The 113,528-nt window shown below is 58.8% G+C and carries 108 protein-coding genes and 2 tRNA genes (2 of these 110 cut by a window edge); 57 read left to right on the top strand and 53 right to left on the bottom strand.

Annotated features, from left to right (window positions below; translation table 11 throughout):
* Positions 1-74, bottom strand: the 5' end (the start) of a protein-coding gene (locus AC3I0A_RS06055) for a hypothetical protein (protein WP_489378623.1). The gene continues 214 nt to the left of window position 1, outside the view; only the first 74 of its 288 coding nucleotides appear in the window; it begins with the start codon at positions 72-74; its stop codon lies beyond the left edge, outside the window.
* Between the two features lie 19 nt (positions 75-93).
* A complete protein-coding gene (locus AC3I0A_RS06050) occupies positions 94-435 on the bottom strand; it encodes an aspartate-semialdehyde dehydrogenase (protein WP_489376724.1) in 342 nt (113 codons plus the stop codon).
* 229 nt (positions 436-664) lie between these two features.
* Between AC3I0A_RS06050 and rapA the strand changes: the two genes are divergently transcribed.
* Positions 665-3,511: an RNA polymerase-associated protein RapA gene (gene rapA / locus AC3I0A_RS06045; protein WP_489376723.1), complete on the top strand. Its 2,847-nt coding sequence runs from the start codon at positions 665-667 to the stop codon at positions 3,509-3,511.
* A 199-nt stretch (positions 3,512-3,710) separates the two neighbouring features.
* On the opposite strand, the gene AC3I0A_RS06040 is transcribed toward rapA, so the two are convergent.
* A complete protein-coding gene (locus tag AC3I0A_RS06040) occupies positions 3,711-5,057 on the bottom strand; it encodes a spinster family MFS transporter (protein WP_489376722.1) in 1,347 nt (448 codons plus the stop codon).
* A gap of 296 nt (positions 5,058-5,353) precedes the next feature.
* Here AC3I0A_RS06040 and AC3I0A_RS06035 point away from each other — a divergent pair, with 296 nt between their 5' ends.
* A complete protein-coding gene (locus AC3I0A_RS06035; RefSeq protein WP_489376720.1) occupies positions 5,354-7,642 on the top strand; it encodes a putative bifunctional diguanylate cyclase/phosphodiesterase in 2,289 nt (762 codons plus the stop codon).
* On the opposite strand, the gene AC3I0A_RS06030 is transcribed toward AC3I0A_RS06035, so the two are convergent.
* Complete coding sequence (locus AC3I0A_RS06030; protein WP_489376719.1) at positions 7,533-8,429, bottom strand: NAD(P)-dependent oxidoreductase; 897 nt, start codon at positions 8,427-8,429, stop codon at positions 7,533-7,535. The genes AC3I0A_RS06035 and AC3I0A_RS06030 overlap by 110 nt on opposite strands.
* 197 nt (positions 8,430-8,626) lie before the next feature.
* Here AC3I0A_RS06030 and AC3I0A_RS06025 point away from each other — a divergent pair, with 197 nt between their 5' ends.
* Positions 8,627-10,807: a hypothetical protein gene (locus AC3I0A_RS06025; RefSeq protein WP_489376717.1), complete on the top strand. Its 2,181-nt coding sequence runs from the start codon at positions 8,627-8,629 to the stop codon at positions 10,805-10,807.
* A gap of 693 nt (positions 10,808-11,500) precedes the next feature.
* Here AC3I0A_RS06025 and AC3I0A_RS06020 read toward each other — a convergent pair.
* Complete coding sequence (locus AC3I0A_RS06020; protein ID WP_489376716.1) at positions 11,501-11,806, bottom strand: DUF2288 domain-containing protein; 306 nt, start codon at positions 11,804-11,806, stop codon at positions 11,501-11,503.
* A 340-nt stretch (positions 11,807-12,146) separates the two neighbouring features.
* On the opposite strand from AC3I0A_RS06020, the gene AC3I0A_RS06015 reads away from it, so the two are divergent.
* From AC3I0A_RS06015 to AC3I0A_RS05975, 9 genes are all read left to right on the top strand, one after another.
* The gene (locus AC3I0A_RS06015) at positions 12,147-13,274 is read left to right on the top strand and encodes a branched-chain amino acid ABC transporter substrate-binding protein (RefSeq protein ID WP_489376715.1); all 1,128 of its coding nucleotides are present in this window, start codon (positions 12,147-12,149) and stop codon (positions 13,272-13,274) included.
* Positions 13,275-13,501: 227 nt separating this feature from the next.
* A complete protein-coding gene (livH, locus tag AC3I0A_RS06010) occupies positions 13,502-14,425 on the top strand; it encodes a high-affinity branched-chain amino acid ABC transporter permease LivH (protein WP_489376714.1) in 924 nt (307 codons plus the stop codon).
* Positions 14,422-15,678 (top strand): high-affinity branched-chain amino acid ABC transporter permease LivM, encoded by a 1,257-nt coding sequence (locus tag AC3I0A_RS06005; protein WP_489376713.1) that lies wholly within the window; start codon positions 14,422-14,424, stop codon positions 15,676-15,678. The genes livH and AC3I0A_RS06005 overlap by 4 nt, the downstream gene beginning before the upstream one ends.
* Complete coding sequence (livG, locus tag AC3I0A_RS06000) at positions 15,675-16,442, top strand: high-affinity branched-chain amino acid ABC transporter ATP-binding protein LivG (RefSeq protein ID WP_489376712.1); 768 nt, start codon at positions 15,675-15,677, stop codon at positions 16,440-16,442. Before AC3I0A_RS06005 ends, livG begins: the two co-directional genes overlap by 4 nt.
* Positions 16,443-17,144: an ABC transporter ATP-binding protein gene (locus AC3I0A_RS05995; RefSeq protein WP_489376711.1), complete on the top strand. Its 702-nt coding sequence runs from the start codon at positions 16,443-16,445 to the stop codon at positions 17,142-17,144.
* A 328-nt stretch (positions 17,145-17,472) separates the two neighbouring features.
* Entirely contained in the window at positions 17,473-17,781 is a 309-nt protein-coding gene (locus tag AC3I0A_RS05990; RefSeq protein WP_489376709.1) for a BufA1 family periplasmic bufferin-type metallophore, read from the top strand.
* A gap of 22 nt (positions 17,782-17,803) precedes the next feature.
* Positions 17,804-18,697 carry an MNIO family bufferin maturase gene (gene bufB, locus AC3I0A_RS05985; protein WP_489376707.1) on the top strand — a complete coding sequence of 298 codons (894 nt, stop codon included), beginning with the start codon at positions 17,804-17,806 and terminating at the stop codon, positions 18,695-18,697.
* Entirely contained in the window at positions 18,694-19,470 is a 777-nt protein-coding gene (locus AC3I0A_RS05980; RefSeq protein WP_489376705.1) for an HvfC/BufC N-terminal domain-containing protein, read from the top strand. The genes bufB and AC3I0A_RS05980 overlap by 4 nt, the downstream gene beginning before the upstream one ends.
* On the top strand, positions 19,467-19,970 hold the full coding sequence (locus AC3I0A_RS05975) for a DoxX family protein (RefSeq protein ID WP_489376704.1): 504 nt from the start codon (positions 19,467-19,469) through the stop codon (positions 19,968-19,970). Before AC3I0A_RS05980 ends, AC3I0A_RS05975 begins: the two co-directional genes overlap by 4 nt.
* Positions 19,971-19,973: 3 nt before the next feature.
* On the opposite strand, the gene AC3I0A_RS05970 is transcribed toward AC3I0A_RS05975, so the two are convergent.
* Entirely contained in the window at positions 19,974-20,882 is a 909-nt protein-coding gene (locus AC3I0A_RS05970) for a LysR family transcriptional regulator (protein ID WP_489376703.1), read from the bottom strand.
* 104 nt (positions 20,883-20,986) lie between these two features.
* Here AC3I0A_RS05970 and AC3I0A_RS05965 point away from each other — a divergent pair, with 104 nt between their 5' ends.
* Positions 20,987-21,586 (top strand): short chain dehydrogenase, encoded by a 600-nt coding sequence (locus AC3I0A_RS05965; protein ID WP_489376701.1) that lies wholly within the window; start codon positions 20,987-20,989, stop codon positions 21,584-21,586.
* Between the two features lie 32 nt (positions 21,587-21,618).
* On the opposite strand, the gene AC3I0A_RS05960 is transcribed toward AC3I0A_RS05965, so the two are convergent.
* Entirely contained in the window at positions 21,619-21,948 is a 330-nt protein-coding gene (locus AC3I0A_RS05960) for a SecDF P1 head subdomain-containing protein (RefSeq protein ID WP_489376700.1), read from the bottom strand.
* Between the two features lie 204 nt (positions 21,949-22,152).
* On the opposite strand from AC3I0A_RS05960, the gene AC3I0A_RS05955 reads away from it, so the two are divergent.
* Complete coding sequence (locus AC3I0A_RS05955) at positions 22,153-22,827, top strand: COG3650 family protein (protein ID WP_489376698.1); 675 nt, start codon at positions 22,153-22,155, stop codon at positions 22,825-22,827.
* A 125-nt stretch (positions 22,828-22,952) separates the two neighbouring features.
* Positions 22,953-24,566 carry an NAD(P)/FAD-dependent oxidoreductase gene (locus AC3I0A_RS05950; RefSeq protein WP_489376697.1) on the top strand — a complete coding sequence of 538 codons (1,614 nt, stop codon included), beginning with the start codon at positions 22,953-22,955 and terminating at the stop codon, positions 24,564-24,566.
* Between the two features lie 122 nt (positions 24,567-24,688).
* Here AC3I0A_RS05950 and AC3I0A_RS05945 read toward each other — a convergent pair whose 3' ends face one another.
* On the bottom strand, positions 24,689-25,786 hold the full coding sequence (locus AC3I0A_RS05945) for a PLP-dependent cysteine synthase family protein (RefSeq protein ID WP_489378433.1): 1,098 nt from the start codon (positions 25,784-25,786) through the stop codon (positions 24,689-24,691).
* 286 nt (positions 25,787-26,072) lie between these two features.
* Here AC3I0A_RS05945 and nhaA point away from each other — a divergent pair, with 286 nt between their 5' ends.
* Positions 26,073-27,284, top strand: a complete 1,212-nt coding sequence (gene nhaA, locus AC3I0A_RS05940) for a Na+/H+ antiporter NhaA (protein WP_489376695.1) — start codon at positions 26,073-26,075, stop codon at positions 27,282-27,284.
* Between the two features lie 69 nt (positions 27,285-27,353).
* On the opposite strand, the gene AC3I0A_RS05935 is transcribed toward nhaA, so the two are convergent.
* The gene (locus AC3I0A_RS05935) at positions 27,354-27,818 is read right to left on the bottom strand and encodes an outer membrane lipoprotein (protein WP_489376694.1); all 465 of its coding nucleotides are present in this window, start codon (positions 27,816-27,818) and stop codon (positions 27,354-27,356) included.
* A 164-nt stretch (positions 27,819-27,982) separates the two neighbouring features.
* On the opposite strand from AC3I0A_RS05935, the gene AC3I0A_RS05930 reads away from it, so the two are divergent.
* Entirely contained in the window at positions 27,983-28,219 is a 237-nt protein-coding gene (locus AC3I0A_RS05930) for a hypothetical protein (RefSeq protein ID WP_489376692.1), read from the top strand.
* Positions 28,220-28,224: 5 nt separating this feature from the next.
* Here AC3I0A_RS05930 and pdxH read toward each other — a convergent pair whose 3' ends face one another.
* From pdxH to dinG, 5 genes are all read right to left on the bottom strand, one after another.
* Positions 28,225-28,872 (bottom strand): pyridoxamine 5'-phosphate oxidase, encoded by a 648-nt coding sequence (pdxH, locus tag AC3I0A_RS05925; RefSeq protein ID WP_489376691.1) that lies wholly within the window; start codon positions 28,870-28,872, stop codon positions 28,225-28,227.
* A gap of 24 nt (positions 28,873-28,896) precedes the next feature.
* Entirely contained in the window at positions 28,897-29,895 is a 999-nt protein-coding gene (locus AC3I0A_RS05920; protein ID WP_489376690.1) for an OmpA family protein, read from the bottom strand.
* A 154-nt stretch (positions 29,896-30,049) separates the two neighbouring features.
* Positions 30,050-31,195, bottom strand: a complete 1,146-nt coding sequence (locus tag AC3I0A_RS05915; RefSeq protein ID WP_489376688.1) for a serine hydrolase domain-containing protein — start codon at positions 31,193-31,195, stop codon at positions 30,050-30,052.
* Between the two features lie 233 nt (positions 31,196-31,428).
* Positions 31,429-33,831, bottom strand: a complete 2,403-nt coding sequence (locus AC3I0A_RS05910) for a beta-agarase (RefSeq protein WP_489376687.1) — start codon at positions 33,829-33,831, stop codon at positions 31,429-31,431.
* A 95-nt stretch (positions 33,832-33,926) separates the two neighbouring features.
* On the bottom strand, positions 33,927-36,071 hold the full coding sequence (gene dinG / locus AC3I0A_RS05905) for an ATP-dependent DNA helicase DinG (RefSeq protein WP_489376686.1): 2,145 nt from the start codon (positions 36,069-36,071) through the stop codon (positions 33,927-33,929).
* Positions 36,072-36,169: 98 nt separating this feature from the next.
* Here dinG and AC3I0A_RS05900 point away from each other — a divergent pair, with 98 nt between their 5' ends.
* Positions 36,170-36,634, top strand: coding sequence for a CopD family protein (locus tag AC3I0A_RS05900; protein ID WP_489376684.1), 465 nt, complete (start codon positions 36,170-36,172; stop codon positions 36,632-36,634).
* A 131-nt stretch (positions 36,635-36,765) separates the two neighbouring features.
* On the opposite strand, the gene AC3I0A_RS05895 is transcribed toward AC3I0A_RS05900, so the two are convergent.
* The 4 genes from AC3I0A_RS05895 to AC3I0A_RS05880 all read right to left on the bottom strand — a co-directional run bounded on the left by AC3I0A_RS05895 (position 36,766) and on the right by AC3I0A_RS05880 (position 39,429).
* Positions 36,766-37,524: a collagen-like protein gene (locus AC3I0A_RS05895; RefSeq protein WP_489376683.1), complete on the bottom strand. Its 759-nt coding sequence runs from the start codon at positions 37,522-37,524 to the stop codon at positions 36,766-36,768.
* Positions 37,517-37,795 carry a DUF1145 domain-containing protein gene (locus AC3I0A_RS05890; RefSeq protein WP_489376682.1) on the bottom strand — a complete coding sequence of 93 codons (279 nt, stop codon included), beginning with the start codon at positions 37,793-37,795 and terminating at the stop codon, positions 37,517-37,519. Before AC3I0A_RS05890 ends, AC3I0A_RS05895 begins: the two co-directional genes overlap by 8 nt.
* Before the next feature lie 128 nt (positions 37,796-37,923).
* Positions 37,924-38,640 carry a PA1041 family peptidoglycan-binding anchor lipoprotein gene (locus AC3I0A_RS05885; protein WP_489376680.1) on the bottom strand — a complete coding sequence of 239 codons (717 nt, stop codon included), beginning with the start codon at positions 38,638-38,640 and terminating at the stop codon, positions 37,924-37,926.
* A 90-nt stretch (positions 38,641-38,730) separates the two neighbouring features.
* Positions 38,731-39,429 (bottom strand): PA1041 family peptidoglycan-binding anchor lipoprotein, encoded by a 699-nt coding sequence (locus tag AC3I0A_RS05880; protein WP_489376678.1) that lies wholly within the window; start codon positions 39,427-39,429, stop codon positions 38,731-38,733.
* A gap of 195 nt (positions 39,430-39,624) precedes the next feature.
* Here AC3I0A_RS05880 and AC3I0A_RS05875 point away from each other — a divergent pair, with 195 nt between their 5' ends.
* From AC3I0A_RS05875 to AC3I0A_RS05820, 12 genes are all read left to right on the top strand, one after another.
* Complete coding sequence (locus tag AC3I0A_RS05875; RefSeq protein ID WP_489376677.1) at positions 39,625-40,122, top strand: DUF6231 family protein; 498 nt, start codon at positions 39,625-39,627, stop codon at positions 40,120-40,122.
* Positions 40,123-40,349: 227 nt separating this feature from the next.
* On the top strand, positions 40,350-41,636 hold the full coding sequence (locus tag AC3I0A_RS05870) for a site-specific integrase (protein WP_489376676.1): 1,287 nt from the start codon (positions 40,350-40,352) through the stop codon (positions 41,634-41,636).
* Between the two features lie 33 nt (positions 41,637-41,669).
* Positions 41,670-41,933, top strand: a complete 264-nt coding sequence (locus AC3I0A_RS05865; protein ID WP_489376675.1) for a hypothetical protein — start codon at positions 41,670-41,672, stop codon at positions 41,931-41,933.
* Positions 41,934-41,949: 16 nt separating this feature from the next.
* Positions 41,950-42,327 carry a BRO-N domain-containing protein gene (locus AC3I0A_RS05860; RefSeq protein ID WP_489376674.1) on the top strand — a complete coding sequence of 126 codons (378 nt, stop codon included), beginning with the start codon at positions 41,950-41,952 and terminating at the stop codon, positions 42,325-42,327.
* Positions 42,328-42,479: 152 nt separating this feature from the next.
* Complete coding sequence (locus AC3I0A_RS05855; RefSeq protein ID WP_489376672.1) at positions 42,480-43,106, top strand: hypothetical protein; 627 nt, start codon at positions 42,480-42,482, stop codon at positions 43,104-43,106.
* An 815-nt stretch (positions 43,107-43,921) separates the two neighbouring features.
* Positions 43,922-44,317, top strand: coding sequence for a DUF6971 family protein (locus AC3I0A_RS05850; RefSeq protein ID WP_489376671.1), 396 nt, complete (start codon positions 43,922-43,924; stop codon positions 44,315-44,317).
* Between the two features lie 56 nt (positions 44,318-44,373).
* Positions 44,374-45,378, top strand: a complete 1,005-nt coding sequence (locus AC3I0A_RS05845; protein WP_489376669.1) for a hypothetical protein — start codon at positions 44,374-44,376, stop codon at positions 45,376-45,378.
* A 215-nt stretch (positions 45,379-45,593) separates the two neighbouring features.
* Positions 45,594-46,139, top strand: coding sequence for a KilA-N domain-containing protein (locus AC3I0A_RS05840; RefSeq protein ID WP_489376668.1), 546 nt, complete (start codon positions 45,594-45,596; stop codon positions 46,137-46,139).
* Positions 46,140-46,212: 73 nt separating this feature from the next.
* On the top strand, positions 46,213-46,443 hold the full coding sequence (locus AC3I0A_RS05835) for a DUF6555 family protein (protein WP_489376667.1): 231 nt from the start codon (positions 46,213-46,215) through the stop codon (positions 46,441-46,443).
* Positions 46,444-46,795: 352 nt separating this feature from the next.
* Positions 46,796-47,272: a YchJ family protein gene (locus AC3I0A_RS05830; protein ID WP_489376666.1), complete on the top strand. Its 477-nt coding sequence runs from the start codon at positions 46,796-46,798 to the stop codon at positions 47,270-47,272.
* Positions 47,273-47,333: 61 nt separating this feature from the next.
* Positions 47,334-47,819, top strand: coding sequence for an LEA/WHy family protein (locus tag AC3I0A_RS05825; protein ID WP_489376664.1), 486 nt, complete (start codon positions 47,334-47,336; stop codon positions 47,817-47,819).
* A gap of 5 nt (positions 47,820-47,824) precedes the next feature.
* Entirely contained in the window at positions 47,825-48,034 is a 210-nt protein-coding gene (locus tag AC3I0A_RS05820) for an SEC-C metal-binding domain-containing protein (protein WP_489376663.1), read from the top strand.
* Between the two features lie 99 nt (positions 48,035-48,133).
* Here AC3I0A_RS05820 and AC3I0A_RS05815 read toward each other — a convergent pair whose 3' ends face one another.
* Positions 48,134-48,733: a cysteine hydrolase family protein gene (locus AC3I0A_RS05815; protein ID WP_489376662.1), complete on the bottom strand. Its 600-nt coding sequence runs from the start codon at positions 48,731-48,733 to the stop codon at positions 48,134-48,136.
* Between the two features lie 237 nt (positions 48,734-48,970).
* On the opposite strand from AC3I0A_RS05815, the gene AC3I0A_RS05810 reads away from it, so the two are divergent.
* The 6 genes from AC3I0A_RS05810 to AC3I0A_RS05785 all read left to right on the top strand — a co-directional run bounded on the left by AC3I0A_RS05810 (position 48,971) and on the right by AC3I0A_RS05785 (position 56,042).
* Positions 48,971-51,415 (top strand): penicillin acylase family protein, encoded by a 2,445-nt coding sequence (locus AC3I0A_RS05810; RefSeq protein WP_489376661.1) that lies wholly within the window; start codon positions 48,971-48,973, stop codon positions 51,413-51,415.
* A 427-nt stretch (positions 51,416-51,842) separates the two neighbouring features.
* Positions 51,843-52,628: a transporter substrate-binding domain-containing protein gene (locus tag AC3I0A_RS05805; RefSeq protein ID WP_489376660.1), complete on the top strand. Its 786-nt coding sequence runs from the start codon at positions 51,843-51,845 to the stop codon at positions 52,626-52,628.
* Positions 52,629-52,686: 58 nt separating this feature from the next.
* Entirely contained in the window at positions 52,687-53,415 is a 729-nt protein-coding gene (locus AC3I0A_RS05800; RefSeq protein WP_489376658.1) for an ABC transporter permease, read from the top strand.
* Positions 53,412-54,122, top strand: a complete 711-nt coding sequence (locus AC3I0A_RS05795) for an ABC transporter permease (RefSeq protein WP_489376657.1) — start codon at positions 53,412-53,414, stop codon at positions 54,120-54,122. The genes AC3I0A_RS05800 and AC3I0A_RS05795 overlap by 4 nt, the downstream gene beginning before the upstream one ends.
* Positions 54,123-54,144: 22 nt before the next feature.
* Positions 54,145-55,263, top strand: a complete 1,119-nt coding sequence (locus AC3I0A_RS05790; RefSeq protein WP_489376656.1) for a succinylglutamate desuccinylase/aspartoacylase family protein — start codon at positions 54,145-54,147, stop codon at positions 55,261-55,263.
* Between the two features lie 14 nt (positions 55,264-55,277).
* Positions 55,278-56,042 (top strand): ABC transporter ATP-binding protein, encoded by a 765-nt coding sequence (locus tag AC3I0A_RS05785; protein WP_489376654.1) that lies wholly within the window; start codon positions 55,278-55,280, stop codon positions 56,040-56,042.
* Positions 56,043-56,149: 107 nt separating this feature from the next.
* Here AC3I0A_RS05785 and AC3I0A_RS05780 read toward each other — a convergent pair whose 3' ends face one another.
* Both AC3I0A_RS05780 and dcd read right to left on the bottom strand, forming a co-directional pair.
* Positions 56,150-56,359 carry a hypothetical protein gene (locus AC3I0A_RS05780; protein ID WP_489376653.1) on the bottom strand — a complete coding sequence of 70 codons (210 nt, stop codon included), beginning with the start codon at positions 56,357-56,359 and terminating at the stop codon, positions 56,150-56,152.
* Between the two features lie 106 nt (positions 56,360-56,465).
* Positions 56,466-57,032, bottom strand: coding sequence for a dCTP deaminase (dcd, locus tag AC3I0A_RS05775; RefSeq protein ID WP_489376652.1), 567 nt, complete (start codon positions 57,030-57,032; stop codon positions 56,466-56,468).
* 353 nt (positions 57,033-57,385) lie between these two features.
* Here dcd and AC3I0A_RS05770 point away from each other — a divergent pair, with 353 nt between their 5' ends.
* Positions 57,386-57,595 (top strand): cold-shock protein, encoded by a 210-nt coding sequence (locus AC3I0A_RS05770; protein ID WP_002554837.1) that lies wholly within the window; start codon positions 57,386-57,388, stop codon positions 57,593-57,595.
* 128 nt (positions 57,596-57,723) lie between these two features.
* Here the strand turns inward: AC3I0A_RS05770 and AC3I0A_RS05765 are convergent, their stop codons facing one another.
* A complete protein-coding gene (locus AC3I0A_RS05765) occupies positions 57,724-58,731 on the bottom strand; it encodes a DUF481 domain-containing protein (protein WP_489376650.1) in 1,008 nt (335 codons plus the stop codon).
* A 136-nt stretch (positions 58,732-58,867) separates the two neighbouring features.
* On the opposite strand from AC3I0A_RS05765, the gene AC3I0A_RS05760 reads away from it, so the two are divergent.
* The 4 genes from AC3I0A_RS05760 (at position 58,868) to AC3I0A_RS05745 (ending at position 63,692) form a co-directional block, all read left to right on the top strand.
* Positions 58,868-59,248 carry an MGMT family protein gene (locus tag AC3I0A_RS05760; protein WP_489378431.1) on the top strand — a complete coding sequence of 127 codons (381 nt, stop codon included), beginning with the start codon at positions 58,868-58,870 and terminating at the stop codon, positions 59,246-59,248.
* Positions 59,249-59,290: 42 nt separating this feature from the next.
* Positions 59,291-60,877, top strand: coding sequence for an AmpG family muropeptide MFS transporter (locus AC3I0A_RS05755; protein ID WP_489376648.1), 1,587 nt, complete (start codon positions 59,291-59,293; stop codon positions 60,875-60,877).
* A 129-nt stretch (positions 60,878-61,006) separates the two neighbouring features.
* Complete coding sequence (locus AC3I0A_RS05750) at positions 61,007-62,722, top strand: proline--tRNA ligase (protein WP_489376647.1); 1,716 nt, start codon at positions 61,007-61,009, stop codon at positions 62,720-62,722.
* A 19-nt stretch (positions 62,723-62,741) separates the two neighbouring features.
* On the top strand, positions 62,742-63,692 hold the full coding sequence (locus AC3I0A_RS05745) for a hypothetical protein (RefSeq protein ID WP_489376646.1): 951 nt from the start codon (positions 62,742-62,744) through the stop codon (positions 63,690-63,692).
* Positions 63,693-63,873: 181 nt separating this feature from the next.
* Here the strand turns inward: AC3I0A_RS05745 and dinB are convergent, their stop codons facing one another.
* Positions 63,874-64,935 carry a DNA polymerase IV gene (gene dinB, locus AC3I0A_RS05740; RefSeq protein ID WP_489376644.1) on the bottom strand — a complete coding sequence of 354 codons (1,062 nt, stop codon included), beginning with the start codon at positions 64,933-64,935 and terminating at the stop codon, positions 63,874-63,876.
* A gap of 300 nt (positions 64,936-65,235) precedes the next feature.
* Here dinB and AC3I0A_RS05735 point away from each other — a divergent pair.
* The 4 genes from AC3I0A_RS05735 (at position 65,236) to AC3I0A_RS05720 (ending at position 69,718) form a co-directional block, all read left to right on the top strand.
* Positions 65,236-65,312 (top strand) — tRNA-Met (locus tag AC3I0A_RS05735).
* A gap of 223 nt (positions 65,313-65,535) precedes the next feature.
* Positions 65,536-65,612 (top strand) — tRNA-Met (locus AC3I0A_RS05730).
* Positions 65,613-65,780: 168 nt separating this feature from the next.
* The gene (gene mprF / locus AC3I0A_RS05725) at positions 65,781-68,423 is read left to right on the top strand and encodes a bifunctional lysylphosphatidylglycerol flippase/synthetase MprF (RefSeq protein ID WP_489376643.1); all 2,643 of its coding nucleotides are present in this window, start codon (positions 65,781-65,783) and stop codon (positions 68,421-68,423) included.
* Positions 68,423-69,718, top strand: coding sequence for a virulence factor family protein (locus AC3I0A_RS05720; RefSeq protein WP_489376642.1), 1,296 nt, complete (start codon positions 68,423-68,425; stop codon positions 69,716-69,718). Before mprF ends, AC3I0A_RS05720 begins: the two co-directional genes overlap by 1 nt.
* 202 nt (positions 69,719-69,920) lie before the next feature.
* Here the strand turns inward: AC3I0A_RS05720 and AC3I0A_RS05715 are convergent, their stop codons facing one another.
* Positions 69,921-71,762, bottom strand: a complete 1,842-nt coding sequence (locus AC3I0A_RS05715; protein WP_489378430.1) for a potassium transporter Kup — start codon at positions 71,760-71,762, stop codon at positions 69,921-69,923.
* Between the two features lie 338 nt (positions 71,763-72,100).
* On the opposite strand from AC3I0A_RS05715, the gene rimO reads away from it, so the two are divergent.
* From rimO to tsaA, 6 genes are all read left to right on the top strand, one after another.
* The gene (rimO, locus tag AC3I0A_RS05710) at positions 72,101-73,438 is read left to right on the top strand and encodes a 30S ribosomal protein S12 methylthiotransferase RimO (RefSeq protein WP_489376640.1); all 1,338 of its coding nucleotides are present in this window, start codon (positions 72,101-72,103) and stop codon (positions 73,436-73,438) included.
* Positions 73,439-73,566: 128 nt separating this feature from the next.
* Complete coding sequence (locus AC3I0A_RS05705) at positions 73,567-74,040, top strand: acetyltransferase (RefSeq protein WP_489376638.1); 474 nt, start codon at positions 73,567-73,569, stop codon at positions 74,038-74,040.
* A 220-nt stretch (positions 74,041-74,260) separates the two neighbouring features.
* Entirely contained in the window at positions 74,261-74,971 is a 711-nt protein-coding gene (locus tag AC3I0A_RS05700; RefSeq protein WP_489376637.1) for an rRNA pseudouridine synthase, read from the top strand.
* Positions 74,972-75,046: 75 nt separating this feature from the next.
* On the top strand, positions 75,047-75,514 hold the full coding sequence (locus tag AC3I0A_RS05695; protein WP_489376636.1) for a YehS family protein: 468 nt from the start codon (positions 75,047-75,049) through the stop codon (positions 75,512-75,514).
* Between the two features lie 133 nt (positions 75,515-75,647).
* Positions 75,648-76,418 (top strand): SDR family oxidoreductase, encoded by a 771-nt coding sequence (locus tag AC3I0A_RS05690; RefSeq protein ID WP_489376635.1) that lies wholly within the window; start codon positions 75,648-75,650, stop codon positions 76,416-76,418.
* Between the two features lie 210 nt (positions 76,419-76,628).
* Positions 76,629-77,324, top strand: a complete 696-nt coding sequence (gene tsaA, locus AC3I0A_RS05685) for a tRNA (N6-threonylcarbamoyladenosine(37)-N6)-methyltransferase TrmO (RefSeq protein WP_489376634.1) — start codon at positions 76,629-76,631, stop codon at positions 77,322-77,324.
* Between the two features lie 203 nt (positions 77,325-77,527).
* Here tsaA and fpr read toward each other — a convergent pair whose 3' ends face one another.
* Positions 77,528-78,307, bottom strand: coding sequence for a ferredoxin-NADP reductase (gene fpr / locus AC3I0A_RS05680; RefSeq protein ID WP_003443014.1), 780 nt, complete (start codon positions 78,305-78,307; stop codon positions 77,528-77,530).
* 148 nt (positions 78,308-78,455) lie between these two features.
* Here fpr and AC3I0A_RS05675 point away from each other — a divergent pair, with 148 nt between their 5' ends.
* Positions 78,456-79,382 carry a LysR family transcriptional regulator gene (locus AC3I0A_RS05675; protein WP_489376632.1) on the top strand — a complete coding sequence of 309 codons (927 nt, stop codon included), beginning with the start codon at positions 78,456-78,458 and terminating at the stop codon, positions 79,380-79,382.
* Positions 79,383-79,389: 7 nt separating this feature from the next.
* Here AC3I0A_RS05675 and AC3I0A_RS05670 read toward each other — a convergent pair whose 3' ends face one another.
* The 3 genes from AC3I0A_RS05670 to AC3I0A_RS05660 all read right to left on the bottom strand — a co-directional run bounded on the left by AC3I0A_RS05670 (position 79,390) and on the right by AC3I0A_RS05660 (position 81,467).
* Positions 79,390-79,752 (bottom strand): diacylglycerol kinase, encoded by a 363-nt coding sequence (locus tag AC3I0A_RS05670; protein WP_489376630.1) that lies wholly within the window; start codon positions 79,750-79,752, stop codon positions 79,390-79,392.
* A 74-nt stretch (positions 79,753-79,826) separates the two neighbouring features.
* Positions 79,827-80,477: a response regulator transcription factor ErdR gene (erdR, locus tag AC3I0A_RS05665; RefSeq protein ID WP_489376629.1), complete on the bottom strand. Its 651-nt coding sequence runs from the start codon at positions 80,475-80,477 to the stop codon at positions 79,827-79,829.
* A 231-nt stretch (positions 80,478-80,708) separates the two neighbouring features.
* Positions 80,709-81,467 (bottom strand): tRNA-uridine aminocarboxypropyltransferase, encoded by a 759-nt coding sequence (locus AC3I0A_RS05660; RefSeq protein WP_489376628.1) that lies wholly within the window; start codon positions 81,465-81,467, stop codon positions 80,709-80,711.
* Between the two features lie 191 nt (positions 81,468-81,658).
* Here AC3I0A_RS05660 and AC3I0A_RS05655 point away from each other — a divergent pair, with 191 nt between their 5' ends.
* On the top strand, positions 81,659-82,081 hold the full coding sequence (locus AC3I0A_RS05655) for a quorum-sensing-regulated virulence factor family protein (RefSeq protein ID WP_489376627.1): 423 nt from the start codon (positions 81,659-81,661) through the stop codon (positions 82,079-82,081).
* 45 nt (positions 82,082-82,126) lie between these two features.
* Here the strand turns inward: AC3I0A_RS05655 and AC3I0A_RS05650 are convergent, their stop codons facing one another.
* Complete coding sequence (locus AC3I0A_RS05650; protein WP_489376625.1) at positions 82,127-82,321, bottom strand: hypothetical protein; 195 nt, start codon at positions 82,319-82,321, stop codon at positions 82,127-82,129.
* Positions 82,322-82,815: 494 nt separating this feature from the next.
* Between AC3I0A_RS05650 and AC3I0A_RS05645 the strand changes: the two genes are divergently transcribed.
* Positions 82,816-83,934, top strand: a complete 1,119-nt coding sequence (locus tag AC3I0A_RS05645) for an LOG family protein (protein ID WP_489376624.1) — start codon at positions 82,816-82,818, stop codon at positions 83,932-83,934.
* A gap of 61 nt (positions 83,935-83,995) precedes the next feature.
* Here AC3I0A_RS05645 and recX read toward each other — a convergent pair whose 3' ends face one another.
* From recX to AC3I0A_RS05620, 5 genes are all read right to left on the bottom strand, one after another.
* Positions 83,996-84,463, bottom strand: a complete 468-nt coding sequence (recX, locus tag AC3I0A_RS05640; protein ID WP_489376623.1) for a recombination regulator RecX — start codon at positions 84,461-84,463, stop codon at positions 83,996-83,998.
* A gap of 8 nt (positions 84,464-84,471) precedes the next feature.
* A complete protein-coding gene (recA, locus tag AC3I0A_RS05635; protein ID WP_489376622.1) occupies positions 84,472-85,524 on the bottom strand; it encodes a recombinase RecA in 1,053 nt (350 codons plus the stop codon).
* Positions 85,525-85,607: 83 nt separating this feature from the next.
* Positions 85,608-86,108, bottom strand: coding sequence for a CinA family protein (locus AC3I0A_RS05630; RefSeq protein WP_489376621.1), 501 nt, complete (start codon positions 86,106-86,108; stop codon positions 85,608-85,610).
* 159 nt (positions 86,109-86,267) lie between these two features.
* The gene (locus AC3I0A_RS05625) at positions 86,268-86,612 is read right to left on the bottom strand and encodes a phage holin family protein (RefSeq protein ID WP_489376620.1); all 345 of its coding nucleotides are present in this window, start codon (positions 86,610-86,612) and stop codon (positions 86,268-86,270) included.
* Positions 86,613-86,911: 299 nt separating this feature from the next.
* Complete coding sequence (locus AC3I0A_RS05620) at positions 86,912-87,643, bottom strand: LexA family transcriptional regulator (protein WP_489376619.1); 732 nt, start codon at positions 87,641-87,643, stop codon at positions 86,912-86,914.
* A 203-nt stretch (positions 87,644-87,846) separates the two neighbouring features.
* On the opposite strand from AC3I0A_RS05620, the gene mutS reads away from it, so the two are divergent.
* Positions 87,847-90,414, top strand: a complete 2,568-nt coding sequence (gene mutS / locus AC3I0A_RS05615) for a DNA mismatch repair protein MutS (RefSeq protein ID WP_489378428.1) — start codon at positions 87,847-87,849, stop codon at positions 90,412-90,414.
* Positions 90,415-90,553: 139 nt separating this feature from the next.
* On the top strand, positions 90,554-90,877 hold the full coding sequence (gene fdxA / locus AC3I0A_RS05610) for a ferredoxin FdxA (protein WP_007908827.1): 324 nt from the start codon (positions 90,554-90,556) through the stop codon (positions 90,875-90,877).
* Between the two features lie 522 nt (positions 90,878-91,399).
* On the opposite strand, the gene rpoS is transcribed toward fdxA, so the two are convergent.
* From rpoS to AC3I0A_RS05570, 8 genes are all read right to left on the bottom strand, one after another.
* Positions 91,400-92,407, bottom strand: coding sequence for an RNA polymerase sigma factor RpoS (rpoS, locus tag AC3I0A_RS05605; RefSeq protein WP_489376618.1), 1,008 nt, complete (start codon positions 92,405-92,407; stop codon positions 91,400-91,402).
* 105 nt (positions 92,408-92,512) lie between these two features.
* A complete protein-coding gene (locus AC3I0A_RS05600; protein ID WP_489376617.1) occupies positions 92,513-93,358 on the bottom strand; it encodes a peptidoglycan DD-metalloendopeptidase family protein in 846 nt (281 codons plus the stop codon).
* 211 nt (positions 93,359-93,569) lie between these two features.
* Positions 93,570-94,205 (bottom strand): protein-L-isoaspartate(D-aspartate) O-methyltransferase, encoded by a 636-nt coding sequence (locus tag AC3I0A_RS05595; RefSeq protein WP_489378426.1) that lies wholly within the window; start codon positions 94,203-94,205, stop codon positions 93,570-93,572.
* Positions 94,206-94,246: 41 nt separating this feature from the next.
* A complete protein-coding gene (gene surE, locus AC3I0A_RS05590; RefSeq protein ID WP_489376616.1) occupies positions 94,247-94,996 on the bottom strand; it encodes a 5'/3'-nucleotidase SurE in 750 nt (249 codons plus the stop codon).
* A complete protein-coding gene (gene truD / locus AC3I0A_RS05585; RefSeq protein ID WP_489376615.1) occupies positions 94,984-96,042 on the bottom strand; it encodes a tRNA pseudouridine(13) synthase TruD in 1,059 nt (352 codons plus the stop codon). Before truD ends, surE begins: the two co-directional genes overlap by 13 nt.
* Positions 96,039-96,512, bottom strand: a complete 474-nt coding sequence (gene ispF / locus AC3I0A_RS05580) for a 2-C-methyl-D-erythritol 2,4-cyclodiphosphate synthase (protein WP_489376614.1) — start codon at positions 96,510-96,512, stop codon at positions 96,039-96,041. The genes truD and ispF overlap by 4 nt, the downstream gene beginning before the upstream one ends.
* A 52-nt stretch (positions 96,513-96,564) precedes the next feature.
* Complete coding sequence (gene fghA / locus AC3I0A_RS05575) at positions 96,565-97,410, bottom strand: S-formylglutathione hydrolase (RefSeq protein ID WP_489376613.1); 846 nt, start codon at positions 97,408-97,410, stop codon at positions 96,565-96,567.
* An 8-nt stretch (positions 97,411-97,418) separates the two neighbouring features.
* Positions 97,419-98,531, bottom strand: coding sequence for an S-(hydroxymethyl)glutathione dehydrogenase/class III alcohol dehydrogenase (locus AC3I0A_RS05570; protein WP_489376612.1), 1,113 nt, complete (start codon positions 98,529-98,531; stop codon positions 97,419-97,421).
* A 137-nt stretch (positions 98,532-98,668) separates the two neighbouring features.
* Here AC3I0A_RS05570 and AC3I0A_RS05565 point away from each other — a divergent pair, with 137 nt between their 5' ends.
* Positions 98,669-99,571, top strand: a complete 903-nt coding sequence (locus tag AC3I0A_RS05565) for a LysR substrate-binding domain-containing protein (RefSeq protein ID WP_489376611.1) — start codon at positions 98,669-98,671, stop codon at positions 99,569-99,571.
* Positions 99,572-99,710: 139 nt separating this feature from the next.
* Here the strand turns inward: AC3I0A_RS05565 and ispD are convergent, their stop codons facing one another.
* The 11 genes from ispD to lpxA all read right to left on the bottom strand — a co-directional run.
* Entirely contained in the window at positions 99,711-100,418 is a 708-nt protein-coding gene (gene ispD / locus AC3I0A_RS05560) for a 2-C-methyl-D-erythritol 4-phosphate cytidylyltransferase (RefSeq protein WP_489376610.1), read from the bottom strand.
* Entirely contained in the window at positions 100,415-100,693 is a 279-nt protein-coding gene (gene ftsB, locus AC3I0A_RS05555) for a cell division protein FtsB (protein WP_489376609.1), read from the bottom strand. The genes ispD and ftsB overlap by 4 nt, the downstream gene beginning before the upstream one ends.
* Positions 100,694-100,864: 171 nt before the next feature.
* A complete protein-coding gene (eno, locus tag AC3I0A_RS05550; protein ID WP_489376608.1) occupies positions 100,865-102,154 on the bottom strand; it encodes a phosphopyruvate hydratase in 1,290 nt (429 codons plus the stop codon).
* 163 nt (positions 102,155-102,317) lie between these two features.
* A complete protein-coding gene (gene kdsA / locus AC3I0A_RS05545) occupies positions 102,318-103,163 on the bottom strand; it encodes a 3-deoxy-8-phosphooctulonate synthase (RefSeq protein ID WP_489376607.1) in 846 nt (281 codons plus the stop codon).
* A gap of 8 nt (positions 103,164-103,171) precedes the next feature.
* Positions 103,172-104,803, bottom strand: a complete 1,632-nt coding sequence (gene pyrG / locus AC3I0A_RS05540) for a CTP synthase (RefSeq protein ID WP_489376606.1) — start codon at positions 104,801-104,803, stop codon at positions 103,172-103,174.
* Positions 104,804-105,077: 274 nt separating this feature from the next.
* Positions 105,078-106,406, bottom strand: a complete 1,329-nt coding sequence (gene tilS, locus AC3I0A_RS05535; protein ID WP_489376605.1) for a tRNA lysidine(34) synthetase TilS — start codon at positions 106,404-106,406, stop codon at positions 105,078-105,080.
* Between the two features lie 160 nt (positions 106,407-106,566).
* A complete protein-coding gene (locus AC3I0A_RS05530) occupies positions 106,567-107,514 on the bottom strand; it encodes an acetyl-CoA carboxylase carboxyltransferase subunit alpha (RefSeq protein WP_489376604.1) in 948 nt (315 codons plus the stop codon).
* A 138-nt stretch (positions 107,515-107,652) separates the two neighbouring features.
* The gene (gene dnaE / locus AC3I0A_RS05525; RefSeq protein ID WP_489376603.1) at positions 107,653-111,174 is read right to left on the bottom strand and encodes a DNA polymerase III subunit alpha; all 3,522 of its coding nucleotides are present in this window, start codon (positions 111,172-111,174) and stop codon (positions 107,653-107,655) included.
* 75 nt (positions 111,175-111,249) lie between these two features.
* On the bottom strand, positions 111,250-111,876 hold the full coding sequence (gene rnhB, locus AC3I0A_RS05520; protein ID WP_489378425.1) for a ribonuclease HII: 627 nt from the start codon (positions 111,874-111,876) through the stop codon (positions 111,250-111,252).
* Positions 111,877-111,887: 11 nt separating this feature from the next.
* Positions 111,888-113,018, bottom strand: coding sequence for a lipid-A-disaccharide synthase (gene lpxB / locus AC3I0A_RS05515; protein ID WP_489376602.1), 1,131 nt, complete (start codon positions 113,016-113,018; stop codon positions 111,888-111,890).
* 2 nt (positions 113,019-113,020) lie between these two features.
* Positions 113,021-113,528 carry the 3' portion of an acyl-ACP--UDP-N-acetylglucosamine O-acyltransferase gene (gene lpxA, locus AC3I0A_RS05510; protein ID WP_489376601.1) on the bottom strand. Its footprint extends 269 nt past the window's final position, so 508 of the gene's 777 nt are visible here — the last part of the coding sequence; the start codon falls outside the window, past its right edge — the gene reads right to left on this strand; it ends in the stop codon at positions 113,021-113,023.

Raw genomic sequence — 113,528 nt, 5'->3', positions numbered from 1 at the left:
TAGCAACCGCTCTGCACGCCGAGGGTCTGCCAATAATGCGGTGTGATGCGGGCGCTGACTAGTCGAGTATTCAATAGCAATGATGTCTCGACGCTAAACCTCGACATCCACCCACAAGCCCTGACGCGGTTGATCTTCCATCAGCGGCACCACGGGGACGGTGTTGTCCGCGTTCAGCTCGTCGCCGGGAATGGCCAAATGCTCTTCCGGGTCTTCTTCGGCTTCACGGCGGCGCTTGTTTCGCTCTTGCTGGCGCTGCTGCTCTTCACGCAACAACAAAGCCGAATGCTCGGCATCGCGCTTTTGCAGGTCGATGGTGCTTTCATTGGAGCTCGGTTCCACCGGCACGACAGGCGGGATATCCGGCCTGGGCCGGACCGGATCCTGCTGAGAAGTGATCGGCACGGCACTCAAGGGGAGCATCGGTGGCAGCATAATTAGTAGTCTCCTGTCAGCAGGCTGTCGGCTGTCGTGGTAACGACTTGAGCCATCGGTCGAAAACTTGTGAGCCGCTCGTCACCGGAGTTGCCGCAGGCTGCGACCCTTTCAGGCGGACAACGCAGTACTTCTGTGCCCTTCGGCAGTTTCTACACACGTAACCCTTTGGTCTGAAGGTCTCATTCCGTTAAGATAGTCGGCTTTTTCAAGGCGGGAGTCAGGCAGCATGGCGCAGCAGTATCAACCGGGGCAACGCTGGATTAGTGACAGCGAAGCCGAGCTGGGTTTAGGCACCGTTCTGGCACAGGACGGTCGCTTGCTGACCGTGCTCTATCCGGCCACTGGCGACACTCGCCAGTACGCGCTACGGAATGCGCCCCTCACCCGCGTGCGGTTTTCGCCAGGTGACTCGATCACTCACTTCGAAGGCTGGAAGCTGACCGTGCGCGAAGTCGACGATGTCGACGGCCTGCTGGTCTACCACGGGCTCAACGGGCAGAACGAAGTGGTCACGCTGCCGGAAACCCAACTGTCGAACTTCATCCAGTTCCGTCTGGCCAGCGACCGGCTGTTCGCCGGGCAAATCGACCCGCTGGCATGGTTCTCGCTGCGTTACCACACCCTCGAACACACCAGCCGCCAGTTGCAATCGTCGCTCTGGGGCTTGGGTGGCGTACGTGCACAACCTATCGCACACCAACTGCACATTGCCCGCGAAGTTGCCGACCGTATCGCCCCGCGGGTTCTGCTGGCCGACGAAGTGGGTCTGGGCAAGACCATCGAAGCCGGTCTGGTGATCCATCGCCAACTGCTCTCGGGCCGTGCCAATCGGGTGTTGATCCTGGTTCCGGAAAACCTCCAGCACCAGTGGCTGGTGGAGATGCGTCGGCGCTTCAACCTGCAGGTTGCGCTGTTCGACGCTGAACGCTTTATCGAAAGCGATGCGGCCAACCCCTTCGAAGACACTCAGCTTGCCCTCGTTGCATTGGAGTGGCTGGTCGAAGACGAGAAGGCTCAGGACGCGCTGTTCGCTGCCGGTTGGGACCTGATGGTGGTCGACGAAGCTCACCACCTGGTCTGGCATGAAGATCAGGTCAGCCCGGAATACGCACTGGTCGAGCAGCTTGCGGAAACGATCCCAGGCATCTTGCTGCTGACCGCGACCCCGGAACAGCTGGGCCAGGACAGTCACTTCGCCCGTCTGCGCCTGCTCGATCCAAACCGTTTCCATGACCTGCACGCGTTCCGCGCCGAAAGCGAAAACTATCGCCCGGTGGCCGAAGCCGTTCAGGAGCTGCTGGATCAGGGCCGTTTGTCCCCGGCCGCACACAAAACCATTCAAGGCTTCCTCGGCGACGAAGGTGAAGCCCTGCTCATCGCCGTCAATGATGGCGATGCTGAAGCCAGCGCTCGCCTGGTCCGTGAACTGCTGGACCGCCACGGCACCGGCCGTGTGCTGTTCCGCAACACTCGCGCTGCCGTGCAAGGTTTCCCGGAGCGCAAGCTGCATCCGTACCCGCTGCCGTGCCCGGACGAATACCTCGAGCTGCCGCTGGGCGATCACGCCGAGCTATACCCGGAAGTCAGCTTCCAGGCCCAGCCGGACGCCAACGAAGAAGAGCGCTGGTGGAAGTTCGACCCACGGGTCGAGTGGCTGATCGATACGCTGAAGATGCTCAAGCGCACCAAAGTGCTGGTGATCTGTGCCCACGCCGAAACCGCAATGGACCTGGAAGACGCCCTGCGCGTGCGTTCCGGCATCCCGGCCACGGTCTTCCACGAAGGCATGAACATCCTCGAACGAGACCGCGCTGCCGCCTACTTCGCCGATGAAGAGTTCGGCGCCCAAGTGCTGATTTGCTCGGAAATTGGCAGTGAAGGCCGCAACTTCCAGTTCTCGCACCATCTGGTGCTGTTCGATCTGCCGTCGCACCCGGACCTGCTGGAACAGCGGATCGGTCGTCTGGACCGGATCGGCCAGAAGCACGTCATCGAACTGCACGTGCCGTACCTGGAAACCAGCCCGCAAGAGCGCTTGTTCCAGTGGTATCACGAAGCGCTGAATGCCTTCCTCAACACCTGCCCAACCGGTAACGCCCTGCAACATCAGTTCGGCCCACGCCTGCTGCCGCTGCTGGAAAGCGCCGACGACGGCGAATGGCAAGCCCTGATCGACGAAGCACGCGCAGCGCGTGAGCACCTGGAAAGCGAGCTGCACACCGGTCGCGACCGTTTGCTGGAGCTCAACTCCGGCGGCTCGGGCGAAGGCGATGCGCTGGTCGAGGCGATCTTCGAACAGGACGATCAGTTCGCCCTGCCGATCTATATGGAAACCCTGTTCGACGCCTTTGGTATCGACAGCGAAGACCATTCGGAAAACGCCCTGATCCTCAAGCCGAGCGAAAAAATGCTCGACGCCAGCTTTCCGCTGGGCGACGACGAAGGCGTGACCATCACCTATGACCGCAACCAGGCGCTGTCTCGCGAAGACATGCAGTTCATCACCTGGGAGCACCCGATGGTCCAGGGCGGCATGGATCTGGTGCTGTCCGGCTCGATGGGCAACACCGCCGTCGCGCTGATCAAGAACAAGGCGCTCAAGCCCGGCACCGTGTTGCTGGAACTGCTCTACGTCAGTGAAGTGGTTGCCCCGCGCTCGCTGCAACTGGGCCGTTACCTGCCGCCGGCCGCCCTGCGCTGCCTGCTCGATGCCAATGGCAACGACTTGTCGACCCGGGTTTCCTTCGAGACCTTGAACGACCAGCTGGAAAGCGTGCCACGGGCCAGCGCCAACAAGTTTGTCCAGGCCCAGCGCGATCAGCTGACGCCAAGGATCAACGCCGGTGAAGAGAAGATCACCCCACGCCACGCCGAACGTGTGGCCGAAGCGCAACGTCGTCTGGCCGCCGACACCGATGAAGAACTGGCGCGCCTGACCGCCCTGCAAGCGGTCAACCCGACCGTGCGTGACAGCGAACTGATCGCCCTGCGCCAGCAACGCGAGCAAGGCCTGGCCATGCTCGACAAAGCGGCTTTGCGTCTGGAAGCGATTCGGGTGTTGGTGGCGGGTTAATACCTGCCCTGCCCCGCTAAAACAAAAGGCCCGCAGCGATGCGGGCCTTTTTTTGTCTGCTTGATTGTTGTGGTGTTGCCGATGGCCTCATCGCGAGCAAGCTCGCTCCCACACTGGATCTCGGTCGCTCGCAATCTCGCGGTTCACACAGAACAAATGTGGGAGCGAGCTTGCTCGCGATGAAGGCGCCGCGGTCTCTCTACGCAGTCACCGCCGGAATCTGCGGTTCAACCGGCACCAGACCTTCCTTCATTCGCTGCGCATCCCGGACGAAACAACGCGAGGCCTGAAACAGGAACAGCATGGTCAAAAACAGCGCCACCGGAATCAGGTACATCGCGTCATGCAGGCCAACGGCTTTGAACGCCTCGGTCATCTGCCCGGCACCGGCCGAAAGCATCGCCGCATAAGCAAAGTGATCGGAGAGCCCGCCGACCACCACCGGCCCCAAACCGCCGCCCAACAGATATAACCCGGCAAAAAACAACGCCATGGCCGTGGCCCGCAAACGTGGCTCGACCACGTCCTGAATCGCCGTGTAGACACAGGTATAGAAGTTGTAAGCGAACAACCAGCCGACGCTGAACACCGCGACAAACACCCCGATCTCGATCCGTCCGGCATGCAGCGCCCAAGCGGTGGCCAGGGTCGAGATGATCAGGCTGCAGGCTGCAAACAGCAGTCGACCGTTAGCCACTCGCTGGTGAATCTTGTCGGCGACCCAGCCACCGAGGGTCAAACCGACGAGTCCGGTCACGCCGACAATCACCCCGGTCGCCACGGCGGCGTCCTGCAACGGCATCAGGAAATAACGCTGCAGCATCGGCACCAAAAAGGCGTTACAGGCATAGGTGGCGAAGTTGAAGGTCAGGCCCGCCAGCACCAGCCACAGGAAGGTAGGGATAGCCAGCACCCGGCGAATCGGCCGATCGACCCGCTCCTGAGAGACCTGGACGGTTTCCGCCGCGCCGCGTTGCGGTTCCTTGATGAAGAACATGAACACCGCCAACAGCAACCCCGGTACCGCAGCGATGAAGAATGGCGCACGCCAGCTGTCGAACGCCTTGACCATCGCGCCGATGGTGAAAAACGCCAGCAACAGGCCCAGCGGCAACCCGAGCATGAAGATCCCCATGGCCCGCGCCCGCCGATGGGCAGGAAACAGATCGCCGATCAACGAATTGGCGGCCGGCGCATAACTTGCTTCACCGATACCTACCCCCATGCGCACCAGCAGGAACCCCCAGAAACTACCGACCAGGCCATTGACCGCGGTCAACCCACTCCACGCCGCCAGGCCCCAGCCCATCAATTTGCTGCGCGAACCGGTGTCGGCCATCCGCCCTAAAGGCAGGCCGGCAATGGCATAGACGATGGTGAAGGCGGTGCCGATGATCCCGATCTGAAAGTCGCTCAGCTGCCACTCCATGCGGATTGGCTCGATGATGATGGCCGGGATGGTGCGATCGAAGAAGTTGAACAGATTGGCCAGAAACAGCAGGAACAGAATGCGCCAGGCATTCGACGCTTGGTTCGAGTTCTGCATGGGGTCCGTCTCTTTTATTGTTATTGGGGCTTGATCGCCAGAGGCATCCGAGCCCGGAATCAGCAATCTAGACAGCCCTGCCCTGGCTGTCTGTAATGATTCGTAAAGCTGATATCCCCTCATGGGAATCGCGACAGAATGGATAACCGCTTATTTCGAAAGGTTCTTGAGCTCATTGCGAAATCATTGGCAGCAAGGTGCCACTACCGTTTGCTGTCTGTGCACGACCTCTATACTCCAGGGATTCGCCAGCGCGTATGGCGCTGGTGCGACATGATTCAGTAATGGGGCATGCTATGGATTGGCTTGGTTTGCATTTTATTACCGAGCTCCCGGAGAGTGGACAGGTCGTACTTGATTGCAGTCATAACCACTTTCTGGTGCTCTTGGCTTACGTGGTCGCCTGCGCGGCCGGTTTCGCCGTTCTGGACATGGCCGAACGGGTCGGCCATGTGGAAAAACCCGAATCCCGGCGGATCTGGTGCCTGGTTGGTGCCTGTTGTCTGGCTGGCGGTATCTGGGCCATGCACTTCATCAGCATGCTGGCGTTCCAGGCGCCGATTGAAATCCGTTACGAGCTGCCAATTACCCTCTTGTCGCTGTTGATCGCCTTTATTGCATCATTGCTGGCGATGAACACCCTCAGTCACGCACACCTGCATCTGCGGCAGTACCTGAAAGCATCGGTGTGGATGGGCCTGGGAATTGCCGCCATGCATTACGTCGGCATGGCCGCCATGCGCTCGAATGCCACTGCCTACTACCACCCCACGCTGTTTGGCTTATCCATCGCGATCGCCATTGGCGCCAGCCTCACAGCCTTGTTGCTGTCGCGGTATCTGCGTAATGGCCGCGGCATATTCCATCAACTACTCAAGTACTCAGCCAGCCTGGTGCTTGGAGGCGGGATCGTCAGCATGCACTTTACCGGCATGTGGGCTCTGACCCTGGTTCTACCCGCCGGCAACCTTGTGCAACTCCCCGCCGATAACAATCATATGCAGCTGGCGCTGACCCTCGCCGTCATCACCTTGTTGATCATTGGCAGCAGCATCAGCGCCGCACTGGCCGACAAGAAACTGCAAAACAAGGAACACGACCTGCGCCGGGTCAACGAGTTGCTCAGCCAACTGGATCAAGCTCGCGTATCACTGCAGCAAGTGGCCCACTACGACGCCTTGACCAACCTGCTCAATCGCCGCGGCTTCAACCAGATCTTCGCCGAGAAACTCATCGAGAAAAGCGCCCACGACGGCATGCTGGCGGTGTTATTTCTGGATATCGATCACTTCAAGCGTATCAACGACAGCCTCGGCCATGACGCCGGCGACGAATTGCTGAAAGTCCTCGCCAACCATATCAAAGGCGCGACCCGCAACCATGACGATGTGGTGGCACGCTTTGGCGGTGATGAATTCTGCATTCTGATCAGCCTCTATCATCGCGATGAAGCACGAAACATAGCGCAACGGATCATGCTGAAAATGAAGGAGCCCATCGAACTGTCCGGACGACGCATGGTCATGACCACCAGCATCGGCATCAGCGTGTTTCCCGACGACGGCAGGACCTGCGAAGAACTGCTGAAAAACGCTGATTTGGCGCTGTATCAATCCAAAGGCAGCGGTCGTAACGGGCTGCATTTCTTCAGTCCCAACCTGAAAACCAGAGCCACTCTCGAGCTGCAACTCGAAGAGGAACTGCGCAACGCGCTGCGTGATGAGGTCGGGTTGATGCTCTATTATCAACCGATCCTTGACTTGAAAAGCGGTCGGGTCACCAAACTTGAAGCTCTGGTTCGCTGGCAACATCCAGTACATGGTTTGCTGCTGCCCGACCGGTTCATCGGTATTGCCGAGGCCAACGGGCTGATCGCCGAGCTGGATAATTGGGTGCTGCGCAAAGCCTGCGAAGATTTGAGCGAGCTTTCCGGGCATGGATGTGAAGAACTGAAAATCGCCGTGAACTGTTCGGCCCTGAACCTGGGACGCGAAGAACTCGTCGATGAAATCGAGAGTGCGCTGCGAGCCGCAGGCGTTGCTCCGCAACGGCTGGAACTGGAAGTCACCGAAAACGCCCTGATGGGCAATATCGCCGACACGCTGGGACTGCTGCGGCAGATTCGCGCGCTCGGTGTTTCGCTGTCGATCGACGATTTTGGCACCGGTTATTCGTCCCTGGCCTATCTCAAACGCCTGCCGCTGGACACCTTGAAAATCGACCGATCATTTATCCAGGACATCCCCAACTCGACTCAGGATATGGAGATCGTCCAGGCCATTATCGTCATGGCCCATACCCTGCACCTGCAGGTGGTCACCGAAGGCGTCGTAACCGAGCAGCAATACGAATTACTCAACCATTACGGTTGTGATTACGTTCAAGGTTACCTGCTCAGCCGCCCGGTCCCCCTGTGGGAATTACGTCCGGTACTGAACGAAATCAACCAGCGCAAACATCACAGCCTGGACGCCCTCAATCTTCTGAACGTTGCTCACGATATAGATGGACTAACGTTGCGGGATCTTTTTCCTGATAGCCCTGACCACTATGCAGGCGCATCAGTTGTGCAGCCAATCCGCTGATGGGCGTTGCCGAGCCTTGCTCGCGGGAAAACTTCACGGCTGTATCCAGGTCCTTGAGCAGCGTGCGCACATGCCACTTCACCGGTTCGAAACGGCTTTCAGCCATTTGCGGAGCGAGAATCTGCAACGGTTTAGAGTCAGCAAAACCACCGGCCAAAGCCTCGGCAATCAATCCTGCATCGACACCTGAGCGCTCCGCCAGGGCCACTACCTCTGCGATCACCAGCGCATTGCAGGCGACGATCATCTGATTACAGGCCTTGGTCACCTGGCCCGCGCCAACAGCGCCCATATGAGTGACCCGCTGGCCCAGGTTCAAGAGCATTGGCCGGACACGCTCGACATCCGTCGCTTGCCCACCGACCATGATCGCCAGGCTGCCTGACTCAGCCCCCGAGGTACCGCCCGAGACCGGCGCATCCAGCCAGTTCATGCCTGTCGAGCTCAGCAACTGCGCGGCCATTTCCCGGGTGGCAGTCGGCTCAAGACTGGAGAAGTCCACCAGCAGTTTCCCGGCCCTTGCCCCCTGCGCCACGCCAGCCGTACCGAATACCACCTCTTGCACCACGGCCGTATCGGCCAGGCACAGCATCACCACATCGGCGTGCTGGCACAGCTCAGCGGGAGTAGCCACTTGCTGCGCTCCGGCCTCGACCAGCGGCGCACATTTTTGCGGATTGCGGTTCCACACCGTCAGCGGATAACCCGCAGCCAGCAGGCGTCGGCACATCGGCAAGCCCATCAAACCGATACCGGCAAACGCCAAAGAAGGTAACGCAGTACACATAAATCACTCCTTCCGGATTAAAGAACACCGATTATTGGCCGATTCATCATGATTCAGGAAAGGATTCCCCCTAGCGCATCTAAGGTTAAACCCTATCGCTCGGGACAATATCGCACTGTAAAGTCGCGAGATCCCATTCCGTGATGGCTCGATGATATCTCGTCACCCAGCCGACCAGTCCAAGTACGTGGCGCTCAATGACTTCTAAAAATAACCCTGCCAACGCGATATCCGAACTGACGCTGACATCCCCGGATAAACCCTCAGGGTCGAAGCCATCGACCAACCCGCGCCCGCTTGCGAGCCAACAGTATCTGTACTTCACCGAGACCAATACCGATCGCATCCTCGATAACCTCGATGGCCTGCGCGACATGGTGTTCCCGAGCGCACCGCATCTCGAAGGCGACAGCGAACTGCGGCGCGAACAGGAGTTTCCTTCTGTCTGCCTGATTGGCCTGGGTCGCTGCGGATCGAACATTGCGCTGGACGTTGCGGAACTGGTGTACAACGCCCGCAAGTTCTATCTGAACGAATTCAACAACGAAGACAAGCCTTACGCCGACAAGGGCTACAGTCCTGCGCAGTGGATTCGCAACAACCTGCGCCTGGGCCCGAACAAGACCACCAAACCGGTATTCCTGGTCGAGCCATTGGTCATGTTGGGCGACCTGGATAAAGACATCGCCGGTCGCATCCGTTTTTCCCGCAAAGGCGAAAAAAGCGGCTTCCTGCGTGACTACAGCAAAATGAAGATCATGGACCTCTCGGAAGTCCACGCCGGCGGTGCCGGTAACGCGCCGATCCTCGGTCAGTACCTGGCAAAGATCATCCTCAACAAGGACACCCAGCGTTTTTCCAGCCCGGACTGGAAGATGATCCACTCGTACCTGATCGATTCCTGCGGGATCAAGGCCAACCAGTCGCGTCTGTACTTCTCGATCTTCAGCGCCGGCGGCGGTACGGGTTCGGGTATGGCCTCGGAGTTCGGCCTGGCCCAGCAATACTCGTACATGAACAAGACGTTCGACACCAAACCGGTGGACGAGCATGACAGCAAGAGCGGCCACTCTTTCGTTTTCGAGCCGATCTTCACCAGCGGCATTTGCGTGCTGCCAAACATTTCCGACCACCGCAGCGAAATGTCCGAAGCGCTGCATATCAACGCTGGTCGGTTACTCTGCAAATACCTGTCGGAAGAATGGGACTTCTCCTACAACTTCGACAACGAAGACAGCAGCGAAGCCAGTGTCATGGGCCGGATCCGCCCGTGGAACGCAATGATGCTGATCTCCAACGACATCATGCGTTACGCCGAAGAGAGCGATGATGGCAACATCCAGAACATTGATGTCAATGCCATGGAAAAGCACGCCAACCAGTACATCTCTCAGCAGATTTTCAACATTCTCACCGCGCAGGCCGTGACCACCGACTACGACCAGAACTATTTCCGTCGGGCCGGTATCGATATCGGCGAAACCATTCGCCTGGACGCCAATGACCTGTTCATGAGTCTGGCCGGTCCAGTGGCCATTGCCTACGCGGAATCCGTGGTACCGGAAACCCCGACGCCATCGAATGACAAGTTCAAAGTCTTCGAGAAAGAGCCGCAACGCCTGAACATCGACGACCTGTTCTTTCGCTCCATCGACCTGCCGCACTTCAACAAAGTGACCCAGGCCATCGAAGGCATCAGCCTGCTGCCGATCGAGTCCAAGCGCTATCGCGCATCGCTGGAGCAGTACAAGAATTCGGGTTACGACGCTGCGGCGCTGCACGACCTGCACTTCTTCAAAAACTGTTCGTCGGTGGTATCGATCGTGTCCTTGCCCAAGGACTACAAGTTGTCGTACATGGATCTGAACCGGCTGAAGACCCACCTCAACAGCCTGTTCCCCAACACCACACTCAAACGTTATGCCCTGGTAATCGGTGCCTCTGCCAACTTGTCGCTGACCACCTTGATTGCCAAGAGCCCGTGCCTGTCCGACGATTTCCTGACGTTGATCGTGGCCTTTATCAAGCGCTGCTTTGCGCGTAATCCATACCGCTTCGATGAGACGCTGGACAACTCGATCCTGGACTTCATCATCAATGAAGAGTTCGACGAAGACCTCATCGACGATTTGCTCAACGAGTTCGAAAACCCGGCGAAGATCCTCGACACCAACTGGTACGCGATCAAGCCGATGTACGAGAAGAAGTATCGCGAACTGATCAACGACAAGGACAAGTTCGTTTCGATCAACGATATCCGTTTGTCTCGCGATTGCGTGAAAAAGGCCATCAAGTACCTGCGCGAGATCTATCGCCATCGCATCGGCAAGACCAAGGTTATTTCGCTGAATAACCATACGGGCAAGACGGCTAACTAAAGCCGCGCCGGGCTAAACCAATCCAGGGCAAGCCCCAATGCCAGTCAGTGAAGGAAGAGGCGCCGGGCACATTACCTGTGGCGAGGGAGCTTGCTCCCGCTGGGTCGCGTAGCGGCCCTAAAATCAGTCACCGCGAGTACTCAGATAGAACACAGGTACCTATTTTACGACTGCTTCGCAGCCGAGCGGGAGCAAGCTCCCTCGCCACAGGTACGTGCTCGATTCAAAACTCCCTCGCCAGCATGACGGAAAGCAACTCGCTCACCCTTTTGGCCAAACCAGTCAATCAGATTGAGGGCTTTGACCATTGCCCCATTCGCCGCCCAGAGCCAGTATTTGCCGGCTTTCTTCTACAGTCCGACCCAAATAAAAACAAAGATAAAGACTGAGGGATTCTGGCAATGCGCGGCTATTTGACTGCACTTACATACATTGATCAGGAGCGCGATGCGACCTTTAACGGCCATCTGACGCCCGCTGTCTGCGACCGATTTGCCTTGTCGGCTGCTTACACTCAGAAACAATTAAGTGACCCTCGTCACACCGGGCCAACTGTTCCGCCCCTGAGCATATTTATCGCCAGTTACCCCCCAATGGGGCGTTTCTCTACGGCAACGTGCCATCACTCTGATCACGGTTACTCGCCTACACACTTTTACCCAGTGAATATCGGCACCCATCTGGTGCGATCATTCAGGCCTGCGCCCTTTCCTGAATCAAAATCCACGGCGAAACAACCACTGCCCACAACTGTGGATCGCGTTCCAGAAGATCCTGCGCCCGCGACGCAGACACCTTGGCAAGCACATCAGCGGTCAACCAGGCAGCCACTTTCCCGGCCTGGTTCTCGGCCACAGCCTCAGCGACTGCGATCAAATCCAGAGAGGTTTCGACCCACAATAGGGCACCCTTGGCAAAGAATGGCTCAAGCTCCTTCCAGGTAATCGATGCAGTTTCTCCAAGCAGTTTGGCATAGAGGGTGCTAGGTTCTTGAGTCATGGGTCTCACCAGGAAAAAAAATCGGCGCAATGATAACGCCGGTGACCTGGCAGAAAAACCCAGTTGCAAATGAGTAACTGATCGAAAAGTTCAGGAAAGCCAAGGATTGCCACTCAGTTCAGGCAAAACCCGCGCCGCAATTCTGTCTTTTTCTGTCAATTAAGCGACATGAACGGGTTTTGCCCCCAGCAGCCAGCTTTTCAAGCGATTGACCGGCGCTCTACACTGTACCGGTACAGTTGCCAGGGGCATTTCCGGGAAGATAACCAAACTATCTAAGCCGGTTCTGCAGCTTTGGCCGCCAGGACTATAAAAACTACAACAGCAAGAGTGGAGCACTATGAATAAGGCTACTAAGCAGATTTCCAAACTGTTTGCCGCTATGGTTCTGGCCGGGGTTGCCAGCCATTCGTTCGCAGCTGACACCATCAAGATTGGTATTGCCGGCCCTAAAACCGGCCCGGTCACTCAATACGGCGACATGCAGTTCATCGGTGCCAAAATGGCCATCGAGCAGATCAACGCCAAGGGTGGTGTCGACGGCAAGATGCTCGAAGCCAAGGAATACGACGACGCGTGCGACCCTAAACAAGCCGTGGCCGTCGCCAACAAAGTGGTCAACGATGGTGTGAAATTCGTTGTCGGTCACCTGTGCTCCAGCTCCACCCAACCGGCTTCGGACATCTACGAAGACGAAGGCGTGATCATGATCACCCCGGCTGCCACCAGCCCGGACATCACCACCCGGGGTTACAAAATGGTGTTCCGCACCATCGGTCTGGACAGCGCCCAGGGCCCTGCCGCCGGTAACTACATCGCCGAGCACGTAAAACCGAAAATCGTTGCTGTGCTGCACGACAAACAGCAATACGGTGAAGGCATCGCCACTTCCGTGAAGAAAACCCTCGAAGGCAAAGGCGTCAAGGTTGCCGTGTTCGAAGGTCTCAACGCGGGTGACAAGGACTTCTCCTCGATCATCCAGAAGCTCAAGCAAGCCAACGTCGACTTCGTCTACTACGGCGGCTACCACCCGGAACTGGGCCTGATCCTGCGTCAATCCAAGGAAAAGGGCCTGAACGCCAAGTTCATGGGGCCTGAAGGTGTGGGCAACGACTCCATCTCGCAGATCGCCCAGAACGCTTCCGAAGGCCTGTTGGTGACCCTGCCGAAGTCTTTCGACCAGGACCCGTCCAACAAGGCGCTGGTTGAGGCGTTCGCCGCCAAGAAGCAGGACCCGACCGGTCCGTTCGTGTTCCCGGCCTACTCGGCAGTTGAAGTCATCGCCGAAGGCATCAAGGCCGCGAAGAGCGAAGACACCACCAAGGTGGCTGAAGCCATCCACAAAGGTACCTTCAAGACTCCGACCGGCGACCTGTCGTTCGACGACAAGGGCGATCTGAAAGACTTCAAGTTCGTGGTCTATCAGTGGCACTTCGGTAAACCAAAGACCGAAGTTTCGCCTCAGTAAGCTGGCTCCATAAGTAATAGAGCCCACTGCGCAAGCAGTGGGCTTTGTTTTACGAGGTAATGGGCCGTGCCTCCGTGATCCGGAAGCCTTCCCACCTGAAAATCTCAAAACCGTCATCAGCGGTTCGCTGGCAAACCTCACGTTCGAAGTGGATGCAGATCCACGGGGCCTGAGCGGGAAAATGACTCCACCAGTGAAATGCGTATCAGGTTTTTAGGAGCGTTGTAATGCCTGACATCTATCACTTCTTCCAACAGCTGGTTAATGGTCTGACCATTGGCAGCACCTATGCCCTGATTGCCATTGGCTACACAATGGTTTACGGCATTATTGGAATGATTAACTTCGCCCATGGCGAGGTCTACATGATTGGTTCCTATGTGGCCTTCATCGTCCTTGCCGGACTGGCCATGCTGGGCATCCATTCTCTGCCACTGTTGATGACCGCCGCATTCCTGGCGACCATCGTTGTAACCAGTGCCTACGGCTACAGTATCGAACGGATCGCCTACCGCCCTCTGCGGGGCAGTAACCGCCTGATCCCGCTGATCTCGGCCATCGGCATGTCGATCTTCCTGCAAAACTCCGTACTGCTCTCGCAGGACTCCAAGGACAAATCGATCCCCAACCTGATTCCGGGCAGCTTCAGCTTCGGTCCGGGCGGTGCACACGAAGTGCTGATCTCCTACATGCAGATCCTGGTGTTCGTGGTGACCCTGGTGGTGATGCTCGGCCTCACCCTGTTCATCTCGCGCTCACGCCTGGGACGTGCCTGTCGGGCCTGTGCCGAAGACATCAAGATGGCCAACCTGTTGGGCATCAATACCAACAACATCATCGCCCTGACCTTCGTCATCGGTGCCGCCCTGGCGGCAGTGGCGGCTGTGCTGCTGAGCATGCAGTACGGCGTGATCAACCCGAATGCCGGATTCCTGGTGGGCCTCAAGGCCTTTACCGCGGCGGTTCTGGGTGGCATCGGCAGCATTCCGGGCGCCATGCTCGGTGGTCTGGTGCTAGGGGTGGCCGAAGCATTCGGCGCCGATATATTCGGTGACCAGTACAAGGACGTGGTGGCTTTCGGCCTTCTTGTTCTGGTCTTGTTATTCCGGCCAACCGGCCTGCTGGGCCGTCCGGAGATTGAGAAAGTATGACTAGGAATCTTAAACAGGCGCTGTTCAGCGCCCTGCTGGTATGGGCCGTGGCCTATCCGGTACTCGGTCTGAAACTGTCCATCGCCGGCATCAACCTCGAAGTACTGGGTGCCAGTACCTCCACGCTGTTCATCATTACCGCCAGCTCGGTGCTGATGTTCCTGCGCGTGCTGTTCGACAAGCAGTGGAACACCATGATGAAGTCAGCGCCGAAAGGCCCGCTGGTTTCGCCGAAGGTCAGCCACTTCATGACCCTGCCCAGCACCCAACGCTGGGTCATCATGGGATTGATCGTCGTCGCTCTGGTCTGGCCGTTCTTCGGCTCGCGCGGTGCGGTGGATATCGCCACGCTGATTCTGATCTATGTGCTGCTCGGTCTGGGCCTGAACATCGTGGTCGGTCTGGCGGGGCTGCTCGACCTGGGCTACGTCGGTTTCTACGCGGTGGGCGCCTACAGCTATGCGCTGCTGTCGCACTACTACGGCCTGAGCTTCTGGATCTGCCTGCCAATCGCCGGCCTGATGGCGGCAACCTTCGGCTTCCTGCTGGGCTTCCCGGTGCTGCGTCTGCGCGGTGACTACCTGGCGATCGTGACCCTGGGCTTCGGTGAGATCATCCGTCTGTTCCTGCGTAACCTGACGGACCTCACGGGCGGACCGAACGGCATCAGCAACATCCCCAAACCGACGCTGTTCGGCCTGAGCTTCGATAGAACGGCCGCCGAAGGCATGCAGACCTTCCACGAGTACTTCGGCCTGGCTTACAACCCGATCAGCAAGGTGGTATTCCTCTACCTGGTGGCGCTGTTGCTGGCGCTGTTCGCGCTGTTCGTGATCAACCGTCTGCTGCGCATGCCGATCGGCCGTGCCTGGGAAGCCTTGCGTGAAGACGAAATCGCCTGCCGTGCCCTGGGCCTGAACCCGACCGTGATCAAGCTGTCGGCCTTCACCCTGGGTGCCTGCTTCGCCGGTTTTGCCGGTAGCTTCTTCGCCGCACGTCAGGGTCTGGTGACGCCGGAGTCGTTCACCTTCATCGAGTCGGCCACTATCCTCGCCATCGTGGTGCTGGGCGGCATGGGCTCGCAATTGGGCGTGGTTCTCGCGGCCGTCGTGATGATTCTGTTGCCCGAGCTGATGCGTGACTTCAGCGAATACCGCATGTTGATGTTCGGTGCCTTGATGGTGCTGATGATGATCTGGCGTCCTCAAGGTCTGCTGCCCATGCAACGTCCTCATATGGAGCTGCGTAAATGAGCAGAGAGATCCTGAAAGTAGATGGCCTGAGCATGCGCTTTGGCGGCTTGCTGGCGGTCAATAACGTTGCCCTGAGCGTGAAAGAGAAACAGGTGGTGTCGATGATCGGCCCTAACGGCGCCGGCAAGACCACCGTGTTCAACTGCCTGACCGGCTTCTACAAACCCAGCGCCGGCACCATCCAGCTCAACGGTGAAGCGATCGAAGGCCTGCCCGGCCACAAGATCGCTGGCAAAGGCGTGGTGCGGACCTTCCAGAACGTGCGGTTGTTCAAGGATATGACCGCCGTGGAAAACCTGCTGATTGCTCAGCACCGGCACCTGAACACCAACTTCCTGGCCGGTCTGTTCAAGACCCCGGCGTTTCGCCGCAGCGAACGCGAGGCGATGGAGCACGCCGAGTTCTGGCTGGACAAGGTCAATCTCAAGGAGTTCGCCAACCGTCCCGCCGGCACCCTGGCCTATGGTCAGCAGCGCCGCCTGGAAATCGCCCGCTGCATGATGACCCGTCCAAGCATCCTCATGCTCGACGAACCGGCCGCCGGCCTCAACCCGCGGGAAACCGATGACCTCAAGGCGCTGATCGGCACCTTGCGTGAAGAGCATGACGTGACCGTGCTGCTGATCGAACACGACATGAAACTGGTCATGAGCATCTCCGACCACATCTTCGTGATCAACCAGGGCACGCCTCTGGCCAACGGCACGCCGGAGCAGATCCGCGATAATCCTGAAGTGATCAAAGCCTACCTGGGGGAAGCGTAAATGCTGCAGTTCGAAAACGTTTCCACCTTCTACGGCAAGATCCAGGCCCTGCACAGCGTCAACGTCGAAGTCCGTCAGGGCGAGATCGTCACGCTGATCGGTGCCAACGGCGCGGGCAAGTCGACCCTGCTGATGACCCTCTGCGGTTCGCCGCAGGCCCATAGCGGCAGCATCCGCTACATGGGCGAAGAGCTGGTCGGCCAGGACTCCTCATCGATCATGCGCAAGAGCATCGCCGTGGTGCCGGAAGGCCGCCGGGTGTTCGCTCGCCTGACCGTGGAAGAAAACCTCTCCATGGGCGGTTTTTTCACCGACAAGGGCGATTACCAGGAGCAAATGGACAAGGTTCTGGGGTTGTTCCCGCGACTCAAGGAACGCTTCAACCAACGTGGCGGCACCATGTCCGGCGGCGAACAGCAGATGCTCGCCATCGGCCGTGCGCTGATGAGCAAGCCCAAGCTGTTGCTGCTCGATGAGCCGTCGCTGGGTCTGGCGCCGATCATCATTCAACAGATCTTCGACATCATCGAACAGCTGCGCCGCGATGGCGTGACGGTGTTCCTGGTGGAACAGAACGCCAACCAGGCGTTGAAGATCGCCGACCGCGCCTATGTGCTGGAAAACGGCCGGGTGGTGATGCAAGGCACCGGTGAAGCCCTGCTGACCGATCCAAAAGTGCGCGAAGCCTATCTGGGCGGCTAAGCACTCGCATCAGAAAATAGAAAACGGCCTGCGGGCCGTTTTTTTTTGGCTTGCCATAAATGGACACGGACTCTAAGCAATGGAGATCTAAAAATGTGGGAGCGAGCTTGCTCGCGATGACTGACTAACATTCAACATTGATGTCGACTGTTAGACCGCTATCGCGAGCAAGCTCGCTCCCACATTAGGTTTACGGTGTCTTGTAGATCGCATTCACCTATTTCTGAAAAAATTCTGGGGTGGGCTGTAACAGACGGCATTGGCGTTTCTCTACTAGGGTAAGCAAGCACAAACGCTTACTTACCCACGTCTACTATGGAGAAACATCATGACTGCTACCACTCGCACCCTGTCCGCCGCTGCCCTCGCTCTGGCTCTCGGTTCTGCCTTGAGCATCGCCGCTCTGCCGACCACTGCTCAGGCCGCCGACGACAAAATGGAAAAATGCTTTGGCGTCGCCATGAAAGGTAAAAACGACTGTGCCGCAGGTGCTGGCACCACCTGCGCCGGTACCTCGAAGATGGACTACCAGGCGAACTCCTGGAAACTGGTCCCGAAAGGCACTTGCGAAAAGACTGCCAGCCCGACCTCGCCGACCGGCTTCGGTCAACTGGCCGCCTACAAGGCCAAGTCGTAATCACCCGTCTACCTGAGTGTTGATGATGACCACTTCATCGCTGCACAGCGTACATCCCCACACTCAGGCTTCGGCGTGCGGGCTGCCGCGCCGCGCCGGGCTGGGGCTCAAGACCGAGCACTTTCGTGAAGTGCTCGGTACCCGACCCGACCTCGGTTTCTTCGAAGTTCATGCCGAAAACTACATGGTCGCCGGCGGCCCGTTTCATCACTATCTGGGATTGATCCGCGAGCAGTATCCGCTATCGCTGCATGGCGTCGGCCTGTCGATAGGCGCTGAAGGTCCGCTGGATTGCGGGCACCTTGCACGACTCGCGCAGTTGATCGAGCGTTATCAACCTCAGTCCTTTTCCGAACACCTGGCCTGGTCCAGCCATGGCCCGGTATTCCTCAATGACCTATTACCCCTGGCCTATGACGAGCCAACGTTGAATCGTGTCTGCGAGCATATCGATCAGGTGCAGAACACCCTGAAACGCCCCATGCTGCTGGAGAATCCGGCGACTTACCTGGAATTCCAGCGCTCGAGCATGGATGAAGCGACATTCATCCGCGAAGTGATCCGCCGTACCGACTGCGGTCTGCTGCTCGACGTGAATAACGCCTATGTGTCAGGCATCAATCATCAGCGCGATCCGCTGGCCTATATCGATGCCTTGCCGTTGCACGCGGTTGGCGAAATCCATCTTGCGGGCTTTGCCGAAGACAACGACAGCCTCGGCGACCGGCTGCTGATCGACGACCACGGCGCACCGGTCGATAACGCGGTGTGGGCACTGTATCGGCGGGTTCTGGAACGCACGGGGCCGATCGCTACCCTGATCGAACGAGATAATCGTCTACCGGCATTTTCCGTGCTGTACGCCGAAGCGCTTCAGGCGGATGAGCTGTTGCGTTGTGCGCAGGTGCGGCCATGAGCACTCAAGCAGCTTTCGCCGCCGCCCTGCTCGACCCGCAACGGGCTTGCCCGTCAGGTTTGTGCAGCGCCAACGGTGCCGACCCGGCCAGCCGCTTCGCGGTCTATCGCAATAACGTGCAGAGCTCGCTGATCAACGCATTGGCCGACAGCTACCCGGTGGTCTTGCAATTGGTCGGGGACGAGTTCTTCCGCGCCATGGCCCGGCTCTACATCCAACAGTTTGCGCCGCAAGGCCCGTTGCTCAATGACTACGGCAACAATTTCGCCGACTTCATCGAGGGTTTTGCGCCAGCCGCCAGCGTGCCCTATCTGGCGGACGTCGCCCGACTGGAAAGGCTACGCGTGCGGGCCTATCACGCAGCCGATGCACAGGCCTTGAGCCATGAGCAGATCGCCACAGTCCTTTCGGACCCGCAAACCCTTGGCGAGCTGCACGTCCAGCTTCACCCCTCGGTCAGCACCCTGAACTCGGCCTATGCCGTGGTTGCACTATGGGCGGCGCATCAGCAAGACGAAACGCTGGCCAAGGTCGACCCATTGCATGGGCAAAACGCGCTGATTCTGCGCAATGGTCTGGAGGTCGAGGTCTTTGCCGTCGACACCGGTTCGGTGATGTTCATTCGCAGCCTGCAAAACGGCTGGCCTCTGGAACAAGCCGTGGCCTATGGCCTGGACGCCACGCCGGAGTTCGACCTGAGCCAATGCCTGGCACTGCTGATCAGCCACAACGCCATCACCCACTTACAACGACAAGACCAGGTATCGCCATGAACGTCCGCCAAGAGCAGCAAAATCCCCTCGCGCGCTTGATTGAACGTGTCATTGAGCTGTTCGGGATAGTCCCCCACAGCCTGATCGCTTTTGTCGCGCGCTTCTCCATTGCCGCGGTGTTCTGGAAGTCCGGACAGACCAAAATCGAGGGCTTTGCCATCGACCTCATCGACGGCACGTTCGAACTGGGGGTACCGCGCCTCGCCGATTCCACCATTCCATTGTTCCAGAGCGAATACCAGGTTCCGCTGCTATCCCCGGAGCTGGCCGCGCACATGGCGGCCTTTGCCGAGCACTTCTTCCCGATCCTGATTCTGCTCGGCTTCGCCACCCGCTTCTCAGCCTTGGCACTGCTGGGCATGACGCTGACCATTCAGACCTTCGTTTACCCGGATGCCTACCCGACTCACGGCACCTGGGCGGCGATCCTGTTGTATTTGATGGCCAGAGGCCCGGGCGTGCTGTCGATCGATCACCTGATCGCCAGGCGTTACGCTTAGACGCTACAACCGATCCAGCGCCTCGCCGCTACGCTTGAACCAACCGACCAGGTGATCGGCCAGCACCTGCGTACGCTTGGGCAGGCCACCCTGATACGGGTGCACCAGGTACATCGGCATGCTGCGGGTCTGATAGTCGCGTAGCAGCCAGCGCAGACGGCCGTCGGCCAACTCGGTATGCAGCAAATAAGACGGCAGGCGCGCGATACCGGCGTTGGCCAGCGCGGCCTTTTTCAGCAAGCTGTAGTGATTGCTGGAAAACGGCCCCGAGACGCGGACCCGGAGCAATTCGTGTTGCTGGTGGTAGAGCCATTCTTCACGGCCGCTGTAATGGCTGTTGAGCAGGCAGCGGTGCTCGGCCAGATCCGCAGGCGTTTGCGGTTCGCCGTACTGCTCAAGATAGGCCGGGCTGGCGCAGGTCATCTCGTGCCAGGCCAGTAGCGGTTTGGCCACCAATCGCTCGTCGTTGGCCACTTCCGAGCGAATCGCCAGATCAAAACCGTCCCGGGACAAATCGCGGTAGCTGTTGTTCAGCTCCAGCTCGATCTGCACGTCGGGATACTTTCGGGAAAATTCCAGCAACAAACCATCGAAGAAAGTCTCGCCCAAAGAAACCGGAACGGTCATGCGCACGGGACCTGCCATGTCGTCCTTCAAGCGGGCCAGGGCCTGACGCGCTCGCTCGACCTGAATCACCAACGCCTGGGCTTGCGGCAACAGCGCCGCGCCCGCCGCCGTCAGACTCAAACGCCGGGTAGTGCGTTGTAGCAACACCACCGAAAATGTGGTCTCCAACTGGCTGATGCGCTTGGACAACTGCCCCTTGCTGCAACCCAGCTGCTGTGCCGCCAGGGTAAAACTGCCCGCCTCGATCAGCACTGCGAACGCCGCCAGATCATCCATTTCGCTCATGGATTGTTTCCATTTGAAAACCAAAGGTTGCCTATTAGCGCGCTTATCAATGGAAAAAACCACTCTAAACTGAAGCCTCGATCCTCCACATCAGGAACAGCACGATGAAAATTCTTTTGATTGGCGCCAACGGCACCATTGGTTCGGCCATTGATCGCGAACTGTCACCGCGCCATGAAATCACCCGTATCGGCCGTAAAAGCGGTGACTTCCATGTTGATATCAGCGACAGCGCTTCGATCCGCAGCTTGTTCGAACAGACCGGAAAATTCGATGCGCTGATCTGCGCCGCCGGCAACGTCAACTTCGTCCCTTTGGCCGACATGACCGAGAAGGACTTTGCCCTGGGCCTGCAGGACAAGCTGATGGGCCAGGTCAATCTGCTGCTGATCGGCCGCGAGTTCGCCAATGACGGTGCGTCCTTCACCTTCACCACCGGCATCCTCAGCCACGATCCGATTCGTACCGGCAGCTCTGCCGCGCTGGTCAATGGAGCCCTCGACAGCTTCGTCCGCGCCGCTGCAATCGAATTGCCACGCGGTCTTCGCGTCAACTCGGTGAGCCCGAACGTGCTGGTCGAAGCCATGGACAGCTATGCGCCGTACTTCCGAGGGTTCAAACCGGTTCCGGGCGCTGACGTGGCGCTGGCCTATGCGAAAAGTGTCGAAGGCCTGCAGACGGGGCAGACGTTTCACGTCGGCTGATGCTTTCGAGCATCGGGCGCGCTGGAGTCTGATCATTCGATCAGCGTGGGCAAAAGGTCGCGGGCAATCGCCCGTGGCATCGCAACCCTGAACTGCGCGCCCAGCTCCGATTGCACGGTCGCCGTACTAATCCGCTGGCCATTGATCAGCAAGGTCAATGGTTGCTTCATCGAGTCACGGCTGATCTTGCGCATTCGCTCGGCCGCTTGCGGGCTGAGTGTGACGCTCAACTCCACCGTATCGGGATTGGGACTGTCGATATCCTTTAACAGCAACTCCATCTTGATGAAGTCCGAGGCTGACGAAAAATCGATCTCGGCAGCCTGACTGGGCATCGCACCCATGATGACCAGTGACAACACAACCCATTTCCAGCCTCTTGGCATTTTTTGCCCTCGCAGTTTTTAACAGCTTTCGAAGCTTAGCTTCTGCACCACGCAGAAGCGCCTTTGTTAATGTTCAGAATGTTGCTGAAAAATTTTTACCCGTCAGCTCCGGTTCAACGCCGGTCTTGTGATGCTCCGCCAGCCTGCGTACCGTGGCAGCACTTGTCAGGAGAACACTCGATGCGTGCTGCCCGTTCCATAGCGATTCTTGCCCTGCTGCCTCTGTTCGCCGGTTGCCAGATGTTTGCCAGTCAACCGCAAATCGCCTCCAAAGCAGGGCTGACCCGCATGCAGGGTGAACTCACGGTCGCTGATGGTCAGTTGCTGTTTCAGCCGTGCCAGGAGCAACGTCGTTTTGTCGTCAATGATGCCGGCGGTACCGGTGTCCTGCAGGAAGCTGCAGCTCTGTCCGACACTCAAGGCAAGCTTTTCGCCGACCTGCGCGGCAGTATCTCTGCGAGCAAAACCGCGGGCGCCGATAGTCAGCTTGATCTGGAGAAGCTCTACCGCGTCGAACGCTTGGGTAGCGCCTGCGATAACCCCGACTTCAAACGGCTGATCCTGCGCGCCAGCGGTAACGCGCCGCAGTGGAGCGTCAACGTCACCGGCAAAGGCATGGTCATCGATCGTGCCGGCCAACCGCCGCTGGCACTGCCTTATCTGGAAGAACAATTGGGCGAAGGCCGTTTCAACCTGAGCAGCGAAGCCAACAATCAGCACATCGAACTCTGGGTCGCGCCACAGCACTGTGTGGATAGCGTCAGCGGCAGCGTGCAGCACATGAGCGCCGAGCTGCGGGTCAATGGTCAGGTACAGCGCGGTTGCGCGTATTTTGGCGGCTCGCGCGACGACTGATTCGACGAGCTGTTGTTTTAACCTCACGAAAAATGGGCGTTGGGGCTTATAATCGCCCGTTTGTGCTCTTGTCTGAACACCTTCCGCCCTGGCGCAGTTGTGCGCCCCGCGAACCGGATCCCGTCATGTTACGAATCACCGAACTCAAGCTGCCCATCGACCATCCCGAAGAAGACCTGCGGCCTGCCATCGTGCAGCGCCTGGGCATCGCCAGTGATGACCTGCTCGATTTCACCTTGTTCAAGCGCAGCTACGACGCGCGCAAGAAGTCTTCCGAACTGTGCTTCATCTACACCATCGACCTCAGCGTGCGCGATGAGGCGAAGCTGCTGCTCAAGTTCGCCGATGACCGTAACGTCAACCCGGCGCCGGATGTCAGCTACAAAGTCGTCGGCCAGGCCCCGCAGGACCTGAGCGAGCGGCCGATCGTGGTCGGCTTCGGCCCGTGCGGAATTTTCGCCGGACTGCTGTTGGCGCAGATGGGCTTCAAGCCGATCATCCTCGAGCGCGGCACCGAAGTTCGCCAGCGCACCAAGGACACCTGGGGCCTGTGGCGCAAAAACGTCCTCAACCCCGAGTCCAACGTGCAATTCGGTGAAGGCGGCGCGGGCACCTTCTCCGACGGCAAGCTTTACAGCCAGATCAAGGATCCGAAACACCACGGCCGCAAGGTTCTGCACGAGTTCGTCAAGGCCGGCGCGCCGGAAGAAATCCTCTACGTCAGCAAACCGCATATCGGTACCTTCCGTCTGACCGGCGTGGTCGAAAACATGCGTCACCAGATCGAAGCCATGGGCGGCGAAATTCGTTTTCAGCAGCGGGTGACCGATGTGCTGATCGAAGACGGCCAGCTCACCGGTGTAGAACTGGCGAGTGGCGAACAGATCCGCTCCCGGCACGTGATTCTCGCCCTTGGCCACAGCGCCCGGGACACGTTCCGCATGCTTCACGGCCGTGGCGTCTACATGGAAGCCAAGCCGTTCTCGGTGGGTTTTCGCATTGAACACCCGCAATCGCTGATCGACAGTGCGCGCCTGGGTAAATACGCCGGCCACCCGAAACTCGGTGCCGCCGACTACAAACTGGTGCACCACGCCAGTAACGGGCGCTCGGTCTACAGCTTCTGCATGTGCCCCGGCGGCACGGTGGTGGCAGCAACATCCGAACCGAACCGGGTGGTCACCAATGGCATGAGCCAGTACTCGCGCAACGAGCGCAACGCCAACTCGGGAATCGTGGTCGGCATCACCCCCGAAGTGGATTATCCGGGTGGGCCGCTGGCTGGTATCGAGTTGCAGGAGCGTCTGGAGTCCCACGCGTTCATCCTCGGCGGCAGCAACTACGAAGCCCCGGCGCAACTGGTTGGAGACTTCATCGCAGGCAAGCCGTCCACCGCGCTGGGTAGCGTCGAGCCATCCTACAAGCCAGGCGTGGCCCTGGGCGATCTGGCGCTGGCCTTGCCGGACTACGCCATCGAAGCCATTCGCGAAGCCTTGTCGGCATTCGATAAGCAGATCAAGGGTTACTCCCTGCATGATGCCGTGCTGACCGGGATCGAGACCCGCACGTCATCGCCGCTGCGGATCACCCGTAACGAGTCGATGCAGAGCCTGAACGTCAAAGGTCTGTTCCCGGCCGGCGAAGGTGCAGGCTATGCCGGTGGGATTCTGTCGGCGGGTGTCGACGGGATCCGCATCGCCGAAGCGGTGGCGCGGAATATTCTCGGGATCGAGGCCTAAGCGTTATCCCTGTGGGAGCGGGCTTGCCCGCGAAGAACGAATACGCGGTTTACCTGTTAGACCGCAGCGTCTGCTTCGCGGGCAAGCCACGCTCCCACTAGATCTGCGTCACTTGCACGACCTCAGATCCCAGCGCGCAATACGCTGGCCGGCAATGGCTCGCCGCGCTCGGCACTCGCTGCGACCGCCTCGATCAAACCACTCAATTCATACCCCTGGGCCTTCAGCCAATCCTGATCGTAATAGGTGGTCGCATAGCGCTCGCCGCCATCACACAGAATCGCCACGATCGACCCCGACTCCCCCGCCGCGACCATTTGTTGTGCAGCCATCAAGGCGCCAATCAGATTGGTACCGCTGGAACCGCCGACATGTCGTCCCAGACGCTGTGCCAGATAATGCATGGCCGCCAGGGACAAGGCGTCCGGCACTTTGACCATCGCATCGATCACCTTGGGCAGAAACGACGCCTCGACCCGTGGCCGACCGATGCCTTCGATCCGCGAACCGCAGTCCAGACGCAGGCTCGCATCGCCGGTCTGGTAGTAATCGAAGAACACCGAACGCTCGGCATCGGCGCACAACACGCGGGTGGTGTGCTGGCGATAACGTACATAACGCCCGAGAGTCGCCGTCGTGCCACCGGTGCCAGGGCTTGAAATCAGCCAGCTCGGCTCCGGATAACGCTCGAAACGCAGTTGCTGGAAGATCGATTCGGCAATGTTGTTGTTCGCCCGCCAGTCAGTGGCGCGCTCGGCATAGGTGAACTGATCGATGAAGTGGCCACCGCTCTCCATCGCCAGGCGTTCGGACTCGGAATAGATCTGCGTCGGATCCTGCACCAGATGGCTTTTGCCGCCATAAAAGGCGATTTGCGCGATCTTTTCCTGGGACGTGCTGGCCGGCATCACGGCAATGAACGGCAGACCCAGCAGACGTGCGAAATACGCCTCGGAAATCGCCGTCGAACCGCTGGACGCCTCAATCACCGGCGCCCCTGGCTTGAGCCAGCCGTTACACAACGCATACAGGAACAGCGACCGCGCCAGGCGATGTTTCAGGCTGCCGGTGGGGTGGCTGGACTCATCCTTGAAGTACAACTCGATGCCCGGCAGGCCCGGTAGCGGCAAGGGGATCAGGTGTGTATCGGCACTGCGTTGAAAATCCGCTTCGATGATCCGGATGGCTTCGCGGGCCCACTGTCGGTTGTCGCTCATGATTGATTTCTCTGTGAAGCGGGCACGCTCAAAGGGCGCTGACGATTTGGCTGGGCCATACCGGGATAAGGGAATTTGCGGGCACGGCCGCAAGACAGCCCAAGCTTAGGAAATTTCCTACACAACGCAAAGATACAGCTGGGACTCAATTAGACACACAACTGCTAGGCTCCTCGCCAACAAAGCACTTGCCCGACGCATATAACAAAAAAGAATATAACTTTTGTTTTAACAACTAACCGTACGGGTTAGGGTGTCCCACCTTTTGAACATTTTATGGAGAGCGACCTTGCCTCTGCCTAGCACTTTCACGCGTTTCTTCCAGTTGGAGGCAGCCAGCGGTCTGTTATTGATTGCCGCTGCAGCCCTGGCTCTGATCATCAACAACTCACCGTTGTCCTGGTTGTATAACGGCCTGCTGGACACTCCAGTAGTCGCCCAGATCGGCGCCTTGAAGATCGCCAAGCCTCTGCTGTTGTGGATCAACGACGGCCTGATGGCGATGTTCTTCCTGCTGATCGGCCTGGAGGTCAAACGCGAACTCCTCGAAGGTCATCTGTCGAAGCCCTCGCAGATCGTCTTGCCGGGCGCCGCGGCTATCGGTGGCATGGTCGTGCCGGCGCTGATCTACTGGTTCCTCAACAAGGACGACCCGACGGCATTGGGTGGCTGGGCCATTCCGATGGCCACCGACATCGCCTTCGCCCTTGGCGTACTGGCCCTGTTGGGCAAACGCGTGCCGGTCTCGTTGAAACTGTTCCTGATGACCCTGGCGATCATCGACGACCTTGGGGCAATCATCGTCATCGCGATCTTCTACTCGGGCGCACTGTCCACCCTGTCGCTGATACTGGCCGCGGCTTGTCTGGTGGCACTGGTGGCGATGAACCGGCTAGGGGTGGTGAAGCTCGGGCCGTACATGATCATCGGTCTGATCCTCTGGGTCTGTGTGCTCAAGAGCGGCGTCCATGCGACCCTGGCCGGTGTGACGCTGGCGTTCTGCATTCCACTGCGTACCAAAAACGCCGAGCCTTCGCCGTTGCTGAGCCTGGAACACGCGCTGCACCCATGGGTTGCCTTCGGCATTCTGCCGCTGTTCGCCTTCGCCAATGCCGGGGTATCGCTGGTCGGTGTCAACCTCGAAAGCTTCACCCACCATGTGCCGATGGGCATCGCCGCCGGCCTGCTGCTGGGCAAGACCATCGGCGTCTTCGGCCTGACCTGGCTGGCGGTCAGGATCGGCATTGCGGCGCTGCCGACCGGTGCGAACTGGGGTCAGGTGCTCGGCGTGGCGATTCTCTGCGGGATCGGCTTCACCATGAGTCTCTTTGTAGGATCCCTGGCATTCGTTCCGGGCAGTAGCGACTACGCCGGGATGGACCGCATGGGCATTCTCACAGGCTCCATACTCGCAGCGCTGATCGGTTATGCCGTGACGGCGGCGGCCAGTCGCAAGGCCTCCGTCGCTTCAATCGTGAGCGCCGACGGCGTCAAAGGCTGAAAACACAAAACCCCGACCAGTTGCCTGGCCGGGGTTTTGTTTTAAGCGCTTTGTTTGCAGCGCTTTCGCTTAGTGGGCAACGCGGCTGGTACCGTCAACCGTCGCGATACGAACGCGTTCGCCGACACGGAAAACTTCGTTTTCCTGAACCTGCTGCACATAGGCACGCATGCTGCCGTCGTCTTCGCGAACGGTGATTTCCACACCCTGAGTACGGGTGAATCCTTCTTCGGTGGCCGAGCCGATCAGGCCACCCGCCACCGCACCGATCACGGCCGCAACGATGCTGCCGCGCCCGCCACCGATGGCGCTACCGCCAACACCACCAACGACCGCACCGGCGGCACTGCCGATCGGGGTCTTGGTACCTTCGATTTTCACCGGACGCAAGGCTTCGATGGTCCCCATGCGAATCGTCTGTACACGACGCGCTTCGTCACGGGAGTAAGAGTCGCCGGTCAGGCTGGACTGGCAGCCACTGAGCAACACCGCCATCGTGGTGAAAGAAGCAACCAGCAGAACAGACTTACGCATAGCATCAACTCCAAAGGACAGGTATTCATTAAACTCCGCAGCTTGACGCCTGTCACGGTATCGCCCGGATAAAACTGGTTTCATTCAGGCGCAGTACAGGAGCGTCCGAGCCCCATCACACAGTAGCACTTATCAAAACCTGCGCCGCCGGCCAAAGGATTTCCATGGATTACTTCATCATTGTCGTCACCACCGTCGCCGGGCTGTACTTCCACTGGTGGCTGTACGTGCGGATCAAACGCTGGATGGATCGCGACCTGGCGCTGGCTTTGGCCAATGGCGACGAGCAGAAAAAAGCCTTCATGTTGCGGCAACTGGCGAGCGCTCAGGAGCAGAAAGTCAAACGCAGGGATCTGCCGCGTTGGCTCGAAGCCGCCGCGGCCACTTATCCTGATCAGTAGACTATTTAAGGTGCCAGACGTTCCAGTGCCCAGTCGCTGCCTTGCAAACGATAGTTGAGCCGATCATGCAGACGACTCGGGCGGCCTTGCCAGAACTCGATACGTTCCGGCAACAAGCGATAACCGCCCCAATGCTCCGGGCAATGGGGTTGAGTGTCGCTGAAGCGTTGTTCGGTGGTCTTGAGCAACCCTTCCAGCTCCTCGCGACCGGCAATCACCTGGCTCTGCGGTGAAGCCCAGGCGCCGATGCGACTGCCCAGCGGACGCACTTGGTAATACGCATCGGATTCCTGCGGCGTAACCTTGACCACCCGCCCTTCGATGCGTACCTGGCGTTCCAGCGTCGGCCAGAAAAAGGTCATGGCGGCGAACGGGCGAACCGACAATTGCTGCCCCTTCGCACTCTCGTAGTTGGTGAAGAAGGTGAAGCCCTGCTCGTCCAGCCCCTTGAGCAGCAGAATGCGGCAATGCGGGCGACCGTCCTGATCGACGGTGGCCAGGGTCATCGCATTCGCTTCGACCGGCGGCTGTTCGGTTTTCACCGCCTCGGCAAACCACTGATGGAACAGCGCGAAAGGCTCAGCCGGAGCCTGGGCCTCGGTCAGTCCATCGCGCGTGTAGTCGCGGCGCATATCAGCCAGACTTTGGGTCATGGCGCTTTCCTTCTGCGTGGATAATCAGTTTTTGGCTGGTTCGGTCGCTTCGACTTTCTTTTCTGGAGCTACGGCCGGGGCTGGCTTTTTCGCCGTGGCCTTGGCGGGGGTTTTCTTGGCCGCGGTTTTGGCAGCAGCTTTCTTGGTCGAGGCGGCCTTTTTCGCGGGAGCGGCTTTCTTCGCAGGAGCCACTACAGGCTTGACCAGTGGTTTGATGTCCTGGGCGACGGCCTTGGTCACCGGTGCCGGCGCTGGCATGTTGTACTTGCTCAGCAGGGCAACCAGGGTGTCTCGCGGGGTCAGCAGGAGTTCCACCCGACGGTTCAACTTACGACCTTCAACGCTGTCGTTGGCCGCGCGCGGCGCATCCGAGCCCATGCCACGCAGCATCAGGCGGTCGCGCTGCAAGCCGCTGAGACGGAAGATCGCGGCGATCGACTGCGCGCGTTCCTGGCTCAGTTTCACGTTCGCAGAAGCAGCACCCGCGCTATCGGCGTGGCCGAGTATCAGTACGGCGGTTTTTGGGTCTGCTTCAAGAATCTTTGCGATCCGGGTGAATGGACCCAGTGTGGCAGGGAGCAACATGGCCGGACGATCCGGATTGAACGAACTGTCGGCCGGTGCCGTCACCACCAACAGGTTTTCTTGACGCTCGAGTGTCAGGTTGCTGTCCTTGATCGCGGTGCGCAGGCGCGGTTCGTAGTCATCCAGCCAGGCTTGAGTGACTTTCGGGTCCGGCATTGGCACAACCTTCGTCTTCGCGGTGTCCTGCTCCTTACCGCCGAACGGCCACCACCAATGGGTCCCGGTATCGGCTTTAGCGACTGTCGCAGGTGCGGCGGCTTTGGCTACAGGGGCTGGAGTTACCGGCTTGACTGGCGTCGGGGTCGACGCCTTGCTGGCAACCTTGTCGGATGAGCCGAACTGCCACCAGTGACCGCCTTCAGCACCTTTCTGCGGAGTTTGTGCGCAACCGGTGATTGCCAAGCAAAGCGCCAGAGCGAGAGTTTTATTCGATGACATTGGGTAATCCACAAAAATGAGATGAAGGACAATCGGGCGCTACGATCCACCTAAGCCCCCGCATAAACCGACGCTTTGAAAGCAGAAAAGCCACCGGGTTCCGACCCGGGGATTTTTCTGTGATATTTGCGAATCCTTGTCGATCAACGGCCCTTTACAGGCAGCCGGCCAACACTCGCACCAGCTTTTGCGCCCGCGGGTCCATCAGGACGTACGGGCCCAGAGTGTTGGTCACAAAGCCGAAGGCCACATCGTGCTCAGGATCTGCAAAACCGATGGAGCCGCCGGCGCCTGGATGGCCAAACGCCCGTCGGCCGAGGCCGTAGGTCGCATTGGGTACATCCGGTTGATCGAGCATGCAGCCCAGACCGAAGCGGGTCTGGGTCAATAACGTTTTGTCCGGCCCGATGCTGTGCTCACGGGTCAGTTCGTTGAGCATTTCGGCTTCCAGCAGGCTGCCGTCGAGCAAACCGCTGTAGAACCCCGCCAGGCTGCGGGCATTGCCGTGCCCATTGGCCGCAGGTTGCTGCATACGCCGCCATTCCGGCTTGTTGGTGCTGGTCATGATCGACGGCGGGTTGGTGAAGGCCCGGGTGGTCATGGCCGTTGGCTCACGCATCGTTACTTGCAGCAAGCGCTGAGCGGCAGCGTCGCCGACATTGCCTTTGCCGCGAGCGATATGCGCGACGCGATGGAACTCTTCGTCTGCCAGGCCCACGTGAAAATCCAGCCCCAACGGCCGCGCAACCCGCGCCACGATAGACTCTCCCGGCCCCCGCCCGTCAGCGCGACGCAACAGTTCACCGACCAGCCAGCCATAGGTGATCGCCGCATAACCATGGCCTTCGCCGGGCGTCCACCAAGGGGCTTCGGCGGCCAGGGCATCGACCATGGTTGGCCAGTCGTAAAGGGCCTCGGGCGCCAGTAACTCGCGCAACGCCGGCAAGCCAGCCTGATGAGAGAGCAAGTGGCGCAGGGTGACCGATTCCTTGCCGGCGGCAGCGAACTCGGGCCAGTACCTGGCGACGGGTGCATCCAGTTGCAATTTACCTTCGGCAACCAGTTGCAACGCGGTGACTGCGGTAAAGGTCTTGGTGCAGGAAAACAGGTTGGCAATGGTGTCGCTGTGCCAGGCCTCGGTGCCGTCCTTGTCTGCCGTACCGGCCCAGAGGTCGACTACTGTTTCCCCGCCGATCTGAATGCACAGCGCGGCGCCACGTTCCTGAGGATCATCGAAGAGTGCTGCAAACGCTTCGCGCACCGCTTCGAACTTAAGCTCGTAATGACCCTGAATCTGCACCCGCACCTCTCCCGGACAAACGTTTTACAAAGTTACACATTGTTCCAGCCCTTGAGGGATTTGGGAATCGGCTTGGGCTGGGCGGTCGCCCGTATTCGGGCTGGATTCGAAATCTGCAGCGCCAGTCAGGACGCCTTCGCGGGCAAGCCCGCTCCCACAAAAGCACCAATACCTGTGGGAGCGGGCTTGCCCGCGAAGAACGATGACGCGATCTTGCAGGCAGGCCTCAGCCTTTACTGGCCAGTCCCGGAATGCCCACCCGAGTGTCCGCCCTGCCCCGCGTCCTTGCCCTGGCTGTCTGTCTTGCTGCCTTCGCCTTCATGGGCCGCCGCTTTATCGGCATCGGCTTTAGCCTTCCCGGCCTCTTTGCCCAGTTGATCGACCGCCTGCACGTTGCTCTTGCGCACGTTGTCGACAAAACCCTGGAACGGCACATCGGTAATCCCCACCAGCCCGAAGTGGCCGTTTTCGCCATCCAGCAGACGACCGGTCACCGGCTGATCGAGATACTGGAACCAGTGCACACCGACGATCGATGGCTCTGTCACTGCCTGTTTAAGGAAGTTGGCATAGGCCGGACCACGGTCTTCTTCCTTCGAAAGCTCGGTCACACCGCCCCAGAATGGACCACGATCCCGCGACCCGAAGTTGAACTCGGTGATCAGTACGGGTTTGTCCAACGCACGCAATTTGGCGAAGTCATAGCCGTCCTGCGGTTTCAGGGTGTACATGTTGAAGCTCAATACATCGCAATACTGCGCGCAGGACTCGACCGCTTCGGGTGTGTTGATGGCAAACCGACCGCCCAGCAACAGGTGGTTCGGCGCGTGCCACTTCAGCGAATCGGAAATGGTTTTGAAGTAGGTGTCGGCGAAGACCTTCTGGAAATATTTGAAGTCCGCTTCGATTTCCGGGTATTCCAGGCTTGGCAACGGTGGCTCGAAGCCCGGGTCTTCCATCAACTCCCAGGCCGGCAGATCGATGCCCCAGGCTTTCGACAAACCCGCCTGGTTGCGGTATTTGTCACGTAACTGTTTGAGGAACGCGCGTTTTGCCGGAACATCGGTGGTCATGCGCAAAGTGCCGTAAGCCAGCGCGTAACGGGATTTAGGATCAGCGCCAGGGCCGGCCCAAGCCAGCTCGTTATCGGCGAAGTAGCCCATCAGCCACGGATCATCCCGGTGATCGCGGGCTGCGATGGCCACGGCGCGTTCGGTGGCCATGGCGAAGCGCGGGTCGAACGGATCGGGCATGCCGCCCCACCAGTCGCTGCCGGTACTGATACTGGCGTAATCGCCAACAATCGACAGCGCCAAGGTGTAGGGCACACGATCAGCGAGACCCAATGCCGGGGCGCTCCAGTTGCCGATGGTGTTGAAACCCCAGGCCTGCAGACGGTCGAGGGTATGACTCGCCCAGCGCTTTTCATCGAAGGCTTCGGGCGCGCACGGCACGACAGCCGGTTTCTCTGCGGTGTTCTCTACGGTGTCTGCCTTGGCGACGGCTTCGACGCCAGCCTTGGTTATTGCACAAGGTTGACCGTAGGTGCGCTGGAGATTGGCGCCATAGAAGTCATACCAGCGACCGGCATTGAAACCACGGCCCTTGTCAGAACCGTTACCCCCACGGTTGTCGCCTTCGCCGTAATAGCTGGCCAACGGTTCATCGGCCTTGGGCAGCGCGCCGAACATCCATTCACGTCCGGCGACATAGGTCTGGCTGGTATCGGCAGTGACGGCGTTGACCCCCAGGGAATAGAACGGATGACCTTCAGGGGTCACCAGATACCAGCGTCCGTCACGCTTTTCAGTGCGGAAAAAACCACTGGCCTTGAAGTCCGGGCCTTTGTTCCAGCCACCGAATTTATCCAGGGACGAACGTTCGCGCTCGGCGAGCAAGGTTTTCAGCTGCTGTTGCTCTTTGCCGGCAGCGGCTTTCAACTGCTCATCGCTACTGACCTTTTCCGGCCATTTCGCCCGAGTGGACTGACCGTAGGCATCGACCAGCGAGCCATAGGCCGCCTTCACCACCGCATCAGCGTCCTGCACACCGAAGCGCTCGAGCATGATGCTCTGCGCCACTTTCGGCTGGTCCATCGACAGCGTGACCGACACCACCTGGTTGCGATCCAGCTCACCTTCGCTGCTGGCGAGGAACACCCGCTGACCGTCGACCGTCATCGGCATGGGTGGCCCGGCTTTCATGCCCTGGCCCAGCGGCGAGCTGGCCTGCAAGGGTACCAACAGGGTTTGCGCGGGGCCGGCCGGCAGGTCGATGCGACTGGTCAGGGTCTTGCCATCATTGCTCTGGATTTTCACGTAGAGGGTCAACGGCCAGTTCATGGCGCTCTGGATCCGCAAGCTCATGGCGCCCGACTGCGACCAGTCCCAGGCACCGGTCTGCGGCGTCAGGCGCAGGCTCGGCTGGTTCGCCGGGTTGAAAGTTACCCGGCGCAGGACTTCGCCCTCAGCCGTTTGCTCCGCGTTGGATTGCGGTAGGCTGGCATCTTCAGTCGCCACCTGGACCACGTCTGCGGGGCGGACAAAGTTGAACAGCGTCTGCTGTCCGGCAGGCGCAGCCAGCAGCGGCGCGGCGAACAACAGAGCAAAAACAGCGGGCAGCGAACGGCGAATCATGGGAACGAGGTTCTCCCTAACGACCAGTGAACGGTCTGTGTGGAATTTAATGACTTGAGATAGACAACGCGGTGGGCGTATTTGCCCACCGCATCTCAAGAAATTTCCCGGCGAAACGGCGGTAAAGCATTGAGAATAGCTTTGCCGTAGCGTTGCGTGACCAGTCGGCGGTCGAGCAAGGTGATGGTGCCGCGATCTTCCTCGGTACGCAGCAGCCGGCCGCAGGCCTGGACCAGCTTCAGCGAGGCGTCCGGCACGGAGATTTCCATGAATGGATTGCCGCCCCGAGCCTCGATCCATTCGGCCAGCGCCGCTTCGACCGGGTCATCCGGGACCGAAAACGGGATCTTGGCGATCACCACGTGCTCGCAATAGGCACCGGGCAAATCCACACCCTCGGCGAAACTCGCCAGGCCGAACAGCACGCTGGAGTCGCCGCCATCGACCCGCGCCTTGTGCTTGTTCAGGGTTTCCTGTTTCGACAGGTTGCCTTGAATGAACACTTGTTTGCGCCAGTCGCGGTCCAGGCCATCGAACACGTCCTGCATCTGTTTGCGCGACGAGAACAGCACCAGAGTCCCGCGCGAGCCTTCGACCAATGACGGCAGATCACGGATGATCGCCGCCGTGTGTGCGGGAGCATCCCGAGGGTCGGCGCGCAGGTCCGGAACCCGCAGCACACCGGCGTCGGCGTGATGGAAGGGGCTTGGTACCACCGCCGTCACGGCTTTTTTCGGCAAGCCGGCGCGCATGCGGAAGCGATCGAAAGTACCCAATGCAGTCAAGGTAGCCGAGGTCACCAGCGCGCCATAGGCAATGTTCCACAGGTTGCGCCGGAGCATTTCTGCCGCAAGGATGGGGCTGGCGTTGACCTCGATGTCGAACAGTGAACCGCTTTCGGCCAGGGTCAGCCAGCGGGCCATCGGCGGGTTGTCTTCCGGGTCTTCGGCAGTGAATGCGGTCCACAACTCCCAATTGCCTTGGGAGCGGGACAGCAAACTACCGAACAACGGGTACCACTCTTCCGCCTGGTTGCTGGCAATGCCAATGTTGACCTCGCCATCCATGCCTTCCTTGAGCAACTCGGTGAGCCGGGTGAAGACGTCGGTCAGGCGCGAAAAGCCCTTCTTCAGCTCGACGCCCATTTCGCGCATGTGCTCGGGAATCACCCCGCCGACAAAACGATGGCGCGGCCGTTCGCGGCCTTCCACGTCTTCGCCGGGCTTGAAGTCGGCCACTTGCTCGCAGGCGGTGAACATGAACTGTTGTTGAGTCTTGATCTCGCGTGCCAACTCCGGCACTTGCTCGATCAACTTGCCCAGGTCGCCGGGCAGCGGATGCTGAGCCAGCAGTTTGGCGAGATTCTTGGCGGTCTGCTCCAGCCAGTCGGCCGTGGAGCGCAGACGGGTGTAATGGGCGAAGTGGCCGATGGCCTTGTCTGGCAGGTGGTGCCCTTCGTCGAACACGTAGAGCGTGTCTCGCGGGTCCGGCAACACCGCGCCGCCGCCCAGCGCCAGGTCAGCCAGCACCATGTCGTGGTTGGTGACGATCACATCGACCTTGCCCATGCCTTCGCGGGCCTTGTAAAAGGCGCACTGGCCGAAGTTCGGGCAATGACGGTTGGTGCACTGGCTGTGATCGGTGGTCAGCCGTGCCCAGTCCTGGTCTTCCAGGGCGGTGGACCAGCTGTCGCGATCGCCGTCCCATTTATTCCCGGCAAGCTTCTCGATCATGCTGGTAAAGAGCTTCTGACTGGCCTCATCGACCTCGATCTTGAAGCCTTCTTCTTCGAAAAGCTGCGCCGTGGCGGTTTGCGCGTGACCTTCCTGCAGCAACATGTCGAGCTTGGACAGGCACATGTAGCGGCCCCGGCCCTTGGCCAGAGCAAAGGTAAAGTTCAGCCCGCTGTTGCGCATCAGGTCCGGCAAATCCTTGTAGACGATCTGCTCCTGCAACGCGACGGTCGCGGTGGCAATCACCAGGCGTTTGCCGGCGGCCTTGGCGGTGGGAATCGCCGCCAAGCTGTAGGCCACGGTTTTCCCGGTACCGGTGCCGGCTTCCACCGCCACTACCGCGGGGTCGCCACTGCGCCGACCTTCGTCATCGGTAGCGATGTCGCCGAGGACTTTGGCCACTTCGGCGATCATCAAACGCTGGCCGTAACGCGGCTTGAGGCTCTTGGCTTCGAGAAAACGCGAGTAAGCGCCCTGGATCTGGGATTTGAGTTCGTTGCTGATCATGGTCTTCGGGCGCGTGAAATGCTGGATAAATTTTCAGTGGTTCGAATCGGCCGCTATCATAACCCGCTAATTCATCCCGCGCAGAACGGAGTACCCGAATGACACCCTTTGCCCTTGTCTACACCCTGCATGTATTGGCGGCCCTGGTCTGGGTCGGCGGCATGTTTTTCGCCTGGCTGGTGCTGCGCCCCGCAGCAATGGCGGCACTTGAAGGCCCGGCGAGGCTGAAGTTGTGGGTAGAAGTGTTTCAACGTTTTTTTGTATGGGTTTGGGTCGCCGTGGTGCTTTTGCCGATCAGCGGAGTCGGCCTGATCCAGTTGCGCTTCAACGGCTTTGAAACCGCACCGCGTTATGTGCAGGTGATGATGGGGCTGTACCTGGTGATGACGGCGCTGTTTATCCGCATTCAGGCATTGCAACTGCCCGAACTGCGTAAAGCGGTGTTGGCTGAGGACTGGCCGAGCGGCGCGGCAACGCTGGGGAATATTCGGCGTTTGGTGGGGATTAATCTGATTATCGGGTTGTTGCTGGTGGCGGTGGCGTCTGCAAGGCCGATGTTTTGATTTAGATCTTAAAAGCTTCGCGGGCAAGCCCGCTCCCACATGGTTCGCGCACATCCTGTGAGAGCGGCGGTGCGGCGATCCGACTTGCCCGCGAAGACGGCATGTCAGACACCACACATTTCGGAAACTGCTTACAACCGCTGCACCGTCACCGAACCCGAATCACCGGCAGGCCCTGGCTGGCCTTCAACGCCAGGACGCCCGCTCTTGCCACCATCGGCGCGGTAAACGAAACAGCCTTTGGACTTGCCGCCCGCACCCGGTTTGCCAGCGGCTCCGGCCAATCCGCCTGCGCCGCCGTCGACCCGGACCTTGATCTGCCCGGCGGGATAAGCTCGCGGCAATTCGACTCTTACTTGCGCACCGGCAGCACCGGGACGGCCATCGCCGCCGTTATCGCCATCGGCGCCACGACCGGCCTGGCCCCAGGCACAACCCGGCGCCTGACCGTTGGCGCCATCCAGGCCAACGTAACCCGGGGCACCGGCACCGCCGCGGGCATCCACCGACAACTCTTGAGCGTTCAGCGAGTCAATTCGCAGGTTGAGGTTACGCCCGGGTTTGGCAACCTTGAGGTAAGTACCCGACGCTCCGCGGGAGGTAATCTGGCTACCATTGTCCAATTGGGCATGGTTGATTTTCAATTGCAGGCTTTGCTCGCCGGGTGCGATGGCGATCCGCGCTTCGCGTCCCAGATGCAGTTCGCCGACAGTCACTTCAGTCACGTTTGAAGGAATCAGCAGCGTGCCGTAATCGGCGACGTCCAGCCGCTCCAGTTGCAGAACGCTGGTGGTGTTCGGCAAACGCACCAAGGAGTTGGTGTCGACCGTTACCACTTGGGCATAGGCCAAAGGGCTGCACAAAGCGGCTAGCAGAAAGAGTTTACGCATGATTGGCCTCCGGGATGGCCTGCGCCGGGATGGTTTGCAGATGAAAAACGCCGAACAGCAGAATCTGTAAACGATCACGCCGCCGATGGGCACGCCCCTTCAGGCTGCGATTGAACAGTATCAGTTCCAGAAGATGCGTCAGCAGCAACAGGTTGCCAGCGAGCTTGACCAATAGGTGGAGCGGATGGATCAACGGGTTGAGCAGATTGACCACTACGACTAACCAGAACAGCAAGGTCAAAAACTTCCCCAGCCCCCATAACACCTTCATACGCTCCCCCGTTGAGAATTATTCTTTGCACGCACAGTACCGACTTCCACGAGGGATAAGCCAGAGGGCGATGAAAATTCTTCTTGATGCCGCCGGATCAACGAGGCTCAAAGTCCGGCGGCTATCGATCAGTGGCCGATAACCAGCTCGACACGGCGGTTTTGCGCCCGGCCTTCTTCGGTGGCGTTATCGGCGACCGGCTGGCTTTCGCCCATGCCCTGGCTGGTGAGTTTATCCGGGGCCAGGCCCTGGCTCATCAGGAAAGCCGCCACACTGCTGGCACGGCGTTCGGAGAGTTTCTGGTTGTAGGCATCCGACCCGTTGCTATCGGTATGACCTATCACCTTGATGCTCGTCACATCGGTATTTTTCAGCTTGGCCATCAACTCCAGTAACTGGCTTTCAGCCGCCGGGGTCAATTGCGAGGAGTTATAGGCGAACAGCACACCGCGCAGGGTGATGACTTCACTTTGCGGGGCTTGCGGCTCCGGCGCCTTGACGGTGGCAGGGTATTGCGGCACCGGGCAGCCCCGGTTATCGACCGGCGTATTGGCCGGGGTATCAGGGCAATGGTCACGGCGGTCGAATACGCCGTCACTGTCGTCGTCGCCATCCTGTGCGTAACAGATCAAGCCACCGGTCAACAGACCGAGTGCCGCACCGCCTGCCGCCCAACTACTACTTTCTATCGCGCCCAGACCGCCGCCGACCAGACCGCCGATCACGCTACAGATCGGCCAGGTACGTTGATTGAGCGGGGCGCTGCCATCGCTGTGAGTGGCGCAGCCTGAAAGCAGGCCGCCGAGCAGTAGTGCCGGCAAGACGATCCGTGAGAGAACTCTCATTGTGAATGCTCCTGTGTTACCGGCCCATACCGGTCACACAGGAGTAAAGACCTGCATCCGCGACTGCACAAGCCGCGGGCTGCAAGGGCTTTAGCGGTTGATTTGAATTTCCACGCGGCGGTTCATAGCGCGGCCGTCAGCGGTTTTGTTATCCGCTACCGGTTGGCTCTCGCCGGCACCCGAGACTGAAACGAAACTGCTGCGCGGGATTCCATTGCCGATCAGATACTCCACCACCGAATGGGCACGTCTATCCGAAAGCTTCTTGTTGTAGGTATCACTGCCGACACTGTCGGTGTGCCCGGTGACACGCAACTGAGCGCTCGGTGCTTCGTTCTTCAGCCGCGTAACGATCGTGTCGAGTTTGGTTTTATCCGTGGCGGTCAATTTCGCCGAGTCGAACTCGAAGTTCACATCGCGGATAACGATGGTTTCCTCTTTGACGACCACCACCTCTTCGACGACGGCCACCGGTGGCGGCGGTGGAGGGCAACCGTTGGCATCGACCTGTACGCCCTTCGGTGTACCCGGGCACTTGTCGCGACTGTCCGGCACGCCATCACCGTCTTCGTCGCCGTCGCCATGCACCCAGCAATAGGCTGCAGCCATACTGCCAACGAACAATGCGCCACCGCCGGCCCACGCCGAACTCTCGATCGCGCCCAGCCCGGCACCGACGACTCCCCCAACAGCGGCACAGGTCGGCCAGTCGGTTTTCTGCAAACCTGCACAACCAGTCAACACACTGGTTAACAGAACCAAGGGTAATGCTGTCCGAATTATGCTCATCTAGTTTCTCTCCTCAGGGGAAATCGGCCTGGAACCGATCCAAGGAGTAAAGACTGAAGTTTTAATCTCTGCCAGCAATAGGCCATCTGAGGTTTTGTCCGATATTCACGACAAATGAATTCATTTGACCAAAAACCGCTCTAGGCTCGAACGTTCGGGCGCGCTAGTCTTTGCGGCTCTGATTGAGGATCCTTGATGACCGTAGGTATTTCTCCACGCACACCTCAGCAAGCGCTCGCCGCTTTGCTCGATCGCTATGCACCGCAGCGTCTGCTGCTGATCGGTGCCAGTGACTTTCCGGCCCTCGAAGCATTCAGGCAGGCGCACCCGGACACCTGTGTCGCGCAAGCCGCACCCGGTCCTCTGCCGGCAGAGCTGGCCGCTTGCCGCTTCGATCTGGCACTGGCGGTCGATTGCCTTGAGCATCTGCCCAAACGCGATGGCCTGAACCTGCTTGGCGGGATTCGCAACCTCAATGCCAGTCGCATTGCAGTGCTGGCGGATCTTTCGGCTTGTGGCTGGCAGGAAACCGATTTTTTCTCCCTGGCGCTGCAAGCCAGTGAACGCTTCCAGCGTGACGAACAGGTGCTGACCCTGTTCACCTACGATCTGCTTGAATACAAACAAGTGCCCGACTGGCTGAATGCCCGGTTCTGGGCCAACCCGGAAATGTTCGGCAAGTACTGGTGGTAAACCCATGAATATCAATGGCTTACCTCACAATGAACGCCATCACCGCTATGCCCGAGCAGGGCCAAGTGTCACCAGCCTGTCACCAGCCTTGTCACCAGAAGCCTTTGCAGGACCTCTCGGTCTGGCATTATCGACGCTCAGGCATCTACTACCTCAGAGTCCGTCCAAGGGGCTGCTCTGCCCGTAGCCTCACCCTCTCCCTTCGCTCCACCGATAGGCCGACCGCAATGCAGTTCTCCAAGGACATCCTCCTGACACTGGCTAAGTTCCACCTCGACCGCCCTGAGGCGACGTGGGAGGACCTCAAGGAGCGCATCAAGGACATCGCTGAGGAAGCCTTGACGATGGGCCATAGCGAAGACACACGGAGCCTCTACATGGAGGTCTATGAGGAGATGTGCAATCACCTCGCTGAGGCTGGCTCAACTGGAGCCTTCAATGTGAGCCAGCAACGAGCCGTGAGCATGGCGGGAAGGATGCTGAGGGCTGCTCAGGATCGACTTGAGGGGCGCCCCGAGGGGCTGATGGGGATCGTCGGGGAGCTTTCTTGTGGCACGTCTGTAGCCCCTTCCCAGTCCCTATCTGTTTTACCGCCTTCGGCTACTCAAGAACCAATTACCTTCGAGACCCTCTCAGGGCTCTTTTTGGCTGAACGCAAAGGCAACGTGACCGCTTCCACTCTCAATTCCGTTACGTCCAACTGCCGGACCCTCAGCGGCCTCCTTGGGGACTTGGACATCAGAACCCACACACGGGAGGACATGACGACGCTTAAGGCAAAGGTTCTTGATGGCCGCAAGCCGCTGACGAGTAACAAGTTATTGGGTCAGCTCACGACTGTCATGGACTGGGCAAAAGACAATGCTTATATCCCCTACTCTCTTGCCAATCGCCTGAAGATCGAGAGAGGCGCTGAGAGCACCCGTAAGCCAATGACTCGGGAGCAAGTGGCAATCATCATGGAACACGCCAATGGCCTGGCTGTGGACGATTGGAAGCGTTGGGCATTGTCTCTGGGGGTAATCACAGGGGCTCGTATCGGGGAGCTTTACCAGCTCACCAAGGAGGATGTGAAGCAGGTGAATGGCATCACCGTTATCGACATCAACAAGGATGAGAACGGCGGCAAGACCCTGAAGAATGACTTCTCCGTGAGGCAGGTTCCGTTAGTCGATGGAGCCTACGGGTTCTCCCTTGAGGCGTTCCGTGAGTGGGTCGAAGGGAGCCAAGGCAGGCTGTTCACTCAGAAAAAGCACTACTTCGACAAGCCGCTGAATGATGCCCTTCGTGAACCTCTGGAGCTGAAGGCTGGCGGTGACCAGTCATTCCATTCCCTTCGACACTCCATCTCCGGGCTCATGAAGGCCGCTGTGACTCCAGATGCAATCATGCAGGCCGTCACTGGGCATAGCGCAGGGAACATCACCAACGACCTCTATGCGAGGACCCAGAGGCTGCCCGTTGAGGTGGTCCATGAGGCGCTCGTGAAGGCGTTCTCATTGGTCACTCAGTGATATGATCCTGTTTTAAAACATGGAGTTACGGCAGTGACAATGACACTTCGAAAAGCTATGGCTGCATCACTTGCTCTGCTGATGGTGGGCTTTACTGGCAGCCTGCTGGTTTATTTTGGTGAGGCTGTCATCTTTTGTTTCATCCATTGGTCTGGTCGTTCTGAACGGATAGGCTCGTATCTTATTTCCACCATCGAGTCAGGGCTGGGCTTTGGTGCCATAGCGATGCTTCCGGGGCTTTTGGCGCTGACAGTTACCGGCTGCTGTTACGCTTTGAGGTCTGTAAGGTCGAATTAAGAATAAGCGCAATTTCATGGGTATCGAGCTGGACGTACTGACCGGCCACCCTGAACACGACCTGCTGTTTGTGGTCTCGCAAGTGGCTAAGGCAGCCGGGATCAAGAACTTCTATGTGGCTGGGGCCAACTATCGCAAGCTCAAGATCCACGAGGGTATGAAGTGGCTGACACTGTCTGATGTTGGAATCTCCCTACGTTTGAGTCGGGGGGAGGGTCCAGTACAACCCATGCCGCACACAACCTCCCTAATGTCTGAGAGCCACGTCTACCAGATGCTGCTGCGATCCAAGGCCCCGGCCACCGAGCCCTTCCGCAAGTGGGTCATTGAGGAGGTCCTTCCGACCATCCGCAAGACCGGCTCCATCTCTACCGCGCTTCTACGTGAAATCTAATCGACTCGCTGGGTCCTGGCCTTGTTGCTTGAGCGTAGGCGCGTGCTCGTAGAAAACCTCAAGATCCCCTGAAGGCCCGTGTTTGCTGGTCGAAAGTCCGCTGTCGTTAAAAACCCTCGCTATGGCTAACCCACCACACGAGGACCAATTTAATGACCAGCATTCCAGCCAACCTGCCACACCGCCACGTCGATCACGAGACCGGGCACATTCTCCACGTCGATCCGATCACAGGCGAGATCATCGCTCGTAAGGACATGATCCGGCGCAAGGACCCAAGAGCCGAGTTTGAAGCATGGGCTGCCCAGCGCCGAAGCGAAGACCTGAGCGCCGACTACGCCACCATCCAAGCCGCCATTGCGAAGGCTGAGCCTGTTGTCCCAGTTGTCGAGGCTGAGCCTATCAAGCGTGGCCGACCGAAGACCGTATACACAAACCCAGCGGCTGCCTTCATGCCTTTCCTTGCAACGCCGCAACTACCGAACTGGGCAGACGACATCATCACCGGGTCGATCTACACAAGCGCGGGGACCAACACCACCAGCGGCAAGGTGAATGTTAAGTCTCGCTCCGTGGTCGCCGCTTTGTTCCTCTCGGAGATCTCAGCGGAGTCCTGCCAGTCAGGTGAGTACACCCTACGCACCGCCCAGCGCACCGCCAAGGCTGCCCGACATGCTGCCCATGGGATCGCTTCGTATGTGGAGAGACACCCGAAAATCAAGGCTGAACTGGAGGCTGAGCTGGCTGTAGAGGCTCTATGCCGGGCCTCTCCGACTTAACGTCGTATGTTAATAAAAACATCTCAAGACCACCTTTCAGCTCATCGACACCAGATCGTCCAGCTCATCGACCAGACCCAGAGGGAGAGGGGTAGTGATAATAATCACCCCTCCTCGAAGAGGAACCTTAAAGAACAACGCAAAGGAGGATCATCAATCATGACCAGTATCTTGTCCTGTCCAGCCATCTCCAAGCTCACCCAAGAGGATCTTGAGTTCCTCTCGATCACCTTCCCCAGATCAACCCGACCTCAACTGGTCGCCCTACGCAATGTCCTCAACGACCAAAAGGCACCTTGGAGAACCTACGCTCGTGGTTTGGTCTCCATCGCCAAGGACGCCATGCTCAAGGAGGTAGCCTTTAAGTGCTCCCCGAGGACTGCTGATCGTATGTCCCTTCTGCTTGATCGGGGTGTCTGTCTCCAAGCTGTCGCTACGACGCCCTTGAAGATCCCCATGGCGGGAACTGAGCCAATCTCGCTCAGGCTTTAAGAAGTCCGTCAAGGTGTCGTTAAAAACCCTCACTATGGCTACAGGGAGACACACCAACAAAAATAAATATTTCTCCCTGATGAACAGTAACACCCGACCGTCGCCACGGTTGTCCCAGTAGCGAGCTAACGCTACGCCTCAAAGATGCCCTCAGGCCTGCCATGTCCTGAACCAGCATCAGCAGTAAATAAACCAACTAAACCCCAGAACCTTTTGATCGACCTTGGATGAGGCCCATGTGGCTACTCCTATGGCCGTCTGGTCGTGTGCCTCAATGGCGCCAAGTTCGAATCAAAGGGTCACCTCAAAGGAGATCCAACACCATGCAAATTAACATCACCAATGTCCTGAAGAACGAAGTGACCGTCTCCGGCCAGACCATGAGCCGTGAGTACGTCGAGAGCATCATGCTGCCCATGCTGGTCGCTCAATGCGCCACCGTGAAGGGTCGTAAGTTCGAGATCGTTAAGTCGTTCGAGGAGGCCGGTCTGTCGCTCTCAGCGATTCCCGAGGTCGCCCGTGAGTACGCCATAGACAAGGCTGAGAAGGCTCGTGAGCGGCTCCGTCAACAAGCTGAGGCCAATGCTCATGCTGAGCGCTTCTATGAGCCGACCCCAAGGGAACTGGCGCAACTTAAGGCCGACCGTGCAGCCCGAGCGGCTGCCATTAAAGAGCAAGGTATGCGCGTCCGTGCGGCCTCTCGTAACTCTGGCTACTAACAACACCTCGACACCCACACCTCATTCCCTTCATCTAATTCAGGAGAACCATTCCCATGAAACTGCCTAACCAATACGTGAAACCTTCGACCTACTACACCGCCATCACCGATGATCAGAACGGGTCGATCCGCTTCAACACTGCTGACATCCGCGCCGAGAACGAAGCGGCAACCGATGTGTCCGTCTACGTGGAAGTCCTGACCGAGGGCCTCGATGAGTACCTCAATGGTGACGAGTGGCGCCAAGAGGCCGCTGAGCGGACTCCTTGTGAGTTCCGTCCGGCTGGCTCAGATGCCACTGGCCAACAAATCATTACGATGGCTGATCGCTCGGTCACCTTCGACCCTCGCAAGAACTGGGACAACCAGATCATCGAGAAGGGCGAAGTCCTGGCTGGGTCTGTGATCTTTACCGAGCCCACCGATACCGCTTTGGTCATCAGCCACCGCTTCACCATCTTCGACCACACCCTGTTAGCAGGCTTCACCGAGGGCTCTATGAACCAGACCGCTGAGAAGCTGTTGCGGGACATCGAGTTCATTGCCGCTGGCAAGATCGCTGGAATCCTGTCTACCGCTCCGTCCACTGAGATCGTCTCCGCGACCAAGCCAACCGGCAAGCCTGTAGAGATCGCAGAGGACCTCATCGACATCTTGACGATGAACATCAACCAAACCGTGGGCACCTCGCTGGGTGACTTCGTGGTCCTGCTGCCTGTGTCGCTGGTGGCGGTTCTGGAGCGTGCTGCTCAACGAGCTGGCGTAGAGGACATTGAGAGCCTCATCGGCACCTCTGTGCAGCCATACGCTGGTACTGACCATGGCCTGTTCCTGCTGCCTAAGCTGTTCACCTCGCTGAGCTACCGAGAAGGTCGCAACGGTGACGTATGGAGAATCGAAGCGACCCGCAACGGTGCCCACCAGTGCTGGGACATCGAGATCATGGCTGTCGTGGATGTGGTCGCTAACGGCAAGGTCCGGGTGAAGCTGACCGCTGATGGTCTCCAGACCGAGGCTGTGGCGTTCCCGATGATCACCCGTATCACGCTGACCGTCTGACCATGAGAGCCCCGTAAGGCCGACCCGAGAGGGAACGGCAGGGGCCTCGATTCACCTGTGCAAATTTGCATAGCTCCCTTCGCCCACGCACGGGCATTCAATCCACAGTTCTTCTGTTCGCCCTTTGAGACCACGCCAGCACCCTTGTCGGGGTCTGTGGGCTGGTCCGTGGGTGCGACTCAGAGGGCGAACAAAAGGAAATCGACACTATGAACATGACAATCGACATCAAACACAAGCACGCCTCCCACGTCACCATCATCGAGGGTCAAGCCTTCAAGGCTAACGACTCCGGCATGTGGGACCTGACTGACATCTGGAAGGCGCTCAAGCTGCCCAAGGGTAAAGCACCAGCACAGTGGCGAACCAAGCAAGCTCAGCGATTGATAGACATGCAAAATTTGCAGGTCATCCAAGGTCGTGCTGCCCAGACCCTTGCGACCAAACGAGCGACCATTGAGTACGCTGGCTGGGTCTCCGATGAATTCAAGGACATGGTCTATGACGCCTTCGAGGCGATCCTTGAGATGCCTGAGGTTGCCTTACTGGTGGCCGACAAGATGCGCAGCATGGGCAATAGCCATAGCGCCGCCATCCTTGAGCGTTATTCCACCTTCAATGACAAGTGTGACTGGAACATCAAGCGTCCTCACAGGAACACCCAGCAGGGTCTACGCGCTGCTGTGGCAAGGGGCACCATCACCCCAGCATGGGCTGCTGAGCTTGGTCTAAAGGTGGTGTCCCGAAAACTGGCTACTTAATTACCTTCTGAAGGGCTTGCAGAAGGACTATCCTTATTGCTGGCCAATTGCCTTTTATGTTCAGGGAGGAGTCATGGGGTTTACGATTTGCTACAGCTTCCAAGGCAAGAGAGTGGTTTTCAATCATGCAGTCGATATCCTTACTCAGTACGACGCTATGTATTGTTCCTTGCTTCATTCTGGATGTGCTTTCCGAAAAGAATGGTCAAGCGGCGGAACGTACTCATCTATGGTTGAGTACGCGGAGCAAAGCGGGGTCACCGAGGTGAGATGGCATAAGACCCTCCATCACCTTCACCCTTAGGAGAAACCACCATGGACACGCTACAGGCTATCTACTGGGCCTGTGTCGTCGTTCAGTTGGGTTTCTGGCTGTGGTCGCGTAGGCCCCCTTAACGGGAATCTGACAGAAATTTCTGTTCCCCCATCTCATTGCTTCTACTCGCCAAGGTTCCCCCGTGCGGCCTCGCTCAGCGCCATAAGGACCCCTTGAGAGGCTCGCCAACTGTCACCAACGCTGTCACCATCGTGTCACCAGCTCTGTCACCAAAACCCTTGAGGTCCGCTATGAAGCCCGCTACGCTTGGCCTGCCATCAGCCCCCCTTTCAGTTCTGGGCCAACCCGGAAAACTTCGGCAAGTATTGGTGGTAATACGATGAGTACGTCGATTTGTCCCTGCGGTAGCGGCACCCTGCTGGATGCCTGCTGCGGTCATTACCATGCAGGCCACCCCGCGCCGTGCGCCGAGGCCTTGATGCGCTCGCGCTACAGCGCTTATGTACTGGGTCTGGTGGACTATCTGGTGGCGACCACCCTGCCCGCGCAGCAGGCCGGCCTGGACCGTCAATCGATCAGCGACTGGAGCGCCCAAAGCACCTGGCTGGGCCTGGAAGTGGAAAGCTCCGAGGTGTTTGGCGGTCAGCCCGAACATGCCTTCGTGACCTTCACTGCGCGCTGGCATGACAGCACCGGCGAACACAGCCACCGCGAGCGCTCGTCGTTCGTGCAGAACAATGACCACTGGTACTTCATCGACCCCACCGTGCAGCTCAAGGCCGGGCGCAACGACACCTGCCCCTGCGCCAGCGGTCAGAAATTCAAGAAGTGTTGTGCAAGCTATTTCCTCAGCTGAGTTTCAACACAGACTACCCCCGACGCCCTATTGCTAGACTGAGGTATCAGGGGGTAACGGCATGGTCTCTGATTTTCGGGCATTAACAACAATCAGCCTGCTTATGATGCTGACGCTTGGCGGCTGCGCGTCCTGGTTTGCCGACGACACACTCGATCCCCAGGTTCACCTGATCAAGGTTGAAGTGGTCAGGGCCAAGCTCCTGGAGCAGCGGTTCGTTCTGCATTTTCGCGTCGACAATCCCAACGACAGTGACCTGAGGGTCCGAGGCCTGGAATACCGGATTCATTTGGGTGACATGCTGCTGACCGAAGGCGAGTACGGAAAGTGGTTCACCGTGGAGCCGAAAAGCAGCGGCTATTTCAAGGTCCCGATCCGTACCAATCTTTGGCCAAAGGTGCGCGAAGTGGTGAAGCTCTTGCGAAAACCGACGAAACCCATTCCTTATCGGCTGGAGGGTGTGCTGGAAACCGGATTATTCATCGGTCATGACGTGCACCTGGCGCGCAATGGCGAGATAATCCCCGCCGATTTTATTCCGGAGTGACCTCGATGACCCAAGAACCTCATGTCCATGGCCCTGACTGCAACCACGATCATGGTCATCACGAGCACCATGATCACGACCATGGCCATGTTCACGGCCCCAATTGCGGTCACGCTCACCAGGAGCCGGTGCGCAATGCGTTGAAAGACGTCGGCCGCAACGATCCTTGCCCATGCGGCAGCAGCAAGAAATTCAAGAAGTGCCACGGCGCTTGATGTACTAAAGCCTCGCGGGCAATTTCCCTCCCCCGGACTTGCACCTCCCCCTGTGGGAGCGGGCTTGCCCGCGAAGAACGATAACTCTGTGAATCTGACTCACCGCGTCGCCTGCTTCGCGGGCAAGCCCGCTCCCACAAAAGCCAGGCCGCGCAGTATTTCGGCTACCGCCACCACCGTCGCATATTCCCCATCCAGATTACCCAGAGACATAGCGTGCACTTCTTCAGCGGAGTGCGGCTTACCGAAGAAATCGACTTTGTCGAAGGTGTAACAGGCATCTTCCGCGACCCAGGTATCAAACCCCAGATTGCCCGCCGTGCGCGCGGTGGATTCGACCGAGTTGTGGGTCGCCACGCCGACGATGATCAATTGTTCTATCCCCGCCTCCCGCAAACCTGGCTCCAGCGTCGTCCCGCAAAACGCATCCGGCACCTGTTTCTGGATCAACCGCTCGCCGTGCAATGGCATGAATCGCTCCTGAAACTCGACACCTGACTGCTCCGGCCAAAACACCGAGTCAGGCGAACGGGACAAATGCTGCACATGGATCACCGGCCGCGCAGTCCCGCGCCAATGGGCCAGCAATTCGGCGATTCGCTCCTCGGCGTGGGGGTTGTTGCGCCGTCCGAGTTTGGGGTGATGAATGCCTTTCTGCTGATCGATCAGAATCAGTGCCGCGTTCGTCTTGAGCTCCATGCTGACTGTTCTCTTGCCGGGTCATTGAATTTACTGCACTTCAATATCACCTCTTCTTATCAGGCAACAACAAAAACACCGCAATACCTGTGGGAGCGGCGGTGCGGCGATCCGACTTGCCCGCGAAAGCGGTTTAACTGACAAAGAAGAAATAACCCTCGCCTCCCGCTTGCGCGGCATCCTCCTGCTCACTAACGTAGCGCCTTTATCAGCACTACCCCCCGCAGGAGCTTTGCCATGGCCTCGCCAGCCTTCACACATTTTCTTCCCCGGTTCGGCGTTGCCGCTGCAATGACCGGTGTTCTCAGCCTGGCCGGTTGCCAGACCTGGAACACTCAAGACACCCTGCCATCTACTACCGGCGTGCAGCCGCTCAAAGGGCTGGCGCAGAACGTATCGGTGCGCCGCAATGCCATGGGCATGCCGCTGATCGAGAGCAACAGCTTCCACGACGCGCTGTTCACCCTGGGTTACGTGCACGCCAGTGATCGCATCACCCAGATGGTCACCATGCGCCTGCTGGCTCAGGGTCGTCTGGCCGAAATGTCCGGCCCTGACGTGCTGGAAGCCGACCGTTTGATGCGGGCGGTCAATCTGAAAAAAAGCGCCGGCGAGCTCTATAAAGCCGCTTCGCCGCGCCTCAAGCGTTTCTTTGAAGTCTATGCGCGCGGCGTCAACGCCTACCTGTTCCGTTATCGCGACAAGCTGCCGACGGAACTGGCCGCTTCAGGCTACAAGCCCGAATACTGGAAACCGGAAGATTCGGCGCTGATCTTTTGCCTGCTGAACTTCAGCCAGTCGGCGAACCTGCAGGAGGAAATCTCCTCGCTGGTACTGGCGCAGAAAGTCGGTGCCGACAAGCTCGCCTGGCTGACACCGTCCTACCCGGATGAACCGCTGCCCTTCGCCGAAGCGCAAAAACTCCAGGGGCTGAACCTCAACGGACAGATCCCGGGGCTGGCCGAGATCACCACAGTCACCCGTCAACTTTCCGACCTGAACCTGCTGAGCGTCGCGGCTTCGAACAACTGGGCCATCGCGCCTCAGCGCAGTCGCAGCGGCAAAAGCCTGCTCGCCAGCGACAGCCATCTGCCGATCGGCGTGCCGTCGCTGTGGAGCTACGTGCAATTACGCGCACCCAAATACCAGGCCGCGGGTGTATCAGTCGCCGGGATCCCGGCCATCGTTGCCGGCTTCAACGGCAAGATCGCATGGAGCATGGCGATGGTCATGGGCGACAATCAGGACCTTTTCCTCGAGAAACTCAAACGCCAGGGCAACGCGCTCTACTACGAAGTCGACGGCAAGTGGCAGCCGGCGATCGTTCGCAATGAAACCTTCTTCGTCAAAGGTCAGCGATCCATTCGCGAAACCCTGTATGAAACCCGCCACGGACCACTGCTCAACAGCGCTGCAACGATGACCAGTGGTTATGGCCTGGCATTGCAAATGCCGGACCTCAAGGACGACAAGAGCCTGGATGCGTTCTTCGACCTGTCCCGTGCGCAGAACGTCGAAAAAGCCTCCGACGCCAGCCGTGAAATCCGCGCCATCGCGCTGAACATGGTATTCGCCGACGCGAACAATATCGGCTGGCAAGTCACCGGTCGCTTCCCGAACCGTCGCGAAGGTGAAGGCTTGCTGCCATCGCCGGGCTGGGAAAGTCGCTACGACTGGGACGGTTATGCCGATCCGATGCTGCACCCCTATGATCAGGATCCGGCCCAAGGCTGGCTCGGCACCGCCAACCAACGGATCATTCCCCACGGTTATGGCATGCAGCTGTCCAACTCCTGGTATTACCCGGAACGTGGCGAACGCATCGCCGAACTGGCCGGTGTCGGCAAACACGACACTCGCAGCATGATCGCCATGCAGTACGACCAGACCACCACTTTCGCCGCCAAGCTGAAGAAAATGCTCGAGACGCCGGGCATGTCCCAGCCGCTCAAACACGCCATCGACGCCCTGCCTGAAGTTGAACGTAGCAAGGCTCGCGAGGCCTACAGCCGCTTGATGGCGTTCGACGGAAAACTCGCCCCGACCTCGACTGACGCGGCAATCTACGAGCTGTTCCTGCAGGAAAGCACCCGGCAGATCTTCCTCGACGAACTGGGTCCGGAATCCAGCCCGGCCTGGCAAGCCTTGGTCGCCAACGGCAATCTGTCCTACTCGGCTCAGGCCGATCATCTGCTCGGCCGCGAGGACAGCCCATTCTGGGACGACACCCGCACCGCGCAGAAGGAAGACAAACCGACGATCCTCGCCCGCAGCCTCGCGGCGGCGATTACCGCCGGTGACAGCCAGATGGGCACCGATCACAAAGCCTGGCAGTGGGGCAAACTGCACCGCTACGAGTGGAAAAACACCCGCGGCCAGACCGTGCGCGGTCCGATTCCCGCAGGTGGCGATCACACCACGCTGAACGCCGCTGCTTACAGTTGGGGGCAGGACTTCAACACCACGTTGATACCGGCCATGCGTTTTATCGTCGACTTCGGCCAGGCCGAACCGATGATGGGCCTCAGCAGCACCGGCCAATCCGGCAACCCGGCCAGCCCACACTACATCGACAGCATCGATCCGTGGCTCAAAGGTCAATACATGAGCTTCCCGATGCAGCCGCAGAACTTCGACAAGGTCTATGGCAAGACGCGGTTGACGCTGGTGCCTGGCAAATAAGGATTTTGGGCGTACAAGATCCACCCCTCACCCTGGCCCTCTCCCCAGAGGGGAGAGGGGACTGACCGTGGGAGATTGAAGATCTACTGCGACCTGAGAGCTCTGCATTGAATCCATATTCGATACGGTGTTTCAGGTCGCAGCAGATCAAAAAATACCTCGGTCAGCCCCCTCGCCCCTCTGGGGAGAGGGTTGGGGTGAGGGGTGGATGTAACTGAAGCCAAAGCACTCACGCCTCACTGCAGTGCATAAAATACCCAGCGCCCGTTTTCGGGCATGCCACAGAAATATTTCTCTCGAAAACTACCTTTTAAAACACTTGTTCGGGACTATGGTTCGGAAATTGCTACTTTTAATAGGTCTTACGCTTTCCAGTAACAATAATTCTGCGCCACAAGCGCTCATATTGGTTTTTAGGGATTGAATAATGAAAAAAGCATTGCTGACCCTTTCTGCACTGGCGTTGTGCATGGCGGCCGCTGGCTCCGCGTTGGCCAAGGAATATAAAGAGCTGCGTTTTGGCGTTGACCCTTCCTACGCACCGTTCGAGTCCAAAGCGCCTGACGGTAGCCTGGTGGGTTTCGACATCGACCTGGGCAATGCGATCTGCGCCGAACTGAAGGTCAAGTGCAAATGGGTCGAGAGCGACTTCGACGGCATGATTCCTGGCCTCAAAGCCAATAAATTCGACGGTGTCATCTCCTCCATGACCGTTACCCCGGCCCGCGAAAAAGTCATCGACTTCTCCAATGAGCTGTTCTCCGGTCCGACTTCCTTTGTTTTCAAAAAGGGTTCTGGCCTGAGCACCGACCTTGCCTCGCTCAAAGGCAAAACCGTCGGTTACGAGCAGGGCACCATTCAGGAAGCCTACGCCAAAGCCGTGCTGGACAAGGCGGGGGTGAAAACCCAGGCCTATCAGAATCAGGACCAGGTCTACGCCGACCTGACTTCCGGCCGCCTCGACGCTTCGATCCAGGACATGTTGCAAGCCGAACTGGGTTTCCTGAAGTCGCCAAAAGGTGCTGACTACGAAGTCAGCGAGCCGGTCGACAGCGAACTGCTGCCATCCAAAACGGCTATCGGTATCTCTAAAGGTAACAAAGAGCTCAAAGCGCTTCTCGATAAAGGTATCAAAGCGTTACACGACGATGGCACCTACGCCACCATTCAAAAGAAACACTTTGGCGATCTGAATCTCTACAGCGGGAAGTAATCCCTGAGCGCCCACCGCAAAGGGTGGGCGCTTTTTTCGATTGTCAAAGGCACGACCCATGTTCGAAGACCTCTTACAAACCTTGGGGCTTTCCGCATTCAGCTTGAAGGGCTTCGGCCCGCTGCTGATGGAAGGCACCTGGATGACCATCAAATTAGCGGTATTGTCGCTGTTGCTGAGCGTTCTGCTCGGCCTGCTCGGCGCCAGTGCCAAACTTTCCAGCACCAGGCTGCTGCGCGTTCCGGCGCAGCTCTACACCACGCTGATTCGCGGGGTGCCGGACCTGGTGCTGATGCTGCTGATTTTCTACAGCCTGCAAACCTGGCTGACGACGTTTACCGACTTCATGGAATGGGAATACATCGAGATCGACCCATTCAGCGCCGGGGTCATCACCCTGGGCTTTATTTACGGCGCCTATTTCACCGAGACCTTTCGCGGCGCGATCCTCGCCGTGCCGCGCGGCCAAGTCGAAGCCGCCACCGCTTATGGCCTGAAACGCGGCCAGCGCTTTCGCTTCGTGGTGTTCCCGCAAATGATGCGCTTCGCCCTGCCGGGCATCGGCAATAACTGGATGGTGATGCTCAAGGCCACCGCGCTGGTGTCGATCATCGGCCTCGCCGATCTGGTCAAGGCCGCTCAGGATGCCGGCAAAAGCACCTATCAACTGTTCTACTTCCTGGTCATCGCGGCACTGATTTATTTGCTGATTACCAGTGCGTCGAACGTCGTCCTGCGCTGGCTCGAACGCCGTTACGCGGCCGGTGCCCGGGAGGCCGTACGATGATCGAACTTCTACAGGATTACTGGAGGCCTTTCCTCTATAGCGACGGCTACCACATGACCGGCCTGGCCATGACCATGTGGTTGCTCAGCGCCTCGATCTTCATCGGCTTTGTGGTGTCGATCCCGCTGTCAATCGCCCGGGTATCACCGAGGTTTTACATACGCTGGCCGGTAGAGTTCTTCACCTACCTGTTCCGCGGTACGCCGCTCTATATCCAGCTGCTGATCTGCTACACCGGGATCTACAGCCTCGCCGCAGTGCGCGCGCAGCCGGTGCTCGATGCGTTCTTTCGCGATGCGATGAACTGCACCATCCTCGCCTTCGCCCTGAACACTTGCGCCTATACCACGGAGATTTTTTCCGGGGCGATCCGCAGCCTGGCCCACGGTGAAGTCGAAGCGGCGAAAGCCTATGGCTTGAGCGGCTGGAAGCTATACGCCTATGTGATCATGCCGTCGGCCCTGCGTCGCTCGTTGCCGTACTACAGCAACGAAGTGATCCTGATGCTGCACTCGACCACCGTAGCCTTTACCGCGACCATCCCGGATGTGTTGAAAGTTGCCCGCGACGCCAACTCGGCGACCTTTTTGACCTTCCAATCGTTCGGCATTGCCGCGCTGATTTACCTGACGGTCACCTTTGCACTGGTCGGCTTGTTCCGCCTCGCCGAACGCCGATGGCTGGCCTTCCTCGGGCCGACCCACTAGAAGCTTCAGGAAACAAGAGCCCATGCGCCACCAGATTCACGACTTGCTTGCCCCGCTGCCGGGCACTACACGACAGATTCACAGCTTCCACTTCGGCCCGCAGCAGGCTGAAGGCAAGATCTACATCCAGTCGTCCCTGCACGCGGACGAACTGCCTGGCATGCTGGTGGCCTGGCACCTCAAGCTGCGTCTGGCCGAGCTGGAAGCTCAAGGCCGCCTGCGCAGTGAGATCGTGCTGGTGCCGGTGGCCAACCCGGTCGGTCTGGAACAAGTGCTGATGGACGTGCCGTTGGGCCGTTACGAGCTGGAAAGCGGGCAGAACTTCAACCGCTGGTTCGTCGACCTGAGTGAAGAAGTCGGGAATGAGATCGAAGGTCAGCTCAGCGAAGATCCTCAACACAACCTCAGACTGATTCGCACCAGCCTGCGCAAGGCCTTGGCTCGACAAACTGCCAGCACTCAACTGCAATCCCAGCGCCTGACCCTGCAACGACTGGCTTGCGATGCGGACATGGTGCTGGACCTGCATTGCGATTTCGAAGCCGTCGCGCACCTGTACACCGCCCCTGACGCCTGGCCGCAGGTCGAACCTTTGGCGCGCTATATCGGCGCCCAAGCCAGCCTGCTCGCCACTGATTCGGGCGGGCAGTCCTTCGATGAATGCTTCACCCTGCTCTGGTGGCAATTGCAACAGCGCTTCGGTGAGCAGTTCGAGATTCCGCTGGGCAGCTTTTCGGTCACCGTCGAGCTGCGCGGTCAGGGTGATGTCAATCACGGACTGGCGAGCCTGGATTGCCAGGCACTTATCGACTACCTGAGGCAATTCGGCGCCATCGCCGGCGAACCAGCACCCCTGCCGGAGCTGCCCTACCCGGCCACCCCGCTGGCGGGCGTCGAGCCGGTAGCAACGCCCGTCGGTGGCCTGCTGGTATTTGCCGCGCTACCGGGTGAATACCTTGAGGCAGGGCAACTGGTCGCCGAGGTCATCGACCCGATCAACGATCGCGTCACGCCCATTCATTGCAACAACGCCGGGCTGCTTTACGCCCGCTCGCTACGGCGCATGGCCACTGCCGGCATGGTGATCGCCCATGTCGCCGGCCGCGAAGCCTATCGCAGCGGCTACCTACTTTCGCCTTGAGGATGCATTGCCCCATGTACAAACTGACCGTTGAAGGCCTGCATAAATGCTACGGCGACAATGAAGTGCTCAAAGGCGTTTCGCTCAAGGCCAAAACCGGTGACGTGATCAGCCTGATCGGCGCCAGCGGCTCGGGCAAAAGTACCTTTTTGCGCTGCATCAACTTTCTCGAACAGCCCAACGACTGCGCCATGAGCCTGGACGACCAGCCGATCCGCATGATCAAGGACCGGCATGGCATACGGGTGGCCGATGAAGCCGAATTGCAACGGATCCGCACACGTCTGGCGATGGTGTTCCAGCACTTCAACCTGTGGAGTCACATGACGGTGCTGGAAAACATCAGCATGGCGCCGCGCCGGGTGCTGGGTGTCAGCAAGAAAGACGCCGAAGACCGCGCCCGTCGCTATCTGGATAAAGTCGGCCTCGCCGCCCGGGTTGCCGATCAATACCCGGCGTTCCTCTCAGGCGGCCAGCAACAGCGCGTGGCCATCGCCAGGGCATTGGCGATGGAACCGGAAGTCATGCTGTTCGACGAACCGACCTCGGCGCTCGACCCGGAACTGGTGGGCGAAGTGCTCAAGGTCATCCAGGGCCTGGCGGAAGAAGGCCGGACCATGATCATGGTGACTCACGAAATGAGCTTTGCCCGCAAGGTATCCAGCCAGGTGCTGTTTCTGCATCAGGGACTGGTGGAAGAAGAAGGTACGCCGGAGGAGGTGCTGGGCAATCCGAAGAGCGAGCGGTTGAAGCAGTTTTTGAGTGGAAACCTGAAATAACCCTACTGTAGGAGCCGAGCTTGCTCGCGATGAACGATAACGCGGTCAGTCATATTGACCCAAGCGTCCCCATCGCGGGCAAGCCACGCTCCTACAGGAGCGTCTGATCAAACAACAGGTGCGGGAGGCGGCTCATCCGGCAGGGTTGGCTCGCCGGGTTCGGTAGGCTGTTCATTCGGGGTGTCCGGGTCAGGTTGGCCAGGAATGCCACCTGCCATGTTGACCGACGGATGCGCCAGCAATGACCAGGCAAGCAGGCCGACCTGATTGGGTTCAAGCCTCGCCAGTTCAGCACTTATTCGCGGATCGATTTTCATAGGGCACTCCCTGAGATAGCCCGGCTCACATTGCGCGAACCGGAGCAGTACTCTCAATAGAGTATCTGCTCACTCAAGAATTCCAACTGTTCGTCAGATGCCTGAATCAGGTACGCGGCAGGGTGACGCCCAGCTGGCCCTGATACTTGCCGCCACGGTCTTTATAAGAGACTTCACAGGCTTCGTCGGATTCGAAGAACAGCATCTGTGCGACACCTTCATTGGCGTAGATCTTCGCCGGCAGCGTGGTAGTGTTGGAGAATTCCAGGGTCACATGGCCTTCCCACTCTGGCTCGAGCGGGGTGACGTTGACGATGATGCCGCAACGGGCATAGGTGCTTTTACCCAGGCAGATCGTCAGTACGTTGCGCGGAATGCGGAAAAACTCCACGGTCCGGGCCAGGGCGAAGGAGTTCGGCGGGATAATGCACACATCGCTTTTGACGTCGACGAAACTCTTCTCATCGAAGTTTTTCGGATCGACGGTCGCCGAGTTGATATTGGTGAATACCTTGAATTCATCCGCGCAACGCACGTCGTAGCCGTAGCTCGAAACGCCGAAGGAAATCACCCGGTCAGCGCCTTCGCCGCGCACCTGACGCTCTACGAAGGGCTCGATCATGCCGTGCTCTTGCGCCATGCGGCGAATCCACTTGTCCGATTTGATGCTCATGGCGGGTGTCCTGAATAGCGAGGTGGAAAAATTCTGTCCGGCATCTTACCGGGGCGCGCCGCCGGGTTCAAAGTCTGGGGCGCTTTTCTCGCCGATCCCCGCAATAGTTAAGGCTTGGCGCCTCATGCATGCACCGTCAGTCATGAAAATAGAGAAACCTTCGCAAAGACCATTGGCACGTTCCGGAAAAAGGGTTAAGGTGGCGCCACTGTGCTGCTTGTGTCACTGAGAATCTCTACACGATATGTTGAATTTCGATCCAACCATCTCCAAGAATTTTTCCTGCTCTTTGCACTCAGTCTCGGCCAGGGCTTTTCCTGAGTCGCAGTTAACTTTGTCCAAGGAGATACACCATGTCTAATCGCCAAACTGGTACCGTTAAGTGGTTCAACGATGAAAAAGGCTTCGGCTTCATCACTCCACAATCCGGTGACGACCTGTTCGTTCACTTCAAAGCTATCCAATCCGACGGCTTCAAAAGCCTGAAAGAAGGCCAACAGGTTTCTTTCATCGCTACCCGCGGTCAGAAAGGCATGCAAGCTGAAGAAGTTCAAGTTATCTAACTTGTACTGATACAGCAAAAGCCCCGCCCTCAAAAGCGGGGCTTTTTTGTGCCTGTCTGTTTTGTTCTGAACGACGCCCTGAAACAGGTTGAGCCGCTCAACCCTGCCTCAGAACGATATTGCGTCAGTTACCAGGTAACGCCAAAGCCGGCGGTATAGCGGGTCTTGTCCAAATCCGCCTTGTCGGTGCCGCTGATGATGTCCTTCTCCGCCTTGAGGTTGAGCGACGCCCAGTCAGTAACCCGATAGCGCAAGCCGAGCTCGGCGTCGAGCGCATAATTGGCCACGCCACCCAGTGGTTTTCCAACCTCGCCGTTAGTGAAGAACTCGACTTTCTTGCCCACCAGGTAACGGTTGTAGCCCCACTTCATCGCCAGGGAATAGAAGTTGTCCTTGCCGCCGTTCGAATACTCGTAGTCGGTCCGGTTCAGCAATGAACCGAGGGAAAACGCCCCCAGCTCGTTATCCCAGAATTGATAACCCGGACCGGTACCGACGGTACGCTGGCGGGCCAGCTCTTCGACTTTGTCGCGCTTATAGCTCAGGCGCCCCTGCCAGAACCACTTTTCGGTAATGAAGCGGTCAAGCGCATATTCGGCCTTCCAGTTATCAGTGGTTACCACATCTTCCTGGAACTCGCGGTTGTATTCGCCTTCGGCCGTATGCCGCCACCTGCCGTGACGCGCAACAGTCTTGAAATCAGCGTCATAACGGTCGCTGTCTTTTTCGGCACGCTGATAGTCCAGTGCCACATCAACGTTGCCCTTCCACACCAGATCTTCGACGACCGGTTTGGGTTTGAGGATCTGCTGAATACTGGCCAGCTCAACGGTTTTCGGTGTATCACCGTTGGCCAGGGTTACCTTGCCATCCTCTGCCGCATGCAGGGACTTGGCCACCTCACCGGTGTAGGCATCCTGCTTGACCAGCAGCTGCTGATCGCTCTCCAGGGTTTTGACCTGCTTCCAGTCAATCGGGATAGCACCGCCATATTCGGTCTGGATCAGCAGTTTTCCGCCATCGAAGACATTGATCTTGCCGCTCAAACGGTCACCGTTCTTCAACCAGACGGTATCGGCGAGCAAGGGCGTGGAGGCACTGACGACAGCGAGGCACAACAGGGTTCTGGACAACATAAGTAAATACAGGACTCAAGCTTGCGAAAAAAGGCGGCATTATCCCCATAGAGAAAGCCCGAACAAAGACTGACCTGACCATTGGCATTGAGTTCATTTCTCATCCAGCCATTCAGGACTTACTCTACAGACGGTAATCCGAACTCCTTCAGGAACCCTGAACGTGACTGAAATACCTGCTGAAACCGAAAACCCGGCGCAAATCCGACGCACGGCGCTCTACCTCACACTCGCCCAAGTGCCCGCAGGTAAAGTGGTGAGTTATGGTCAGCTGGCTGAGCTGGCCGGGCTGGGTCGCGCGGCACGCTGGGTCGGCCGTACACTCAGCCAATTGCCCGGCGATACCAAATTGCCCTGGCATCGCGTTCTCGGGGCCGACGGGCGTCTCAGCTTGCCGGCCGGTAGTGCTTCGGGTGACGAGCAGCGCGCGCGTTTACGTATGGAGGGCATCAGTATCCTGAACAATCGTGTTGATATTCAGCGCCATGGCTGGCGCCCGGTAGAGCACAGCGGTTAGAGTGCGCGCTTTGTTTACGTAATCTGAGGCAGACTCCAGCCCATGCCCCCTAATACCTGGCGCGCCGCGCTCGCCGCCTATGCCAGCCCTTCGACGCTTGTGTTGTTGCTGCTTGGTTTTGCCGCCGGCCTGCCCTATATGCTGGTGTTTTCGACGCTTTCGGTCTGGTTGCGCGAAGCCGGTGTGGCCCGTGAAACCATTGGCTACGCGAGCCTGATCGGTCTGGCCTATGCCTTTAAATGGGTATGGTCACCGTTGCTCGACCAGTGGCGCCTGCCACTGCTCAGCAAACTCGGGCGTCGTCGATCCTGGTTGGTACTTGCTCAATCGCTGGTCATCCTCGGACTGATCGGCATGGGCTTCTGCGACCCGCAAAAACATCTGTCCTGGCTGATCGCCATTGCGGTGGTCGTCGCTTTCGCCTCGGCCACCCAGGATATTGCGATTGACGCCTATCGCCTGGAGATTGCCGAAGACAGCCGCCAGGCCGCACTGGCCGCCGCTTATATGTCCGGCTATCGGGTCGCGGCACTGCTGGCAACTGCCGGTGCGCTGTTCTTCGCCGAAGGCTTCGGCTCCACCGGCTTCAACTACAAACATTCGGCGTGGGCCGGCACCTACATTCTGTTCGGTGCATTGATGGTCCCGGCACTGCTCACCACCTTTCTCATGCGCGAACCGCCGGTGCCGCTACGCACCCAGCTATCGGCCGGCCGCTACAGCTTCGTGCATCAATTGGCATCGGTATTCGTACTGATCGTGCTGCTGGTTTCAGTTCCGGCGATGTTCACCCAGTTCTACAACACCGACTTCGCCAGCGTGCTGTTTGACAGTGTCAGCCTGCTGGACCTGCTATTGGAGGACCGCGCGTTCCTGCGAGCCATCCTCTACACCACTCTGACGGCCTTGTGCCTCTCGAGCATGGGTCGCCGCGGCCTGGCGCCGGTGCTGACACCGATCAACGATTTTATCCTGCGCTACCGCTGGCAGGCTCTCCTGCTGCTGGGACTGATCGCCACCTATCGGATGTCCGACACGGTCATGGGCGTGATGGCCAACGTGTTCTATATCGACCAGGGATTCACCAAGGATCAGATCGCCAGTGTCAGCAAGATTTTCGGCCTGATCATGACCCTGGTCGGCGCCGGGATGGGCGGTTTGCTGATCGTGCGCTTCGGGATCCTGCCGATCCTGCTCATTGGCGGCGCAGCCTCGGCAGGCACCAACCTGCTGTTCCTGATGCTCGCCGGCATGGGCGCCAACCTGAATATGCTGATTGGCACCATCTCGCTGGACAACTTCAGCTCAGGACTGGCCACCTCAGCCTTTGTCGCTTACCTGTCGAGCCTGACCAACCTGAAGTTTTCCGCCACTCAATACGCCCTGCTCAGCTCGATCATGCTCTTGCTGCCACGCCTGATTGGTGGCTATTCTGGAGTGATGGTGGAGAAGTTCGGCTATCACGACTTTTTCCTGATCACCGCCCTGCTCGGCATTCCGACCCTGCTGTTGATCGCCCTGCACTGGTATCAGGAAACCCGCCGCGCCCGCGCGAATGCCGCCGCGGCCGGCGAAGTCAACGAGATCAAGGAAGTCAACGAAGCAACCAAAGTCCGCGAAGAACTTTAGCAAACCTCCGGGGACTGTCGGCTTTCGTCTGGCTCCCCGGTTCGCCCGGCTGCAATCCTGTACGCAAACAGATCTCGCCCGTACAATGCTCCGTCATTTCTAGTCATCAGCAACCGACAACGGCCAACCATGCGCACCAGTCAATATTTGCTCGCCACACAGAAAGAAACGCCTTCCGATGCGGTCGTGATCAGCCATCAGCTGATGCTGCGCGCCGGTATGATCCGCAAACTGGCCTCTGGCCTGTACACCTGGCTGCCCATGGGCCTGCGGGTAATGCGCAAGGTTGAAGCCATCGTTCGCGAAGAAATGAACGCCGCTGGCGCTCTTGAAGTGTTGATGCCCAGCACCCAACCGGCTGAGCTGTGGCAGGAATCCGGTCGCTGGGAAGAGTACGGCCCTGAACTGCTGCGCTTCAAGGATCGCCATGGCCGCGACTTCTGCGCCGGCCCGACCCACGAAGAAGTGATCACCGATCTGATGCGCAACGAGTTGAGCAGCTACAAACAGCTGCCGATCAACCTGTACCAGATCCAGACCAAATTCCGCGATGAAATCCGTCCACGCTTTGGTTTGATGCGCGGTCGCGAGTTCATCATGAAGGACGCTTACTCCTTCCACGCAGACCAGCCATCGCTGCAGGTCACCTACGACCGCATGCACCAGGCGTACTGCAACGTATTCACCCGACTGGGCCTGAAGTTCCGCCCGGTTGAAGCCGACAACGGCTCCATTGGTGGTGCTGGCTCCCACGAGTTCCACGTATTGGCCGAATCCGGCGAAGACGATATCGTCTTCAGCAACGGCTCCGACTACGCGGCGAACATCGAGAAGGCCGAGGCCGTTCCTCGGGAAACCTCGCGCGTGCTGCCTGCCGAAGAGCTGCGTCTGGTCGATACGCCAAACGCCAAAACCATCGCGCAACTGGTCGAAGGCTTCAATCTGCCGATTGAAAAGACCATCAAGACCCTGGTGGTTCATGCCGAAGAAAAAGGCAAGCTGATCGCGCTGATCATTCGCGGCGACCACGATCTGAACGAAATCAAGGCCGCCAACCAGCCAGGCGTTGCCAGCCCGCTGGTCATGGCCTCTGAAGCCGAACTGCGTGACGCCATTGGCGCCGGCGCCGGCTCCCTCGGCCCGTTGAACCTGCCATTGCCGATCATCATCGACCGCTCGGTCGAGCTGATGAGCGACTTCGGCATCGGCGCCAACATCGACGACAAGCACTACTTCGGCGTCAACTGGGAGCGCGATCTGCCGGTTCCGACCGTCGCGGACCTGCGCAATGTCGTGAGCGGCGATCCAAGCCCGGACGGCAAAGGCACCCTGGAAATCAAACGCGGCATCGAAGTCGGGCACATCTTCCAGCTGGGCACCAAGTACAGCGAAGCGATGAAGTGCCAGGTCCTCGGTGAAAACGGCAAGCCTGTCACCCTGGCCATGGGTTGCTACGGCATCGGCGTTTCGCGTGTTGTTGCGGCTGCCATCGAACAGAACAACGACGAGAACGGCATCATCTGGGGCGACAGCCTCGCGCCGTTCCAGATCGCCCTGGTACCGCTGCGCTATGAAACAGAACTGGTTCGCGAAGCCACCGACAAACTGTATGCCGAATTGACGGCTGCCGGTTTCGAAGTGCTGCTGGACGACCGCGACAAGAAAACCAGCCCGGGCATCAAGTTCGCGGACATGGAGCTGATCGGCATTCCACACCGGATCGTGGTCAGTGACCGCGGCCTCGCCGAAGGCAACCTGGAATACAAGAGCCGCACCGAGGCCGAGGCGCAAGCGCTGCCGGTCGCCGACGTGCTGTCCTTCCTCCAAGCCCGTATCCGCCGCTGAAACCAGATCAAGAGAAGTCATGTTCAAGCGAAACACCTTAAGCCTCGGTGGTGCCGCCCTGTGCGGCACCCTGCTGGTCAGCGGCTGTGCCAATCAGATGTCGCAACGCAGCGAGCACGAGGAGCGTATCGAGCGCAAATTGCTCGAGCACAGCCTGCAGATCGATGTCGGCGAGCCTAAGGTGCTTGAGCTGCCGCAACGCCGAGTGCGAATCCACGAGCAGAAGACCTTCGAAGTCACCGAGTTCGAAGTCACCCGTAACTATGACCGTTACACGCCTTATCAACCCTGGCGGGAGATTTACGAGATTCCGCTGGGCGCGGTGGCGGTGGTCGCAGGTGTGGGCGCGAACATTGTCAACGTGTTCGCCTTCGGCAGCCTGCCAGACAGCATAACCAGAGACTGGATCAGCTACGGTTTTGCCGGGCTCAACCCGGCCATGAACGTGCAGTCTCATGGTCGCGCACAGCAGAACCTGGCCGGAATCGACGAAACCCAGCGTGACAAACGCCTGGAATATTCGAGCCTGCCGTGGAGCGAGCGTCCGGTGCAGGTCAAGGCCGGCAAGCAAACCTTTGATCTGAGCACTGATCGTAATGGCATCCTGCGCTTGAATCTGCTGGACAGCCCGTTTGCCGAACAGGACCTGAACCACATCGACAAGCTGCAGATCAGCGTCAAAGACGCTCAGGATGACGTGCATACCGACTCATCCCTGGCGATCAGCAGCACCTTGCGCGGCAAGATGCTGGAAGCCCACGGCCTGATTTACGATGACCTCGAAGATGACGAAGTCAGCCAGTGGGTACACCGGGTAAAACGTCTGTCGGAACTGGGTCTGGAAGAAGAAGCCAGCGAGCTGGAACAGAGCCTGATCGAATTGACTCGCAATGATCCTGAATTGCAGCGTGAATTCCTCAAGTCACTGACCAAGGATGCCGGACGATTGGTGGCAGATCCTGGGGCTTGATTGACCTGAAAAGCTTCGCGGGCATTTGTGGCGAGGGAGCTTGCTCCCGCTGGGTCGCGAAGCGCCCCCAAAACCAGGCGCCGCGGCGCTTCAGGTAAACCGCATCTGCTGCGCAGCCGAGCGGGAGCAAGCTCCCTCGCCACAGGTCTGCGCTCGAAGTCACAGAACCGAATATCCAACACTAACGGCTAAACAACTCCAACTGCTCATGCCCACCGCGCAGATCCTGCAAACGCACGCCTATCCCCAATAGCCGCACCGGCTTGCCGCCCCGATTGAAAGCCTGGGTCAGCAATTGCCGATACCCCTCCAGATCCCGCCCTGCTCCGGCCTGCTCCAGAGTGGTCTGGGTGAAATCATGGAACTTCACTTTGACGAAAGGCTTACCCGGCCGATAACTGCTGTCGATCCTCGCCATGCGGGCGGTCAGGGTTTCCAGCAACTCCGGTAATTTTTCCAGGCAGCTGGTCAGATCGGGCAAGTCCACATCGTAGGTATTTTCGACGCTGACAGACTGACGTCGACTGTCATTCTGCACCGGACGATCATCAATCCCGCGGGCCAGCCCCCACAGCCTCTCGCCAAAACTGCCGAATTCGCGCACCAGCGCCAACTTGCTCCAGTCCCGCAGCTCCAGGCAATTGACGATACCGAGCCTTCCCAGCTTGTCCGCCGTGACCTTCCCCACCCCGTGCAGCTTGCTGACCGGCAAAGCGGAAACAAAATCCTCGACCTGATCCGGGGTGATCACGAACAAACCGTTAGGTTTTTTCCAGTCGCTGGCGATCTTGGCGAGGAACTTGTTCGGCGCCACGCCCGCCGAGACCGTGATGTGCAACTGATTGGAGACGCGCCGGCGGATATCTTGCGCGATGCGCGTGGCGCTGCCGGCAAAATGTGGGCAATCGGAAACGTCGAGATAAGCCTCATCCAGGGATAGCGGCTCGATCAGGTCGGTGTACTCGCGAAAGATCGTCTGAATCTCTTTCGATGCTTCTTTATAAGCATCCATACGCGGCTTGACGATCACCAGGTCCGGACAGAGTTTCAAGGCATGCCGGGAAGACATGGCCGAGCGCACCCCATAGGCCCGCGCTTCATAGTTACAGGTGGCAATCACCCCACGCTGCTGCGCCGAACCACCGACAGCCAGTGGTTTACTGGCCAGACGCGGGTCGTCGCGCATCTCGATAGCGGCATAAAAACAATCACAGTCGACGTGGATAATTTTGCGCTGCGTCATATAAAGACAGTGTTCGTTGAGGACAAAAGAGATAAAGATGGAACAGATGGGCAGTATCTCACCGACACCTGTACATAGCACCAGTACTTTGAATCTTCGCCGGCGCACGTAGGAAAAACCTTCGATGAATGTATTTTTTCAATCAGAACAAACCCACCGATAGAGCTGAGAGCCTTACACAGCCTGCCCTGAAGGCTAATCTGCCTTCCCTCTGCCAAGCTAAGCGATTGAACAGGAAGAAGTTTTTTATAATTACAGGTTGACACCCCGGCGATCCTCTGTAGAATGCCGACACACAGACGCGGGATGGAGCAGTCTGGTAGCTCGTCGGGCTCATAACCCGAAGGTCGTCGGTTCAAATCCGGCTCCCGCAACCAAACATCAAAAAAGGCTACTCGAAAGAGTGGCCTTTTTTGTGCGTGTCGAATTTTATCCCCTCCAGCGACACCAGCGACCGAACGGGGCAAAAGGAAAATCCTTTGTGTTTCTGGCACTTATCCCGCCCTGCCGACCGTCCGCCGCTTATTTACGCTTATTTAACCCTTTAGAGTATTAACGGTTGACACTCAGGCGATCGCCTGTAGAATGCCGCCACACAGACGCGGGATGGAGCAGTCTGGTAGCTCGTCGGGCTCATAACCCGAAGGTCGTCGGTTCAAATCCGGCTCCCGCAACCAAACATCAAAAAAGGCTACTCGAAAGAGTGGCCTTTTTTGTATCTGTCGAAAAACCCCTCAGTAACAATGACCACCCCTCGCCACAAACATTTGAAAATATTTTTCCATAGGGATTGGTAACTTGGCTGGATACCCCCATCCTGTCGCGCACAATCCAAGAGGTGATTGATGCGCACCAACTCGTCTGATTCACAGGACACTGTCACAGCGAACCAACCGATCACAATTACTCGCCTGCGCTGGCTGGACCGGTTGAGCAAATACCGTCACCCCATCGGTCTGGCCGTTACTCTGTTGTTGTTCGCTATCGCGCTGGTTGCCTGTCGCCAGCTGCTGAGCGAACTCGATCTGAATGCCCTGCACGACTCAATCCTGGAAGTGCCAAAGCCGGCCTTGCTCGGCGCAGTGGGGGCGACCATCGCTGGCTTCATCATTCTGCTGGGGTACGAGTGGTCAGCCAGCCGTTATGCCGGCGTGAAGTTGCCGCCGCGCGCGCTCGCCCTGGGGGGATTCACCGCATTCGCCATCGGCAACGCCATTGGCCTTTCGCTGCTGTCCGGCGGTTCGGTGCGTTACCGCTTATATGCACGCTTTGGTCTGGGGGCGTCTGAAGTCGCGCGCATGACGTTGTTTGCCAGCCTGTCGCTGGGCTGCGCCTTGCCGCCGCTGGCAGCCCTGGCCACCCTCAGCAACCTGCCAGCCGCCTCTGCCGCGTTACGCCTGTCGGAGCCGCTGCTGGGCGCGATTGCAATTGCAGTTCTGCTCCTTGGCACGGTACTGGCGATTGGCATCTACCGCCGTCGCCTGCCGGAACAACCGCTCCCGGACAATCTGCTGGTCCGGATCGGACGTCGCACCCTGCGCCTGCCAGGCCGCCGCCTGACCTTCCTGCAGCTAGTGATTACGGCGCTGGACGTGGCCGCTGCCGCCATCGTGCTCTATCTATTGCTGCCAGAAGCGCCGCCGTTCGGTGCATTCATGCTGGTCTACCTGCTGGCACTGGCTGGCGGTGTACTCAGCCATGTGCCCGGCGGCGTCGGGGTGTTCGAAGCGATTCTGCTGGCGGCCTTTGCCGACAAACTCGGTGCCGCGCCACTGGCGGCAGCCTTGCTGCTGTATCGCCTGATCTACGTAATCCTGCCGCTGCTGGTGGCTTGCCTGCTGTTGCTGATCAGCGAAGCGCAACGGCTGTTTCAATCTCGCCAATCACTGCGGGTAGCCTCGGGCCTGGCCGCGCCAATCCTCGCGGTACTGGTGTTCCTGTCCGGCGTGGTGTTGCTGTTTTCCGGTGTCACACCCGAAATCGACACGCGCCTGGAACACATCGGCTTTCTGATCCCCCACCGCCTGGTCGACGCCTCGCACTTTGGTGCCAGCCTGATCGGCGTGCTCTGCCTGTTGCTCGCTCAAGGCCTGCGCCGTCGACTATCGGCAGCCTGGATGCTCACCACCATTCTGCTGCTGGTGGGCGCCCTGCTCTCTTTGCTCAAAGGGTTCGACTGGGAAGAAGCCAGCCTGATGACCCTGACTGCCACCCTGTTGGCGGTATTCCGCCGTTCGTTCTATCGCCCGAGCCGACTGACCGAAGTGCCATTCTCGCCGCTGTATCTGGTGTCCAGTGTTTGCGTGCTGGGCGCTTCGATCTGGCTGCTGCTGTTCGCTTACCAGGATGTGCCCTACAGCCATCAACTCTGGTGGCAGTTCGCCCTCGACGCTGATGCTCCGCGCAGCTTGCGTTCGCTGCTCGGCGCCGCGGTGCTGCTGGTGGTGGTGTCATTGACCTGGCTGCTGCGCACCGCGCGCCCGGTGATCCACCTGCCGACCGCCGAAGAACTGGATCGGGCGGTAAAGATTCTCATGGCCTCGGCCCAGCCGGACGGCGGCCTGGCCCTGACCGGCGACAAGGCGTTGCTGTTTCATCCCAACGACGACGCGTTCCTGATGTACGCCCGCCGTGGCCGCAGCCTGGTTGCACTCTACGACCCGATCGGTCCGGCCCAGCAGCGGGCCGAGATGATCTGGCAATTCCGCGACCTTTGCGACATTCATCACGCCCGCCCGGTGTTCTATCAGGTGCGCGCCGAAAACCTGCCGTACTACATGGACATCGGCCTGACCGCGATCAAACTCGGTGAAGAAGCCCGGGTCGATTTGCAGTGCTTCGATCTCGAGGCCAAAGGCAAAGAGATGAAGGACTTGCGTTACACCTGGAACCGTGGCACCCGGGATGGCCTGTCGCTGGAAATCCATGAGCCCGGCCATGCGCCAATGGATGAACTGAAAGTCATTTCCGATGCCTGGCTGACCGGCAAGAACGTGCGCGAGAAAGGCTTCTCCCTCGGTCGATTCAGCGAGGACTACCTCAAGCATTTCCGCGTTGCGATCATCCGTTTTGAAGGGCGCCCGGTGGCGTTCGCCAACCTGCTCGAGACTTATGGCCATGAACTGGCCAGCCTCGACCTGATGCGCGCCCACCCTGAAGCACCCAAACTGACCATGGAGTTCATGATGGTCGGCCTGATTCAGCATTATAAAAATCATGGATATGCACGTTTCAGTCTGGGCATGGTGCCGTTGTCGGGTCTACAACCCCGTCGCGGCGCTCCCTTGACCCAGCGCCTCGGCTCGATGGTGTTCCGCCGCGGCGAGCAACTCTATAACTTCCAGGGGTTGCGTCGCTTCAAAGACAAGTTCCAGCCTGACTGGGAACCCCGTTACATGGCCGTGCCCGCCGGACTCGATCCGCTGGTGGCACTGGCCGATACCGCCGCCCTGATTGCGGGCGGCTTGACTGGATTGGTGAAACGCTGATGATTCAACGCGCCTGGCGGTATTTACTGGCCACTCTGGTGGTGCTTGCCCTGATCCTCGGTGGCGGCTATTGGTTCTGGAACCGCCCAGCGCCGGAACCGACACTTGAACACTTGATACAGGCCGACGGTTCGACAACCACCCGGGTCATTCCTGGCACCGCGCCGCACGCCCAGGTGGTGGTGGCCGTTACCGACGAACAAAAGCTCAACGACAAACAACTGCTGACCCTGAGCCGTGGCGGCGCGGCGCAGATCGTTCAGGTGATCCTGCCCAAGGATTGCATGCTGCAGGGGCGTGCATTGCAAGCGGCCCTGAAACAACTCAACGGCCCCGCGACCCTGGTCAGCGGCATCGGCCCTGGAGCCGTGCTGGCCTGGCGCTGGCTGGCCGAGCAAACCAATGACAAGGCGCTGGCCATTTCGGTGGATCTGGCACTGGAAAAACCCGGCTGCACTCACCTGCTGCCCAAGACTGCCGCTCACGGTCACTGGCTGGTGGCCTGGAACGACAACCCCGACGACACCAGCGCCGGTTTCGTCCGCGATCAACCCAATGCCGAAACCAGCATCAGCGACTACGACATCAACTTGCCGCAAGTCCTGAACAATGAACTGCGCAAGACGCTCATGGGTTCAGACAAGGGCAATGGCGGCCTGAACATCCCGGTGGTCGAAGTACCTGCCGGCCAGGCCAAGGACACCGTGACCCTGTTCCTGTCCGGCGATGGCGGTTGGCGCGATCTGGACCGTGACGTGGCCGGCGAAATGGCCAAGATCGGCTATCCAGTGGTCGGTATCGACACCCTGCGCTACTACTGGCAGCACAAGAGCCCGGAGCAAAGCGCCACTGACCTCGCTGAACTGATGCAGCACTACCGGCAGAAATGGGGCACCAAGCGCTTCGTGCTGACCGGTTACTCCTTCGGCGCCGACGTACTGCCAGCCATCTACAACCGCCTGCCAGAAGCCGAACAGCAACGGGTCGACGCCATTATCCTGTTGGCCTTCGCCCGCACTGGCAGTTTCGAAATCGAAGTTGAAGGCTGGCTCGGCAACGCCGGCAAGGAAGCCGCCACCGGCCCGGAAATGGCCAGGCTGCCAGCAGACAAAGTGCTGTGCATCTACGGCGAAGAAGAAGTCGACGAAAGCGGTTGCACCGACAAGACCGCAGTCGGTGAAGCCATGAAGCTACCCGGTGGTCACCACTTCGACGAGAACTACCCGGCCCTGGCTCAACGCCTGGTCGATGCGATAGAGAAACGCCAGGGCAAGACCAGGGTCGCTGAAGAGTGATCTGAGCATCGCCCACAAAAAAGCCCCCGCTGCCGCAAGGCAACGGGGGCTTTTTACTATCCAGTGTCGCCGCACCACCCTTGTGGGAGCGGCGGTGCGGCGATCCGACTTGCCCGCGAAAGCGATGTTTGCCGCTACACAAGTATCGCCTGAGATGACGTCTTCGCGGGCAAGCCCGCTCCCACAGGCTTTTTCATAGCGCTTACATTTCTACTTGAGTACCCAATTCGATCACGCGATTCACTGGCAGGTTGAAGAACCGCAGGTTGCCGTTGGCGTTCTTCAGCATGAAGGCGAATAGCACCTCACGCCAGCGCGCCATGCCTTCCAGCTTGGAGGCGATCACCGTCTCGCGGCTGAGAAAGTAGGTGGTGCGCATCGGGCTGAAATCCAGCTCAGGCAGATGGCAGAGCTTCAGTGCTTGCGGCACATCCGGTTCATCGACAAAGCCGAAATGCAGGATCACCCGGAAGAAACCTTCGCCATAAGAGTCCACCTCGAAACGCCGCTGCGCCGGTACTCGCGGGATGTCTTCGTAGACCACCGTCAGCAACACCACTTGCTCGTGCAGCACCTGGTTATGCAGCAGGTTGTGCAACAAGGCGTGAGGCACAGCATCCGGCCGCGCGGTGAGGAACACCGCCGTGCCCTGGACTCGATGGGGTGGCTGCACACTGATACTGCTGATGAAAATCGGCAGCGGCAGCCCGCCTTCGTCGAGACGCTCGACCAGCAATTGCTTACCGCGTTTCCAGGTGGTCATGAGCGCGAACAACACGATGCCCGCCACTATCGGAAAGGCCCCGCCCTGAACTATTTTCGGCACGTTGGCGGCGAAGAACAGCCCGTCCACCAGCAGGAAGCCGATCAGGATCGGCACCGTCAAGATCGGCGGCCATTTCCACAGCAACAACATCACCGCCGATACCAGAATCGTGGTCATCAGCATGGTGCCAGTCACCGCCACACCGTAGGCCGAAGCCAGCGCGCCCGAAGACCCGAAACCAAGCACCAGCAGAATCACTCCGACCATCAGCCCCCAGTTCACCGCACCGATGTAAATCTGGCCTTTTTCAGCACTGGAGGTGTGCTGGATGTACATGCGCGGTATATAACCCAGCTGGATCGCCTGAAGGGTCAGGGAGAACGCACCGGAGATCACCGCCTGGGAAGCAATCACCGTCGCCAGGGTCGACAGCCCCACCAGCGGGATCAGCGCCCAACTCGGCGCCAGCAGGTAAAACGGGTTACGTGCCGCTTCCGGGTCGCCCAACAACAGCGCGCCCTGGCCGAAGTAGTTGAGCACCAGCGCCGGCAGCACCAGGATGAACCAGGCTCGGGCAATCGGCTTGCGACCGAAGTGGCCCATGTCGGCGTACAGCGCCTCGGCACCCGTCAATGCCAGCACCACCGCGCCGAGCACCGCCACACCCAGGCCTGGATGAACGATAAAAAACCGCACGCCCCAGGCCGGATTCATCGCATTGAGCACTTGCGGGTGCTGGACGATGCCATAGACCCCCAGCGCACCCAGTACCAGAAACCAGGTCACCATCACCGGGCCGAACAGAATGCCGATGCGTGCCGTGCCATGACGCTGAATCAGAAACAGCGCCACCAGCACGATCAGCGACAGCGGCACCACCCAGTGATCAATGCCCTCGAATGCCAGCCCCAGTCCCTCGATCGCCGACAACACCGAGATCGCCGGGGTGATCATGCTGTCGCCGTAGAACAGCGCCGCACCGCACAAGCCACAGACCACCAGCATCGTGCGCAGACGCGGGTGGTTCGCCGACGCCCGCCGGGCGAGCGCGGTCAACGCCATGATGCCGCCTTCCCCCTGGTTGTCGGCGCGCAAAACGAACAACACGTATTTGATCGATACCACCCAGATCAGCGACCAGAAAATCAGCGCCAGAATCCCGAACACACCGTCCTGGTTGACTTGTACCCCATAGTGGCCGGAGAACACCTCCTTGAGGGTGTACAAGGGACTTGTGCCGATATCGCCGTAAACCACCCCGACTGCCGCTACCAGCATGCTCAGCGGTTTCGCCACGGAATGCTCGGCATCCGCCGCCTGACTACTTACCTGACCCATCAACCACTCCTGTTACTCAGACCCGGCTTCTTTGAAAGAAGCACTATGCTTTGCCGTGCAGCATGCGCTGTTTTTCTTGCGGTGACAGGACCGTAACAATTCATTACCGCGCAATGCTGCGAAGCATAACGCAGCACCCGTCGTATTTCCCTGCATAAAGCTGGTCAAGTGCGCTGCCCGTCGCTAGAATTGCGCACTTTTTGATCAGAGGCGCGCCAAGCGCCCGTTCGTCGCCTTGCCACTCGCGGCTCCAGGCGCACAAAACACCGAGGTTAGCTATGTCCACCGTCACCACGCCGGCCGCCCCAAAGGTCGGCTTCGTATCTCTGGGTTGCCCGAAAGCACTGGTCGACTCCGAGCGCATCCTGACGCAACTGCGTATGGAAGGTTACGAAGTCGTGTCCACCTATCAGGACGCCGACGTCGTGGTGGTCAATACCTGTGGTTTTATCGACAGCGCCAAGGCCGAGTCCCTGGAAGTGATCGGTGAAGCCATCAAGGAAAATGGCAAGGTCATCGTCACCGGATGCATGGGTGTCGAAGAAGGCAATATCCGCAAGATTCACCCAAGTGTGCTCTCGGTGACTGGCCCGCAGCAATACGAGCAAGTGGTCAACGCCGTCCACGACGTGGTCCCGCCGCGTCAGGATCACAACCCGCTGATCGACCTGGTGCCGCCGCAAGGCATCAAGCTGACCCCGCGCCACTACGCTTACCTGAAGATTTCCGAAGGCTGCAACCACAGCTGCAGCTTCTGCATCATCCCCTCGATGCGCGGCAAGCTGGTCAGCCGCCCGGTCGGTGATGTGCTCGACGAAGCCCAGCGCCTGGTCAAATCCGGTGTCAAAGAGCTGCTGGTGATTTCCCAGGACACCAGCGCCTACGGCGTCGACGTCAAATACCGCACCGGCTTCTGGAACGGCGCGCCGGTGAAAACCCGCATGACCGAACTCTGCGAAGCACTGAGCAGCCTCGGTGTCTGGGTTCGTCTGCACTACGTTTACCCGTACCCGCACGTCGATGAGCTGATCCCGCTGATGGCCGCCGGGAAAATCCTGCCGTACCTGGACATCCCGTTCCAGCACGCCAGCCCGAAAGTGCTCAAGGCGATGAAACGTCCGGCCTTCGAAGACAAGACCCTGGCACGGATCAAGAACTGGCGCGTCATCTGCCCGGAGCTGATCATCCGTTCGACCTTCATCGTCGGCTTCCCCGGCGAAACCGAAGAAGACTTCCAGTATCTGCTGAAGTGGCTGACCGAAGCCCAGCTCGACCGCGTCGGCTGCTTCCAGTACTCGCCAGTCGAAGGCGCACCGGCCAATGACCTGGATCTGGAAGTGGTGCCGGACGACGTCAAACAGGACCGCTGGGAGCGCTTCATGGCCCATCAACAGGCCATCAGCTCGGCTCGCCTGCAACTGCGCATCGGCAAGGAAATCGAAGTGCTGATCGACGAAGTCGACGAGCAAGGCGCCGTTGGCCGCTGCTTCTTCGATGCTCCGGAAATCGACGGTAACGTCTTTATCGACGACGCCGGCGACCTGAAACCAGGCGACAAGGTCTGGTGCCGAGTGACCGACGCCGACGAGTACGACCTTTGGGCTGAAAAGCGCTAAGGTGTGAAAAATTGAAAAGCCCTGCTCTCTTGACGAGATGCGGGGCTTTTTTACGGCTATCGTTCAGTCAATAAAAGGATTCCGTGCCCAAGGCAATTACGCCAAAACCCGTAAAAGGAGCAGGTGGCATGCGCCATCACTCGGTCATCCATACACCGAAACAGAGCGACTATCAGGAACTGACCCGGATCTGGGAAGCTTCGGTGCGCGCCACCCACGACTTCCTCCCGGACAGCTACATCGAACTGCTGAAGAAGCAGGTGCTGACCCGTTACCTGGATGCGGTCATGCTGATCTGCACCCGGGATCATCGCCAACGCATTACCGGTTTTGCCGGTATCGCGGCGGGCAAGATCGAAATGCTCTTTATCGACCCCGACCACCGTGGCCAAGGTCTGGGTAAACAATTGCTCAAGTACGCCATCGAGCACTTCAATGCCGATGAGCTGGACGTCAATGAACAAAACCCGCAAGCCTTGGGCTTTTATTTCAAACAGGGCTTCGAGGTGATCGGCCGCTCGGAGCACGATGGTATGGGCCAGCCCTATCCGCTGCTGCATATGCGCTTCAAACAGGCGCAGCAAAGAGCTCATCGCAGCTAAAAATGCCATAGCTGAACATAACAAGGATCAGTGTGGGAGCGGCGGTGCGGCGATCCGACTTGCCCGCGAAGAAAACACCGCGGTTTTTCAGGAATTACGCGTCATCGTTCTTCGCGGGCAAGCCCGCTCCCACACTAAAAGCCACACTCTTCAAATGGACCCGCGATTAACCGGCGCCAGGCAGGTACAATGGGCGCCCTCTTTTGTTACGGCCCCTGTCATGACTGACCCGATTCGTCTCTCCAAGCGCCTCATCGAACTCGTCGGCTGTTCCCGTCGGGAGGCTGAGCTGTTCATCGAGGGCGGCTGGGTCACCGTGGACGGCGAAGTCATCGATGAGCCGCAGTTCAAGGTCGGCACGCAAAAAGTCGAGCTGGATCCTGAAGCCAAGGCCACTGCGCCGGAGCCGGTGACCATCCTGTTCAACGTTCCGGCGGGCATGGACGCGGAAACGGCCATGGCGACCATCAGCGCCGAAACCCTGAGCGAAGAACACCGCTTCAGCAAACGTCCGCTCAAGGGCCACTTCCTGCGCTTGACCGCCAGCACCGACCTGCAGGCCAACGCCAGCGGTCTGCTGGTGTTCACCCAGGACTGGAAGATCCTGCGCAAACTCACCGCAGACTCCGCCAAGATCGAGCAAGAGTATGTGGTCGAGGTTGAAGGCGACATGGTGGCTCACGGCCTCAACCGCCTGAATCACGGCCTGACCTACAAGGGCAAGGAACTGCCGCCGGTCAAAGCCAGCTGGCAGAACGAAAACCGCCTGCGTTTTGCGATGAAGAACCCACAACCGGGCGTGATCGCCCTGTTCTGCCAGGCCGTAGGCCTGAAGGTCGTCGCCATCCGCCGCATCCGCATCGGCGGCGTGTCCATCGGCAAAGTGCCGTTGGGGCAATGGCGCTACCTGTCCGGCAAAGAGAAGTTCTAAGACTTTTCCCGCCGCCACACATTTCGGCGCCGCTGCTTATGCGGCGCCCACTGCTGAATATCAGGATTGCACACCATGATTCATAACGACGTACTGCGCAGCGTGCGCTACATGCTCGACATCAGCGACAAGAAAGTCATCGAGATCATCAAGCTCGGCGGCATGGACGTGTCCATGGAAGATCTGCTGACGTACCTCGATAAGAAAGAGGAAGACGAGGAAGGCTTCGTACGCTGCCCGGACGACGTCATGGCGCATTTCCTCGACGGTCTGGTGATCTACAAGCGCGGCAAGGACGAAAGCCGTCCGCCGCAGCCGATCGAGCTTCCGGTGACCAACAACATCATCCTGAAGAAACTGCGGGTTGCCTTCGAACTGAAGGAAGACGACATGCACGCGATCCTCAAGGCCGCCGAGTTCCCTGTGTCCAAGCCTGAGCTGAGCGCGCTGTTCCGCAAGTTCGGCCACACCAACTACCGCACCTGCGGTGATCAACTGCTGCGCAATTTCCTCAAGGGCCTGACCCTGCGCGTTCGCGGCTGATTGCCCTGGTTTCAGGTGGCGACTCTCAGCCACCTGAAACCTTATGGTTGCCCATTGCGCTGCACAATAATGGCTCCGCTTTTCGCGCCTGACGACTAGGGTATGCACTTACCCTCAGCCCTCAGGACTTGCCATGCACCCTTACTTTTCCCTGCAAGGCCGCACCGCTCTGGTGACCGGCGGCACCCGTGGTATCGGCAAAATGATCGCCAAGGCTTTCGTCGAGGCCGGGGCGACGGTGTATGTCTGCGCCCGCGATGCCGAAGCCTGTCAGCAGACCGCTGAAGAATTGAGTGCCTTGGGCCGCTGTCAGGCCATCGCCGCCAATCTCGCCAACGAAGAAGATGTGCAGCAATTGGCCATGCGCCTGGGCGAACAGATCAGTCACCTGGATATTCTGGTGAACAATGCCGGCACTACGTGGGGTGCACCGCTGGAGAGTTATCCGGTCAAGGGCTGGGAAAAGGTCATGCAACTCAACGTGACCTCGGTGTTCAACTGCATCCAGCAGTTCTTGCCATTGTTGCGCAAGGCCGGTTCAGCGGCGAACCCGGCGCGAATCATCAATATCGGTTCGGTGGCCGGTATCTCCTCCTTTGGCGAACAGGCCTACGCCTACGGCCCGAGCAAGGCGGCCCTGCATCAACTGTCGCGGATTCTCGCCCGTGAACTGGTCAGCCAGCACATCAACGTCAATGTCATCGCCCCCGGACGCTTCCCGAGCAAAATGACCCAGCACATCGGTAACGATGAACAGGCACTGGCCGAAGACACTGCACTGATCCCGATGAAGCGCTGGGGTCGCGAGGAAGAAATGGCCGCGCTGGCCATCAGCCTGGCGAGCACTGCCGGGGCTTATATGACCGGGAATATTATTGCGCTGGATGGTGGGTTCAGTCTCTGAGGGGCTTTTGTGGCGAGGGAGCTTGCTCCCGCTCGGTTGCGAAGCAGCCGCAAAACCTGATAGGCCCAGTTCTACCTGACAGAGCTCGGTCGTAGGTTTTGGGGGCGCTTCGCACCCCAGCGGGAGCAAGCTCCCTCGCCACAGGGATCGGCGCAAGCCACTGCTGCTCGGGTTATCATGCTCGCCCTCACCCCGCCTCGACCCCAGACCATGACCTACAGCGTTTCCCCTATCGGCTTTGTGCGCTCCTGCTTCAAGGAGAAATTCGCCATTCCGCGTCAACCGCAACTGGCACCGGCCGCCCGTGGCGTTCTGGAACTGGTCGCGCCGTTTGATCAAGGCGATGCCGTGCAAGGGCTTGAGCAGGTCAGTCATGTCTGGTTGCTGTTCCTGTTTCATCAGGCTCTGGAAGACAAACCACGGCTCAAGGTCCGCCCGCCCCGCCTGGGCGGCAATAAGTCCATGGGCGTATTCGCCACCCGCGCCACCCATCGCCCGAACGGCATTGGCCAATCAGTGGTCAAGCTCGACAAAGTCGAAGCCAGTCGCCTGTGGATCTCTGGCATCGACTTGCTGGACGGCACCCCCATTCTCGACATCAAGCCCTATGTGCCTTATGCGGACATTGTCGATGCAGCCTCCAACAACATCGCCAGCGCCGCGCCGGAGTTGATTCCGGTGCAGTGGACGGACACCGCGCTGCAACAGGCTCACGAGCACGCTCAGCGCCTGCAAGAGCCATTAGTGGAGCTGATCGAGCAGTGCCTGGCACAAGACCCACGTCCGGCTTACCAGATTCCTGCAGCGGAACGCGAATACGGCGCACAGTTTTGGGATCTGGACGTGCGCTGGCATTACCCCGAGCCGGGTGTAATCCGCGTGCTGGAAGTCATCCCAGCCAAATAAATTGCCAGAATCGAAAAAGCCCGCGCTGCCTTCTCAGGCAACGCGGGCTTAGCGGGAGCAAGCGTTTGTGGGAGCGGGCTTGCCCGCGAAGAACGATAACGCGTAATGCCTGAAAAACCGCGGTGTTCGCTTCGCGGGCAAGCCCGCTCCCACAGGTTCTGCACCTTAACCCACTGGTATCAGGGCAAACCCTCTCCTACAGCTTACTTCTCGACGAAGGCGCGCTCGATCAGATAGTCACCCGGCTCACGCATCCGCGGAGAAACCTTCAGACCGAAGCTGTTGAGCACTTCGCTGGTTTCGTCGAGCATGCTCGGGCTGCCGCACAGCATGGCACGGTCGTCCTGCGGGTTGATCGGCGGCAGACCGATGTCGCTGAACAGCTTGCCGCTGCGCATCAGGTCGGTCAGACGGCCTTCGTTCTCGAATGGTTCGCGGGTCACGGTTGGGTAGTAGATCAACTTGTCACGCAGCGCTTCGCCGAAGAATTCGTTCTGCGGCAAGTGCTCGGTAATGAACTCGCGGTAAGCGACTTCGTTGACGTAACGCACGCCGTGGCACAGGATCACTTTCTCGAAACGCTCGTAGGTTTCCGGATCCTGGATAACGCTCATGAATGGCGCCAGACCGGTACCGGTGCTGAGCAGGTACAAATGCTTGCCAGGCTTCAAATCGTCCAGCACCAGGGTGCCAGTCGGTTTTTTGCTGATGATGATCTCGTCGCCTTCCTTCAAATGCTGCAGCTGGGAAGTCAGCGGACCATCGGGAACCTTGATGCTGAAGAACTCGAGATGCTCTTCCCAGTTCGGGCTGGCAATCGAGTAAGCGCGCATAAGCGGGCGGCCATTGGGCTGTTGCAGGCCGATCATCACGAACTGACCGTTCTCGAAGCGCAGGCCCGGATCGCGGGTGCACTTGAAGCTGAACAGAGTGTCGTTCCAGTGATGAACACTGAGGACACGCTCGTGGTTCATGTTGCTCATGTACGGGGACTCCTGGGAATTTGTCTGCGCATACTCTGCGCCTGCTCTGCGAAAAAGGAGCTGCTGCGCGCAATTGCATAGCATTCTAATGGCGGCGACAATATCTGTTAAATGGATTATTAAGATAAGGGTTATCGGTTATATAGATATGCGATTTACTCTCCGTCAACTTCAAGTATTCGTCGCCGTCGCCCAGCAGGAGAGCGTGTCTCGCGCTGCGGGTTTGCTGGCGCTTTCTCAATCGGCCGCCAGCACCTCAATCACCGAGCTTGAGCGCCAATCCAGCTGCCAGTTATTTGATCGCGCCGGCAAACGCCTGAGCCTCAACGCGCTCGGGCGACAACTGCTGCCGCAGGCCGTAGCGCTGCTGGATCAGGCCAAGGAGATCGAGGACCTGCTCAATGGCAAGTCTGGCTTCGGCTCATTGGCGGTCGGTGCCACGCTGACCATCGGTAATTACCTGGCAACCTTGCTGATCGGCAGTTTCATGCAGCGCCATCCGGAAAGCCAGGTGAAGCTCCATGTGCAAAACACTGTGAATATTGTGCAACAGGTTGCCCATTATGAAATTGATCTGGGTCTGATCGAAGGCGATTGCAGCCACCCGGATATCGAGGTGCAAAGCTGGGTCGAAGATGAACTGGTGGTGTTTTGCGCCCCCCAGCATCCCTTGGCCAAGCGTGGCCAGGCGAGCATGGAGGAGCTGACACACGAGGCCTGGATTCTGCGCGAACAAGGCTCGGGAACCCGGCTGACCTTCGATCAGGCCATGCGTCATCACCGCAGCACGCTGAACATCCGCCTCGAACTCGAACACACCGAGGCCATCAAACGCGCAGTGGAATCAGGCTTGGGAATTGGTTGCATATCCCGACTGGCGCTACGTGATGCCTTCCGTCGCGGCAGCCTGGTGGCGGTAGAAACACCGGATCTGGACCTGGCGCGGCAGTTCTATTTCATCTGGCACAAACAGAAGTATCAGACCTCGGCCATGCGCGAGTTTCTCGAGCTTTGCCGCGCTTTCACTGCCGGGGTGCAGCGCAGTGATGAAATAGTCCTGCCGACGATCGCCTGAGCGACCGTTAAATCAGAATCACCGCCCACACCACTGCGATCATGCTCAAGGCGACGAGCTGAGCGGCGCTGCCCATGTCCTTGGCATTTTTCGACAGGGGATGCAGGTCGAGGGAGATCCGGTCGATTGCCGCTTCCACTGCCGAATTCAGCAGTTCGACAATCAACGCCAGCAGACACACGGCGATCAGCAACGCACGCTCGACGCGGCTGACGCTGAACAGGAAACTCAACGGAATCAGGATGGCATTGAGCAGCACCAGTTGACGGAAGGCCGCTTCCCCCGTGAAGGCCGCGCGCAAGCCGTCGAAAGAGTAGCCCGAGGCGTTGAGGATGCGTTTAAGACCGGTTTGACCTTTGAAAGGCGACATAAAATGGGCAACTGAAAAAAGGAGTGGGGGAAACTAATTTAACGAAAGTCAAAAAAGCGTGAAGGAACATGCCATTAGTTACTGGAAATTGACTCAAGTTGTTGCAAGAGCAAAGCAGCCTGAGTTCGGGTGCGCACACCCAACTTGCGGAAAATCGCCGTGACGTGGGCCTTGATCGTCGCTTCCGAAACGCTCAGCTCGTAGGCAATCTGCTTGTTCAGCAAACCCTCACAGACCATGGTCAATACGCGGAACTGCTGGGGAGTCAGACTGGCCAGCCCGGCGCTGGCCGCTTTGGCCTCGTCCGAGACACTCACCGCTTCGAACGCTTGCGGCGGCCACCAGACATCGCCGTCCAGAACGCTACGTACCGCAGTCTGAATCACTTCCAGTGAACTGGATTTGGGAATGAAACCGCTCGCACCGAATTCACGGGAGCGCACCATGATCGATGCCTCTTCCTGCGCCGAAACCATCACCACGGGAATCTGCGGATATTGGCCGCGCAACAACACCAGCCCGGAAAAACCGTAGGCACCCGGCATGTTCAGATCCAGCAGCACCAGATCCCAGTCAGCCTTTTCGGTCAGACGGGTTTCCAGTTCGGCAATGCTCGCCACCTCCACCAGACGAACCTCGGGACCCAGGCCCAGGGTCACGGCCTGATGAAGTGCGCTGCGGAACAACGGGTGGTCATCGGCAATCAGGATTTCGTATGTGGCCATTGTTCAAATGATCCTGTTTTTATATGGGAGGTCCGATGCGACCAGCCCTCACCAAAGCAACTCAAGATTGCAGCCAGAGTGCGGCAACCAACAGGGCACGTTCAACGCCAATACACTGGATAAAACGGCGTTTCAAACTTTGGCCGCGCCCTAATCGGCGCCAAGCATGCCCAGCGAAGCCGGGGTGGTCAAGTTACACGCGCCGCCGTTCTTTCCCAGTATGGGCGACTCTCAACACATGACAGGCGCCGGGCACTGAACGAAGGGCATCAGTTCTGCGTGGGCCGGTGTTGAAACATTCAATTGCAGCTGGTTTTTCGCATCGAGGTAGTGCTGGCTGAACACGTCAAAATAAGCGTCCAGCGCCGATGCCGCCTCCAGATCTCCCGCCAGATCGAGGCACAGCGCCGCCACCTCTGCCGTGCACAGGTGTTCGCTACGGGTAGACCTTCGCAAACGGTAACGCGAGAGTTTCTCGGGGAGCAGGCTGAGGATGGGAAAGCCGTCGAAATAGGGACTTTTGCGAAAAATCTTTCTGGCTTCAGTCCAGGTAGCGTCCAGCAGAATGAACAGCGGTCGTTTGGTGCTATCGGCCTCGACGGTGTGGGTCACTCGCTCGGGTTCGACATACTCGCCCGGAAATACCAGGTAAGGCTGCCATTGCGGGTCGGATAGCAGTTGCAAAAGTTGCGGGTCGACTTCGGTTCGCGACCAGATGAACGCATGGTTGTCACGCACCACATCGGCGATCAGCCAGCCGGTATTACTCGGTTTGAACACTTCTTTGTTGGTCATGATCAGGCACACCCCGGAGCGGGTCTCGACCTGTGGGCGCCAGGCGCACAGGCAGTGGCTCTCGATCACACGGCAGGCACGGCAACGCGGCGCCCTCCAGCCACGGGCTTGAATCGGCTTGATGCCCTCCTCTTCGCGCTCGTCGCGCAGGCGGGCTACAGCGTTCAACGCAAAAGGCGTGGGGGCATGGCTCATCGCAGGCAATGCCGGCGGGGAAGGAAAATCGACACGAAAAAACACTCGGCAGGGCAGAAAGTATCGGCAGTTTATCAGACCGGCCGGCGCAAGCCTGTACCGTCCAGGCCACCTCCCCTATAATTCGCCGCCACTGAACGCACAGTCACGTGACGGGTCAAAATCACCAGTCGCTGAACCAGGAGAGTTTCATGCTGCGCTTTATCGTTCCTACCGCCGCCATTTTGCTGGCGTCGTCCTTCAGCGCCCAGGCTGCTTCCTTGAAAGACATGGAACTGAGCAAAATGCTGCAAAACGTTGCCACTCAGAGCAGCGTTGGCACTCCGCGGGCCATCAACGAAGACATTCTCGATCAGGGCTATACCGTTGAAGGCAAAGAGCTGATCAATCATCTCAGTGTGCAATCAAGCCATGCCAACAAGATGCGTGCCGACCCTAAAGCGGTTTACTTCCAGCTGGGCTCCACCGTTTGCAACAACCCGGGCTTCCGCAAGCTGATGGCCAAGGGCGCGATCATGCGTTACGAGTTCACCGAGGTGAAGACCAACCGTCCGGTGGCCAGCGAACGCTTCCAGGAGTCGGATTGCCCTAGGGCAACCCCGAAGAAAAAGTAACTATATAAAAAGTAGCTATATAAAAAGTAGCTATATAAATAACAACTATCGCGAATCTGTGCGTCGCTGTTCATCATCGGCGCGCAGTTCTGCCACCAACGCCTGCAAATAACGCGAGTGCCGCTCGGCACCTTCCAGACGTCGACGGCACTCCTCGTCAAAGCTCAGATGGTTAGTCTTGGCCGCTGATTGCAACAACCGATACAACTGCGGATCGATCTCCAGAATCACCTTGATCATTTCAAGCCTCCTTGCATCCGCTGACTCGCCATTAATTGCGCAATCAAACCCTCAGCCTTAATGCCTTGCGCCCTACCCGACACAAAGCTGGCTGTAACTTAGTAAATCAGAGCCAGAGCGGTCCCGCACGGGTTCTGACGAGCGGTGAAACTCCGTTGTGAATCGGCAATAAGCTATTGCCAGGCAAGACTTTCCAGGCTCATGATCAAGTCAGCAAAAATCGCCGAGAGGGTCTAGATTCAGAGTGTTGCTGTTCATTTTCCGGGGTCGAAAAGGGGGTTGCCCCATAACGTCTTGCAGTGCGAATGTTTCTTTCATTCAAGGAAAAACAGAATCCGTATGGATGACTCGATCGCCACATCAGTGCTTCACGGCCCTGTCGAGTCAGGTGTAGTGCCCAGTCGTCAGTCTGGGCTGACAGCGACACATGCAGTGTCGTGGTGCTGGCGAATATCTCGCCTGTGCCAAGGATTCTGTGCAAAAGGAGAAGTTGAATGCCTTATCAACCGAATGACCTCCTAAGCCGTCATTTTCAAAGCAACGGTAGCGACCTCACCAGCAAGGTCGAAGAACAACTCAACCTGGTTGCACCCAATAGCCCGAATATCCCGATTTATCGCGACATGATGTTGACTGTCCTGCGCATGGCCCAAGAAGACCACAATCGCTGGAACGCCAAGATCACCCTGCAAGCCCTGCGCGAACTGGAGCACTCCTTCCGGGTACTGGAGAAGTTCAAAGGTCGGCGCAAAGTCACTGTCTTTGGCTCGGCACGTACGCCGATCGAACATCCCCTCTACGGTCTGGCCCGGGAACTCGGTGCGACACTGGCGCGCTCGAACCTGATGGTCATCACCGGTGCCGGCGGAGGCATCATGGCTGCCGCCCATGAAGGCGCCGGCCTCGAACACAGCCTTGGATTCAATATCACCCTGCCATTTGAGCAGCATGCGAATCCAACCGTCGAAGGCACAGACAACCTGCTGCCTTTCCACTTTTTCTTTACCCGCAAACTGTTTTTCGTCAAAGAGGCCGATGCTCTGGTGCTCTGCCCGGGCGGCTTCGGCACGCTGGATGAAGCACTGGAAGTACTGACACTGATCCAGACCGGCAAAAGCCCGCTGGTACCCGTGGTGCTGCTGGATGCTCCGGGCGGCAGTTTCTGGCAAGGCGCCCTGGACTTTATCCACAATCAACTGGAGGCCAATCGCTACATTCTGCCCAGCGACATGAAGCTGCTCCGCCTGGTGTACAGCGCCGAGGAGGCGGTGGAGGAAATCAACCAGTTCTACCGTAACTTCCATTCCAGCCGCTGGCTGAAGCATCAGTTTGTGATTCGCATGAATCACAAACTCAGCGAGCAGGCGCTCGAACACATGCAAAAGGCCTTTGCCGACCTGTGCCTGAGCGATCACTTTCATCAACATGCTTACAGTGGAGAGGAGCACGACGAAGCGCAGTTCAGCCACCTGACGCGACTGGCGTTCACCTTCAATGCCCGTGATCACGGCCGTCTGCGCGAGCTGGTCGATTTCATCAACCTGCCGGAAAACTGGGCCAAAGCCCAGGCCAAGACTCAGCAGCGCGCGCGTGAGCCGATCAAGGTCACTTGATCGACAAGCAACTCAGTGGTCCGCACGCTCTACATAAAAACAGCGGGGCGAGCCACAACAGTCAGTCATCCATCCCACGGCCGCTCAACAAGCGGCCGATCATTTCCATTGAATACCCCCGATAACTCAGAAAGCGGCCTTGCCTGGCACGCTCGCGGGCGTCTATCGGCAAATGCCCGGCAAACTTGCGACGCCAGGTGTCCTCCAGTTGCTCTTGCCAACTGATGCCACACTCGCGCAAGGCGAGCTCGATATCGGCACGCTGCAGGCCGCGCTGGCTCAACTCTTCGCGAATGCGTAAAGGGCCATAGCCGGAACGGGCACGGTAGGAAACGAAGCTTTCGAGGTAACGGGATTCGGACAGCAGGCCCTCTTCCGTCAGACGGTCAAGTGCAGTGTCGATCATTTCAGGAGAGGCGCCGCGCTGACGCAGTTTACGCGTCAGCTCGACTCGACCGTGCTCGCGTCGCGCGAGCAGGTCCATTGCGGTTCGCCGCACCGCGACGAGTGTATCGAGTACGGCGGTCATCGGATCAATCAGATATCCGCGTCGGCCAGATCGTCAACCGTCTCGCGGGTCGCATTGGCTTTCACGTCCGGCGTCGGGGTCAGCAGCTTGTCGCGAATCTGCTTCTCAAGGGCTGTAGCGATATCCGGGTTGTCCTGCAGGAACTTGGCCGAGTTGGCCTTGCCCTGACCGATCTTGCTGCCATTATAGGCATACCAGGCGCCGGATTTTTCCACGAAACCATGCAGTACGCCGAGGTCGATCATCTCGCCGTTCAGGTAGATACCCTTGCCGTAGAGAATCTGGAACTCGGCCTGACGGAACGGCGGAGCCACTTTGTTCTTGACGACTTTGACGCGGGTTTCACTACCAACGACTTCGTCACCTTCTTTCACCGCGCCAGTACGACGGATATCCAGACGAACCGAAGCGTAGAACTTCAGCGCGTTACCACCGGTGGTGGTTTCCGGGCTGCCGAACATCACGCCGATTTTCATCCGGATCTGGTTGATGAAGATAACCAGGCAGTTGGCATTCTTGATGTTACCGGTGATTTTACGCAGCGCCTGGGACATCAGACGGGCTTGCAGGCCCACGTGCATGTCGCCCATTTCGCCTTCGATCTCGGCTTTTGGCACCAAAGCCGCCACGGAGTCGATGACGATCACGTCGATGGCGTTGGAGCGCACCAGCATGTCGGTGATTTCCAGCGCTTGCTCGCCGGTATCCGGTTGGGAAACCAGCAGGTCGTCGACGTTGACGCCCAGTTTGCCGGCGTACTCCGGATCCAGTGCGTGCTCGGCGTCGACGAAGGCGCAAGTGGCGCCCATCTTCTGTGCCTGAGCAATCACGGAAAGGGTCAGTGTGGTTTTACCGGACGACTCCGGACCGTAGATTTCAACGATACGACCTTTGGGCAGGCCGCCGATGCCAAGTGCGATGTCCAGACCCAGAGAGCCAGTAGAAATAGCCGGGATCGCCTGACGGTCGTGATCGCCCATACGCATTACGGCACCCTTGCCGAATTGACGTTCGATCTGACCCAGGGCCGCAGCCAAGGCTTTCTTCTTGTTGTCGTCCATTAAAGTCCTCACGTAATCAATAAGGCCTGACGGCCAACACCTGTATAAGTAGCCAGTATTATTCCACAGCGTTCGAGGATCGCCTACCCCTGTTTTGAGATTTCTCCCGCCGCATGCTGCAGCAGCCCCTCTAGCGCGGCCTTCACCGTTTGTCGGCGGACTTCATCGCGGTTACCGGCAAAGTGCTGGACCTCGCTGAACACCTGCTCGCCAACGCCCCAGGCCAGCCATACCGTGCCCACCGGCTTGCTCGGAGAACCGCCATCCGGCCCGGCCACACCGCTGACGGCCACGGCAAAACGCGCACGGCTCTTGGCCTGGGCGCCCCGGACCATGGCCTCGACCACCTCGCGACTGACCGCCCCGACCTGATCGAACAGCGCGGCGGGGACTTCCAGTTGCTGGGTTTTCTGGCGATTGGAATAGGTGACATAACCGGCCTCGAACCAGGCCGAACTGCCGGAAATCCGGGTAATCGCCTCGGCAATCCCGCCACCGGTGCAGGATTCGGCCGTGGTGACGTGGGCATTGAGAACCTGCAAGCGTCTGCCGAGTTCAGCGGCAAGCTGGGTGATTTCGTTCACGGACCTCTCCTGATCAGGCTGGCGTGAGGCCTACCGTACACGAGCGTATCGCGCTTGCAAGACACTTGGGTGGTCAAAATGTTAACGCTGCGCATCCCTGCGGGCCGGGGCCGTAGTCATTGCCCCAGGACGCCAATCCATTGGTCTTCTGCAAGCAGTCTAGCGATCCTGACTGGAATCACGCTGTGGCACTTCACACACACCGAGCTTCCTCGCGGCCCACCGTTCATACAGCCCGATGGCCACATCAGCCCCGGCCATCGCGGTCAGGCAACCGAAGGCGCAGGCCGTCCAGATCGACATCCCGGCGGCGTACAACAGCATGATCGCCGAGACGCCGCAGACCATGCAGGCTCCGGAGCGCAGGGCCAGACGCCGGATCAGTGACCAGCCGCGGGCGCCCTCCTTGTCCGCCCGCCACATTTCGCCGGCTACCCCGCCGATCAGCGCCAGGGCGATGACCAGCCAGATCGGCATGTCCAGCAACGCCTGCTCGTTTGTCATGTCACGCCTCCTGAATCGAATGGAGCCAACGGGTTGGCTGGGTGATAAATCGGCCTGGCCTGTGCATCAAGTCATGCAGGTCTCTTGTCGACCCACGACAGGTGGGCATTTCAAGTCGTTCCCGGGCGACTTGAAACAAAGAATATGCATGTATGCATATACAGTCAATGCATTAATGCATTTATTTGTGCGCATAAAATGCGCCAGAGCATCGAAGCCTCACAGGCAAAGGCTCAGGCTGTTTTCTATGGTCGAAAAAAACCCGCATTGGTTGCGGGTTTTGTCTGACAGAGATGAAGCTATCGGGCGTACATGCCCCACCAGAAGACGTGACCGAGGATGGTGATCTGCCCTTCCTGGATTTCCTGGAAGCTGTAGTCCTCGTCCGGGTGCTCGTCGCGGTTGAAGCTGCGCAGACGAATCCCGCTCGGCAGGCGGTAGAGCTGCTTCACCCGCAGCTGGCCGTTATGGTTGATCGCATAAAGGTCGCCGTCGACGATATCGCCGATCCCGCACTTGCCGGCATTGACCCCGACCGTGGCACCGTCGCGCAGCACCGGCAGCATACTGTTGCCACGAACGGTCACGCATTTGGCCTGGTCGAACTGCACGCCGTTATGCCGCAGGCTGCGCTTGCCGAAGCGCAGGCTGGCCTTTTCACTTTCTTCGATGACGAATCTTCCTGATCCAGCTGCCAATTCAACCTCGCGAAGAAAGGGGATCGACACCTCATCGTCATCGATGGGGGTATCGTCATCCCACAAGCTTATGTCCTGCAACTCATCACGCGCCGCGCCTTTGGCCGGCGCAACATTCACGCGCCCACGCAATTGATCGGTGCTCACACGGAAGTACTCGGCGATCCGCGAGATGTGCTTATCCGAAGGATCGACGATCTTGCCGCTGAGAATGCGCGAGAGGGTGGATTGAGGCACGCCGGTTCGACGGTGAAGCTCCGTGGGGGAGATCCCGTGCTGATCGAGCAGCGCTCTTAAGACGGTAGAAACATTGCGTTTTTGCATAACGCGCATATTGAAGGTTCTTTGCGCCCATGACAAATGCCGAATTGCATAACTTATGCATAGTTTCCATCAAATGACCTGAGCCTTCATGCCTGCGAAGGTCAGACCGCCCATGGTAACCTTGCGCCCATCGCGAAAAAGCCGGGCCTAAAGGGTCCCAATTTTGCCCCCCACTTTTAACGAATCGTTCTAAACCACTGATGAATAAAGCAATTTCCGACTTATCCAGCCACACGCCAATGATGCAGCAGTATTGGCGCCTGAAGAACCAGCACCCTGATCAGTTGATGTTCTACCGCATGGGCGACTTCTACGAGATCTTCTATGAAGACGCGAAGAAGGCTGCCAGGTTGCTGGACATCACGTTGACCGCGCGCGGGCAGTCAGCCGGACAGGCGATTCCGATGTGTGGGATCCCTTACCACGCCGCCGAAGGTTATCTGGCGAAACTGGTGAAGCTCGGCGAATCGGTGGTGATCTGCGAGCAAGTCGGCGATCCGGCGACCAGCAAAGGCCCCGTTGACCGGCAGGTGGTGCGCATCATCACTCCGGGCACGGTCAGTGATGAAGCGCTGCTCGACGAGCGTCGGGACAACCTGATCGCGGCGGTACTGGGCGACGAGCGTCTGTTCGGTTTGGCCGTACTGGACATCACCAGCGGCAACTTCACGGTTCTGGAAATCAAAGGCTGGGAAAACCTGCTGGCGGAGCTGGAGCGCGTCAATCCAGTCGAACTGATGATTCCGGATGATTGGCCAAAGGACCTGCCGGCCGAGAAGCGCCGTGGCGTACGTCGCCGTGCGCCGTGGGATTTCGAAAGAGACTCGGCGCTCAAAAGCCTTTGCCAACAATTCTCCACCCAGGACTTGAAAGGCTTTGGCTGCGAGAACCTGAGCCTGGCCATCGGCGCCGCGGGTTGCCTGCTCAGCTACGCCAAGGAAACCCAGCGCACTGCCCTGCCGCACTTGCGCAGCCTGCGCCATGAACGCCTCGACGACACCGTGGTGCTGGACGGCGCGAGCCGGCGCAATCTGGAACTGGACACCAATCTCGCTGGCGGACGCGAAAATACCCTGCAGTCGGTGGTCGACCGTTGCCAGACCGCCATGGGTAGCCGCCTGTTGACGCGCTGGTTGAACCGTCCGCTGCGTGACTTGCAGGTATTGCAGGCGCGGCAGACCTCGATCACCTGCCTGCTGGATGGCTATCGCTTTGAAAAACTGCAGCCACAGCTGAAAGACATCGGCGATATCGAGCGGATCCTCGCCCGTATCGGCCTGCGCAACGCCCGTCCACGGGACCTGGCGCGTCTGCGTGATGCGCTGGCGGCCTTGCCGGAACTGCAAGTGGCCATGATCGATCTCGAGGCTTCTCACCTCAACCAACTGGCCGTGACCACCAGTACTTATCCCGAGCTCGCGGCCCTGCTGGCGAAAGCCATCATCGACAACCCACCGGCGGTGATCCGTGACGGCGGCGTGTTGAAAACCGGTTACGACGCCGAGCTGGATGAACTGCAATCGCTGAGCGAAAACGCCGGACAGTTCCTGATCGACCTCGAAGCACGGGAAAAAGCCCGCACCGGGCTGGCCAACCTTAAGGTCGGCTACAACCGGATTCACGGCTATTTCATCGAATTGCCGAGCAAGCAGGCCGAACAGGCACCTGCCGACTACATTCGCCGCCAGACCCTCAAAGGTGCCGAGCGTTTTATTACCCCGGAGCTCAAGGCTTTCGAAGATAAAGCCTTGTCCGCCAAGAGCCGCGCCCTGGCTCGCGAGAAGATGCTCTATGAAGCCCTGCTCGAGAACCTGATCGGTCATCTGCCGCCGCTGCAAGACACCGCTGCGGCACTGGCCGAGCTGGATGTGTTGAGCAACCTGGCTGAGCGTGCACTGAACCTGGACCTGAACTGCCCGCGCTTCGTCAGCGAGCCGTGCATGCGCATCACCCAGGGTCGTCACCCGGTGGTCGAGCAGGTGCTGAGCACACCGTTCGTGGCCAACGACCTCAGCCTGGATGACAACACCCGGATGCTGGTGATCACCGGTCCGAACATGGGCGGTAAATCCACTTACATGCGGCAAACCGCGCTGATCGTACTGCTGGCGCATATCGGCAGCTTCGTACCGGCCGCCAGTTGCGAGCTGTCGCTGGTTGACCGCATCTTCACCCGTATCGGCTCCAGCGATGACCTGGCCGGCGGACGTTCGACCTTCATGGTCGAAATGAGCGAAACCGCGAACATCCTGCACAACGCCACCGAACGCAGCCTGGTGTTGATGGACGAAGTCGGTCGCGGCACCAGCACCTTTGACGGTCTGTCCCTGGCCTGGGCTGCGGCCGAACGCCTCGCGCAGCTGCGGGCCTACACGCTGTTCGCCACTCACTACTTCGAGCTGACGGTTCTGCCGGAAAACGAGCCGCTGGTAGCCAACGTTCACCTCAACGCCACCGAGCACAACGAACGGATCGTCTTCCTGCACCACGTCCTGCCGGGCCCGGCCAGTCAGAGTTACGGCTTGGCGGTCGCGCAACTGGCCGGCGTGCCGACGGACGTGATCGTGCGGGCTCGCGAGCATCTGAGCCGCCTGGAAACCACCAGTCTGCCGCATGAAGTTCCAAGTCCTACAAAGAGCAAGGCGTCCGTCCCACAGCAAAGCGATATGTTCGCCAGCCTGCCCCATCCGGTGCTGGAAGAGCTGGCCAAGCTCGATCTGGATGACTTGACCCCGCGCAGAGCGCTGGAAATGCTCTATACATTGAAGACACGGATCTAACGCAGTTGCCTGCAAGCTGTTAGAATCTCGCGCGGTTTGGGATGCTGCAGGCTTAGCCTGCCTGCAGACTATCGCTCCCGAACCTGGCGACCCCGTCCTGAAGGGGCTCCGCTGCCGCCGCCTGAGGAGAGAATTAGAAATGACCTTCGTCGTCACCGACAACTGCATCAAGTGCAAGTACACCGACTGCGTAGAAGTCTGTCCGGTGGACTGCTTTTACGAAGGCCCGAACTTCCTGGTGATTCACCCGGATGAGTGCATTGACTGCGCGCTTTGTGAGCCAGAATGCCCTGCTGTGGCCATCTTCTCCGAAGATGAAGTCCCGGAAGAGATGCAAGAATTCATTCAGTTGAACGTTGAGCTGGCCGAAATCTGGCCCAACATCACTGAAAAGAAAGAATCGCTGCCGGATGCAGAAGAGTGGGATGGCGTGAAGGGCAAGATCAAAGACCTCGAACGCTGATAACCACCGCGTCCCCGAAAAGGCCCCTTGCGGGCCTTTTTGCTGTTCAGGGTTTGCCTGATGTCAGCTCTTACAGACAGGCAAAAAAAGGGGCGGTATGACCCGCCCACATTTTTCCCTGATCCCTGTGTTCCTTTTCATCGTCCTGATGAATCGCGTCCCTGCGATGTCCTTGACCACCTTCCTTGGTGGCTGTGTCTATCCGTTGACACAGAACTGATAGTAGAACGTTCCCCAGCAAGAGCAATCCCACAGACCTGGCGAAACAGTGATCAACCTGCTGCCGGGAGCGTCTTGAAAACTCTTTTGAATCAAACAGGTAAAAAAAATCAAGAATGCCAATGGACGTCTACCCCAAGGCAAAAAAACCGAACGCTTACGAAAAAGTAGTCCAGGGCTTACACGAGCAAAAGACTAACACTGCAATGACGACAGAGTGCTGCCCAGCCCGTCGGCTTTTTTGAGCGCAATAAAAAACCCCGCGGCAGTCGGGGTTTTTTATTGCCGGGCTAACGCATCCAGCTACTGGAACAGCGACTCACTCGACAAGCCGTTTTTCTCAAGGATTTCTCGAAGGCGCTTGAGACCTTCAACCTGAATCTGTCTGACCCGCTCACGGGTCAGGCCAATCTCCAGGCCTACGTCCTCCAGCGTGCTGCTCTCGTGGCCGCGCAGCCCGAAGCGGCGGATCACCACTTCTCGCTGCTTGTCGGTCAGTTCCGAGAGCCACTGATCGATGCTTTGCGACAGATCATCGTCCTGAAGTAACTCGCAAGGATCGGTTGGACGGTCATCTGTCAGGGTGTCCAGCAGGGTTTTATCCGAATCCGGACCCAGCGAGACGTCGACCGAAGAAACCCGTTCATTGAGGCCCAACATGCGCTTGACCTCACCTACCGGTTTTTCCAGCAGGTTGGCGATTTCTTCAGGGGAAGGTTCATGATCGAGCTTTTGAGTCAGCTCACGTGCTGCCCGCAGGTAGACGTTGAGCTCTTTGACCACATGGATCGGCAACCGGATGGTCCGGGTCTGATTCATGATTGCACGCTCGATGGTCTGACGAATCCACCAGGTTGCGTAGGTCGAAAAGCGGAAGCCGCGTTCCGGATCGAACTTCTCCACCGCACGGATCAAGCCGAGGTTGCCCTCTTCGATCAGATCGAGCAGCGACAACCCACGATTGACATAGCGTCGGGCGATTTTCACCACCAGCCGCAGGTTGCTTTCAATCATGCGTTTGCGCCCGGCCGGATCGCCACTCTGCGACAAACGCGCAAAATGAACCTCTTCTTCCGGAGACAGCAACGGGGAAAAGCCGATTTCATTGAGATACAACTGGGTCGCATCGAGAGCCCGGGTGTAATCAATGTACTTGTGTTGTTTGAGTGTTGCGGAGTGTTTGGATTTGGCACGAACGGAAGGTGGAGCATCCCCTTCATCATTCGACATCGAATCCGTAGCGACGCCGGCCTCCATCAGGAGAACCTCATCGTCGATGTCAAACTCCGGCACTTCTTTACTGAGAGCCATTGTTATAGTCCTTTGGTGAGTTCGACCTCAAGCTCAAGCGGCGCCTTTATCCCTGGCAACGCTGGAGCCTGTTCCTGCTACGCGAAGGAACAGACTGGTAACGGATCAACGACGTGGCAAAAATTGCAACGGATCTACAGGTTTACCCTGACGGCGAATCTCAAAGTGCAGTTTCACCCGGTCTGTACCAGTTGACCCCATTTCGGCAATTGCCTGTCCGACTTTGACCTGCTGCCCCTCCCGAACCAACAGCCTACGGTTATGGCCGTAAGCACTTACGTAGGTATCGCTGTGTTTGATGATGACTAACTCGCCGTAGCCCCGCAAGCCACTCCCGGCATAAACAATGGTCCCATCAGACGCAGCTAAAACAGGCTGTCCCAAATCTCCGGCGATATCAATGCCTTTATTCAAACTGCCGTTTGAAGAGAATTTACCAATCAGGATACCGCTGGAAGGCCATCCCCAACCGGTCGGTGCAGGCCCTGCCGGAGGAAGCGGAGCAGCCGCCGGCTTGCTTGCGACACTGGCTGCAGTACCGGCAGCGGTGCCGACCGGACGACGAATTACCGTGGTTTTACTGGAGGAGGAAGGTGTCGAGTCCGATGTTGCAACGACGGCTGTCGGCGTTGAACCTGAGCGGCCGTCGAAGCGAATCGTCTGACCCGGGTGAATCGTATAAGGCACAGGAATATTGTTGCGTGCCGCCAGGGCTTTGTAGTCCCAGCCGTAGCGAAAGGCGATCGAGAACAATGTATCGCCACGGCGAACAACATATTGGCCGGTGGTCACGGCTGGCCGCTGGGCTGCCGCGTTATTGCGATCGACCACCCGTGCGCTGCCTGAAGGGGTGCTGGAACACGCAACCAACATGGAACTCAAGGCAAGGCCAATCACCAGTCGCTGAAAGCTTGTTATATCCATACGCTGCGCAATGACTGTGAGACTCACCCGCCGCTCCCTATGTGGTGGCTGATATTAAAGGTTGCCTGTTCAGGCATGGAATGTCGCCAGTATAACCGGCCGCTCATGCTTTACCGCCGTCAAAGCCAAATCGAAAACAGCAAACGATTGCTTGACGACGTTCAATCGCGTTTATCTGAACAGTCCCGCTGTAAGACAAACGCCATCAAGCAGAATTCATCGCGTTTAAACAAAATGCTCAGGCCACTGGCCCGTTAAGCAATGGCACAAAGCGTACAGCACCCAGAACTTGCCGAGAGAAACCCTGCTCTTCACGGATGATCAACATCAATTGTTGTACTTCACCTGCACCCACCGGAATCACCAGGCGCCCGCCGGGGGCCAGTTGATCGAGCAAAGCCTGAGGGACATCGGTGGCACCAGCGGTAACGATGATGCCATTGTATGGCGCCAACGCCGGCCAACCTTCCCAACCATCGCCCCAACGGAACACCACGTTACGCAGGTTCAACTCGACCAGGCGTTCCTTGGCGCGGTCCTGCAAAACCTTTATCCGTTCAACCGAAAACACCCGCTCGACCAGTTGCGCGAGGACTGCCGTCTGATAGCCGGAGCCGGTGCCAATTTCCAGCACCTTGTCCAACGGGCCAGCGGCCAACAACAGCTCGCTCATGCGAGCCACCATATAGGGCTGGGAAATCGTCTGGTTATGACCGATCGGCAACGCGGTGTCTTCATAGGCACGGTGTGCCAGCGCTTCATCGACGAACAGATGACGCGGGGTACGGCGAATCACTTCCAGCACCTGGGCGTTGGACAGTCCCTCCTCGTACAAGCGCTGAATCAGGCGCTCGCGAGTTCGTTGAGAGGTCATACCGATACCTCGACGCAACAGGTCGTCTTGTTCACGCCCCATCAGCGCAGCCCCTCCAGCCAGTCATCAAGACTTCTGAAGGCATCATTGAAGGTGCGATCGAGCTGCAACGGGGTGATCGAAACATAACCTTGCATCACCGCATGAAAGTCAGTGCCCGGGCCGCCGTCTTCGGCATCGCCTGCCGCCGCGATCCAGTAACCGGCCTTGCCTCGCGGGTCGACCACTTTTATCGGCGCCGCAGCACGGGCGCGATGGCCCAGGCGGGTCAGCTGGATGCCACGAATGTGCTCGAGCGGCAGATTGGGGATATTCACATTCAGCACGGTACGCGGCGGCAAATCCAGCTGGGCATGAGCCTCTACCAGTTTGCGCGCGAAGTGCGCAGCGGTCGACAGGTTCTCGACCTGACGCGACACCAGTGAAAAGGCGAAGGACGGATGCTCAAGAAAGCGCCCCTCGAGTGCCGCCGCGACGGTACCGGAATACAGCACATCGTCACCCAGATTGGCGCCCAGGTTGATCCCGGAAACCACCATGTCCGGCTCGCGCTCCAACAGGCCATTGAGGCCCAGATGAACACAATCGGTGGGTGTCCCGTTGATGCTGATAAAGCCGTTTTCGAGGATGTGCGGGTGCAACGGACGGTCGAGCGTCAGCGAGCTGCTGGCGCCGCTTTTGTCTTGATCCGGGGCGATAACCACGCACTCGGTGTAATCCGCCAGCGCAGCATAAAGCGCGGCGAGACCGGGTGCTGTTACCCCATCGTCGTTAGATATCAGAATACGCATGGGCTGTCCGTCTGCCCCACCGGCACCAGATCGACAAGTTCGCGCACCAATACAGTGGCGAAGCATCCGGCCGGCAGGACGAATTCCAGTTGCAGAATGTCCAGCTCGGGATAATGCCACGTCAACCCGCCAATGGGCAGCCGCAAGATGCGACGTTCATGGCTCATTCCGGCTCTAATCAACCAATCGCACAAATCGGCTTCGCGGGCAGCGACTTCCTGCTCCAGCGCATGCGTGGCGCCGGTCGCCGGTGACTCACCCTCGCCCCACTGCGGCCCGGTCGGGTGCAGATCAAGAATGGCCAGACGCGGGTCGCTGCATTCCGCTTCACCGGCCGGGAAAAAGCTGCGGCTATCGGTGAACGCGAGCAAATCGCCAACCTGCGCTCGCTGCCAACTGCCATCGGCGACACGAGCAGCCAGCACCTGATTGAACAGGTAACTGCGCGCAGTGGAGAGCAGACGGGAACGCACATTGCGCTGTTCCGGCAGTGCTTTACGAGCGGCCCAGTCGCGGGCATCGACCAGATTACCGCCCTGATGGCCGAAGCGCTGAGCGCCAAAATAGTTGGGAATGCCCTGTTTGGCGATCAGTTGCAAACGCGCTTCGATAGCCGCCTTGTCCCCCGCGAACTGAGTCAACCGCAGGGTAAAACCGTTGGCCGCGTGGGCACCGCGTTGCAGCTTGCGTTTATGCCGAGCGCTTTTCAGAATTTTCAGCGTGTCGTTTTCCGCCGCCGACAGATCGGGGTCGGCCTTGCCAGGCAGTTGCAGGCTGAACCATTGCCGGGTCAGCGCCTGACGATCCTTCAACCCCGCGTAACTCACGGTACGCAGCGGCACACCCGCAGCCTTGGCGATACGCCGGGCTGCGTCTTCGGTATTCAGGCCGCGTTTTTCCACCCACAACCACAGGTGTTCACCGTCGCCGCTCAGGGGAATATCAAGGACTTCATCGACCTGAAAATCTTCAGCCGTCGCTTTCAGTACCGCCGTTCCCAGAGGTTCGCCATAGGCCCGCGGGCCGAGCAATTGCAGTTCATTCATGCGCGCAGCAACAAGGCAACGGAGTGCACGGCAATGCCTTCTTCGCGACCGACAAAGCCGAGCTTTTCGGTGGTGGTAGCTTTCACGTTCACTTGATCCAACTCAACTTGAAGATCCGCGGCAATCAGCGCGCGCATCGATTCGATATACGGGGCCATTTTTGGCGCCTGGGCAATGATGGTGTTATCGACATTGGCGACTTTCCAGCCTTTGGCCTGGACCAATGCGACGACGTGACGCAACAGGACGCGACTGTCAGCGCCCTTGAATTGCGGGTCAGTGTCCGGAAAGTGTTTGCCGATGTCACCCAACGCGGCAGCACCGAGCAATGCATCGCTCAAGGCGTGCAGCAGGACGTCACCGTCGGAGTGGGCGAGCAGCCCGAAGCTGTGTGCAATCCGCACCCCGCCCAGAGTGATGAAATCGCCTTCGGCGAAACGGTGCACATCATAGCCGTGGCCAATACGCATAAAAAAACGCCCCGATTTAGTCAGGGCGTGATTCTACCTGCTTTGTCAGACATTAGGCGTTTAGAGCACGCCCATGATGCTGCAAGTGATCGTCGATGAAGCTGGCAATAAAGAAGTAGCTATGGTCGTAGCCCGGCTGCAGGCGCAAGGTCAGCGGATGGCCTGCGAGTTTGGCCGCTTGTTGCAGCGCTTCGGGCTTGAGCTGAGTGGCCAGGAAATCATCGCGATCGCCCTGATCCACCAGCAACGGCAACTTCTCGCTCGCCTCGGCGATCAACGCACAGGCATCCCACTCGCGCCATTTCGAGCGATCCTCGCCCAGATAACGCGAGAACGCTTTCTGGCCCCATGGGCAATCCATCGGGTTGTTGATCGGCGAGAAAGCCGATACCGATTGATAACGCCCCGGGTTGCGCAAGGCACACACCAACGCACCGTGACCACCCATGGAGTGGCCACTGATCCCACGCTTGTCGGACGCAGGGAAATGCGCCTCGACCAGTGCCGGCAGTTCCTGCACTACGTAGTCATGCATCCGATAATGCCGGGCCCAGGGTTCCTGCGTGGCATTCAGATAAAAACCCGCTCCCAGTCCAAAATCCCAGGCACCGTCCGGATCACCCGGTACATCAGCGCCGCGTGGACTGGTGTCCGGAGCGACGATGATCAGACCGAGCTCGGCGGCCATCCGCAGGGCGCCGGCCTTGTGCATGAAGTTTTCATCGGTGCAGGTCAGACCGGACAGCCAGTACAGCACCGGCAGCTTGCCGCCCTGCTCCGCTTGCGGCGGCAGGTAGACGGCAAACACCATGTCGCAGCCGAGGACTTCGGAGTGGTGCTTGTAGCGTTTGTGCCAGCCGCCGAAGCTTTTCTGGCAGGACAGGTTTTCCAGACTCATGACCGACCTCAGAAATGGATGACGCTACGGATGCTTTTACCTTCATGCATCAGATCGAAAGCCTTGTTGATGTCTTCCAGACCCATGGTGTGAGTGATGAACGTATCCAGCGGAATCTCACCGGTCTGCGCCATTTCAACGTAGCTTGGCAACTCGCTACGACCGCGAACGCCACCGAAGGCGGAACCGCGCCAGACCCGGCCAGTCACCAACTGGAACGGACGGGTAGAGATTTCCTGACCGGCACCGGCCACGCCGATGATCACCGACTCGCCCCAGCCTTTGTGACAGCACTCAAGTGCCGCGCGCATCAGTTGTACGTTGCCGATGCACTCGAAGGAAAAGTCCACGCCGCCGTCAGTCATGTCGACGATAACGTCCTGAATCGGACGATCGAAGTCTTTCGGATTCACACAATCGGTAGCGCCCAACTGCTTGGCGATTTCGAATTTGGCCGGATTGATATCGATGGCAATGATGCGCCCGGCCTTGGCCTTGACCGCACCGATCACCGCCGACAGGCCGATACCGCCCAGACCGAAGATCGCGACGGTGTCGCCCGGCTTGACCTTGGCCGTGTTGATCACCGCACCGATCCCGGTGGTGACGCCACAACCCAGCAGGCAGACCTTTTCCAGCGGCGCTTCCTTGGGAATCTTCGCCACCGAGATTTCTGGCAATACGGTGTATTCGGAGAAGGTCGAGGTGCCCATGTAGTGGAAAATCGGCTGGCCTTTGTAGGAGAAACGCGAAGTGCCGTCGGGCATCAAGCCTTTGCCCTGGGTCGCACGAATCGCCTGACACAGGTTGGTTTTACCCGACAAGCAGAATTTGCACTTGCCGCACTCAGGGGTGTAAAGCGGGATCACGTGATCGCCGACCGCAACCGAGGTCACGCCCTCGCCGATCGCCTCGACCACTGCACCACCTTCGTGACCGAGGATCGATGGGAAGATACCTTCCGGATCCGCGCCCGACAGGGTATAGGCATCGGTATGGCAGACGCCGGAAGCGACGACCCGCAGCAGGACTTCACCCGCCTTGGGCATGGCGACATCGACTTCAACGATCTCAAGGGGTTTCCTGGCCTCGAAGGCAACGGCAGCGCGCGACTTGATCATCCTGCTTCTCCAGTGAATAAAAAACGAGACAGTGAGTGTAAAACATTGCCTGACGATGAATAATCGAACCAAAAGCAAAACATTATTGCTGTGCGGGGATAATCCTTTTATGCATGTCTCTTTATGAATGCCTCTTTATGAACGAGAACCGCTGGGGCTGGGAAGGCATCGACGAGTTCGTCGCGGTCGCCGAGTGCAGTCAATTCACCGCCGCCGCCGAACGCCTCGGGGTTTCGTCTTCGCACATCAGTCGGCAGATCGTCCGACTCGAGGAGCGCCTGCAAACTCGCCTGCTCTACCGCAGTACCCGCCGGGTCACGTTGACCGAAGCCGGGCAGACCTTTCTGCAGCACTGCCAACGTTTGCAGGATGGTCGCGAAGAAGCCTTGCGCGCCGTAGGTGACCTGACCAGCGAACCCAAAGGCATGCTGCGCATGACCTGTGCCGTGGCTTACGGTGAGCGCTTTATCGTGCCGCTGGTGACCCGCTTCATGGGGCTTTACCCGCAATTACGGGTGGATATCGAGTTGAGCAACCGCCCGCTCGATCTGGTGCATGAAGGCCTGGACCTGGCGATCCGCCTGGGCCGCCTGCAAGACTCGCGGCTGGTCGCCACCCGCCTGGCACCGCGGCGTATGTACCTGTGCGCCTCGCCGTCCTACCTGGAACGTTATGGCCGCCCCCACAGCTTGTCCGAACTGAGTCGGCATAACTGCCTGATCGGCAGTTCGGATATCTGGCAACTGGAACAGAACGGGCGGGAGTTTTCGCAACGCGTGCAGGGAAACTGGCGCTGCAACAGCGGGCAGGCGGTGCTGGATGCGGCGTTACAAGGGGTTGGATTGTGTCAGTTGCCGGATTATTACGTGCTGGAGCATCTGAATAGCGGCAGGTTGATTTCCCTGCTCGAGGCTCATCAGCCGCCGAATACCGCTGTGTGGGCGCTTTATCCGCAGCAACGGCATTTGTCGCCCAAAGTGCGCAAGCTGGTGGATTACTTGAAGGAAGGGTTGGCCAGGAGGCCGGAATATCTGGAGTAGCTGCGGCTCCATCCGTTGATCGTTCCCACGCTCCCGCGTGGGAATGCAGCCAGTGACGCTCCGCGTCACCTGCCGAAGCGGACGCGGAGCGTCCAGTGAGGCATTCCCACGCAGAGCGTGGGAACGATCAACGAGCAACTCAGCGGCGGTTGGCCCAGCGTTGGCGCAGCCATTCTAGGTCTTCAGGGCGGGTGACTTTGATGTTGTCCGCGCGCCCTTCGATCAGGCGCGGTGCCAGGCCTGCCCACTCCATGGCCGAAGCTTCGTCGGTGATGACCGCATCCGCCACCAGACTGTCAGCCAAAGCCCGATGCAACGCGCCGAGACGGAACATCTGTGGTGTATAGGCTTGCCAAATCAGACTGCGATCAACGGTTTCGACCACCCGCCCATTCTTGCCGGCACGTTTCAGGGTGTCGCGCGCCGGCACAGCCAATAGCCCGCCGACAGGATCATCCGCCAGCTCAATCAGTAGCTTGTCCAGATCATCGCGGGAAAGGTTCGGCCGTGCAGCATCGTGGACCAACACCCAGTCCTCATCGGCAGCGCCTTGAGCATGCAAATGCAGCAACGCGTTAAGCACCGAACCCGAGCGCTCATCGCCGCCATCCACCCGCTGAATACGCGGATCGGCAGCGCAAGCCAGGGTTGGCCAATAGGGATCATCAATAGCAAGACTGACCACCAACCCCTTCAAGGCCGGATGATCGAGGAAACAGCCGAGGCTGTGTTCGAGAATTGTGCGTGCGCCCAGTTGCAGATATTGCTTGGGACGGTCCGCGGCCATACGGGCACCGATGCCCGCGGCAGGAATTACGGCCCAGAAGGCCGGTAATGTCTGAATCATTGGGCCAACTGGTAGAGGGTTTCACCCTCCTTGACCATACCCAACTCATGGCGAGCCCGTTCTTCAACGGTCTCCATGCCTTTTTTCAACTCGAGGACTTCCGCATCCATAACGCGGTTGCGCTCCAGCAGGCCTTCGTTTTCGGCGTGCTGATCAGCAATTTGCCGAGTCAAGTCGGCTACCTGCGCCAGACTGCCATTCCCCACCCACAGGCGGTACTGCAGGCCAGCCAGCAGCAAGAGCAAGATGAGGAATAACCAATTGGGACTGCGCATCGAATATCGGGTTTCCAGTGAAAAAAGACAGCCATGCCAACAATTTTGAAACGACTAATAGCACGAAGCCTGGAAGAACCAGGCTCGTACTGTAAGACGTCAGATTAGTGGCAAAAAAGCGGCTGTAGCGTTTTTTCCGACACAATCCGGTGTCTTTTTATCATCTACAGCTTAGCCGCGAAACTCGCTGCGGCCGTTGTACTTGGCTTTGCCATTCAATTGCTCTTCGATGCGCAGCAATTGGTTGTACTTGGAAACACGGTCGGAACGGCACAGCGAACCGGTTTTGATCTGGCCCGCAGCGGTGCCCACGGCCAGGTCGGCAATGGTCGAATCTTCGGTTTCGCCGGAGCGGTGCGAGATCACTGCGGTGTAACCAGCGGCCTTGGCCATCTGGATAGCTTCCAGGGTTTCGGTCAGGGTGCCGATCTGGTTGAACTTGATCAGGATCGAGTTGGCGATCTTTTTATCGATGCCTTCTTTCAGGATCTTGGTGTTGGTCACGAACAGGTCGTCGCCTACCAACTGGACCTTCTCGCCGATCTTGTCGGTGAGGATTTTCCAGCCAGCCCAGTCGGACTCGTCCAGACCGTCTTCAATGGAGATGATCGGGTAGCGCTCGGTCAGGCCTTTGAGGTAGTCGGCAAAACCTTCAGCGGTGAACACCTGGCCTTCGCCGGACAGGTTGTATTTACCGTCTTCGTAGAATTCGCTGGCTGCGCAGTCCAGAGCCAGGGTCACGTCGGTGCCCAGCTTGTAGCCAGCATTGGCCACCGCTTCGGAGATCACTTTCAAAGCGTCTTCGTTGGAAGCCAGGTTAGGCGCGAAACCACCTTCGTCACCGACCGCAGTGCTCAGGCCACGAGCCTTCAGCACGGCTTTGAGATGGTGGAAAATCTCGGTGCCCATGCGCAGACCTTCCGAGAACGTCTTGGCGCCAACCGGCTGAACCATGAATTCCTGGATGTCGACGTTGTTATCGGCGTGCTCGCCACCGTTGATGATGTTCATCATCGGAACCGGCATCGAGTAGACACCCGGTGTACCGTTGAGGTTGGCGATGTGCGCGTACAGCGGCAAGTCCTGGTCATGTGCTGCTGCCTTGGCCGCGGCCAGGGAAACGGCGAGGATCGCGTTGGCGCCCAGGGTTGCCTTGTTTTCGGTGCCGTCCAGCGCGATCATCGCGCGGTCCAGTGCCTGCTGGTCAACCGGGTCTTTACCCAGCAACAGGTCACGGATCGGACCGTTGATGTTGGCTACAGCCTTGAGTACGCCCTTGCCCATGTAACGGCTCTTGTCGCCATCACGCAGCTCGAGTGCTTCACGCGAGCCAGTGGAAGCACCGGACGGCGCGCAAGCGCTGCCGATGATGCCGTTATCGAGAAGCACGTCCGCTTCGACGGTGGGATTGCCACGGGAGTCGAGAACTTCACGACCTTTGATGTCGACGATTTTTGCCATTGTTGTAAACACTCCAAAGTTGACTAGAACGGCGCAGGAGCATGGCTTGCCAACGACAGGGCCCACAAGGACGCCATCGCCGGCAAGCCGCGCACCTACAAGAGCAGTGCGGCCCGTAGGCCAGAGCGATAAATCGAGCGGTACTTTACCGGAGAAATCAGCCTTACGCGGTTTCTACCGTCGGAAAACTCTTCACCAGTTCATCCAGAGCCTTGAGCTGAGCCAGGAATGGCTCCAGCTTGTCCAGACGCAAGGCACAAGGGCCGTCGCATTTGGCGTTGTCCGGGTCCGGATGCGCTTCGAGGAACAAACCAGCCAGCGACTGGCTCATGCCTGCCTTGGCCAGGTCAGTGACCTGGGCCCGACGACCGCCGGCGGAGTCGGAGCGACCACCCGGCATTTGCAGCGCGTGGGTCACGTCGAAAAATACCGGGTATTCGAACTGCTTCATGATGCCGAAGCCGAGCATGTCGACGACCAGGTTGTTGTAGCCGAAGCTCGAACCACGCTCGCAGAGGATCAACTGATCGTTACCCGCTTCCACGCACTTGCTCAGGATGTGTTTCATTTCCTGAGGGGCGAGGAACTGGGCTTTCTTGATGTTGATCACCGCACCGGTCCTGGCCATCGCGACCACGAGGTCGGTCTGGCGCGACAGGAAGGCCGGCAGCTGGATGATGTCACAGACTTCAGCGACGACCGCGGCCTGCTCAGGCTCGTGGACGTCGGTGATGACCGGCACGCCGAACGCTTGCTTGATGTCCTGGAAAATCCGCATGCCTTCTTCCAGGCCAGGGCCACGGTAGGAGGTCACAGAAGAACGGTTGGCCTTGTCGAAACTGGCCTTGAACACGTAAGGGATACCGAGTTTCTCGGTGACCTTTACGTATTCTTCGCAGACCTGCATCGCCATGTCGCGGCTTTCCAGCACATTCATGCCACCGAACAGCACCATCGGCTTATCGTTGGCGATCTCGATGTTGCCTACGCGGATGATTTTCTGTGCCATGTTTTTCCTCAAGCCTTTTTCTGGTGTTGAGTCAAAGCTGCTTTAACGAAACCGCTGAACAACGGGTGACCATCGCGCGGTGTCGAGGTGAACTCAGGGTGGAACTGGCAAGCGACGAACCATGGATGATCCGGAGCTTCAACCACTTCGACCAGTGCGCCATCCCCGGAGCGACCGGAGATTTTCAGACCGGCTTCGATCAGGCCCGGCAGCAGATTGTTGTTCACTTCATAACGATGACGATGACGCTCGACGATGACGTCTTTGGCGTAGCAATCGTGAACCAGGGAGCCCGCTTCCAGCAGACAATCCTGAGCGCCAAGGCGCATGGTGCCGCCCAGATCGGAAGCTTCGGTACGGGTTTCGACTGCACCGGTGGCGTCTTCCCACTCGGTGATCAAACCAACCACAGGATGAGCGCTGGTGCGATCGAACTCGGTGGAGTTGGCGTCTTTCCAGCCCAACACGTTACGGGCAAACTCGATGACCGCCACTTGCATGCCCAGGCAGATACCCAGGTACGGCACCTTGTTTTCGCGAGCGTATTGCACGGTGGTGATCTTGCCTTCCACGCCACGCAGACCGAAGCCGCCCGGCACCAGGATCGCATCGACGCCTTCCAGCAGCGCAGTGCCCTGGTTCTCGATGTCTTCGGAATCGATATAGCGCAGGTTGACCTTGGTGCGGTTGGTGATGCCGGCGTGACTCATCGCTTCGATCAGCGATTTGTAGGCGTCCAGCAGCTCCATGTATTTGCCGACCATGGCGATGGTGACTTCATGCTCGGGGTTGAGCTTGGCGTCGACCACGGCTTCCCACTCGGACAGATCGGCACCGTTGCATTCCAGGCCGAAACGCTCGACGACGAAATCATCCAGGCCCTGGGAATGCAGGATGCCCGGAATCTTGTAGATGGTATCGGCGTCTTCCAGGGCGATCACCGCACGTTCTTCAACGTTGGTGAACTGGGCGATCTTGCGCCGCGAGGCGATGTCGATCGGGTGGTCGGAACGGCACACCAGCACGTCCGGCTGCAGGCCGATGGAACGCAGTTCCTTGACCGAGTGCTGGGTAGGCTTGGTTTTCGTTTCGCCAGCAGTGGCGATGTACGGTACCAGGGTCAGGTGCATCAGCATCGCGCGCTTGGCGCCGACTTCGAAGCGCAACTGACGGATGGCTTCAAGGAACGGTTGGGACTCGATGTCACCCACGGTGCCACCGATCTCGACCATGGCCACGTCGGCATCGCCGGCGCCCTTGATGATCCGGCGCTTGATCTCGTCGGTGATGTGCGGAATCACCTGGATCGTTGCGCCCAGATAATCACCACGGCGCTCCTTGCGCAGGACGTGTTCGTAGACACGGCCAGTGGTGAAGTTGTTGTTCTGGGTCATGGTCGTGCGGATGAACCGCTCGTAGTGGCCCAGGTCCAGGTCGGTTTCGGCGCCGTCGTGAGTGACGAACACTTCACCGTGCTGGAACGGACTCATGGTGCCCGGATCAACGTTGATGTAGGGGTCCAGCTTGAGCATGGTGACCTTAAGTCCCCGCGCCTCCAGGATGGCCGCCAATGAAGCCGATGCGATGCCTTTCCCCAATGAAGAAACAACACCGCCCGTGACGAATATGTAGCGCGTCATGAAAAACCCTAGAAGTCTGCGTTAAAGCGGTCCGAGCCGCCGGGGAAAGCGAAGGAAGGCCGAAGCCCCCGATCACCTGCATTAGTCACAGTGCATCTTTCAAAAAAACCGCCGCGTTGGGACAGACCGGAAGTGACAATACCGGTACGTTGCTCGCTACACATTTTTTGGAATCGCCCAGCAAAGACTGCTTGGTAATCGGCAACTCCTGCAATTCAGTCGAATCCACAGAAGTTGTATCAAGAAGGGAGCGTAGTCTACCGGAAAGCCCCTTTCAGCTCAAACCTTGATCGCGGGTCGCAGGCTGCCAATGCAATTTCCAGCATTCATGGGCACTTGCGTCCAGTCCGGGGAGGTTCGCAACCGCCAGTAATTGCTCGTCACGGTACACCAGCGGCAATCTGCCACGGGCAAACAGCGGCACAGCGTTTTCGTTAAGCAGACGCTTCAGATCCCGATGACCACGCCCCGGCAGGTGCATGAATTCGCCGCCCTGACGGTAGCGAACGTGCAATGGCCCTTCAGGAATTTGACCACTAAGACTCAGGCAGCCGTTATCCGGCAACAGCAACGCCGAGGCCGGATCCGTCCAGACCGGAGCCGGCTCTGTGGCTCGCAACCAACTGCCGGACAGCCACCAGACTCGCCCGCCGGCCCGATGCAGTTCGCCGTTGGCCAGACGCCAGACGGGTCGTGCATCGACCGATGCGTCCCGCAGGGCTTGCCAACCCGACCAATGGTCACTATCGGGCAAAGGAGTCCGCGCAGCCAGCCAGTGACTCAAGGCATTGCGCTGGCGCGCCATCGACAGTTTTTCCAGAGGCGCCAAGGCCAGCGAAGGCAATCCCAGCCAATCGAACTCGCAAGGAGTACAGGCATTGGCGAGATCCATATCAGCCAGTTCGTCGAGCAGGCCCTGGGCCTCACTCAAATGTGCGGCGCTACGGGCGATGGTCGCCAACGCCTGCGGCCAACGCTCGGTCAGCACCGGGAATACCTGATGGCGCAAGTAATTACGGGAAAACCGCCGATCGTCATTCGAGGGATCTTCGACCCAGCTCAACTGCTGCTCGGCGGCATAGGCTTGCAACTCGGCTCGTGACACATCGAGCAGCGGCCGCAGCAAATGCCCGCGCCCTAGCGCACGCTGCTCAGGTATCGCCGACAACCCTCTCACCCCTGCCCCGCGCAACAAACGGAAAAGCAACGTTTCCGCTTGATCATCTCGGTGCTGGGCGGTCAGCAGTAACTCATTGGGCCCGGTCGCCGCGATGAAGGCGCCATAACGCGCATCCCGGGCGGCACGTTCAAGACTGGCGCCGGGCCGGACTTCGACGCGAACCACCTGCAGCGGCACGCCCAGGGCAGCACAGACCGACTGACAATGATCCGGCCACGCATCGGCCACAGCCTGAAGGCCGTGATGGACATGGATGGCAGAGAGTGTCGGCAGGGGTTCGGTTTTAGCGAGTTGCGCGAGCAGATGCAGCAGAACGGTGGAGTCGAGGCCACCGGAGAAGGCGATGCGCCAGGTCGAGGCGTTGCGCCAAGGCGCCAGGCTCTGAAGCAGCCTGGATGGCAGATCATTCTTTGAAGGATTCATGGACGTCGGTCGCTTCACATAGACCCAATGTGGGAGCGAGCTTGCTCGCGAAGGCTGCTTAACATTCAAAAAATTTGTTGACTGTTATACCGCTATCGCGAGCAAGCTCGCTCCCACATTGGTTTTGTGTCGTATGCCGAAACGAGGGCTGATCAGCAGATCAAAGACCGTAGCTCATCAGGCGCTCGTAACGACGGGCCAGCAGTGCGTCGTTGTCGAATTTCTTCAGCATCACCAGTTGCGAGCTGAGCTCGGCACGGATCGATGCAGCAGCGGCTGCCGGATCACGGTGCGCGCCACCCAGTGGCTCACCGATGACCTTGTCGACGATACCCAGACCTTTCAGTCGCTCAGCGGTGATGCCCATGGCTTCAGCGGCATCCGGCGCTTTCTCGGAAGTCTTCCACAGAATCGAGGCGCAACCTTCCGGAGAGATAACTGCATAAGTCGAATACTGCAGCATGTTCAGCTGATCGCAGACACCAATGGCCAGTGCACCACCGGAACCACCCTCACCGATCACGGTGGCGATGATTGGGGTTTTCAGGCGCGCCATGACACGCAGGTTCCAGGCAATCGCTTCGCTCTGGTTGCGCTCTTCAGCGTCGATACCAGGGTAGGCACCCGGGGTGTCGATGAAGGTCAGGATCGGCATCTTGAAGCGCTCGGCCATTTCCATCAGACGGCAGGCCTTGCGATAGCCTTCCGGACGCGGCATGCCGAAGTTGCGGCGAACTTTCTCGCGCACTTCACGGCCTTTCTGATGACCGATGATCATCACCGGCTGGTCTTCCAGGCGGGCCACACCACCGACAATCGCGGCATCGTCGGAAAAGTGCCGATCGCCATGCAGCTCATCGAACTCGGTGAAGATGTGCTCGATGTAGTCGAGGGTGTACGGGCGACGCGGGTGACGCGCCAGGCGAGCGATCTGCCAGCTGGTCAACTTGCCGAAGATGTCTTCGGTGAGCGTGCTGCTCTTGTCTTGCAGACGAGAGATCTCATCGCCGATATTCAGCGAATTGTCATTACCGACCAAGCGCAATTCTTCGATCTTGGCTTGCAGGTCGGCGATCGGCTGTTCGAAATCAAGAAAGTTCGGGTTCATAGGCGTCCGCTTGGGTCGACATCCAAGAGAGCTTGGGCCGGCCGGTTGTCTATTCGCGCCCTACCATAAGGGAGAGGCGCGTTCAGGTCGAGATTAAAAATTCAGGTCGAGACCAGGGCATGTTGCTAGCGCTGACCGTCAACGGTATTGGAGGAAGACGTTGTCTCGCCCGAACTGGTCACGCAGGGCTTGAATCAAGCTGTCTGCCGGGTCGATTCGCCAGGTCTCGCCAAACTGCAGCAAGGCCTTCGCATCGGGACTCGTGTATTCCATGGTGATCGGGCACGCACCGCGGTGACGCTTGAACAACTCACCCAGCCAGCGTAGCTGATCGCCCTTGAGGTCCTTGGTCTGCAGCTTCAAGCGCAGGCTTTCGGCCAGATTGGTGCGCGCATCTTCCATGCTCATCACCCGCTTGACCCGCAGGCGCAAACCACCGGAGAAATCGTCGTTACTGACTTCACCTTCGACCACCACCATCGCGTCGGTCTGCAACAGCGACTGCGCCGAATGGAATGCTTCGGCGAACAGCGAGGCTTCGATCCGCCCGGAGCGGTCGTCGAGGGTGATGAAGCCCATCTTGTCGCCCTTTTTGTTCTTCATGACTCGCAGGGCGATGATCATGCCCGCCACCGTCTGGGTATCACGGGCCGGTTTCAGGTCGATGATGCGCTGACGGGCGAAGCGGCGGATCTCGCCTTCGTATTCGTCGATCGGGTGACCGGTCAGGTACAGGCCCAGGGTATCTTTCTCCCCTTTCAGGCGTTCCTTGAGAGTCAGTTCCTTCGCATTTCGTTGATTGGCGTAGACATCGGCGTCTTCCTCGACAAACAGCCCGCCAAACAGGTCCGCGTGACCACTGTCGTGGGTGCGTGCAGTTTGTTCGGCTGCCTTGATCGCCCCTTCCATCGCGGTCAACAAGACCGCCCGGTTGCGGTCGATATTGGCCTGATAGGCTTTCGGCTCGTCATGGAAGTAAGGGCCAAGACGATCCAGCGCACCGCTGCGGATCAAACCGTCCAGGGTGCGTTTGTTGATGCGTTTGAGATCGACACGGGCGCAGAAATCGAACAGGTCCTTGAACGGACCGTCCTGACGCGCCTCGGTGATCGCTTCCACCGGACCTTCGCCCACACCCTTGATCGCGCCCAGCCCGTAAATGATGCGGCCTTCGTCGTTCACCGTGAACTTGAACTCCGAAGTATTCACATCCGGCGCGTCGAGACGCAGCTTCATGGTGCGAATTTCTTCGATCAAGGTCACAACCTTGTCGGTGTTGTGCATATCCGCCGACAGTACCGCAGCCATGAATGGCGCCGGGTAGTGCGTTTTCAGCCAAGCGGTCTGGTATGACACCAGGCCATAAGCGGCGGAGTGGGATTTGTTGAAGCCGTAACCGGCGAATTTCTCTACCAGGTCGAAAATGTTACCGGCCAGGTCAGCGTCGATATTGTTGGTCTTGCAACCGTCAATGAAACCGCCGCGCTGCTTGGCCATTTCTTCGGGTTTTTTCTTACCCATGGCTCGACGCAGCATGTCCGCGCCGCCGAGGGTGTAACCGGCCATGACCTGGGCAATCTGCATCACCTGTTCCTGATACAGGATGATGCCGTAAGTCGGTGCCAGAACCGGCTTGAGGCCTTCGTACTGGTAGTCCGAGTGCGGGTACGCGAGTTCGGCGCGACCGTGCTTACGGTTGATGAAGTCGTCCACCATGCCCGATTGCAACGGGCCCGGGCGGAACAGGGCCACCAATGCGATCAAGTCTTCCAGGCAGTCGGGCTTGAGCTTTTTGATCAGCTCTTTCATGCCGCGCGACTCAAGCTGGAACACCGCGGTGGTTTCGGCTTTTTGCAGCAACTGGTAAGTCGGCTTGTCATCCAGCGGGATGAACGCGATATCCAGCGGCGGCTCATCGACCTTGGCGCGCTCGCGGTTGATCGTTTTCAGCGCCCAGTCGATGACCGTCAGGGTCCGCAGACCGAGGAAGTCGAACTTCACCAGACCCGCAGCCTCAACGTCATCCTTGTCGAACTGGGTTACAAGGCCATCACCGGCTTCGTCGCAATAGATCGGCGAGAAATCGGTGAGTTTGGTCGGTGCGATAACCACGCCACCCGCGTGCTTACCAACGTTACGCACGACACCTTCGAGCTTGCGCGCCATCTCCCAGATTTCCGCGGCCTCTTCATCGATCTTGATGAAGTCCCGGAGGATTTCTTCCTGCTCGTAGGCTTTTTCCAGGGTCATGCCGACTTCGAAGGGAATCATCTTCGACAGTCGATCCGCCAGGCCGTAGGACTTGCCCTGCACCCGCGCCACGTCGCGGATTACCGCTTTCGCCGCCATGGAGCCGAAGGTGATGATCTGGCTTACCGCATTGCGACCGTATTTCTCGGCCACATATTCGATCACCCGATCACGACCGTCCATGCAGAAGTCGACGTCGAAGTCGGGCATGGAAACCCGTTCCGGGTTAAGGAAACGTTCGAACAGCAGGTCATATTCCAGCGGGTCGAGATCGGTGATCTTTTGCACATAGGCCACCAGCGACCCGGCACCCGAGCCACGGCCCGGACCGACCGGTACGCCGTTACTCTTGGCCCACTGGATAAAGTCCATAACGATCAGGAAGTAACCGGGAAAGCCCATCTGGATGATGATATCCAGCTCGAAATTCAACCGGTCGACGTAGACCTGGCGCTTGGCTTCGTAGTCTTCGGTAGTGTCCTTGGGCAGCAGGACGCTCAGGCGATCCTCGAGACCGTCGAACGACACTTTGCGGAAATATTCGTCGATGGTCATGCCATCGGGAATCGGGAAGTTGGGCAGGAAGTGCTTGCCGAGCTTCACTTCGATGTTGCAGCGCTTGGCGATCTCGACCGAGTTTTCCAGCGCTTCAGGCAAGTCGCTGAACAGCTCGGCCATTTCCTCGGCACTTTTGAGGTATTGCTGATCGCTGTAGTTCTTCGAACGGCGCGGATCGTCGAGGGCCCGGCCTTCGCCGATGCAGACGCGGGTTTCGTGGGCTTCGAAGTCTTCCCGCTTGATGAAGCGCACGTCGTTGGTTGCCACCAATGGCGCGCCGATCTTCTCGGCCAGCGCCACCGCACCGTGCAGTTGTTCTTCGTCATTCGGGCGGTTGGTGCGCTGTACTTCCAGATAGAAACGATCCGGGAACACCGCCATCCACTCACGAGCCAAGGTCTCGGCTTCCTGCGGATTACCGCCAAGCAGGGCGATACCGATTTCGCCCTCCTTCGCCGCCGACAGCATGATCAAGCCTTCGCTGGCTTCAGCAACCCACTCGCGCTCGATGATGATCGAGCCATTGCGCTGGCCGTCGATGAAGCCACGGGAGATCAGTTCGGTGAGGTTGCGATAGCCGACACCGTTCATTGCCAGCAGACTGATTCGGCTCAGCGAGTTCTCGGGATCCTTGTTCGACAGCCACAGGTCCGCGCCACAGATCGGCTTGATCCCGGCGCCCATGGCGGCCTTGTAGAACTTGACCAGGGAACACATGTTGTTCTGGTCAGTAACCGCCACGGCAGGCATGTTCATGCCAACCAGGGTCTTGACCAGCGGCTTGATCCGCACCAGACCGTCGACCAGGGAATATTCAGTGTGCAGGCGCAGGTGAACGAATGAAGCCGGCATAGTGATCCTGTGTATAACTCGAAAACGACAAGGCCCGGATTGTACCGGGCCCTGAGCAAAACATCAGCCTGTTGACTAAATCTCGGTCAAACCTTCCCGCGCCTCATAGGCCAGCCGCACGGGCGCGAACGAACGCCGGTGAATCGGCGTCGGCCCCAAGCGGGCCAGAGCCTCCAGGTGCACAGGCGTCGGGTAGCCTTTGTGCCCGCCAATGCCATAACCGGGGTAAATCAATTCGAAAGCAGCCATTTCACGGTCACGGCTGACCTTGGCCAGGATTGAGGCAGCGGCGATCGCCGGAACCTTGCCATCGCCCTGGATAACCGCTTCGGCACGCATCGAGAGTTTCGGGCAACGATTGCCATCGATCATTGCCAGTTTCGGCGTGATGCTCAACCCTTCCACCGCGCGCTGCATGGCCAGCATCGTGGCATGCAGAATGTTCAGCTCGTCGATTTCCTCGACTTCGGCGCGAGCGATACACCAGCTCAGGGCTTTTTCGCAGATTTCGTCGTAGAGCTTTTCGCGGCGGGCTTCGGTGAGTTTTTTCGAGTCGTTGAGGCCGAGAATCGGGCGGTTCGGATCGAGAATCACCGCTGCCGTCACCACGGCACCGCACAACGGGCCGCGACCGACTTCATCAACGCCGGCAACCAGATCTTCAACGTCGGCGACCAAGGTGAAATCCAACCCCATCTGCATCTTTATGTTACTCATTGTAGTGTGCCGATCAGGTTCAGTACGGCCGTGGCGGCCTGATTCGAGGCATCGCGACGCAAGGTCCGATGAATCTCGTCGAAGCCTCTGGTCTGCTCTACGCCGCCTTCGATCAATGGCGACAACGTCTGCGCCAGCGCTTCGGCAGTCGCATCGTCCTGCAACAACTCGGGCACCAGCAAACGCTGCGCCAGCAGGTTGGGCAAGGAGATGTAGGGGCTTTTCACCATGCGCTTGAGAATCCAGAACGTCAGCGGCGCCAGGCGATAAGCGACCACCATCGGCCGCTTGTACAGCAAGGCCTCCAGGGTCGCAGTGCCGGAGGCAATCAACACGGCATCGCAGGCGGCAAGTGCCTGGTGGGAACGACCGTCAAGCAGGGTCAGCGGCAAGTCGCGGCCAGCCAGCAATTCTTCAAGCTGTACCCGGCGCTCGGGATTGGCGCATGGCATGACAAAACGCACACCCGGACGCAAGGCCCGCAGGCGTTCGGCGGCATCGAGAAACAGACCACCCAGGCGACCGACTTCACCGCCACGACTACCCGGCATCAAGGCGACCAGCGGTCCATCGGGCAGTCCCAGCTGCGCGCGAGCAGCGGCGCGATCAGCCTCAAGGGGGATCGCATCGGCCAGCGTGTGACCGACAAAACGCACCGGCACGCCCTTCTCTTCGTAGAACTTCGCCTCAAACGGAAACAGCGTCAGCATCAGATCGCAGCCTTCACGAATCTTCAGTACGCGCTTCTGACGCCAGGCCCAGACCGACGGACTGACGTAATGCACCGTCTTGATCCCGGCTTGCCGCAACTTGAGTTCGATATTCAGCGTGAAGTCCGGCGCATCGATCCCGATGAACACGTCCGGTTTCTCGGCGATCAGGTCCGCGACCAGCTTCTTGCGGCGTTTGAGCAACTCGCGCAGCCGACCCAGCACTTCCACCAGGCCCATGACCGAGAGACGTTCCATCGGAAAATATGAGGTCAAGCCTTCGGCCTGCATCAGCGGACCGCCGACACCGATAAACTCAACCGATGGATGTTGTGCCCTGAGGGCCCGCATCAAGCCAGCGCCCAGAATGTCGCCGGAGGCCTCGCCTGCCACCAGTGCAATACGCAAAGTGGCCATGATTAACGAGTAATGCCGCGAGTCGACGACTGGATCGAATCACGAAATACCGCGACTTCCGGAAACTGCGCAGAGGGCTCGGCCAGTTCGGCGAGTGCCTGATCGACAGTCAGTCCCTGACGATAAACCACCTTGTAGGCGCGACGCAGAGCGTGGATCGCGTCTTCGCTGAAACCACGACGACGCATGCCTTCGAAGTTCATGCTGCGCGCCTCGGCAGGGTTGCCGAACACCGTGACGTAGGCCGGAACATCCTTGCCGATGGCGGTCCCCATGCCGGAAAAGCTGTGGGCGCCTATATGGCAGTACTGATGAACCAGAGTAAAACCGGAGAGGATCGCCCAGTCTTCAACGTGTACATGGCCGGCCAACGCGGTGTTGTTGACCAGAATGCAATGGTTGCCGATGACGCTGTCGTGGCCAATGTGTGCATAGGCCATGATCAGATTGTGATCGCCCAGGGTCGTTTCGGCACGATCCTGAATGGTCCCGCGGTGAATGGTTACGCCT

It is taken from the genome of Pseudomonas sp. KH_024_B2 (genome assembly GCF_057839965.1).
Note: the sequence above shows the minus strand (reverse complement) of the source record. Positions and strands in the feature narration are given on the sequence as shown.

Coding starts and splice junctions, on each gene's coding strand:
- AC3I0A_RS05770 (WP_002554837.1), top strand. CDS start 57,386: ATGTCTAATCGCCAAACTGGTACCGTTAAGTGGTTCAACGATGAAAAA.
- AC3I0A_RS05625 (WP_489376620.1), bottom strand. CDS start 86,612: ATGACAAACGAGCAGGCGTTGCTGGACATGCCGATCTGGCTGGTCATC.
- AC3I0A_RS05855 (WP_489376672.1), top strand. CDS start 42,480: ATGACCAGCATTCCAGCCAACCTGCCACACCGCCACGTCGATCACGAG.
- AC3I0A_RS05835 (WP_489376667.1), top strand. CDS start 46,213: ATGGGGTTTACGATTTGCTACAGCTTCCAAGGCAAGAGAGTGGTTTTC.
- AC3I0A_RS05810 (WP_489376661.1), top strand. CDS start 48,971: ATGGCCTCGCCAGCCTTCACACATTTTCTTCCCCGGTTCGGCGTTGCC.
- AC3I0A_RS05655 (WP_489376627.1), top strand. CDS start 81,659: ATGCTGCGCTTTATCGTTCCTACCGCCGCCATTTTGCTGGCGTCGTCC.
- lpxB (WP_489376602.1), bottom strand. CDS start 113,018: ATGGCCACTTTGCGTATTGCACTGGTGGCAGGCGAGGCCTCCGGCGAC.
- AC3I0A_RS05705 (WP_489376638.1), top strand. CDS start 73,567: ATGCGCCATCACTCGGTCATCCATACACCGAAACAGAGCGACTATCAG.
- AC3I0A_RS05670 (WP_489376630.1), bottom strand. CDS start 79,752: ATGTCGCCTTTCAAAGGTCAAACCGGTCTTAAACGCATCCTCAACGCC.
- AC3I0A_RS05745 (WP_489376646.1), top strand. CDS start 62,742: ATGTTCAAGCGAAACACCTTAAGCCTCGGTGGTGCCGCCCTGTGCGGC.
- AC3I0A_RS05675 (WP_489376632.1), top strand. CDS start 78,456: ATGCGATTTACTCTCCGTCAACTTCAAGTATTCGTCGCCGTCGCCCAG.
- fghA (WP_489376613.1), bottom strand. CDS start 97,410: ATGAGTCTGGAAAACCTGTCCTGCCAGAAAAGCTTCGGCGGCTGGCAC.
- AC3I0A_RS05995 (WP_489376711.1), top strand. CDS start 16,443: ATGCTGCAGTTCGAAAACGTTTCCACCTTCTACGGCAAGATCCAGGCC.
- AC3I0A_RS05795 (WP_489376657.1), top strand. CDS start 53,412: ATGATCGAACTTCTACAGGATTACTGGAGGCCTTTCCTCTATAGCGAC.
- pyrG (WP_489376606.1), bottom strand. CDS start 104,803: ATGACGCGCTACATATTCGTCACGGGCGGTGTTGTTTCTTCATTGGGG.
- AC3I0A_RS05990 (WP_489376709.1), top strand. CDS start 17,473: ATGACTGCTACCACTCGCACCCTGTCCGCCGCTGCCCTCGCTCTGGCT.
- livG (WP_489376712.1), top strand. CDS start 15,675: ATGAGCAGAGAGATCCTGAAAGTAGATGGCCTGAGCATGCGCTTTGGC.
- erdR (WP_489376629.1), bottom strand. CDS start 80,477: ATGGCCACATACGAAATCCTGATTGCCGATGACCACCCGTTGTTCCGC.
- AC3I0A_RS05845 (WP_489376669.1), top strand. CDS start 44,374: ATGAAACTGCCTAACCAATACGTGAAACCTTCGACCTACTACACCGCC.
- fpr (WP_003443014.1), bottom strand. CDS start 78,307: ATGAGCAACATGAACCACGAGCGTGTCCTCAGTGTTCATCACTGGAAC.
- ispF (WP_489376614.1), bottom strand. CDS start 96,512: ATGCGTATTGGCCACGGCTATGATGTGCACCGTTTCGCCGAAGGCGAT.
- ispD (WP_489376610.1), bottom strand. CDS start 100,418: ATGATTCAGACATTACCGGCCTTCTGGGCCGTAATTCCTGCCGCGGGC.
- eno (WP_489376608.1), bottom strand. CDS start 102,154: ATGGCAAAAATCGTCGACATCAAAGGTCGTGAAGTTCTCGACTCCCGT.
- rnhB (WP_489378425.1), bottom strand. CDS start 111,876: ATGCAGATGGGGTTGGATTTCACCTTGGTCGCCGACGTTGAAGATCTG.
- tsaA (WP_489376634.1), top strand. CDS start 76,629: ATGACCTACAGCGTTTCCCCTATCGGCTTTGTGCGCTCCTGCTTCAAG.
- AC3I0A_RS05595 (WP_489378426.1), bottom strand. CDS start 94,205: ATGACCTCTCAACGAACTCGCGAGCGCCTGATTCAGCGCTTGTACGAG.
- AC3I0A_RS05830 (WP_489376666.1), top strand. CDS start 46,796: ATGAGTACGTCGATTTGTCCCTGCGGTAGCGGCACCCTGCTGGATGCC.
- AC3I0A_RS05780 (WP_489376653.1), bottom strand. CDS start 56,359: ATGAAAATCGATCCGCGAATAAGTGCTGAACTGGCGAGGCTTGAACCC.
- AC3I0A_RS05935 (WP_489376694.1), bottom strand. CDS start 27,818: ATGCGTAAGTCTGTTCTGCTGGTTGCTTCTTTCACCACGATGGCGGTG.
- pdxH (WP_489376691.1), bottom strand. CDS start 28,872: ATGACCCAAAGTCTGGCTGATATGCGCCGCGACTACACGCGCGATGGA.
- AC3I0A_RS05975 (WP_489376704.1), top strand. CDS start 19,467: ATGAACGTCCGCCAAGAGCAGCAAAATCCCCTCGCGCGCTTGATTGAA.
- AC3I0A_RS05970 (WP_489376703.1), bottom strand. CDS start 20,882: ATGAGCGAAATGGATGATCTGGCGGCGTTCGCAGTGCTGATCGAGGCG.
- rimO (WP_489376640.1), top strand. CDS start 72,101: ATGTCCACCGTCACCACGCCGGCCGCCCCAAAGGTCGGCTTCGTATCT.
- AC3I0A_RS05885 (WP_489376680.1), bottom strand. CDS start 38,640: ATGAGAGTTCTCTCACGGATCGTCTTGCCGGCACTACTGCTCGGCGGC.
- bufB (WP_489376707.1), top strand. CDS start 17,804: ATGATGACCACTTCATCGCTGCACAGCGTACATCCCCACACTCAGGCT.
- AC3I0A_RS05750 (WP_489376647.1), top strand. CDS start 61,007: ATGCGCACCAGTCAATATTTGCTCGCCACACAGAAAGAAACGCCTTCC.
- AC3I0A_RS05965 (WP_489376701.1), top strand. CDS start 20,987: ATGAAAATTCTTTTGATTGGCGCCAACGGCACCATTGGTTCGGCCATT.
- AC3I0A_RS05805 (WP_489376660.1), top strand. CDS start 51,843: ATGAAAAAAGCATTGCTGACCCTTTCTGCACTGGCGTTGTGCATGGCG.
- AC3I0A_RS05860 (WP_489376674.1), top strand. CDS start 41,950: ATGGGTATCGAGCTGGACGTACTGACCGGCCACCCTGAACACGACCTG.
- rapA (WP_489376723.1), top strand. CDS start 665: ATGGCGCAGCAGTATCAACCGGGGCAACGCTGGATTAGTGACAGCGAA.
- AC3I0A_RS05650 (WP_489376625.1), bottom strand. CDS start 82,321: ATGATCAAGGTGATTCTGGAGATCGATCCGCAGTTGTATCGGTTGTTG.
- dinB (WP_489376644.1), bottom strand. CDS start 64,935: ATGACGCAGCGCAAAATTATCCACGTCGACTGTGATTGTTTTTATGCC.
- dnaE (WP_489376603.1), bottom strand. CDS start 111,174: ATGCCGGCTTCATTCGTTCACCTGCGCCTGCACACTGAATATTCCCTG.
- AC3I0A_RS05645 (WP_489376624.1), top strand. CDS start 82,816: ATGCCTTATCAACCGAATGACCTCCTAAGCCGTCATTTTCAAAGCAAC.
- AC3I0A_RS05890 (WP_489376682.1), bottom strand. CDS start 37,795: ATGAAGGTGTTATGGGGGCTGGGGAAGTTTTTGACCTTGCTGTTCTGG.
- AC3I0A_RS05895 (WP_489376683.1), bottom strand. CDS start 37,524: ATGCGTAAACTCTTTCTGCTAGCCGCTTTGTGCAGCCCTTTGGCCTAT.
- AC3I0A_RS05930 (WP_489376692.1), top strand. CDS start 27,983: ATGGATTACTTCATCATTGTCGTCACCACCGTCGCCGGGCTGTACTTC.
- AC3I0A_RS06025 (WP_489376717.1), top strand. CDS start 8,627: ATGACTTCTAAAAATAACCCTGCCAACGCGATATCCGAACTGACGCTG.
- AC3I0A_RS06005 (WP_489376713.1), top strand. CDS start 14,422: ATGACTAGGAATCTTAAACAGGCGCTGTTCAGCGCCCTGCTGGTATGG.
- AC3I0A_RS05800 (WP_489376658.1), top strand. CDS start 52,687: ATGTTCGAAGACCTCTTACAAACCTTGGGGCTTTCCGCATTCAGCTTG.
- AC3I0A_RS06035 (WP_489376720.1), top strand. CDS start 5,354: ATGGATTGGCTTGGTTTGCATTTTATTACCGAGCTCCCGGAGAGTGGA.
- AC3I0A_RS05880 (WP_489376678.1), bottom strand. CDS start 39,429: ATGAGCATAATTCGGACAGCATTACCCTTGGTTCTGTTAACCAGTGTG.
- AC3I0A_RS05870 (WP_489376676.1), top strand. CDS start 40,350: ATGCAGTTCTCCAAGGACATCCTCCTGACACTGGCTAAGTTCCACCTC.
- AC3I0A_RS06050 (WP_489376724.1), bottom strand. CDS start 435: ATGCTGCCACCGATGCTCCCCTTGAGTGCCGTGCCGATCACTTCTCAG.
- AC3I0A_RS05850 (WP_489376671.1), top strand. CDS start 43,922: ATGCAAATTAACATCACCAATGTCCTGAAGAACGAAGTGACCGTCTCC.
- AC3I0A_RS05875 (WP_489376677.1), top strand. CDS start 39,625: ATGACCGTAGGTATTTCTCCACGCACACCTCAGCAAGCGCTCGCCGCT.
- kdsA (WP_489376607.1), bottom strand. CDS start 103,163: ATGGCACAGAAAATCATCCGCGTAGGCAACATCGAGATCGCCAACGAT.
- AC3I0A_RS05955 (WP_489376698.1), top strand. CDS start 22,153: ATGCGTGCTGCCCGTTCCATAGCGATTCTTGCCCTGCTGCCTCTGTTC.
- AC3I0A_RS05980 (WP_489376705.1), top strand. CDS start 18,694: ATGAGCACTCAAGCAGCTTTCGCCGCCGCCCTGCTCGACCCGCAACGG.
- AC3I0A_RS05910 (WP_489376687.1), bottom strand. CDS start 33,831: ATGATTCGCCGTTCGCTGCCCGCTGTTTTTGCTCTGTTGTTCGCCGCG.
- AC3I0A_RS05720 (WP_489376642.1), top strand. CDS start 68,423: ATGATTCAACGCGCCTGGCGGTATTTACTGGCCACTCTGGTGGTGCTT.
- AC3I0A_RS05565 (WP_489376611.1), top strand. CDS start 98,669: ATGAACGAGAACCGCTGGGGCTGGGAAGGCATCGACGAGTTCGTCGCG.
- AC3I0A_RS05530 (WP_489376604.1), bottom strand. CDS start 107,514: ATGAACCCGAACTTTCTTGATTTCGAACAGCCGATCGCCGACCTGCAA.
- surE (WP_489376616.1), bottom strand. CDS start 94,996: ATGCGTATTCTGATATCTAACGACGATGGGGTAACAGCACCCGGTCTC.
- AC3I0A_RS06020 (WP_489376716.1), bottom strand. CDS start 11,806: ATGACTCAAGAACCTAGCACCCTCTATGCCAAACTGCTTGGAGAAACT.
- ftsB (WP_489376609.1), bottom strand. CDS start 100,693: ATGCGCAGTCCCAATTGGTTATTCCTCATCTTGCTCTTGCTGCTGGCT.
- AC3I0A_RS05825 (WP_489376664.1), top strand. CDS start 47,334: ATGGTCTCTGATTTTCGGGCATTAACAACAATCAGCCTGCTTATGATG.
- AC3I0A_RS05840 (WP_489376668.1), top strand. CDS start 45,594: ATGACAATCGACATCAAACACAAGCACGCCTCCCACGTCACCATCATC.
- recX (WP_489376623.1), bottom strand. CDS start 84,463: ATGACCGCCGTACTCGATACACTCGTCGCGGTGCGGCGAACCGCAATG.
- AC3I0A_RS05690 (WP_489376635.1), top strand. CDS start 75,648: ATGCACCCTTACTTTTCCCTGCAAGGCCGCACCGCTCTGGTGACCGGC.
- AC3I0A_RS05920 (WP_489376690.1), bottom strand. CDS start 29,895: ATGTCATCGAATAAAACTCTCGCTCTGGCGCTTTGCTTGGCAATCACC.
- mprF (WP_489376643.1), top strand. CDS start 65,781: ATGCGCACCAACTCGTCTGATTCACAGGACACTGTCACAGCGAACCAA.
- AC3I0A_RS05570 (WP_489376612.1), bottom strand. CDS start 98,531: ATGATCAAGTCGCGCGCTGCCGTTGCCTTCGAGGCCAGGAAACCCCTT.
- AC3I0A_RS06040 (WP_489376722.1), bottom strand. CDS start 5,057: ATGCAGAACTCGAACCAAGCGTCGAATGCCTGGCGCATTCTGTTCCTG.
- AC3I0A_RS05755 (WP_489376648.1), top strand. CDS start 59,291: ATGCCCCCTAATACCTGGCGCGCCGCGCTCGCCGCCTATGCCAGCCCT.
- AC3I0A_RS05700 (WP_489376637.1), top strand. CDS start 74,261: ATGACTGACCCGATTCGTCTCTCCAAGCGCCTCATCGAACTCGTCGGC.
- AC3I0A_RS05950 (WP_489376697.1), top strand. CDS start 22,953: ATGTTACGAATCACCGAACTCAAGCTGCCCATCGACCATCCCGAAGAA.
- AC3I0A_RS05785 (WP_489376654.1), top strand. CDS start 55,278: ATGTACAAACTGACCGTTGAAGGCCTGCATAAATGCTACGGCGACAAT.
- AC3I0A_RS05790 (WP_489376656.1), top strand. CDS start 54,145: ATGCGCCACCAGATTCACGACTTGCTTGCCCCGCTGCCGGGCACTACA.
- AC3I0A_RS05815 (WP_489376662.1), bottom strand. CDS start 48,733: ATGGAGCTCAAGACGAACGCGGCACTGATTCTGATCGATCAGCAGAAA.
- dinG (WP_489376686.1), bottom strand. CDS start 36,071: ATGATCAGCAACGAACTCAAATCCCAGATCCAGGGCGCTTACTCGCGT.
- rpoS (WP_489376618.1), bottom strand. CDS start 92,407: ATGGCTCTCAGTAAAGAAGTGCCGGAGTTTGACATCGACGATGAGGTT.
- AC3I0A_RS05620 (WP_489376619.1), bottom strand. CDS start 87,643: ATGCGCGTTATGCAAAAACGCAATGTTTCTACCGTCTTAAGAGCGCTG.
- AC3I0A_RS05765 (WP_489376650.1), bottom strand. CDS start 58,731: ATGTTGTCCAGAACCCTGTTGTGCCTCGCTGTCGTCAGTGCCTCCACG.
- AC3I0A_RS06015 (WP_489376715.1), top strand. CDS start 12,147: ATGAATAAGGCTACTAAGCAGATTTCCAAACTGTTTGCCGCTATGGTT.
- AC3I0A_RS06030 (WP_489376719.1), bottom strand. CDS start 8,429: ATGTGTACTGCGTTACCTTCTTTGGCGTTTGCCGGTATCGGTTTGATG.
- tilS (WP_489376605.1), bottom strand. CDS start 106,406: ATGAATCCTTCAAAGAATGATCTGCCATCCAGGCTGCTTCAGAGCCTG.
- AC3I0A_RS05660 (WP_489376628.1), bottom strand. CDS start 81,467: ATGAGCCATGCCCCCACGCCTTTTGCGTTGAACGCTGTAGCCCGCCTG.
- AC3I0A_RS05715 (WP_489378430.1), bottom strand. CDS start 71,762: ATGCTGGTAGCGGCAGTCGGGGTGGTTTACGGCGATATCGGCACAAGT.
- truD (WP_489376615.1), bottom strand. CDS start 96,042: ATGAATGAACTGCAATTGCTCGGCCCGCGGGCCTATGGCGAACCTCTG.
- AC3I0A_RS05695 (WP_489376636.1), top strand. CDS start 75,047: ATGATTCATAACGACGTACTGCGCAGCGTGCGCTACATGCTCGACATC.
- fdxA (WP_007908827.1), top strand. CDS start 90,554: ATGACCTTCGTCGTCACCGACAACTGCATCAAGTGCAAGTACACCGAC.
- AC3I0A_RS05900 (WP_489376684.1), top strand. CDS start 36,170: ATGACACCCTTTGCCCTTGTCTACACCCTGCATGTATTGGCGGCCCTG.
- livH (WP_489376714.1), top strand. CDS start 13,502: ATGCCTGACATCTATCACTTCTTCCAACAGCTGGTTAATGGTCTGACC.
- recA (WP_489376622.1), bottom strand. CDS start 85,524: ATGGACGACAACAAGAAGAAAGCCTTGGCTGCGGCCCTGGGTCAGATC.
- AC3I0A_RS05820 (WP_489376663.1), top strand. CDS start 47,825: ATGACCCAAGAACCTCATGTCCATGGCCCTGACTGCAACCACGATCAT.
- dcd (WP_489376652.1), bottom strand. CDS start 57,032: ATGAGCATCAAATCGGACAAGTGGATTCGCCGCATGGCGCAAGAGCAC.